The following is a 113,033-nucleotide window of genomic DNA, read 5'->3' on the forward strand; positions in this document are numbered from 1 at the left end:
GCGAGGCCGGAGCGCGGTTGCGGGCGTTGCTGGACGCCTACGCCAAGCCCAAAGGTGAGGAGGACGACCGGCCGTTGCGGGTACGCAACGCGGATGCGTTCATCGCGTTGGTGGAGCAGCAGATCAGCACCGAGTTGCTGGTGCTGGTCAACGCCGAGTCCCTGCCCGATGATCACCCCGCCAAGGCCTCTCCGGCCCAACCGGAGGACGCAGATCACGGCACAACGGCAGACGCTGGCGACAGCGCTACGCCCAGTGCCCAAACGCGCCCGGGACCCCGCCGGGAGACCGCCGACTCGGGGCGAGAACGGGAACCGGACGCAGGGAACACGCCAGAGTCGGGGACAGCGCCCGAGCCGGGATCAAGGGCCACACCTGAGCCTGAGCCGGAGCCGAAGGAAGAGCGCGAGCCGAGGCCGGGACCAGACAACGTGACAGGGCCGGGACTGGGGCCGGACAACGAGCCGAGGTGGAAGCCTGGGCCGAAGTCGCAGCATGCGGCAGCTGGGTGGGCGGGCCTGGGTGAGCAGGTGGACCGCCTGGTGCCTGGGTTGTTGCTCGCGACAGGGCAGTTGCTGCCGGTGCGGGAGATTCACCGGTTGGCGCGGACCTCGTCGCTGGTGCGGCTGGTGATGGACGCCGACGGCCAGGTCCTGGACATGGGCCGGGCGGTGCGGCTGGCCACCAAGGCCCAGCGCAAAGCGGTCTTCGCCCGCTATGCCACCTGCTGGATCGACGGCTGCCCGCTCCCGGCCACGATGTGCCAGATCGACCACGCCGACAACTGGTCCGACGGCGGCCACACCGACCTACGTCTACTCGGACCCGCCTGCCAGTTCCACAACCGCGACCGCTACCGCCGCCCCCACCACTACCAACGCCGGAAAGCCGGCAAAGACCGCTGGACCTTCACCTACACCGGCCGGACCACCGGACCACGCATCAACCACCCCACGCGAACATGATCGACATTCTGAAGGAGGCTGAGATGACACAGCCGGGGATGACGGCTGCCCAAGGTTCAGCACCGGGGGCCTGCACCGGGGGCCTGCACCGGGGGCCTGCACCGGGGGCCTGCGCCGGGGGCCCCTGCCCCACCGTCAGACTCTGACCGGCCTACACGGCTCTCCATGTGTACATATGGTTCCACTCGTAGATAATCCAGAACGGGACCAGTCGATATGCTGGGGGGCATGACCGCCATGACACCCGCACGCACCGAGCCGGACCTGTCGTTCCTCCTCGACCACACCGGCCATGTGCTGCGAACCCGGATGGCGGAGGCGCTCGCCGAGATCGGGCTGACGGCCCGGATGCACTGCGTGCTGGTTCACGCCCTCGAACAGGAGCGGACGCAGATCCAGCTCGCCGAGATCGGCGACATGGACAAGACGACGATGGTCGTCACCGTCGACGCCCTGGAAAAGGCGGGGCTCGCCGAGCGCCGCCCGTCGAGCAAGGACCGCAGAGCCCGGATCATCGCGGTCACCGAGAAGGGCGCGGAGGTCGCGAGGCGAAGCCAGGAGATCGCCGACGGCGTGCATCGGGCTGCCCTGGCCTCGCTGCCCGACGACGAGCGCGAGGTGCTGCTCCGGGCCATGAATCGCCTGGTGACCGGGCATCTGGCCACTCCCGCCGAGGCCCCCCAAGGGATCCGGCGGGCACGGCAGCGCGCCAAGTAGCACCACGCGCCGCCGCCCGCGGGTTCAGAGGCTTCAGAGGCTTCAGAGGCTTCAGAGGCTTCAGAGGCTTCAGTGGCTTCAGAGGAGACCGGCGTCGCGCACCTTGATGGCGACATGGACCCGGTTGTCGGTCCCCAGCTTGAGGAAGATCCGGGTGACGTTCGCCTTCACGGTCGCGACGCTCATGTAGAGCCGTTCGGCGATCTCGGCGTTCGAGCTTCCCCGCGCCACCTCGATCGCGACCTCGCGCTCGCGTTCGGTGAGCGCGGCCAGCTGCCTCTGCGCCTCCGGGCGTCGCGGTCCGGGTCCGCCGGTCGCCGCGGCGATCACCTGTCGTGCCACGCTCGGCGACAACACCGGCTCGCCCCTGGCCACCGTACGGACCGCGTCGATCATCTTCGGCGGGGGCGTGTCCTTCAGCAGGAAGCCGTCGGCGCCGAGTTGCAGGGCCCGCAGCACCATGTCGTCGGCGTCGAAGGTGGTGAGCACGAGGATCCGGGGCGGGTGCGGCCTGGCCAGCAGCAGTTCGGTGGTGGTCAACCCGTCCTGGTTGGGCATCCGGATATCGAGCAACACGACATCGGGCCTGAGGTCGCGGATCACGTCCATGGCCTGCCGGCCGTCCTCGGCCTCGCCGACGAGGTCCAGGTCGGGCTCCCCGCCGAGGATGAGGCGCAGCCCGGTTCGCACCATCGGGTCGTCATCCACGATCACCAAGCGCGTCACAGTGTGCAGCCTCCCATGGCAACTGGGCATCGAGGATGAACTGTCCATCTTGGACGGTATGACGGAGGACGCCGCCGGCCATCTGGGTCCGCTCGGCCAGGCCGACCAGGCCCAGTCGCCCGCCGGGGCCCGCTGGCGTCCCGGACGGCGCGGGATTGCTCACCCGGATGCGCAGGCCGTCGCCGGGCCGCCCGTCGAGCTCGGCCCGCACCCGGCTGCCCGGCGCGTGCTTGCGCGCGTTGGTCAGGGCCTCCTGCACGATCCGGTACGCGTGCCTGCCGGTCTGCGCCGGAAGCAGGTCCCGGTCGTCCACGGTGTCGTCCACCTCGAGCTGCTGGCCGGCGGCGCGCACCTCGTCGAACAGGGCGTCCAGGTGGGCCAGGCTCGGCTGCGGGGGCTCGGGGGCGCCGTCGCGCCGGAGCCCGCCGAGCACGGTGCGCAACTCGTTGAGCGACTGGTGCGCGTTCTGCTGGATCGCCAGGGCGACCTCCCGCGTCTCCTCCGGGCTGAGGTCCGTCCGGTAGGCCAGGCCGCCGGCGAGCATCGACAGCAGGGAGATCCGGTGGGCCAGGACGTCGTGCATCTCCTGGGCGATCTTGACGCGTTCCGAGAGCTTGGCCTGCTCGATCCGCCGTGACTGTTCGCGCTCCGCGGCCAGTGCCGCCTCCCGCTGCGAGGCCGCCAGGTCGCGGCGGGAGCGCAGGTACAGGCTGAACACGGTCAGCCCGCCGAGGACGGCGGTTCCGGTCGCCAGCGAGACGACGGTCGCCTGGTCGACGCCGCCCCAGCTGGAGCGTGCCGCCAGAGCCAGCCAGGACACGACCGCGACGGAGATGAACTGACGCCATCGGCGACGCGTGCCCAGCGACACGTATGCGACCTGGGCGGGCCCGACCGCGGTGGTGGAGTAGAGGGTCAGCAGAGCGGTGGCCAGCGCGACCGGCCACGGCCGGTCGCGGCGCCGGCGCATCAGGATCAGCCCGATCACGCCGAGCCCCACGTCGACCAGGGCCGGCACCAGCCGGTCGCGGTCCCGGAAGACCACCACGAAGAGGATGACGCCGTAGAACACCATCGGCAGCACGGCGCACAGATAGCGCAGCGCGATCCCCTGCTGGTCCAGGGGCGGCGGGTCATCCACAGGGTCGTGCACAAGCCCACAGCCTATGGACGGCCGGACCGGCGCTCCCAGCGACCTGGGTCTACGTCCGGATGGCCGGAGGTCGACAACGGGAGCGACGTTTCCGGCCCATCGGCCCGGGAGCCTCGACCCGGGTCCGATGACCGGGAGCCGCCCGTCCGGTGGACTGAACGCCATGATCGAGTTCAACCACGTCAGCAAGGTGTACAGAAAGGTGAGGGCACTCGACGACGTGTCCTTCACGGTCGAGCCGGGCACCGTCACCGGTTTCGTCGGACCGAACGGCGCCGGGAAGTCCACGGCCCTGCGCGTCCTGGTCGGACTCGCCCGCCCGACCGCGGGTTCGGCCACCGTCCTGGGCAGGCCGTACACCGAACTGGGCTGCCCGGGTCTCCTGGTCGGGACGCTGCTCGACGCCGGCGCCCGGCATCCCGGCCGTACCGGACGGGAGGTCCTGACGCTGGGCGCGATGACGCTCGGCCTGCCGAGGTCACGGGTCGACGAGGTCCTCGACCTCGTCGGGCTCACCGGCGAGGAGAGCCGGCGGACCGTCGGCGGCTACTCGCTCGGGATGAGGCAGCGGCTCGGTGTGGGTCACGCACTCCTTGGCCGGCCCAGGGTTCTCATCCTGGACGAGCCGGCGAACGGCCTGGACCCCCAGGGCATCCAGTGGATGCGCGGGCTGCTCCGCGACCTCGCCGACCTGGGTTGCTCGGTGCTGCTCAGCACTCATCTGCTGCACGAGGTCGAGCAGGTCGCCGACCACATCGTGATGATCGGCCGTGGCCGCGTCCTCGCCCGGGGCACCGTCCGCGACCTCAGCCGGGGCGGGAGCCTCGAACAGGCCTTCCTCGAACTGACCGCGAACGCCGACCGGAGTGCGCGATGACCCACATGACCGGAAGCACCACGATGGACGACACGGCCGTGGATCTCCACCGGCTCGGGAGACCGATCCCCTTCCGCCGGCTGCTTCATGTCGAGGCCCGCAAGCTCGCCGACACCCGCTGCGGCTCGATCGTGGCATCGATCCTGCTCGTCCTGGTGCTCGCGTCCATCGTCGGTCGCGGCGTCGTGTACGGCCCGGACCTGCACACCCTGGTCGACACCGCCGGAATCGGTTACGGGACCCTGCTGCCGGCGCTCGGCATCGTTTCCGTGACCGGCGAATCGACCCATCGGACCGCCCTGACCACGTTCGCCCTCGAACCGCGACGCCGGCGGGTGCTGGCCGCCACGTACCTGGTCTCGTCGGGCACGGCGGTGGCCGCCTCCCTGTTCGCGCTGCTGGTCGCGGTGCCGGTGACGGGTGTCGTGGCGAGTGTCGGGGACGTCCCGGCCACCTGGGAGATCGCGCCTGCCGCGCTGGCGGGCTGGACCGGGACGAACGTCCTCTTGGTCGTGGCGGGACTCGCCCTGGGCACGCTGCTGATGAACGCGCCGGCCGCGATCGTGATCTGGTTGTCGGCCCCGGTTCTGTGGTCGGCCGTGAGCAGGCTCGGCGCCGTCGGCGAGGCCGCAGCCGAGTGGTGCGACCTCAACAGGACCACCGCTCCTCTGGCGGCGGGCGAGATGAGCGGCGACGACGCCGCCCGGCTGGCCGTCGCGGTCATCTGCTGGATCGTCGTCCCCACGACGGCCGGCGCGGCCCGCTTGATCCGCAAGGACGTGAACTGACCCGGGGCGACCGCTCATTCTCACTCCCCCCGGCTCTAGTAAAAGTGATATCACTTTGCTAGATTCGCGATAGACATAGAGGAGGAGCCATGACAGACATGGACATCGCCGTCGACATGCCCACCCCGCGGATCGGCGAGCGGACGGCACGGGCGGCCTCAGGCTGGCCGATGCTGGTGCTCGCCCTTGTGGGCCTGCTGGGCTCGGCCGCGGCCGTCACGGTGGGGATCATCCGTGCGGCCCAGGGCAGCGGCGGCGTGGGACTGGCCCTGATCCTGGCCGGGACGCTGCTCCTCCTGGCGGCCGGCACCGTCATCTCCGGGCTCACCGCTGTCGCGCCCGGAGAGGCTCGGGTGATCCAGTTGCTCGGCCGCTACATGGGGACGGTGCGCACCCCCGGCCTGCGGTTCGTCGTCCCCTTCACCCAGAAGCGACGCGTCTCGACCCGGATCCGCAATCACGAGACCGACATCACCAAGGTCAACGACGCCGACGGCAATCCGATCGAGATGGCCGCGGTGGTGGTGTGGCAGGTCGAGGACACCGCGAAGGCGGTCTTCGAAGTCGACGACTTCGTGGAGTTCGTCGCCTTCCAGACGGAGACCGCGGTGCGCCATATCGCGGGCAGCTACCCGTACGACGGACACGACGACATGCTCTCGCTGCGGCAGAACGCCGACGAGATCACCGGCCGGCTGTCGGCCGAGATCCAGGCACGGGTGGCGTCGGCCGGGGTCAAGGTCATCGAGTCACGCATCACCCGCCTCGCGTACGCTCCCGAGATCGCGCAGGCGATGTTGCGTCGCCAGCAGGCCGGAGCGGTCGTCGCGGCCCGTCAGCGGATCGTGGACGGCGCCGTCGGCATGGTCGAGGCCGCCCTGTCCCGCCTCGACGAGCACAACGTGATCGAGCTGGACGAGGAGCGCAAGGCCACGATGGTCAGCAACCTGCTGGTCGTCCTGTGCGGTGACCGCGACGTTCAGCCCGTGGTCAACACCGGCTCCCTCTACCAGTAACCGTGGCGACCGAACGCAAGAGCATCCTGCTGCGGCTGGATCCCGTGGTGCACGACGCGCTGGCCCGGTGGGCCGGCGACGAACTGCGCAGCACCAACGCACAGATCGAGTTCCTGCTCCGCCGCGCGCTGTCGGAGGCGGGACGGCTCCCCGGCGGTGCGGGCCGCATCCCCCGGCGCGGCCGGCCCCCCAAGACCTCCGCCCAGGCGGAGGCCCAGTCCCCAGAGAGCACGACGGCGTCCGGGTCCGGAGCGCCGCCCGACGACGACTGAGAGAAGGCAGTCCCGTGGACACTCCCAGTTCCCTGGCCGCGCAGCTCTACCTCCTCCACTTCGACTCCCGTAAGGACCGGGTGGTGACGCACATGCGGTTCCCCTACCTGCTCCGCGCGGCGGCGCTCACCGACCTGCTCCTCAGCCGGCGGATCGCCGACGACAAGGGCAAGGTGCGAGTCGTGAGCGAGGACGAACTCGCGGATCCGGTCCTGGACGGCCTGCTGCGCCAGATCGCCGCGTCACGGCCCCGGTCGTGGCAGCACTGGATCAGCAAGGATCACCACGCGACGGCCCGGGCCGTCCGCGACGAACTGGAGACCGAGCGTTGGGTCAGGGTCGAACTGAACCGGCCGTTTCTGATCTTCAGTAGGAGCTTCGTCCGGGTCCGGGACACGCGTGTGGTCAAGCGGCTCGCGGCGCGGTTGTCCTCCGCCCTGACCGGCCCGCTGTCCCGCGTCGACGAACGAGACGCCGCTCTCGTCGCGCTGGCGGCCGCGGGAGAGGTCAGGACGGTGCTCCCCAGGGCGAAGCGACGGGCGTACAAGGAGCGGATCACCCAGCTGACCGACCGGGGCGGACCGGCGTCGCCGGCGCTGCGCAAGGTCATCCGGCAGCTCCACGCGACGACCGCCGCCGTCGCCGGCGGAGGCGGCTGAGCACGAGGCCGGGCCGGAGGCGGCTGAGCACGTCCAAGGAGGGACGAGGCCGGGCCGGGGCGCAGGATCCACGGGAGTTTCCGGTCCTTCGTCCCTTTGCCGACGGGTAACTAGATTGGTTCTGCACCCTCATGCAGGATGGCCGGCCTCGGGGGAGGTCATCATGAGCGTTCAAGGTCACAAGGTCGCGGTCATCACCGGCGCCTCGCAGGGCATCGGAGCCGGCCTGGTCACCGCCTACCGAAACCTGGGGTTCGCGGTCGTCGCGACCTCGCGCACGATCGCCCCTTCGGACGACGCCTCCGTCGTCACCGTCTCGGGCGACCTCACCGATCCCGCCACCGCGACCGCGTCATCGACGCCGGCACCGAGCGGTTCGGACGCGTCGACGGCGGCATGAGCGCCGGCCACTGAGCCGCGGCACCCGCGTTCCGACTCCACTTCAGGGGAGTTGGGAGTCATCATGCGTACATGGCCGATCGCGAAACCTTGACCTGGACCAGCAAGGCGCACGGTTTCGGATTCATGACAGGGTGCGGCTGTTTCCCCTTCGTCGCGATCCTCTGCATGATCTTGAGTGTGGTCACCCCGCTGGAGGGCACGTGGCTGATCGTCGTCCTGGCGCTCTTGATTGTCACCGGTGCCGTGGTGGGCATCGTGGCCGAACGGACCGAGGTGCACACGGCCGAGTTCACCCGGCGACAGGTTCGCCTGGTGAGCAGGACCGTCACCCGGACCGTGGACGTCGCCGACCTGACCTCGTTGACGGTGGAGCATTCGGGCGACGTCGACCAGGGCTACGACGAGACGACATTGGGAGTGACCTGGCCGGACGGAACCGAGAAGATCGACGGCGTGCACGACCCGGCGCTGGCCTCCTCCCTCACCGAGCTACTCGGACCCGGCGTAGCGGTCCGGGAGAAGTGGAAGGAGCTGGACCGTTCGCTCGGCACCGCCTGATCGGCGAACCGGTTCCGCAGGAGGTGACGGCCTTCTCGCGTCAGGCGTCCCTGCGCCGGTCGGCGTCGGCGATCATGTCGAGGGACATCTGCCAGAGGCGTTCGGCGGCGCCGGGATCGACGGCGTACGCCGCGAAGCCGCGACGCAGTCCGGGGGTGTGCGGGAGGGCTTCCTCGCAGTCCTCGAAATAACGACCGGTCACGCCCTCGACGAGAGGCGAGGCGGCCAGGAGGGTCGAGGTGGCCGCGCCCTGGGGGATGTCCTTGACCGACACGCCGTCACTGGATCCGGGCTCGAACGACGCGGGCGGGGCGGACATGTGCCGCGACAGCCCGGTGCCCCAGATGCGACCCGGGTTGAGCGCGTTGACCGCGATGCCGTCCCCGGCCCAGCGCCTGGCGGCTTCGACGGCGAACAGGATGTTCGCGGTCTTGGACTGGCTGTAGGCCTTCCATTCGTCGTAGGGGTTCTTCTCGAAGTTGACGTCGTCCCAGATGACGTCCCCGTTGACGTGACCCACCGAGCTCACGACGACGACGCGGGCGTGCCCGGCGGCCGCGAGGGCGTCCTGCAGTCCGAGGGTGAGGGCGAAGTGACCGAGGTGGTTGGTGGCGAACTGCATCTCCCACCCCTCGGCGGTGCGCCGCTCGGGGATCGCCATGACGCCGGCGTTGTCGACCAGGATGTCGAGCGGGCCCCGCCACGAGGCGACGAAGGCGTCGATCGAGCCGCGTACCGAAAGGTCGAGGACGGCGGTGCGCACGGGTGCGCCGCCCGTGGACGCCACGATGTCGGCGGCGGCCCTCTCGCCCGCGGCGACGTCGCGGACCGCCAGGGTGACGTCGGCGCCGGCCTTGGCGAGCGCCCGCGCGGTCTCCACACCGATTCCCGACGACGCTCCGGTCACGACGGCCTTCTTGCCGGACAGGTCGACGCCCTCGACGGTTTCCTCAGCCGTCGTGGCCGGCCCGAACGGGGTCGTGACGCGTGGTGTGCTCATGCTGACGTCCTTCTCATAGGATTAATCGGAGCCGGGTCCGGTTAGCTCAATATAATCGGACCCGACTCCGGTTGCAAAGCGGGCGGCCCCTCACAGAAGGTGATCCATGGACACGACGGACCCCAGACAGCCCCGCGCCGACGCCCGGGCCAACCGGGAACGGCTCCTCGACGTCGCGACCCGCGCGTTCGCCCGCGAAGGTCCGGGCACCTCGCTGAAGGGCATCGCGAAGGAGGCCGGCGTGGGAATCGGCACCCTGTACCGGCACTTCCCCACCCGCGAGGCCCTCATCGAGGCCGCGCACGCGAGCGAGCTCGCGCGCGTCTGCGATTCGGCGGACGAGTTGCGCGGCACGATGCCCGCGGACGAGGCGCTGCGCGCCTGGCTGGGACGGTGGGTGGACTACCTGACGGCCAAGCACGGCCTCGCGCAGGCGTTGCGCTCCACAACGGCGACCGACACGATCGCCGTCGCCTTCCCCGGCGCCAGGGCTCGCGCGCTCGCCGCCGTGAGCCTGCTGCTCGACGCCGGGGTGCGGGACGGCGTGCTCCGGCAGGGCATCGAGCCGCTCGACGTGCTGGTGGCCGCGAACGGCGCCGCCATGGCGGCCCTGGACCCTGACCAGGTCGGACGTCTCCTCGACTACCTGATGGACGCCTTCCGCGCCCGGGGATAGGCGGCAGCGTGTCCACCGAACGGTGGACAACCGGTTCCACCGGTCGTTGGTGCCGCGCAAGCCGTACCGCGACGACGCTTGAGGGCATGACGACAGCGGTGAGAGTGCGCGGCCTGACCAAGAGGTACGGCGAGGTGCAGGCGGTCGGGGGCATCGACCTCGACATCTCCGCGGGCGAGGTGTTCGCGATCCTCGGCCCGAACGGGGCGGGCAAGTCCACCACGGTGGAGATCATGGAGGGCTACCGGACCAGGGACGCCGGGGAGGTCAGCGTCCTGGGGGTCGACCCGGGCAGACCGACACGGGAGTGGCGTTCGCGGATCGGGGTGGTGCTGCAGACGGCCAACGACGTGGCCGAGGCGACAGTACGGGAGACCGTGCGGCATTTCGCGGGCTACTACCCCAGGGCCAAGGACCCGGACGAGGTGATCGAGCAGGTCGGCCTGACGGACAAGGCCGGCACTCGGATCCGTCAGCTCTCCGGCGGCCAGCGGCGCCGGGTCGACGTGGCGCTGGGGGTGATCGGCAGTCCCGAGCTGCTCTTCCTGGACGAGCCGACCACCGGATTCGACCCGGAGGCACGCAGGCAGTTCTGGGAGCTGATCGAGAACATGGCCCATCAGGGGACCACGATCGTGCTGACCACGCATTACCTGGACGAGGCGGAGGCGCTGGCCGACCGGGTGGCCGTGGTCTCCGGCGGACGCATCGTGGCCGAGGGCGACCCCGCGACCCTGGGCGGCCGGGCGACCGCCAAGGCCAGGGTCGGCTGGGCAGAGGAGGGCGAGCACCGGTCGCGGGAGACCGACACCCCGACCAGGACGGTGCTCGAACTGGCCACCCGTTTCGACGGCGAGGTTCCCGAGCTGACCGTGACCCGTCCCTCGCTGGAGGACGTCTACCTCCGGCTCATCGAGAACCCGTCCTGACCACCCCCTCAGCCCTCCGTCCCCCCGAGGTGATTCACCCCATGACGCAGACCGTCACCCGAGCTCCCGCGCCGCCCATCGACCGGCAACCCTCCGCGATACGGCTGGGGCTTTCGCGAGCGGCGTTCGAAACCAAGACGTTCTTCCGCGAGCGCGACGCGGTCATCTTCACCTTCTCGTTTCCGATCGTCCTGCTGCTGATCTTCGGTTCGATCTTCGCCGACGAACTGGAGGGGACGGGCCTCAACGTCTCCCAGCTCTACGTCGCCGGGCTGATCGGTTCGGCGGCGATGACGGGCTTCCAGAATCTCGGCATCGGCATCGCGATGGACCGCGACGACGGCACGCTCAAGCGACTGCTGGGCACACCGCTGCCGCGCAGTTCCTACTTCGTCGGCAGGGCGCTCAACACGCTGTTCATCTCCTTCTGCCAGGTGGTGATCCTGCTCGTCATCGGCGTCGCACTGTTCGGCCTGGAGTTGCCGTCCGAACCGTCGATGTGGGTGACCTTCGTCTGGGTTTTCGTGCTCGGCGTGTTCGGCTCGGCACTGCTCGGCGTCGCCGTCAGCAGTCTGCCGCGGTCAGGCAAGAGCGCCAGCGCGGTGATCACCATGCCGTTCGTGGTGCTGCAGTTCATCTCGGGGGTGTACATCCCCGTGACCCAACTCCCGCCCTGGCTGGTGAACATCGCCTCGGTGTTCCCCCTCAAGTGGATGTGCCAGGGTTTCCGCTCGGTCTTCCTGGGCGACGCCGGCGCCACGCTGGAGCTGGCCAAGTCCTACGAGCTCGACAGGGTCGCCCTGGTGCTGGGCGCCTGGGTCGTCGGAGGGCTGGTGTTGTGCCTGACGACGTTCCGCTGGAAGAGCCGCCGCGACGGGTGAGCTGAGCCTTCGCCGCACGGACGGAACGGGCCATGAAGCAGAACGAGGAGTGGGCGGGCGGGTGACAGAGTGATCCTCGTGAGATTTCGCGACATTCCCCCACCCGCCCAGCATGCGTTCATGCGCCTGAACGGTTGGGAGTTGCTCTATCTCGTCGCCTTCCTGACCGCCCTCTTCTTCGTGCTCTCCGACGGCGCACTCGGGACGGCCGAGCGCACGACGGGAACCGTGCTGCTCGTCGCATGCCTCGCGGCGTACGTGCGCCTCGGCCGGCGGGCCGTCGGCGTGGGGTATCGGTCGTGGGAGGGCAGGACCTACGTCGTCCTGCTGATCGTGCTGTTCACCCCGGTGGCCATCATGGCGCCGTACACCAGGTTCGTCCTTTTCGCCCTTTGCTCGCAGTGCTTCATGATGATCCCGAAGAACCAGGCGAAAATCGCCGTGATCATCTTCAACGTGGCCCCCGGCCTGAAGTTCCTCTTCGTCCCGCCGTCGCGGGAGGAGCTGACCTCCTTCCTTGGGGTGACGCTCATCGTCGTCGTCTTCGCGCTGATCTTCGGCCCCTGGATCGTCGACGTCATCGGCCAGAGCCGGGAGCGGGCCTCACTCATCAGGGAACTGGAGGCCAGACGCGCCGAGGTGGACCGGCTGTCGGCGGAGCGCGGGGCGCTGGCCGAACGCGAACGGCTCGCCGGGGAGATCCACGACACCCTGGCCCAAGGGTTCACCAGCATCATCATGTTGTTGCAGCAGCCCGACGCCCGGCGGATCGAGCTGGCCGTACAGACCGCGCGCGAGAACCTGGCCGAGGCCCGCGCGCTGATCACGGAGGCGAGCCCGGCGCCGCTGTCGAGTGCCACCCTCGCGGAGGCGCTCGCGCGCATCACCTCGCAGTTCGGCGAGGAGCTTTCGGTGTCCGCCGACTTCGAGGTCCGGGGCGAGTCCAGGGCGACCTCCACCAAGGTCGACGTCGTCCTGCTCCGCGCGGCGCAGGAGGCGCTGGCCAACGTGCGCAAGCACGCCCGGGCGGCCGCCGTCACGGTGACGCTGGAGTACACGCCGGAGACGGCCGTGCTGACCCTCCGCGACGACGGCGTCGGCCTCGATCCGTCCACGGCCGAGGGATCCGAGGGATACGGCCTGCGCGGCATGCGTGCCCGGGTCGAGCAGGTGGGCGGCACCCTCACACTGACGAGTCCACCGGACGGGGGAACGGTCCTGGAGGCCGCCGTCCCCACGAGCCGGCCCGACCAGGGAGCGTGACGGTGCTACGTCTGATGATCGTCGATGACCATCCGGTGGTCCGCGAGGGGCTGCGGGGAATGCTGGAGGCCGACCCCGGGATCACCGTCGTGGGCGAGGCGTCGTCGGGGGACGAGGCGGTGGTGCGTGCCGCGGAGCTGCGGCCCGACGTGGTCCTGATGGACCTGCGCATGCCGAACGGCGACGGGGTGAGCGCGACCGCCGGCATCCTCGCCGTCCGGCCGGAGAGCAGGGTGATCGTGCTGACCACCTACGAGACCGACCAGGACATCGTGCGGGCGGTCGAGGCCGGAGCCGCCGGATACCTGCTGAAGGACACCTCCCGAAGCGACCTGCTGGCCGCGATCTTCTCGGCGGCGCGCGGCGAGACCGTGCTGTCGCCGGCCGTGGCGACCCGGCTGGTCACCCGGATGAGGGCGCCGGCCGCCGAGTCGCTGTCGCCGCGCGAGGCCGAGGTGCTCTCCCTCGTGGCCGAGGGGCTGACCAACGCGGAGATCGGGAAGACGCTGTTCATCAGCGAAGCCACGGTCAAGACCCACCTGCTGCGGGCTTTCGGCAAGCTCGGCGTGTCCGACCGCACCGCCGCCGTCACCGCGGCCCTGGACCGGGGGTTCCTCAGCCGGCAGAACCGGTCTTCGTGACCCGCGGGGAACGTGCACGGCACCGGCCGCCGGGGCCGGTGCCGTCCGTCGGACGGGTCGGTGATCAGGAGGCGAAGGCGGTGAGCCCGATGCTCTGGAGCATGGTGGAGTCTCCCTTGGTCGTGGAGTTCACGGTGACGACGATCCGGCGCTTCAGGTCGCGGGTGGCGAACATGCCGGTGCTGTAGCCGTAGCGGCTGCCGGTCTTGCCGTAGACGGTCACCCCGCCGGGGAGGGTCATGACCGACATCCCCATGGTGTACGCGGCGGGCTGGTCGTTGGAGGGGTCGTCGTCCCCGTCGAAGAGCGGCACCCCGTCCGGGACGGTGAACATCTTCTCCAGCTGGGCGGGCTTGAGAAGCCGACCGCGGAAGAGGGCGACCATGAAGCGGTCCAGGTCGTCCGTGGTGGAGATGATCTCACCAGCGGCCCAGGTCATGGTCTGGCTCATCTCGGTGACGTCCACCAGCCGCGTCTTCCCGTCGTCATCGGTGACGGCCAGGTAGCCCTTGGCGTGCGGCCCGTGGATCCGGACGTCGTCGACCGGGAGGGTGGTGTGCCGGAGGCCCAGCGGGCGGATGATCCGCGTGCGCACGGCGTCGGCATACGGCCTGCCGGTGAGCTTCTCGATCAGCATGCCCAGGACGATGTAGTTGGTGTTCAGGTAGTGCTGCCGGGTGCCGGGCTCGAACTCCATCGGATTGGCGGCGACGCCGTCCATCCACTGCTGCGGCGTCCACTTGTCGTAGCGGTGGTCGAGGATCCACCGGTCGTCCTCCGGAAGAGTCGGGCTGGGCAGACCGCTGGTGTGGTCGAGCAGCTCGCCGACCGTGACCGGAGGGTAGTTCGCGGGCAGCAGGCCGGGAAGGTAGTGCTGGACGGTGCCGTCGAGGTCGACCTTGCCCTCGGCGACGAACTGGAGGACGACGGTGGCGGTGAACACCTTGGTGATGCTGCCGATCCGGATCCTGGCGTCGTCGGGCACCGGGCGGCCGGTCCGGAGGTCGCCCACCCCCGATTTGCCCGTCCAGGAGCCCGCCGTCCCCCGCACCTGGACGAGCGCGCCGGTCGCCTGGGAGTTCGGCAGGCCCGCGATGGACTGGCAGAGCGCCCGCGCGTTCAGCGGGCGAAGCGACGACGCGCTCTCCGGGCGCGTGGCGGCGGAGCAGGTCGGAGCGGAAGTCGTCGGGGTCTTCGTCGCGGCCGCCGCCACAGGGGAGGCGGTGCCCGCGAGCGCCGAACCGGCGAGGGCGGCGGTCAGTGCGAAAGCGGCGACCGGCTTGAACATTTTCGTGCTCCTTCATGGGACTCTTCGTCGGTGATCCCATGGTTTCGGGGCGGCCCCACCCGTGAGATCGCCTGCGCGAGCGGTCTTTCCGCCTCCCTCGCACGAGGGATCCGATCGCCGGTGAGGACTGCGTGCGCTCGGCGTCACGTGCCCGGCTGCGCGAGGTGGTCGACGGCCGATGTCCTTTGACACAGCTTGATCGTGCGGGATATGACCTGCGGAATGACCCACGAATCGACGCCGCGCCAGGCGATCGCATGATCGAGATTCCTTCCGGGGAGATCGTCATGCGGGACGAGGGCGCGAAGTCGAGCTGGAAGGTCGAGGTCGAGGCCTTCCGGCTGGCGCCGTACCCCGTGACCCACGAGCTGTACGGCTCCGTTCTCGGTGAGGCGTCCGCGACCTCGGCGGGGCCGCGGACGCCGGTGACCGAGGTCTCCTGGAAGGAGGCCGTCCGGTTCTGCAACCTGCTCTCACAGGCGACGGGGCTCGAACCCTGCTACTCGATGGGCGTCGACCCCGACGCGCGGGACGTGGTCTGCGACGGGGATGCCGACGGCTATCGCCTCCCCTCCGAGGCGGAGTGGGAGTACGCGTGCAGGGCCGGGACCTCCGGCGTCCGCTACGGAGAGCTGGACGAGATCGCCTGGTACCGCGAGAACTCCGGCGGCGAGGTGCACGACGTCGCGACCAGGACGCCGAACGCGTGGGGCCTCTACGACATGATCGGCAATGTGTGGGAGTGGTGCTGGGATCTCTACGATCCCGGCGTCTACGGCCCGTACCGCGTATTCCGTGGCGGAGGCGCGCATGACCGGCCCCGCGGATGCAGGGCGTCGTGCCGCCGCAAGAGTCACCCGGCCTTCCGCATCGACGACCTCGGGTTCCGGCTCGCCCGATCACGGTGAGCCGGTCCGCCGGGCCGCACGGAGGGGAGACCGCATCTCGATCTCGCCGGCCGTCAGCGACGGCTCGTTGGTTGTGAGGTCCAGGTCGGTCATGTCCCGCATGTTAGGTTCCGTTCCGGACGTTCTCCTTCCGGAATGTGAGGGATGCCGTGAACTCCGACGCGAGCCCGACGGCACGGGCCCTCCTGACCCTCGAACTGGTCCAGGGCAGCCCGGGCATCACCGCGGACCGGCTGGCCGACAAGCTCGGCGTCTCGGAGCGGGCCGCCCGGCGGTACGTCGGCATCCTCCGTGAGGCCGGCATCCCGATCGAGTCCGTCCGCGGGCCCTACGGCGGCTATCGCCTGGGGCGCGGCCTTCGGCTTCCGCCCCTGATGTTCAGCGCCATCGAGGCCCTCGGCCTGGTCATGGCCGTGCTCGACGGCCACCACGACCCGCGCGATCCCACCGATCCCGTCGGCAGCGCGCTCGGCAAGCTCGTGCGGGCGCTCCCCGAGCCGGTTGCCGCCCAGGCCGAGGCCGTCCGCCGGGCCACGGCGCCCGCCCCCGACCGCGCCGCCGCCCGGCCCGACCCCGAGACCACGACCACGCTCGTGCAGGCCTGTTCGAACCGGCGGCGGGTGCGGCTCGGCTATCGCTCAGAGGCCGGGTCGGAGTGGACCGGCGAGGTCGACCCGTGGGCGGTCGTGGTCCGCCACGGCCGGTGGTACCTGCTGTGCTGGTCCCACACCGCCGACGCCCGCCGGGCCTACCGGATCGACCGGGTCCGCGAGGTGGAGGTGCTCGGCGACACCTTCAACCCGCCCGCCGACCTCGACCCGATCGCCACATTGGAGGAGCATCTCGCCGTCGGATGGGAGTACGAGGTCGAGGTCGTCATCGACGCGCCCGCCGACACCCTCAAGCGCCGCCTCCCCTGCGCGCTCGGACGGCTCGAGCCGCTCGATGCCGAGACCACCCGCCTGGTCGGCAGCACCGGCAACCCGTGGTGGTATGCCGAGCAGCTCGCGGCGATCCCGGCGTCCTTCCGGATCGTGGGAGGCCCCGAGCTCCAGCACACGGCGCGCGCCGTCGGGCAGCGGCTGCTGGCGGCGAGTGAGAGCCCGGCTGTCAGCGCCGTCGGCGTGGGACGCCCGCGAAATAGGCTGGACGAGGAGGTGAGGCATCGTGACGGCTGAGCGACCTCGGGGCGCAGCGCTCTCCCCCTCGCAACAGGCGGCCGTACGAGATCTCCTTGACGCCGACCGCGAGCGGACCATGGCGCGAATCGCGTCGCTGACGCGCGATTGGGACGCCATCGTCGAGTCGTCCGAACTGGTGGCCACCGACGACGAGCACGACCCCGAGGGGTCGAGCACCGCCTTCGAGCGCGCCCATGTCCAGTCACTGCTCGACCAGGGACGCAGCCATCTCGCCGACCTGGACGCGGCTCTGCGACGGCTCGGCGACGGAACGTACGGAGTCTGCGAGAGATGCGGACGGCCCATCGCCGCCGAACGCCTGGAGGTCCGCCCGGCGGCGACGACCTGCGTCGAGTGCGCCGCCGCCCGGCGCTGACGCGGAGACGAGGACGCGGTGATACCGCTCGGTTCGTATGGAGATTCCGAGTGCTCAGGCCGCGGAGAATTCGGCGGGTGCCCCGAGCCACCGGGTCAGCGCCTTGTCGAGCGTCTCCGGGGTGTCCGGGTCGCCCGACGCCCAGACGGTGATCCCGTCGGGACGGACCAGGAGGCCCGTGAGGTCGGGACGGTCGGGGCAGGTCGTCGCGACGACACGGAGTCGGTCGCCGTAGCGTTCGGCGTGCGAGCCGATTTCCGCGTCGCCGCCCGTCAGGTCGAGGAGCAGTGCCTGGCCGCCGTGGAGGAGGTCGGCCAGCCTGGTGCCGTCGGCGAGTTCGAGGTCGGGTGCCGTGCGGCCGACCAGCGGGTGGTCGCCCTCGAGGTCGTAGTGCTGCCAGACACCGGAGAGCTTCTTGGCGAAGTACGTGGTTCCGGCCACGGTCCTCGCCAGGTCGGTCACGATGTCGCGCATGGCCCGGGCGCGTGGTTCGGGACGCATCAGCGCGACCTGGGCCCGGGTCCAGTCCAGGACCCACGCGCCGACGGGTTGCCGCTCGGCGGTGTAGGAGTCGAGCAGTCCCTCGGGCGCCCAGCCGCGGATCGCTGCGGCGAGCTTCCAGCCGAGGTTCATCGCGTCCCCGATGCCGAGGTTGAGCCCCTGGCCGCCGAAGGGTGAGTGGACGTGCGCCGCGTCGCCCGCCAGCAGCACCCGCCCCAGCCGGTAGGTGGTGGCCTGGCGGGCGTTGTCGGTGAACCGTGTGGCCGTGTGCACGGCGGTGATCGTGACATCGACCCCGGAGACCCGGCGCAGGGCCGCCTGGAGCTCGTCCGCGGTGATCGGCGCGTCCCTGTCGGCGGGCGGCCCGCCGAACTGCACGGTGAGGATCCGGCCCGGCATCGGGCCGTGCACGTAGACGCCGGTGTCGGTGCGGTGCCAGCCCATCCCCAGGTCCTCGGCGCCTTCGATCTCCACCAGCGCCTGGTGGCCGGTGATCTCGGGGCTCGTGCCGGGGAAGTCGAACCCGGCCAGCCTGCGGACCGTGCTCCGGCCGCCGTCGCATCCCGCGAGCCAGGCGGCGCGGATCGTGCCCCTGTCGGTGTGGACGGTGACCCCCTCGTCGTCCTGGTCGAACCCGGTGAGCTCGACCCCGCGCCGTACCTCGACGCCGAGGGCCGACGCGCGGTCGCCGAGCAGGCGCTCCAGCTCGGCCTGGGGCACCAGCGAGACGTTCGCCGCGGGGCCGTGGCCGGCGAGGTCGGGATCGGACGTGTCGAGCAGGTCGTCATGCAGCATGATCCCGGCGAAGTGGCCGAGGACCTTCGGCCCCGGCTTCCCGGGAGGCCCGCCCGCACCCGGCCGCATGAACCGCGCGAAGATCTCCCGCTGCGTCTCCGCCAGCGCGGGCAGCAGCCCGCGCCGGTAGAGCGCCTCGGCTGTCGGCAGGTTGATCGATCCCGCCTTGATCGTCGTATCCACCTCGGTCAGCCGCTCGACGACGACCGCCGACACCCCGGCCAGCCGGAGCTCGCAGGCGAGCATCAGTCCGACGGGACCTGCACCTGCCACCACAACATCGAAGTCCATGGATTTCACTATAGTCACTAAAATTTCTTAGTCGCTACACTGAGATGGTGAACAACGATCCTGCCCCGCTCACACTGCGCGAGCGCAAGAAGCGCCAGACACGGCAGCGGATCTCCGACGTGGCGTCGATGCTCTTCTTCGAGCGCGGCTTCGACAACGTCACGGTCGCCGAGGTCGCGGAGGCCGCGGAGGTCTCCGCGATGACGGTCTTCAACCACTTCCCGCGCAAGGAGGACCTGTTCCTCGACCGGCTCCCCGAGGCGACGGAGCTGATCACGCTGGCCGTCCGTGGACGCGGGGAGGGCGAGTCCCCTCTCGTCCCGCTGCGCCGCATGCTGCTGGAGCTGATGGACCAGCGGCATCCGCTCTCGGGCCTGCATGACGACTTTCCGCACTTCTGGCGGGTCGTGCTGGCGGCGCCAACGCTGCGGGCGCGGGCAAGGGAGGCCGTCGAGGAGATGGAGGACACCATGACCGCCCTCCTCGCGGAGGCGGCCGGCGTCGAGCCCGGCGACTCACGGGCCAGGCTGGCGGCGGCGCTGACCGTCGCGGCCTGCCGCACGATCTACATCACCACGGCCACGCGGCTGCTGGCGGGCGAGCGCGCCGACGACATCGCCGACGAGCAGCGGGCGCTGGTCGTGCACGCCTTCGAGAGCCTGGAAAGGGCGCTTACCGACGGCCTGTGACGACACCACCGTCTGACGAGTCCTCAGCCGGCGACGGCCCCGAAGCGCTCGTCCACACCACGCTCAGGTCGGGAAACACAGCCCTGACCTGTGCTTTCGCATGAGCGGAGCCTAGCGGGGTCCGTGCTCCCGGCCTCCCGCCCGCATGTCGGCCCGATCGCGACGATCTGGGCGGGGGACGGCGCAGCAGTCGCCGGTCTTCACGCGGGGTCCTCGGCGAAGGCCGACATCTCAGCGGCCGACCAGTTCAGCCTGCCGCCACGCAGATCGTCGACCACCGACCGAAGCCACTGCAGTTCAGCCGCCACGACAACGCGCAGATACTCGGCTTCGAGCATGGTGATGCGGGGGAGGCCCTGCCCGGCCTCGGCGCTCAGGTCGGCGTCCAGTGCGGCCAAAGTCTCCTCGAGCGTTCTCACGCGCCGCTCAAGGGCGTCGCCTATCTCCGGCGGGGTGAGCATCAGCAGGTGGGAGAGCGCCGCGGGGAACTCGGGGAACTCCTCCTTGGGCGTGGCCAGCATGTCCACCAGCCACTCGCGGGCCACGGCGCGTCCCGTGTCGGTGATCCCGTACACCGTCCGCTCCGGATATGCCTGGTCGCGCTCGGTCTCCCGCACCTTGATCAGGCCGGTCGCGGTGAGGCGGTCGATCGTCCGGTAGAGGCTCGTGCGCTGGCCCACGTTGACCACCTTGTCCTTGCCCCACTGCTTGATCAGCCGCTGGATGCCGTACGGATGCAGCGGCTTGTACTGCAACAGGGCCAGGACGGTCAGAGCGAGCGGTGAGCGGTTACGAGGCGTGGTCATATCTCGATACTAGCCACAGTGCTACTAGTTGACAAACAAGTAGTGTCACTGACACTATCTCATCCATCGGCTAACAGCGGCTCCCGGAGGACTGCGATGACCCCCCACGAACAGGCTCAGACGGCGGAACCGACCACGAATTTCGTCACCTCTGCCGACGGCACCCGCATCGCCTATCACTCCGTCGGGCACGGCCCGGGCATCGTGCTGCTCCACGGCTCCATGGAGACGGCGAGAAGCCACATGGCCATGGCCGAGGCGTTGGCCGACGCGTTCACCGTCCATCTGCCCGACCGTCGCGGCCGCGGCCAGAGCGGGCCGTACGGTGACGACTACAGCGTTCGGAAGGAAGTGGAAGACCTCGACGCGGTGCTGAACGAGACAGGTGCCCACTACGTCTTCGGCGTCAGCGCGAGCGGCGTCGCCGTGCTCCAGGCGGCACGTGTCCTGCCGGCCATTCACAAGGTCGCCGTCTACGAGCCAGCGCTGCTGCTGGAGGACGTCCCCCAGTTGACCGGGTGGATCGACCGCTTCGACCGGGAGATGGCCGCGGGCAAGGTGGAGGCCGCGCTGGTGACGAGCATGCTCGGGCTTCGGCTCGGGCCGCCGATCATGAACTTCATGCCGCGGGGACTTCTGACCTGGCTGACCAGACTGCTGATGAAGAGCGAGAACAAGAACGCCCAGCCGGGCGATGCGACCATGCGGACGCTCGCCCCGACTTTGCACTACGAAGGTGTGCTGCTCGCCGAGATGGCCGATGACGCGGACAGGTTCGCCGACGTGAAGGCCGAGGTGCTCCTGCTCGGCGGAAGCAAGGGACTGCCCTTCCTCAAGCCTGCGCTGTCCCGGCTGGAGAAGATCCTTCCCAACGTCGAACGGGTCGAGTTCCCCGGGCTCGATCACGGTGCGTCGGCCGATGTCAGCAAGCAGAACCAGGCAGGCAAGCCGGAACTCGTGGCGGCCGAACTGAGGCGCTTCTTCACCGCGGCGGCCGCGAGCTGAGGCCCTGGAGAGACCGCCGGACCGCGTGATGCGCGAACGCCCCCGTTTCCTCATCGGAAACGGGGGCGTTCCGCGTGGTGGAGCGCGATATGCGCCTGGACGTACGACGGGGTGGGGCTAGACCTACTTCAGCGCCGCTCTCGTAGGTATCGGGCTCCGCCCGGTGCACAGTGGAACCGCCAAGCCATATCGCCTAGATCAGCACATTGCAGGTACCACGGTCCGGGTCGTGAAGTGAGAAGGAAGAGTCATGCGACAACTGGTCTCGTGGGCGGGGAGCGCCTGCGTGGGGTTCGCGCGAGCGTGCGTCGTGGTGGTCGTCGCCATGCTGGTCCCGGCCGTGTGGGCCGCCGCCGTGGCTGTGTGGATCTGGTGGTGGGACGGAGACCCGTGGTCAGGGATAGCGCCGTTGGTGTGGGCGGCCATCGGCACGCTCGCCCTGTCCCGCCCGCTGTGCCGAATGGTCCGCTCCCTCGTCGAGCGGTGGACGGGCACCGTCATTCCCGCCGGATATCGGGAGGCCGGGCCGGTGATTCAGCTGTCCACCGGGTACTGGTGGAACGGCTTCAGTTACGAGCGCACCAGCCGCGACGCCCTCCTGGATCAGAAATGGCGGACCCGGTGGAGAGATCCCGCCGTCTGGCGTGATCTGCGGTTCACGGCGATCGCACCGGTCACCATGGGCGTGGTCGCGGCCATCCCGCTGGGCGGAGTCGTGGCCGCGGCCCTCGGGTTCTCGCAGCCGGACCTGTCCGCGCGCCTTGTCGGGGTGCTCGGCCTGGTCGTGGCCATCGCCGGTGCCCCGTACGCCTGGAGGTCCGTCGAGCCGGTGGCCGTCCGGTTCCTCCGCGCGTCGACTGCGATGGCGCTGGCGGATCGGGTGAACGAGCTGACGGCCCAGCGAGCGGACACGACGGTCGCGCAGGCCGCCGAGATCCGCCGCATCGAGCGGAACCTGCACGACGGGGCGCAGGCACGGCTGGTCGCACTCGGGCTCTCCCTGGCGACGGTGGAGAAGCTGATGGAAACCCACCCCGACCAGGCCAGGGCGCTGCTGCGGGATGCGCGAGCGGGCGCCGCCACGTCACTGACCGAGCTCCGCGATCTGGTCCGTGGAATCAACCCGCCGGTGCTGACCGAGCGAGGGCTGATCGACGCCGTCCGCGCTCTCGCCCTGAACAGCCCGCTCGAAGCGGCTGTCAGCACCGACGTTCAGCTGCGCCTGGACCCTCCGATCGAGTCCGCCGTGTACTTCGGAGTCGCCGAGCTGATGACCAACGCGGTCAAGCACGCCCACGCGACCCGGGCGCGGATCTCCATCACCCGGGACGACACCGACATCGTCGTCGACGTCGAAGACGACGGCCGGGGCGGGGCCGGTGTGCGAGACGGCGGTGGACTCGCGGGGCTACGCCGTCGCCTCGCGGTCTTCGACGGCACCCTGGAGATCACCAGCCCGGCGGGCGGTCCGACGCGTGTGAGGATGGTGGTCCCATGCGCATCGTTGTAGCCGAAGACCTCTACCTCCTGCGTGACGGGATGGTCCGCCTCATCGAGGCGTACGGACACGAGGTGGTGGCCACGGCGACCACCGGACCCGAGACGCTGGAGGCGCTGCTGACGTGGCGGCCGGATGTCTCCATCGTCGACGTCCGCATGCCGCCGACCCAGTCGGACGAGGGCCTGCGGGCGGTTCTCGCCGCCCGCGGCGAAGTGCCCGGACTGCCGGTCCTGATCCTTTCTCAGCACGTCGAACAGCTGTATGCCCGTGAGCTCCTGGCCGACGGCGCCGGCGGCATCGGCTATTTCCTCAAGGAGAGCGTGTTCGACGCCGATCAGTTCATCGATGCTCTGGAACGCGTCGCCGCCGGCGGAACCGCCATGGACCCGGCCGTCATCGCCAAACTGCTGTCCAGCGGCTCCTCGAACCGGCGTCTCGGACGGCTCACCGAACGCGAACACTCCGTGCTCGGCCTCATGGCCGAAGGAATGTCCAACCAGGCCATCGGCCGGCGGCTCTTCCTCAGTGAAAGCGCCATCAGCAAATACACCACCTCGATGTTCGGCAAGCTCGGCATCGCCGATGACGACGACAACAACCGACGCGTCCTCGCCGTCCTCACCTACCTGAACAGGCCCTGACGTGCTCTCGGCCGCGAGTGCGGCCGACTGTGGCGATGCCTCCCCTCCGCTTGATCGACCGCTGCCTGCCGTACGGGTGCGGCGCGGACCTCCAACTCGCTATCTCAGGCCGTACTAGTTTCTAAGTTGCTAGTTGCAGAGACACTAGTGCGTGTGGCACTATTCAGTCATGACACTTCTTGAGAACACCACCGCCGAGACGATCCGCGTTCACGCCGACCACACCGTGACCAAGCACCTCGGACACTGGACGACCGCGCGCACCTTCCAGATCCGCGCCCGTCGCGGCTCGGCCGTCATCGACCTGCGCTCGCCGAAGATCGCCGAGGGTGACATCGAGCTGGACGTGGACATCGACCACGGCATGGTCAAGCTGCTGCTGCCCGCCGACGCCACCGTCGACCAGTGGGGCATCCAGTGGACCGGCGCCGGCAAGGTCAAGGACGGCGAGGGAGTCACGGCCCAGGGCGGCCGGCGGGTGCGGATCACCGGACGGGTGAGCGGCGGAGAAATCCGGATCCACCGCGGCGGCATGGCGACTCTGTCCGCCATGTTCTCCCGGGCGTACCTGGAGGACCTCAAGCGGGCCCACCGCGACGGTGCCATGCCGACCGTGGACGACCCCGCCCGCGACGCCTGATCCGTTCGGCGGCGGAACCGGGGTCCGTAGCGTCGTCCTGCGAGGACGGGGCTGAACAGGACGCTGGAAGGTTCACGCCGCGGCTCCAAGCTGCTCCTGCGGCCGCCGAACGGGCGGCCCAGCAGGAGAAGTGGACGAGCACACCATGAGCATGAACACACATCCGGTCGGCGGCCAGGGTCTGGTGACCTCAGTCGAGGGCCTCGGCACGATGGGCATGACCGCGATGTACGGCACGCCGGACGTCGCGGAGGCGGTCGCCACCGTGCACCGGGCGATCGAGCTCGGCGTGTCGATGTTCGACACCGCGGACATGTACGGCCCGTTCAGCGGCGAGGAACTGCTCGGGCGGGCGGTGTCGGCCCATCGCGACCAGGTCATCGTGGCCACCAAGGGTGGTGGCCTGACCCTCGACGAGACGGGCGGGATCGTCGGCGGCCCCAACGGCCGGCCCGACTATCTGCGCCGTTCCGTCGAAGGATCACTCCGCCGTCTGGGCACGGACCACATCGATCTCTACTACCTGCACAGGGTCGACCCGACCGTGCCGGTCGAGGAGTCCTTCGGCGCCCTCGGAGAGTTGGTCGCCGAAGGAAAGGTGCGCTATCTGGGGATCAGCGAGGCGTCGGCGGAGAGCATCCGGGCCGCTCACGCCGCCGCGCCGCTCTCCGCGGTGCAGACGGAGTACTCGTTGTTCACCCGCACGGTGGAATCCAACGGTGTCCTCGACGTCGTCCGAGAGTTGGGCATCGGGTTCGTGGCCTACTCGCCCCTGGGACGCGGGATCCTCACCGGTGGTCTGCGATCGGTGGAGGAGTTGCCGGAACACGACTTCCGCCGTACGGCCCCCCGCTTCGCCGGGGAGAACCTGCGGAACAACCTCCGGTTGGTCGACAGGATTCGGACGATCGCCGACAATCGTGATGTCACGCCTGGTCGATTGGCGCTGGCATGGGTGCTGGCGCAGGGTGTGACCGCGATCCCCGGCACCAAGCGCCGGGTCTACCTCGAAGACAATGTCGCCGCGGCAGACCTCGTGCTGGACGCCGAGACACTTGCGGCGCTCGACGAAGCGGTTCCCGCCGATGCCGTGGCGGGCGAGCGCTACACGCCGGTCGCGATGAGCACAATCCAGGAGTGAGTGCACGGTGAAGCACGGCGACGTGGGCGGGTTCCTCAGGGCGCGTCGTGAGGCGCTGCGGCCGGCGGACGTCGGGCTCGTGCCCGGCGGCCGCAGGCGGACGCCCGGCCTGCGCCGCTCGGAGGTCGCGCTACTGGCCGACGTGTCCGTCGACTACTACGAACGGCTTGAGCAGTCCCGCAACGCCAAGCCCTCCGAGGCGCTGGTGGCGAGCCTGGCGCGGGCGTTGCGACTGTCGGTGGACGAGCGCGACTACCTCTATGAGCTGGCGGGCTACCCACCGCCCCGGACGGGCGCGACCGGCGGCTACGTCGATCCGGCGATGATGTTCGTGCTCGACGCGCTGACCACGGTGCCCGCGCACATCGTCGACGACCTGACCACGGTGCTCGCCCAGAACCGGCTCAGCCGTGCGCTCGTGGGTCCATGGGCGCACGGTGACGATCGCCTGGGAAACGTGACCTGGCGCTGGTTCACCGACCCGGCGTCGCGCGCCCTCAATGTGCCTGCGGAACACGAAGCGATCGGACGGGGCTACGTGGCGGACCTGCGCGCCGCCAGCGCTCACCGCGGTCAGGACGCCGTCAGCAGTCGGCTCATCGCCGACCTCGCCGACGCCAGCGAGGAGTTCTCCCGCTACTGGGACGACATGGAGGTCGTCCCTCTCCGGTCCACGCGCAAGAAGTTGATCCACCCGCATGCCGGACAGTTGGACGTGCAGTGCGATTTCGTGCTCAGTGCCACCGGCGGGCACCGCTTGGTGATCTTCCGGCCGCAACCCGGCTCGGCCACCGCGGAGAATTTCGAGTTTCTGGACGTCCTGGGCCACCAGTCCTTCGAAGCCTGATCACAGTCGCCGTTGACCGCCCCGCGATCGTGACGGGTGTCCGCCCGAAGCCGACGACCGGCCACAATTTGCTCATTAGACACGTAAATCACATATTGCCCCAAGCGCCGGCAGATCATAATGACGGACCGGTTCACGTGTAGATCTCCGTCCAGAGCCGGCCTCTACCGCCTGCCGTGTGCGTCACCGCGGGCATCGGGAGGAACCCGTCACCTGCACGACGGTCCGGCGACGACGAGGGACAACCGCAGCGAACACCGTTGCTGCGGCGATCATGAAGGACATCGCATGACTGGTCTGACGGCCGAGACCCCTCCCGGCTCTGGTTCGGCGAAGACACTGGATGGGTGGTTGAGAAGGTGGGGGCCGGGCCGTCGGGCGCGTGTCGTGATGATCGGCGTGGTGCTGGCCGTGAGCGCTCCTGCAGTGACGACGCTGGGGTTGGCGGGGTCGGCGGCGGCCTCCACAGGGGACTCGTCTGTGTATGCGTGGGGGCAGGGCGTCTCCGGGCAGTTGGGCAACGAGGCGACGGTCAATCGTTCCTCCCCCGTTCTGTCCGCACTGAGTCAGGTTGCCCAGGTCAGCGGTGGTGATGTCCACACTGTGGCGGTACGCGCGGATGGCACTGCGTGGGCGTGGGGCGACAACGCCTACGGGGACCTGGGCGACGGAACCACGCAGGACAGCTCGGTGCCGGTGCAGGTTGCCGGCCTTACAGGCATCGTGCAGGTCGCTGCGGGCGAGTATTACAACCTGGCGTTGCGCTCGGACGGCACGGTGTGGGCCTGGGGGTGGAACCCCGAAGGGCAGCTCGGTGACGGCACCACCGTCACACGCCATACCCCCGTGAAAGTGGCCGGGTTGTCCGGGGTGACCAAGATCGCCGTCGGCGGCTACCACAGCATGGCGTTGCGCTCGAACGGCACCGTGATGGCCTGGGGCAACAACGGCTACGGGGAGATCGGCGACGGCACCACCACCAGGCGCACCACCCCTGTGGTCATCCATGGTCTGACCAAGGTGACCCAGATCGCCGCCGGCTGGAGCCACAGTCTCGCGTTACGGTCGGATGGCAGCGTGATGGCCTGGGGCGATAACCACTACGGGGAGGTCGGCGACGGCACCACCACCCAGCGCGCCGCCCCTGTAAAGGTGGCCGGATTGTCCGGGGTGACGCAGATCGCCGCCGGTGGAGGACACAGCCTCGCATTGCGCTCGGACGGCACTGTGCGGGCCTGGGGGGCCAACGAACACGGGCAGCTCGGCGACGGCACCACCACCCATCGCCACACTCCGGTCAACGTGTCAGGGCTGACCAACGTCGCCCAGGTCAGCGCAAGCGCCAATGACAGTTTTGCGCTCCGCTCGAACGGCACCGTAATGGCGTGGGGCAACAACGCATGCGGCAAGCTCGGTGACGGAACCACAACTCAACGACTCAGGCCGGTCGCCGTACATGCGCTCAGCTCGGCGACGCAGATCTCGGCCGGGTTCTGGCACACGCTGGCGAAGGTGGGGCCGCCGAAGGTGACGGCCAAGGCGGCGATCACCGGCTCCCGCATCGCCGGAGACAAGCTGACCTGCAAGGCCACCTTCCTCGCCGCCTCCTCGGTGAAGTACAGCTGGTCGCGGGACACGACCACGATCTCGGGCGCGACCGCCGCCACCTACACGCCGGTGGCGGGCGATGCCGGTCACAAGGTGACCTGCACCGTTTTCGGCAACAACACCTACGGCACCACCAGCACCTCGGCGGCCATCAGCGTCTACGCGCGCTTCACCACGGGCACCCCGCCGGTCGCGCAAACCGGTAAGTACTTCATTTACCGATTCACGGCGACCGGGTACTCCGCGGCGAAGGTCACTCTGGTCTCCGGGACGCTCCCTCCGGGCATGCAACTGGCCACCGGCGGCACGCTGTCCGGAACGCCCACCCGAGCCGGCGCCTACACGTTCATCCTGCAAGCGGCCGGTGGCACCGCCCCCACCGCCAGAGGTGCCAAGAGTGTCGTCGTCCGCGCCCCGGCGAAGTTCACCTCGGCCACCACACCGGTGGCGCACGCGGGCAAGTACTACATCTTCCGATTCCCGACGACCGGGTCGCCCGCACCGAAGGTCACCCGCGCCTCCGGAAGCCTCCCGCCGGGCCTGAAGCTGGCCACCGGCGGCACGCTGTCCGGGACGCCCACCCGCAAGGGCACCTACAAGTTCACCCTGAAGGCGACCAACGGCGTCGGCACCCCCGCCACCGCCACCAAGACCGTCACCGTCCGTTGATCAGCGTGATCCCAGGGAATCGGCGCACCACCGATTCCCTGGGACACTTCCCGATCAAGGTCAAGACGACTCTCAGGCCAGGCCCGGCAAGCTCGCAGGGGAAGGTTTGAGCAAGATCCTGGCGAATCTGGCACGGAAGATCGGTAAAGCCTCCTCGTCCTGGCCAGACGCGTCATGCCGCATGGCCTCGTACGGACTTGGGTGACTGTGTCGCCGTACGGCGGACCGGTCGTGGATCGATGAGCGCACCAGTCGGCTCCCCACCGGATTCGCCGCCGACGTCCGGGAGCGGCTTTCAGGACACAGGACGCGTGGTGTCCGATTTCTGCCAGCGACTATCGGAGGGACCCGGCAGAGTTTTCGCGACGCGACGGGACGCGAAGGGATGCGACCTGGCGAAGGACGAAGGACACGAGGGCATGCACAAGATCTCCGAGCTGAAAGTGCTGTACTTCGGGACCCCGGTGGTCCTGATCGGCTCCCGGAACGAGGACGGCTCGGCGAACCTCTCGCCGATGTCCTCGGCCTGGTGGTTGGACGACTCCTGCATGCTGGGTCTCGGCAACAACGGCCAGACTGCGGCGAATCTGCTGCGCGAACGTGACTGCGTGTTGAATCTCGCCTCCTCTTCGATGGTCGACGCCGTGGACCGGCTCGCGCTTCTGACCGCGAGAGCGGCGATACCGGACTACCGGGTGCAGCAGGGTTACCGGTACGAGCGAGACAAGTTCGGGGTGGCAGGGCTGACCGAGCAGTCGGCGGAGTTGGTACGGGCGCCGCGCGTCAAGGAGTGCCCCATCCAGTTGGAGTGTGTGGTGGATGAGGCACATCCGTTCGGCGGTCCGGAGACGGAGGCGACCGCCTTCCAGGTCAGGGTGGTGCGCGTCCATGTCGAGGAGGAATTGATCATCCCCGGGACGCACTACGTGGACCCGCTGCGATGGGATCCGCTCATCATGAAGTTCTGCGAGTTCTTCGGCGGCGGGCAGAACGTGCACCCGTCCAGGCTCGCCGAGGGCTGGAAGATGCCGCATCAGCTCCAGCGGGCGACCGGCTGATCAAGGAACCGTTGCCGACGGGACGGCGAGCAGGTCGTGGGCGGCCTGCGCGAAGGCGCGAACGCGTGCGGTGGCGCCGTCGGCCCGCCAGAACAGACCCCATCGCAGCGGCGAGGCGTCACTGATGGGCACGTAGGCGACGTCAGGGCGCGCGTAATAGCGCCTGGCCTGGGCGCCGACCGTGAAGGCACCGCGGCCGGCGCCGATGAGGGTGAGCATCTCGTTGAAAGTCGCAGCCGAAGGACCGGGATCGATCGGCCGTCCGCCGGGAGTGGTGCGCGGGGTCCAGTCCTCTCGCAGGGAGGCGGGCAGGGTGTCCGGCAACTGGAGCAGCTTCACCTTGGCCAGATCCTCCAGCGACACCGACGTGCGGCGGGCGAAGGGATGCTGAGAAGGCACGGCGAGCATGCGTGCTTCGGAGACCAGGACCGGCCCGGAGACGATGCCGGGTTCGTCGACGGGGAAGGTGCCCAGCACGAGGTCGACTTCTCCGTCGCGCAGCCAGGGCATGGAGTCGGCCAGCTGCGCTTCGCGGAGCCGTACGTCGCAGTCGGGCCGGCGCCGGCGGAACAACTCGGCGGCCCCGGCGAGCAGTTGCCCGCCGGCCGCGCCGACGAACGCGACGCTCAGTGTGCCGGTCAGGCCGCGGCCGATGTCGATCGCCCGCTCGAATGCGGTGGTGATCTGGTTCCAGGCGGGGCGGATCTCCTCGTACAGCCGCCGCCCTACTGCGGTCAGCTCCACCCGGCGGCTGGTGCGGGTGAACAGGGGGACTCCGGTCCGGCGTTCCAGCTTGGCGATGGTCTGGCTGATCCGGGCGGTGGACACGTGCAGGCGGTCGGCGGTGCGGCCGAAGTGCAACTCCTCGGCGAGGGTGAGAAACGCCTCCAGCTCGTGTCGCTCCAGCATGACGTTCCTCCGGATCGTTAATTCCAGCTTCACGATCCTTGCACAGCGGCGCATTGATCGACTCCTTGCCCCGGCCGAGAGTGGGAACCGCTCAAAGACCCCTCTGACCTGTATGGGAGCAAACCATGTACGTCATCGGTGAACACGCCCTCTCCGCCCCGGCCGCCGACGCCGATGCGGTCATCCGGGAGTTGCGGGACCGCGCTGAGATCCTGGACGCGCTGTACCGGTTCGGCCTGGGCCAGGACCTGAAGGACAAGGCGTTGTTCGCCTCGGCTTTCGCCGCCGACGCCGAGTTGGATTTTCGTCCCGCAGCCGCCAAGTGGGGCGGCCGGCCGCCGGTGATGTTCGGACGGGACACCATCGTCACCACCATCTTGACCATGTTCACCGGCCAGGTGGACACCACTCACCAGGTCACCAATCCCCGCATCACCGTGGACGGCGACACCGCGCAGCTCACTGCGCTGGTGGAGGCCCAGCATCTGCTCACCGCCGGCCACGCCGCCTTCGCCCTGCTGAAGAACCCCTACGAGGTCGAACTGATCCGCGACGGCGAGCGCTGGGTCATCCGCCGCCTACGTATCGACAACGCCTGGTACACCGGCGACCCCACCGCCATCTTCGGAAGTTGACGATCATTGGGCGCACGTCGCAGCCGCGTGTTTCCACCTCGTTCCTCCTTGAGCCCACGACCCGGCTTGGAAAGAAAAGATGATCAATAAGCTGAACGACCTGCGCACCCTCGTCCGCGGACGAGTCCTGACGCCGGAAGACGACGACTTCGATCAGGCCCGGCGTCCCTGGAATCTGGCCGTCGAGCAACCTGTGCCCGCCGTGGTCGAAGTAGCCGACGCCGCCGACATCGCGGCTGTGGTCCGCTTCGCCCGTGCTCACGGCCTGTCCGTCTCGGCCCAGCCCAACGGCCATGGCGCCACCGGGGACCTGGGCGGCGCGATCCTCCTGCGCACCCGACGACTGGACACCCTGGAGATCGACCCGGCTGCCCAGCGGGCCCGCGTCGGCGCGGGTGTGTCGTCGGGGCGCGTGCAGGCCGCCGCCGCGACGTACGGTCTGACCGGCCTGCCCGGCAGTTCGCCGGTCGTCAGCGTGGCCGGTGTCGCTCTTGGCGGCGGGCTGAGCTGGTTCGGCCGCAGCCACGGCTGGGTGGCCGACAGCGTCACCGCGTTCGACATCGTCGACGCCGAAGGCGGGCTGCGGCACATCACCGCCGACACCGACCCTGACCTGTTCTGGGCACTTCGGGGTGGTGGCGGCTCCTTCGCCATCGTCACCGCCCTTGAGCTCTCCCTCCATCACGCACCGCACCTGTACGGCGGCCGGATGTTGTGGCCGGCCGAGCACGCCGCGGAAGTGACCGACGCCTACCGGCAGATCACCGCCACCGCCCCCGACGCGCTCACCGTCTGGCTGGATCTGCTGCACTTCCCTGGTTCCGACCCCGTGATCGCGGTGGACACCACCTACCTCGGCGACCACGCCGAAGCCCGCGACCTGCTGAGCCCGCTGGAGCGAATCCCCCGCCCTCTCGCCGACAGCAGACGGATCATGACCGTCTCCGAGCTGGGAACCATCACCGCCGAACCCACCGACCCCAGCGCGGGCTCCTCACGCGCCGAACTGCTCACCGACCTGGACGGCACCACGACCAAGACACTGCTGGCCGACCCCATCGCCCCGCTGATGAGCGTGCAGATACGCCACCTCGGCGGCGCCTTCACCCGCCCCTCCGACAGCCCTCACGGCCCGCTGACCGAGCCCTACGCGCTCTACCTGTTCGGCGTGCCGACCGACCCGGCGACGGCCGAGGCCGTCACCGCCAAACAACGCGCACTCGCCGAGGCCCTCCCGGTGAGCGGCCGCAAGCCCTTCACCTTCCTCAGCCCGGGAGAGACCGTGGCCGACGCCTTCGCTCCCGCCGCGCTGAACCGCCTGCGCTACATCAAACGCCGCCACGACCCGGACGACGTCTTCCGCGGCAACTTCCCCATCCCCGGCTGAACGCCCCCATTCCCAGGGCCGCGACTTCATAGGGCGGCCACCGCCTTAGAAGCGCCCGCGGCTCCAATTCCTCCAGCGGCACGCAGTTCTTCCTGGTGGCGTTCTCCGCCCACCACTCGAGCCGCGATTCGGCCGACAACACCGGCGTACGCGGCGCGGCTTCGTGAGCAGGTTTTCGTGAGGAGGTCGTCCGTCCAGAGCAGACGACGAGGGGAAAGGGGAGGATCCGCTCCCTTCCACTCTCAACGTATAGCGGACCAGGGGGCTTGCGGCAAGACCTGGGTCGTGTTGCAGAATCGTCGGCCCAGGCCAGGACCTGCGGAAATGGGGGAACGCGGAGCGTTGCTGTCATGGCCACCGGGTTCGCCACGCCGGTCCAGACGCCTTGGTGAGCGTAGTGATTGCAAGGGCCCTCAATTCGGAGCTGATGACGTGAACCCCGTGACCACCAGCGCGTTCGACCTTCCCGACCGCCTCTCGCGCAAGGCCGACCCGACGCTGATCGCCCGCGATGAGCAGCACTTCGCGGCAATCGCGGAGAGCCTCGAGCAGTCGATCGCCGAGCTGTCCGCCCGCCTCGACTCTGAACGCAAGGCGCCCGGCGGTCGAGGCCGTCAGGCGCTGGACCGGGACTTGGAGATCCACCGGCTGACCGCCCGCCTGCGCGCTCTGCGTCGTTTCGGATTGGACCTGTGCCTCGGACGCATGGTCGGCGCAGACGACCCCGAGCCCGTGTACGTCGGGCGCCTCGGCCTTACGGACAGCGCGGGTCGTCGGCTGCTGCTCGACTGGCGTTCCCCCGCGGCTGAGCCGTTCTTCGGAGCGACCCACGCCAACCCGATGGGTCTGGCGAGCCGCCGCAGGTATCGATGGACGCGCGGCCGGATCAACGACTACTGGGACGAGGTGTTCACCTCGGACGGCTTCGAAGGGCACGCCGCGCTCGACGACCAGTCCGCCTTCATCGCCAGCCTGGGCGGCAGCCGGTCGACACGGATGCGAGACGTCCTCGGCACCATCCAGGCCGACCAGGACGCCATCATCCGCGCGGGATCCCGCGGCGCTCTCGTCGTCGACGGCGGTCCGGGCACGGGGAAGACCGTCGTCGCTCTGCACCGCTCCGCCTACCTCCTCTACTCCGACCCCCGCCTCGGGCACCACCGGGGAGGCGTGCTGTTCGTCGGTCCGCACCAGCCCTACCTGGCCTACGTCGCCGACGTCCTCCCCAGCCTCGGAGAGGAGGGCGTACAGACCTGCACCCTGCGGGATCTGGTCGCCGAGGGAGCCGCGGCGACGATCGAGGACGACCCGGACGTGGCCCGCCTGAAGTCGTCCGCGGATCTGGTGAAGGCGATCGAGCCGGCCGTCAGGTTCTACGAGAGCCCGCCCACCAAGGGGATGACGGTCACGACCGACTGGTCCGACATCTGGTTGAGCGCCGACGACTGGGCCGAAGCGTTCGAGGCACCGGAACCCGGCACTCCGCACAACGAGGCGCGCGACCAGATCTGGGAGGAGCTGCTCACGATCCTGGTGGACAAGCACGACGGCGACGTCTCGGCCGACCTGCTCCGCCGGTCGCTGCAGCGGGACAGGGAGCTGCTCACGACCTTCAACCGCGCGTGGCCGCTGATCGAAGCGGCCGACCTCGTCGGAGACTTGTGGTCGGTACCCGCCTACCTGCGGATGTGCGCTCCCTGGCTCAGCCCCGACGACGTCCGGAAGCTGCAGCGCGAGAACGCCCAGGCCTGGACGGTGTCCGACCTGCCGCTCCTAGATGCGGCACGGCAGCGGCTCGGCGACCCGGAGGCGTCACGACGCAGGCGCCGGCGGGAGGCCGCTCTCGCCGCCCAACGCGAGCACATGGCTCAGGTCGTCGACAACCTGATCGAGGCCGATGACGACGGCGAAGGCCTCGTGACGCAACTGCGCCGAGAGGACCTCCAGCGAAATCTGGTCGACGAGTCCGAGCTGCCCACCCTCGACCCGGACCTGCTCGCCGGCCCGTTCGCGCACATCGTCGTGGACGAGGCTCAGGAACTCACCGACGCGGAGTGGCAGATGCTGCTGCTGCGCTGCCCGTCCCGAAGCTTCACCATCGTCGGGGACCGTGCCCAGGCCAGGCACGGATTCACCGAGTCGTGGCAGGAGCGGCTCGAGCGGATCGGGCTCGACCGGATCAACCTGGCCTCCCTGAGCATCAACTACCGGACGCCGGAAGAGGTCATGGCGGAGGCCGAGCCGGTCATCCGGGCCGTGCTCCCGGACGCCAACGTGCCGACCTCCATCCGCGGCAGCGGCGTCCCCGTCGTGCACGGGTCCGCTGCGGATCTGGGCTCCATCCTCGACACCTGGCTCGCCGAGCATGCCGACGGAGTCGCCTGCGTCATCGGTGATCCCACGTTCCGGTCGACGTCCCGTGTTCGGTCGCTGACCCCGGAGCTGTCGAAGGGGCTCGAGTTCGACCTGGTCGTCCTCATGGACCCAGAGGCGTTCGGCGATGGCATCGAAGGAGCGGTCGACCGCTATGTCGCGATGACCCGCGCGACCCAGCGACTCGTCATCCTCACGAGCTCCTGACGACGGTCGGACGAACGCCAAGGAAAAGCGAAAAAGGGATTGATCGGGTGTGCGCCGTGTGCTTGGGTGTGGATCACGCCCTCAATCACGGAGGAGGTGAGAGCCATGTCGATCCAGCCGTTCATGCGCTCCCTCCCCGCTCGGGCGTTCACGCGGGTCTGATCCGGGGAGCGCACATCTCCCGAAGGAAGACTTCCTATGACCGATCTGGTCGTACGCCCGCTCAACGCCGGCGAAGAACACCTGTTCCTGTCCCTGTCCGCCCCGGCCACGGTCGGCATGGCCTGGGCCGGGCGCGACTATCTGGAGACCGTGAAGGCCGCGCAGTACCGTCCCGAGTGGACCTGGGTCGCGCTGCGCGGCGGTGAGGTCGTCGGCAGAGCCGCCTGGTGGGGCGGCCCCGCCGACCAGCGGCCCCTGTCCCTCGACTGGTTCGACTTCGGTACGGACGTCGAGGTGGGGGCGGCGCTCCTGCGAGCCGCTCCGTTCACCGTCGATTACTGCCTCGTCCTGCCGCCGGGATGGCGGGAGGATCCCGAGGTTCGCGCCGCGGCAGACCTCCGCGTCGCGGCGGCCACACGGGCCGGCATGGAGCCGCTGGTCGAGCGGCTCAACTACCTCTGGACCCCGGCCGCGGGCCTGCCGCAGCGGCAGGGGCGGCTGGAGTTCCGGCCGGAACCTGACGACGAGGTGATCCTCGACGTGATCCGCCGTACGCATGACGGCACGTTCGACGCCCACGCCCGGGCCGAAATGGCGCGCGGAGGCGTGGACGCCTCGGCCAGAGACGAGCTGGAGTTCCTGCGCTGGATGCCTTCCCCACGCACGTGGTGGCGCCTGGCCTTCACCGGTGACGGGCGCCTGGCCGGTCTCGCGGTCCCCGGACGGAACCAAGCCCGCCCGATCATCGGTTACATCGGCGTCGTCCCCGAGCAGCGCGGCCACGGCTACGGGTACGACCTGCTGGCCGAGGCGACGCGCATCCTGGCGGACGCCGGAGCCCCCGAGGTCGGCGCGGACACCGACATCGGCAACACCCCGATGGCCGCCGCCTTCGCCCGCGCCGGATACCCCGTCGTCCAGAAGCGTGTGTTCCTCCGTCATCCCTCCTAGCCGGCTTTCCCCGTGCTGTACGGCCTCGCCGGGCCGTACAGCACGCCTCCGGGGGCGTCAAAGAGGGCTGGGCGAAGTGATCAACAGACCATGACGGGAGTGGCTAGGGTGGTCCGTCGTGGCCGAATCGGACTTTCTGCTCACCACGCAAGCGTCTTACGACGCGATGGCCTCGGAGTACGAGGAACGCTTCCACGATGAGCTGGCAGCCAAGCCGCTGGAGAGGGCGATGCTCGCCGCCTTCGCGGAACTCGTGCCGGCTACCGCCGGCGGACCGGTCGCTGATGTCGGTTGTGGTGCCGGCCATGTGACGGCACATATGCACAGCCTGGGGTTGTCCGCGTTCGGGATCGATCTATCGCCGCAGATGGTCGCGTTGGCTCGGCGGGTGCACCCTGAGCTGCGGTTCGAAGAGGGTTCGATGACCGCGCTGGATCTGCCGGACGAGACCCTCGGCGGCATCGTGGCCATGTATTCGATCATCCACATCCCTCCAGCGCGACTGCCGGACGTGTTCGCCGAGTTTCACCGGGTGCTGGTTCCGGGTGGCCATGTGCTGCTCGTGTTCCAGGTGGGCGACGACCATGTGCGTCGGACTGAGGCGTTCGGTCAGCGAGTCTCGCTCGACTGCTACTGGCGGCCGCTCGAGCGCATCGCCGAGTTGCTGGGCCAGGCCGGGTTCATCGAGGTTGCTCGGCTGCTGCGCGAGCCCGACGAGACCGAGAAGCTGCAGCGGGGTTGTCTCCTGGCCCGAAAGCCGGCAGGCGTCATCGGGTCATGATGCGGAGCGTTCGACGCCATATGCGCCATGGGTGTGGGATCACGACTCGCCTCTGAGCCGGGCATAGGCCGCGGGGGGCATGCCGACCGCGGCGGTGAAGTCGCGGGTCAGGTGGGCCTGATCGGTGTAGCCAAGCTCGGCGGCCAGCGTGGCGAGGTCGAGGTCCTGGTAAACCCGCTCCGCGGCCTCGTGCAGCCGGAAGCGGCGGATCACCCACTTGGGGCCGATGCCTACATAGTCCCGGAACAGCCGCTGCAGCGACCGCATCGACCGCCCCGATCTGGCGGCCAGCTCGTCGACCCTGGTCACGGACACGTCGCTCTCCACCGTCGCCACCAATGCCGCGACCTCTTCCGACAGCGGATCCTGATTCGGCCCCAGACTCACCAGGAACTTCTCGATGAGCGCGATGGCGGCCCGGGCGTCGGGCTCAGCCAGGACTTGCTCGACAAGCGTCACACCGGCTGTGCCGTACATCTCGCCGATCTCCACGAACCGGCCGGTCAGCTGGGACACCGGACCGCCGAGCAACGGCCGGAAGCCACCGGGGCGAAAGCGTGTGCCGAGCACGCGGCCGCTGTCCCGCATCGTATAGGAGAACCCTCCCCTGATCACTTCCGCGATCCGGTGGAAGTCCCGGGTGATCGTCATGTTCACGGTGGGGTGCGAGACGATGCGCTGCTCGTACGGCTCGGCGAGATCGGTCCACGTGACGACCCAGAAGTGCTCCACATACGCCGCGAGCTCGGGCGACGGCGCCTGCCGGAAGAAATCGAAGGCCTTGAGCCCCGCGTACGGGTTGACCCAGCCACGCTGTCGCGTTTCTACAAGTCGCGCCTCGGGCAGAGGGGGCACGCTGGTGGCCATGGAAGACATGATGCCGCTGATGACGCGCGCCACCGACCGGACCGCAAGATTGGTGCGGGCCGTGCGGCAGGAGCAGCTCGGGTTCTCGACGCCATGCGCGAAGTTCGACGTCAAGGACCTGATCAACCACCTCGAGTGGGTGGCGGAGATGTTCGAGTCGTTTGGTCGCAAGGGACCGCGCGTCGAGCAGGGACCTTACGCGGGCGACTTCCCCGAGCGAGCGGAGGACACGCTGGCCGCGTGGTCGCGGCCCGAGTCATGGGAGGGGACCAGCCCCGCCATGGGCCTGCCGATGACCGCGCTGGCCCACATGTACCTCGTCGACATGGTCGTGCACGGCTGGGACCTGGCAAGGGCCACCGGTCAGGAGTACGAGCCGGACCCCGAGGCCGTCTCGCGGGCGCTGCACTTCACTGACCAGATGGTGGAGATGGGCAGGCAACGCGGTGTCTTCGGGCCGCCGGTGGCAGTGCCGGACGACGCCCCACAGTTCGACCGCCTGCTCGGCGTCATCGGTCGGGATCCGGCCTGGACAGTGTGATCTGCTTTGTCAGACGTCGTCCAAGTGGGGCGGGTCAAGGTGCTGGGCCTGAGCGACCGGATCGGCTGATCGGCTACAGCTCCGCCGACCCACGAGATATCCAGTTGGAAGCGCTAGTCCGTGCACACGAGAATTCAACGGATGAACTGCCCTTTCTGTCTCGTCGCTGCCGGTGACGTTGAGGGTGAGCTCGTCGCCTACCGCACCGCCAACGTCTTCGTTCTGCCCGTCCCCTGGCAGCGAGCGAAGAACCTCGGTCACTGTCTCGTACTTCCGACTGCGCACGTGACGAGTCTTCATGCCGCCCCCCGCGATCTTTTGGTCGAGTTGTTCGATGTGGTCGCCCAGGTGACCGCCGCTGTTCGGGAGGCGTTTGGAGCACCCGGGAGCATGGTCCTGCAGAACGACAACATCCCAGGCCAGACGCTTTTCCACCTACACGTCCATGCGATCCCTCGTTCTCCCGGCGACGGATTCATCCTCGCGGACCCCGCCAAGATCGAGATTCCCTTCGAAGTTCGAGTGCAGCAGGCTGCACAACTCCGCAAGGCCCTCACCAAGCGATAGCCGGGATACCGGTGAAGACGACGTCACGCCGGCGGTCGCGGGGGCTGATGCGTCGGCGGGTGCCGACATGCGGCATCCGGCCTTCTCATGGAGCCTAGGGGTGTTCACCATCTCGGCGTAGCCGGCGACCAGTACGAATCCGGTGCCTCAGGGTCGACGTTCCCTAGCCGTGGTCAACTTCGTCTCGGCCCAGGATGACCCAACCGCCGTTACATCGATGCACTGACCAGTTACCGGCCACAAGGACACAAGTCGGCGCGTCTCCTCCCATTGCGCAATGCCGCACAGACATACAACCGCCCTGTCATCGTCGATCGACTTGGGAGATCCGCATGCTTGCGCGTTGGCAGAGAAATACAGCGCAGAATCGTCGTCCGGAGCTGACCGGCAGACGCCATGAGCGCGGGCGGCGATTCCGAATCCGGCCCTTGGTGACCGCGGCCGCCATCGCGATCGGGCTGGCGCCGCTGGCGGCAGTGGCCGGGCCTGCTCTGGCCCAGCAGACGCCCGTGCCGGGAGAATTCGCCTACGTCAACAACAACGGCAACAGCACCGTGTCGCGGCTCAACACCACGACCAACACCATCGTCGCCACCATCCCCCTCCCTCCCGGGGCCAATACGATCGGGTCGGAGGTCACGCCGAACGGCAACTTCTACTACGTGGCCAACGCCGGCATCGACAACCTCACGAAGATCGACACCTTCACCAACAGAATCGTCGCCGTCATCCACCTCCCTGCCGGGGCCCAGCCCAACGGAGTGGGGATCACGCCGGACAGCCGCTTCATCTACTCCACCAATAAGGGCAACAACACCGTCTCGAAGATCAGCGTCGCCGACAACACCATCGTCGCCACCATCACCCTCCCCCTGGGGGCCGCTTCCGAGTCAGTGGCGGTCACGCCGAACGGCGCCTTCGCCTACGTCTCCAACAGCGGCCTCAACACCGTCTCGAAGATCAGCGTCGCCGACAACACCGTCGTCGCCACCATCACCCTCCCCGACAAGAGCGCTCCTCGGGGGGTGAAGATCACGCCGAACGGCGCCTTCGTCTACGTCGCCGACAACGGCAACAAGACCGTCTCGAAGATCGACACCACGTTGGACAAGGTAGTAGCCAACATCCCCGTCGGGATGGGTCCGACCTGGCTGTCGATCACGCCGGACAGCGCCTTCACCTACGTCACCAACAACGGCAGCAACACCGTCTCGAAGATCAGCGTCGCCAACGACACCGTCGTCGCCACCATCCCCGTCGGAACCGGTCCCAGGGGGATGTGGATCAACATCAACGGCACCCAGGTCTACGTGGCCGATCACGACAGCGACACGGTGTCGGTGATCAATGTCGCCAACAACACCGTCGACGACACCATCCACTTCCCCGCCGGGGCCGGTCCCGAAGGAGTGGCATTCGGGCGCCACGTGCAAGTGCCCGTGAAGGTGACCAAGACTAGGACTAAGAGCTCATCAACCTCGGGCGGCATCGTTCGGAGTAAGAACGAGAACTTCACCGGCGTCGTCGCCACAGGGGGCAACGGGGACAAGGTCCGCAAGAAGCTGGGCGGCATCGACTCCTTCGTGGAGCAGGTGAAGCAACGCCATCTCAATAACCCTGCCTTCATCAAGCATCTGCAGGCCGCCGGGCTACACGGCTGACGGCGTCCAGGTCGACCGTCATCAGGCGCCCCCTGACCTCTCTGAGGGGAGGGGGCGCCCCTTTTCCGCAACTGATGTGTGTGGACGCCTGGTGGCCGATCCGGATCGAACTCGACTCTTCCGGTCTCGGCTGGGAGCAGCGGGGATGGTCAGGCGAACGTGCGACCGAGTTACTCGGGCCCCGCGACAGTGCTGCGGCGCTCGATGAAGACGACGTCACGCCAGCGGTCGTGATGGCGGCCGATGCGCTGTCGGGTGCCGACGGTGCGGAATCCGGCCTTCTCGTGGAGACGGAGACTCGCGGTGTTCTCGGGGAAGATCCCGGATTGGATGGTCCAGATACCTGCGGTCTCGGTGGACTGGATGAGCGCATTCAGGAGTGCGGCTCCGATTCCGCGGCCGACGTGATCGGGGTGGACGTAAACGGAGTGCTCGACCACTCCGGCGTAGACACATCGGTCGGAGACGGCACTGGCGGCGACCCAGCCAAATATTCGTCCAGTGGACGGGTCGACGGCGACGTGCCGGTGACGGGGCAGCTTGGCGCGGTCGAACGCCTCCCAGGTGGGAGCGACGGTTTCAAAGCTCGCGTCGCCTGTGTCGAGGCCGGCCTGGTAGATGGCGAGGACCTGGGCGGCGTCGTCGGTCCTCATCGGGCGGATGAGGGTCCCGGGCGGTGCGGTCGGCTTGGTCGCCTGGATGATCGCTGAGTGCAGGCCTTCGGCTGCGGTCTGGGTGCGCGTGATCGTGCAGGTGGTGAATCCGACTGCGGCCAACTGTGTGCGGTATTCGGTTTCTGTGAGGGTGCCGACGGTGCAGCCGACGTATTGTTCGGCGTCGGCGCGCTGTGCGGGGTCGATCCCGTCGTCGGCGATGACATCGCTGATGCCGAGCCTGCCGCCAGGCTTGAGGACGCGGAAGGCCTCGGCCAGGACGCGTGGCTTGTCGGCGGACAGGTTGATCACACAGTTGGAGATGATCACGTCGATCGAGGCGTCGGGAAGCGGGATGTCCTCGATGTGGCCATGCAGGAACTCGACGTTGACGGCTCCGGCTTCTGCGGCGTTGGCTCTGGCGAGGGTGAGCATGTCGGGAGTGGCGTCGAGGCCGTACGCCTTGCCGGTGGGGCCGACCCTGCGGGCCGATAGGAGGACGTCGATCCCTCCGCCTGAGCCGAGATCGAGGACGGTTTCCCCTGGTTGGAGGTCGGCGACGGCGACGGGGTTGCCGCATCCCAGGCTGGCCCGAACCGCGCCGGCCGGGAGGTTCGTGGTGTCGTCGTAGGCGGCGGCTCCGAAGCCGCCGTCGTTGAACTGTTGTGGTCCGCAGTCGGTGATCTGGAGTTGGGCTTGGGCGGCGCGGGCGAGCCGGCCGTAGCGTTCGACGATGCTTGCTCGGACCTTGTCGGCGTCTTCAGGCATGTGTCCTCCGGTCAACAGGCGCGGCCTGGCGGGGGAACGGGATGGCCCATGACCACGTCGGCGGCTGTGGGGAAGGCCCCGATGCACGCTTTGTTGATCTCATACAGGCTGGACGTGCCGCGACGCTCGACCAGGACGAATCCCACCTCGGCCAGCACCTTCAAATGCGCGGACACGGTCGACTGCCCGACGTCGACCGCCTCGACGATCTCTTTGACCGACAGGGGCGTCTGGCGGCGGGCGAGCAGCGTGACGATCTGGATGCGCGTGGCGTCGGCCAACGCCTTGAACCACGAGGCGTACTTCGTTGCGGCGGCCCGGTCGAGTGGCCCGGTTCCCTCATTCATCGTTCATCGACGATAAACGATGAAACTGGGTTCAGGGAAGCCTCTTACCAGGAGAGGTCCGCCAGACTGATCGGTGCCAGGCCGGCGAACCGCAAGGTCCGGCGGTGCGGTCAGTGCGCGGGCACGAGTTCAGCGAGGAGTTCGCGCACCCGCTTGTCGATCTCATCGCGGATCGGGCGGACTTGGTCGACCGGCTTGCCGGCGGGGTCGTCGAGGCTCCAGTCCAGGTAGCGCTTGCCGGGGAAGATCGGGCAGGCGTCGCCGCAACCCATGGTGATGACGACGTCGGCGGCCTCGACCGCCTCGGTGGTCAGCGGCTTGGGGAACTCCTTGGTCAGATCGAGGCCGAGTTCCTCCATGACCTGGACGACGGCGGGATTGATCGTGTCGGCGGGCGCAGATCCTGCGGATCGGACACGGACCTTGCCGTGGGCGTGGTGGTCGAGCAGGGCGGCGGCCATCTGGGAACGTCCCGCGTTGTGCACGCAGACGAACAGCACCTCGGGGATATCGGACACAAGTGCTCCTTGGACTTGGGCGGTGGCGCGTAGCCGGTCGTCGGCGAACCGAACGGTGTCACGGAGGTCAGACGGCCCGGGCATCGGAAACCTCGGGCGCGACAGGCCGAGGATGGGCGGCCGGTTCAGGGCCGGCCGTGGCGGCCCGCGCGGGATAAAGGGCCGTGGCGATCGCCGTACCGAGGGCTGCGCCGATGAGTTGGGCGGCGAGGAATCCCGGGATGGAGGCGGGGGCGATCCCGGCGAAGGTGTCGGTGAAGCCGCGGGCGATCGTCACCGCGGGGTTGGCGAAGCTGGTCGAGCTGGTGAACCAGTAGGCGGCCCCGATGTAGGCGCCGATGATCGGAGGAGCCAGATGTGCGCGCCCCTGGCGCGGCAGGGTGATCACCACAGCGATCAGACCCGCTGTCGCGACGATCTCTCCCAGCCATAACGTGGGTGATGATCGGTCATGGGTGGAGGCGCTCACGGCGGGCAGATCGAACATCGCGTTGGCGAGCATCGCGCCGGCGATCCCGCCGATCATCTGTGCGGGGAGATAGACGGCCACACACCGCGCGGTGATCCCCGCCCGATTCCTGCGGCCGAGTAGCCAGTCGACCAGGGACACCATCGGGTTCAGGTGCGCCCCGGAGACCGGACCCACCAACACGATGATGACCGGCAACGCGGCTGCCGTCGCTGCGCTGTTGGCAAGGAGCTGCACGCCGACGTCGGGCGACAACCGGACGGCCATGATCCCGGACCCAATCACGACTGTGACCAGCAGGCCTGTACCGAGGAACTCGGCGAAAGCCCGCCGGGCCAGACCGGGAGCGCCGCTAGTGCTCATGCCGAGGTGCCGGCCAGGGCGGACGCTGGGCCGAGAAGGGCCGACATCCGGGCCAGGACGCCCGGGTTGATCCAGTAGTAGACCCAGGTGCCGCGGCGTTCGGAGTCGATGAGGCCAGCCTGCTTGAGCACCTTGAGGTGGTGGCTGATCGTCGGTGCCGTCAGGTCGAACGCGACGGTCAGGTCACAGACGCACGCCTCGCCGCCCTCATGGCAGGCGATCAACGACAGCAGGCGCAACCGCACGGGGTCGGCGATCGCCTTGAACAGCGGAGCCAGCTCCGTCGCCTCGGCCTCGTTCAACGGCTCGCACACGAGCGGCGCGCAGCACTCGGCGGCGGTGACATCCACGATCGGCAACTCTTGCTTCGACACATCTCTAATTTGACAGCAATCTATGCACAGGTGCAAGCTGAGGCCGGAACGCTACTTAGACAGTCATCTAAACAGGAGGTGCCGTGATGGCCCATCGACTGTCTGCCCTGATCCGCAGACCCACCGGCCGGACGCGCCCGATGCGTGATCCGGTGACCTTCAACGAGGCCACCGGCGAGGTCTGCGATGCCACCTGCCGTAGCGACGCCCGGCTTGATCGGGCTCGCACTTCTGCCCTCGCGGCCCGCCTCGGCCGCCTTTGACCTGGCCCCCGTCAGCCCCTCTCACCGTGAGGAGAAACGCCATGTCCCGTGTTCAGCTCGCTCTCCGGGTCGCCGACCTGGAAGGCTCCGTCGCGTTCTACTCCAAGCTGTTCGGCGTCGAACCGGCCAAGCGCCGGCCCGGTTACGCCAACTTCGCCATCACCGAGCCCCCACTGAAGCTCGTACTCCTCGAAGGCGAGGGCGACGAGCCAACCCGGATGGATCACCTCGGCGTCGAGGTCGAAGACACCGACCAGGTCACCGCCGCGACCGAACGGCTCAAGCAGGCCGGGCTGGCGACCTTCGAAGAGAACGACACCACCTGCTGTTACGCCGTACAGGACAAGGTGTGGGTAACCGGCCCCGGCAGCGAACCGTGGGAGGTCTACGTGGTCAAGGCCGACGCCGACAGCCTGTCCAAGGAAACCGGCTCCGTCTGCTGCGCCCCGTCCGACACCACCGACCAGGCGCCCGCGGCCGCGTCGTCCTGCTGCTGAGGGCGTACCGTCCGGCGATCACCAGTTATCCGAGGGTGATCGCCGGACATCGCGGCTGCTAGTTCTCGATTCCCTCGACGAACCACCTATCGGCGTTGTACCGGCTCCACCACCGCGAAGCGTAGGCAGCGGCGGAGTGACTCCCCCTCCTCCACGGATCCATGGGAATCACGCTTTGATCTCCGCCTGCCTGAGCCCACTGGCCATCAGGAACACGACAGCGGGTAGAACGATGGTCGGCACCACGATGGAGATCGTCTGGATGGCCGCCTCAGCGGCACTCAAGTGGTCGAGGTGGGAGCTGTGAAACAGCGTGTGCGGTACGGCGAACACGAACAGCGCGGCCGTGCTGGTACGGACCAACGCCGGAGTCAACCTGATCGCGGCCACCACGAAGACCACGGTCATCCCGAGGTTCATGAAGCCGTAGTCCCGTACCAAGTGTTCGTTGTACGGCGGCAGCATCGCCACCCAGCCCGTGTCCACGAAGGGCAGGGGGCCGTCCTGGTAGAAGGACACTGGCGCGAATCCGGCCCACACACCGAGGGTGGCGGTCAACACGGCGAGCACAACGACGAGTGCCCTTGTCCACGTCCTCATCGCTGCCCGCAATCCGAAGGGGTCCGGTTGTCCGAGCGGGCCGCGGGGTAGCCGGCGAGGGTGATCCGACCGTCGGCGTGGCCGGGTGCCTGGTGGTAACCGGCCCGGAAGACACCGAAAGCCACTACCGGATCAAATTGGCCGCAGACCGGATCGTGGAGCAGTCGGGTGTTCCGTACACGATCCAGCGCGCCGAGCCACCCAGTGCCGCCGGTCGCGAGAAAAGTATTGGTCATGCCCTCCCAGACGGGGGAGCCATCCAGAATGTGACAGTGGCTCACGCCTCACCCGCGTCCGGACCTGGTCAAAGCAGCACGGTGGCGACTCGACGCCGTAGATGATTGACACCTTCCGGAACGTCAGCTCCTCCGGCGGAGTAACTGACAACCCCACGCCCGCACATCAACCCTCACAGGAGGCGCCGGCGCATCACCGCGAGAGCCCGCTGATGCCCCTGGCCAGGGGGGCGCGCCAGCCGTACCGCATGGCGAGAATACGGAACGTGAATGCGAGCACGGCCGAAGACAAGGTGGCGACGAACCCCCGGACGCCCAGCGTGTACAGCACGGCCATAGCCGTCGAGCCGAGCATCGCCGGCACGGCATAAAGCTGGCGGTCGTAAAGCAGGGTCGGCATCTCGCCGGACAGGACGTCGCGGATGACGCCGCCTCCGACCGCTGTGCAGACCCCGAGGAGTACGGCGTGCAACGGCGCGAGGCCGTAGTACAACGCCTTGGTGGTCCCGACCGCGCAGAACAGGCCGAGGCCCGCCGCGTCGAAGACCAGCACCCCAGGCATCGCCCGCTCGACCTGCGGATGCCAGAAGAAGGCGATCACGGTGGCCACGACCGGCACGAGGAGATATCCCGCATCCCGGAACGCGGCGGGCTGCACGCCGATGAACAGGTCACGCATTACGCCGCCGCCGACGGCGGTGAAGAACGCGAGCACCGCCATGCCGACCACGTCGAACCGTTTGCGCACGCCCTGCAGCGCTCCAGAGAGGGCGAAAACGAAGATTCCGGCGAGGTCGAGCACGGACGTCACAGCCCTGAAGTCTCCCATGTAGCGGTCATGCCGCCGCATGCTGGGCCCCGACGCGGGAGGCTGCCGTCTCGTTCGACCCACAGCCAGGCCGCTGGTCGTACGACATCCCCGAGCAAGGTCTGCCCGCTTTCTCCGGGCCCGTCCTCCCCGTAACTGAGCGAAGAAGAGACAACACCGGCGACGCTAGAGCAGCTTGGCGATCAACTGGATTCGTGGCCGTGTCTGTGACTGACAGCCCCGTCGCCAACGGTTGATTGCTGACAGGAAGCACTGCGTGGAACAGTATGCGGCGTGTCGACTCCGCTGCCTGTTATGCGCAGAATCGCCCGTGGTTTCGCATTGATCCTGCTTGGGTGGACCGGCCCCGGAGCGCTGCTCTTAATTTCCGGGTCCCGCATCCCGAACAGCTACTGGTACGGATTCATGGTTCTCGACGGGCTCATGGCAGTGATCATTCTGGTGGAGATGTATGTCCGCTTCCGGCAGCAGCGGTGACGAACCCACCTGAACCGGTGTGGCTCGATGGGGCCCAACATTTCGTCGCTGATCACAGTGTCGTGTGCCCTGGTTGGGCCCTCCCGGTCTGACAATGCTGGATCTCGGTGTTTCGTGGCACGATCTGTGCCGACTACCTCAGATGGCCCGTATGGGCAGGGCTCGCGAAGAATTTTCGACCTCTCGTGTAATCCGGTGACGCGTTCTCCGACTTCTTGGCGTATCTGCCCCGAGAAGAGAGGAGGTGGCGTGGACGAGCAAGAGGTCCGATTCACCCGTCTCTACGAGACCTATTACCGCAACGTCTTCGGCTACCTCGTGCTGCAGGTCGCGCCCCATGCCGCCGAAGACGCCACCAACGAGGTGTTCACCACTGCGTGGCGGAAGATCGACGAGGTTCCCGAGCGAGCGCTTCCCTGGCTGCTGGGCGTGGCCAGGAATCTCGTCCGCCAGTCGTACGGCGCAGCCGGCCAGGCGCGCCGCCTGGCCAACCGGCTGGCTGACCTGACAACTGACGCCGACCGGCACAGCTGGGATGCCGCCGACCACGTCGTGGCCCGCGATCATGCGCTGGCCGCCCTCCGCACTTTGTCCTCCAAAGAGGCGGAGGCTGTCACCCTGACCGCCTGGCACGGGCTCGAGCCCGCCGATGCGGCCCGCGTCGCCGGCTGCTCTCGCGCCGCCTTCCTCGTCCGGCTGCATCGCGGACGCCGTCGGCTGGCCATGGCACTAGACGCTTCCCACGAACTCGGCATGGAGACGCTCGAACGCGCTCCTCGCCCTCGAGCCATCCCGGAGAAGCCGTGAAGAACGACGAACTCAACAGCGTGATCGATGCCCTGAAGCCTGTGATGGTCGATGAACTCGCCGATGCTGCCTACGAACGACGTCCCGACATAGGGCTGGTCCGTGCGCGTGCCGGCACATCTTCCCCACATTCGAGCCAGGTGCGGGAGTATCGGCCGGCCCGGCGGCTGGCCTTCGCCGCCGGAGCGACTGCGGTGGTGACAGCGGCGGTGGTGATGGCCGTGGGAGTGCTGTTTGGAGGCAACCCGGGCACCCGCGACGACAGCGCCGCCCGGAATGGCACTGTTCGAGGCAGCGAGGCGATCGATAGCCGCGCGTTCCTGCTGGCCAGCGCGGAGACAGCCGCCAGGCAACCCGCCACCCACGGGACCTGCTGGTACACCCGGACACGAGTGTGGGTGGACTTCATGCCCTTCAAGCCCGGCCCAGGCGTCCCGACGCCCGCGGACAAGCGCTTCCGTTGGACGTTTCAGGCCCGGACTGCGAGCAGTATCGAGGAATGGCAATGCACTCTGCCGGGAGGGACCGGCATGCGGTTCCGTGCGCATGGCCCGCTGGACATCGAGCTCACCTTCCCCACCAAGAAGGACAAGGCCGCCTGGCGAGCGGCGGGCTCGCGGCCACTCGGCGTCAACGGCGGCACGACGGCTTCCAAGCCGATCACGACCACGTATGACAGGGACTCGCATCTGGTGAACCCCCAAATCGGCAGCCACGAGATCGAGTGGAAGACGATACCGAAGTTGCCTGCGACCAGGAACGGTCTCGAGGCGTACCTGCGGAAGCTGTGGCAGGAGGACGTCAAGAACCGTGTCGGCGGATGCGCCGCCTCCACTGATTTCGGCGAGTACGTCTACTTCAGCGCTTGGGGCCTGTTCATGGCTCCGACCACCCCCGGCACCCGGGCGGCGCTCTACCAAATCCTCGCGGACAGCCCGTCCGTCAAAGTCACCGGACAGATCACAGACCGACAGGGCAGGACCGGCATGGCCATCAGCGCCTACTGCGCCACGGACGGCACTACGTCGCGGCTGGTGGTCGACCCGGCTACAGCCCAAATCCTCGACAAGGAGGTACTGCCCGGCGGCCCCCCCGGCACCCCGGCGGAGCACAGCACCGGCGACTACGTCTCCCTCGAACGCCAAGGCTGGGTGAACAGGATCGGCGCCGTGCCCAAGGACTAGCAGAGAACGCGCTCGCCGCACATTCGGGTGCGAGCCTCGCCGCCCTCAAGGCATGCATGGGCCACGACAGCGACCGGGCCGCGATGATCTACCAGCCCGCCACGCGCGACGCCGACCGGAAGCTCGCCGATGCGTTGAGCGCCCAGGTGGAGGCCGAGAAGAAGGGCAAGATCCCAGCGCCAGTCACGAGGTAGAGGGCTCCTCACCCTGCTCAGTAGGCAGTTGACGGCCGGTGAAGGATGGCAATGTGCGGCGGCGTTGCTGTATCCCGGCTGCTGTATGCAGCCCATGGCGGCTATGGGAACGTGTTCGGAGCCATCATTCCCAGGGACAGCATGAAGATCTTGTTTTCCACCTCAACCGGCGAGATCGACTTGTCTGCCGATCGTGCCACCCTCAGGTACCTCGCCGACCTGTTGACCCGTGGCTCGGGCTCGATGGCCGCCGAGATCACTCCCGACACCATGGCCGGCCAAACCGTGCTCACATACGTACGTGTCCACACGGTGGATGGTCAATCAGTCCTTGTTGCCGCCGCCCCTGAGAGCCGATCCCTGTCCATTGCCGGCGCCCGCGGCACTCTCAAGCTCTTCGCTGACAACATCCTGGCCATAGCAGAAAGCAATGATGGCGGCCATCTCCACATCGAGTTCTACCCCGACCATGCTTACCTCACAGAGGGCTCAGCACCCTTGGTCGTCAACAGCCCTCACGGTGGAATGCCCGAGCACGGTTCAACCGCTGAAGACGACCAGAGGAGCCCATCCATGATCACGCTGGACGACATCCGCGGCTACGCGATGGCCCTGCCGGACGTCGAGGAAAAGACGCACTTCCGGCTACCCGGCTTCCGCGTCGCGGACAAGCTCCTCGCTCACCTGGAGAAGGGCGACGCGCACGCGATCGTGTGCGTCGGCCAGGCCCAGGCCAAGACGGCGGCCACGGATGAGCCGGATGTCTACGAGGAGGTGTGGCGGAACGGCCGGATCTTCGTCGGCCTCCGCGTCGACCTGGCCAAGGTCACCGAGAAGCGCATGCAGGAGCTGATCGAGCACGCCTGGCGCAACCGGGCGCCGAAACGCCTGGTCGCCGAATACGACAACCACTGAGGGGAGACTACTGACCTAGCGGGCTGGATTATCACCTGGAGTCGTAGTCGTTGCTGTATTTCGCTGCTGTATGAGATCAAAAAGGCCACTTCCCAATCATGGGAGGTGGCCTTTGACATGCGGTGGAGCCTAGGAGATTCGAACTCCTGACATCCTGCTTGCAAATCGGTCTGCCCTTCAGGGGAAACGGGCGCGACCTGGGCGCGAGGCAGCCCGCGAGTGACCGGGAGTGCCCGCTGGTTACCGCCCTTAATGGCACGGCGGTGCGGAAGATACCTCGCCTATTGAGCAGCCTGAGCTGCGCCAATGGCCTATGGCCGGGGCGGCTCAGCGGCCCTTCTTCTTCACCGATGCCTTGACGATCCGGGCACGGACCTGCGGACGGGTGACGCTCCAGGCGACGCCGAGCAGCAGCAACCCCTGCACGGCCTGCTCCACACGGGCCCACATCGGGTACGGGCCGGGCAGCAGGACCAGGGCGGCGATGCCGATCGGACCGACCACCGACACCCACAGCATGCGCAACCACGCCGAGCGGGCGCCGTCACGCATCCTGGCCGCCCAGCGCAGCGACATCAGCGCCAGCAACAGCACCCCGGCCGCCCGGATCCACACCACCGGGTCGAGACCGTCGCGGAACAGGAACGCCAGACCGAGAAAGGCCACACTGAGACCGACGTTGGCCCGGAGCAGCGTGAAGGTCCACCGCGTCGGGGCATCAATGACAAGCGGGACAGGGCTGACGAAGACGTCGGCCCCGGCGGGACCAGCGGTGACGGAGGCGGGAACGGCAGCGGGAGCGGTCTGCTGAGCGGTCATCGTCCTGAACCTTTCGCGGTGTGTTGCGGTGATGTGGACGACGCTACGGATCAGGCATCGGCTGCCGGTATCCCGTTAGCCACCGTCCCGGGTGGGGCTGGACCCACTTGATCGCGGGGCCCAGGTGGGTACGGTCGCCTCCGCGCGGGACGGCACACTTGGGGCTGTGGTGAACATCTGGGCCCCGGCCCGCGCGCACGGCGTGGCACTGATCCGCGGTCTGCTGCTCGCGGGTCTGAAGCCGGTGGCGGCCCTGGTAGCCCTGCTCCCGGTTCTCGTCGTCGCCGACGGCTACGCCGGCGTGGTGTCCCTGACGCTGCTGATGATGTTCGTCCTCGGCCGCCGGCTCGCCGGGCTGAGCCGTAGGCTGGCCGGTCGTTGGGGCGGCATCGAGATCCCGGGCCCTTACCTGCTCCGCCCGGCCCTCCAGCAGGTCGAGCACGGGTGGTACTGGACCGGCTACGACTACCACCACTCGCGCTGGGTGGCCAAGGCCTCGCTCTACACGAACTGGTTCTTCCGCGACCCCGCGACCTGGCGCGACCTGCTCTGGCTGCTGGTCGATCCGGTGGTCGGCGGCGTGTTCGCGCTGGCGCCCGCCGCGCTGGTCACGTACGGGCTGGCGAGCGCGGTGCTGCCGTGGCTCCCATCGGAGGGCGTCACCCTGCCGGAGCTGGCGAGATACGGCGTCATCCACGGCGGCTCCACCACCACGGCTCTGCTCGCCACGCTGGTCGGGGCGGCCACCGTGCTCTTAGGGGTCGCCGTGGCGCCCTCGGCCGTGCGCGCGCACGCGCGCTGGACCCACGCTCTGCTGGCCCCCACCAGACAGGCGTGGCTCGCCCGCCGCGTCGAGCGCCTCACCGAGACCCGTACCGACGCGATCAACGCGCAGGCCGCCGAGCTGCGCCGGATCGAGCGCGACCTGCACGACGGCGCCCAGGCCAGGCTGGTGGCGATCGGCATGACGCTCGGCGCGGCCGAACAGTTGCTGCGCACCGACCCCGCAGCCGTCGCCCCGCTCCTCGTGGAGGCCCGCGAGAGTTCGGCCGCCGCGCTGCGTGAGCTGCGTGACCTGGTGCACGGCATCTACCCGCCGGTGCTGGCCGAACGCGGCCTCGGCGACGCGCTGCGCCTGATGGCCCTGGAGAACCCGCTGGACGTAACCGTGCAGGCGGATCTGTCCGGCAGACCGGAGCCGCCGCTCGAGTCCGCCGCCTACTTCGCGGTGTCCGAGGCGCTCACCAACGCGGTCCGGCACGCCTCCGCTCGTCACGCGCAGGTGGAGATACGGCACGACGGCAAGTTGCTGCGCATCGTCGTGCGCGACGACGGCCAGGGCGGCGCCGACCCCTCGCGCGGCTCGGGCCTGCGGGGGCTGCAGCGCAGGCTCAGCGTCTTCGACGGTAACGTGATCGTGGACAGCCCCCGTGGCGGTCCCACCGAACTGACGATGGAGATCCCGTGCGCGTTGTCCTCGCCGAGGACCTCTACCTCCTGAGAGACGGGCTGTCCCGGCTCCTGCAGGCCCACGGCCTCGAGGTCGTCGCGGCCGTGGAGAGCGGCCCCGAGCTCACCGACGCCCTGGCCGAGCACCGCCCCGACGTGGCCGTGGTTGACGTGCGGCTGCCGCCCACCTTCACCGATGAGGGACTGCGAGTCGCGCTGGAAGCCCGCCGGGAGATGCCCGGCCTGCCGGTGCTGGTGCTCTCGCAGTACGTCCAGCAGCTCTACGCCCGCGAACTGCTCGCCGACGGCACGGGCGGGGTCGGCTACCTGCTCAAAGACCGTGTCTTCAACGCCGAGCAGTTCGTCGACGCGGTGCGGCGTGTCGCCGCCGGGGGCACCGCCATGGACCCCGAGGTGATCTCGCAACTGCTGGCCGGCACGGGGCGCGAGAGCACACTGAGCCGCCTGAACCCGCGCGAGCTCGACGTGCTGGCCCTGATGGCCGAGGGCTATTCCAATGCCACCATCGCCCAACAACTCTTCCTCAGCGAAGGCTCGGTGAGCAAGTACACCACCACGATCTTCGCCAAGCTCGACCTCGCTTCCTCAAACGACACCAACCGACGGGTGCTGGCCGTCCTCGCCTACCTCAACGGCATCGGACCCGGCGATGTGCGCATCACCTCCGACTGAGGTGGCTACCGGTCCGGAGCGGGATCGAGGCAATGGTGATGCACATCTCGGCCGCTGCCCCATCCCGAACGATGCGGCACCCACGGCCAGCGAAACAGCCGGACCGTTTGTGCCTTGGCTCTACGGCTCCACCGCACCTGAAAGCGGCAGGAAGTCCGAATGAAGATCAAAGCCCAGGTCAGTGGATACAACCCTGACCTGGGCTTTCGAATGTGTGGAGTGCTCCTCGAATTAACCCGAGGCCCGGCGCGTCATCAGACGAACCAGGCCTGCGGGGACGGGCGGCCTCACTTGGTGAAGGTGAAGTACTTCCAGGAGCTGTACGTGGTCGCGTTCACGGTGTCCCCGGAGGAGGCGTTGATGTAGCCCGACCGAATGCGCATCAAGTAGCCGACCTGATGCGTGCCGGTCAGTTGCACCACCGACTTGCCCTTGGAGCTGAGCGTGAAGTACTGGGATCCCGACGACCGCCAGGCGCCCTTGTAGTACACCTGCAGCTGCAGCCTCTGCGAGCGGCCGGGATAGGCCGTCATCGTGGTCGTGAAGAGCGGGTTGGTCTTCTTCCGGAAGTAGTACCTGACCTGCCCGCGGACCGTGGCCTTACTGTAGTAGCGGCTGAGGCTCAGCGACACCTTGACCTTCGTACCCACCGAGCTCTTCGCCGCCTTCGAGGCGGTCCGAGAGTCACCGGAGTAACTCGCGGACACGACGGTGTCGCGCGCAAGCGTCAGGGTGACCGACAGATTGCCCTTGCTGTCGACCCTGCCGGTCTTGACGAGGTACTTGGCCTTGTTGTCGCCCGCGGTGTCCGCGTAGAGCGACAGCGTCCGGTTCTTGTACGTCTTGCCGAGGTGGGCGGTGAACTTCACCTTGCTGCCGTACGCGTAGACGCCGCCGTTCCTGTTCACCGTCAGGCTGGTGGCGTCCCGGGAGACGTCGACGGTGTCGGAGGCGGAGATGGCCGAGTGGGTGGCGTCGCCCGCGTACCTGACGGTGTACTTCACCTTTCCGCCGGCCAGCGGGATGTCGGTGAAGCTGTAGACGCCGCCCGCCCGCACGGTGACGGAAGGCAGCGCCTTGCCGTTCGGCGACTCAAGGTCGGTGCGGGTGACCTGAAGCGGGACACCGTTCGGCAGCGGCACGGTCGACGACAGCTTGCCCGTCACGGTGAGCGACTTTGCGCGAGAGGCCTTCGCAGGGGCGTTCACCGTCAGGATCGGGACGTTCGTGGTCGGCTGGGTGAGCGCCTGAAGGCTGTAGCCGCCGCTCGTCCCCACGAGGGCGAAGAGGCGTGAGGAGTCCGGGGCCCACGTCAGGGCGGACGTGGCGAGGGTGTAGGTGCGGACCGGCTGGGGGGCGTTGGGCCGGTAGACCGCCACCTCCCCGCCTCTTATCTGGGCGACGAGCCCGTTCGCGGCGATGTCGGCGCGCTGGCCGGAGGGGTAGGATCCGGCGGCGGTGAACTTCCCGGCTGCAAAGGCGTTCCGCTGTGTGCCATTGACCAGCACCTGCGAGACGCCGGGCACCAGGTCGATATCGGAGATTCCGTCGTTCAGTGTGTAGTCGCCCTGGTGCCAGGCGACCAGTTGCGGGGTTGCGCCGGAGACGTCGACGACGGCCATCGAATCCGTGGTCAGACCGGTCTCGCCGATGGCCAGTAGCCCCGGAGCGGATGGGTCGGTGTCAAGGAGCGCCGGGCCCCAGACGCCCTGGAACTGGCTGAGCGTCACCGGGTCGGTCCCGCTCGCCGGGTCCACCGCGCCCAGGTTGCCGTCCCACTGGTCGCCGTACGTGAACCAGACCTTGCCGCCGGCGACGGCGACGTAGCGCGGGCCCCTGTTTGTGGCGACGGCGTAGCGGCGCTTGACGTTGAGCGTGGCAGCATCGAGGGCCACGATCTCGTGGCTGCCCTCCGCGGCCGCGTACAGGGTGGCGCCGTCGTCGGACAGCGCCAAACCGGAGACCCCGCTGACGCCGCTCACCGTGTCGACGAGGGCGCCGCTGTAGTCGGCGGCGAGGACCTTCCCGCCCGAGCGGTCGCCGACGAACACCCGCTTCAGGGCGCCGTCCGCGACGATGCCGCCGGGCGAGGCGACGAGGGAGGAGGCCGAGGCGGACCCGGCCCCCGCGACGCTCAGGACCGTCGAGCCGAGGAGGACCGCGAGCACTGTCGCGGTCGGAATGCTGCGCGTGTGCACAGTGTCTGTTACCCCCACGAGGAAACCCGGTGGCTGACCGGGAGCTGAGAGCACCGCGCGATGCCCGGACGTGACCTCCGACAAGCGGTGAGGCGCCGGGGCGCGGTTGGTATTGGGGAGCGTATGGCATGGAAGTAACAAATGATGATCAAAGGGGCAGGAGTAGTCGCGGCACCTGATGCGTATTTACGGTTCTAGATGGCGAAGTGGGATCCCCCACGATTGGTGCTGAGGAAATGCGCCTGCGGCGTACCGATATGGGTGTCCCTACGCTCTCCGAGTTCGATAAGTCACGGATTAACCGGCAGCCGGTCCGGCCGGGGGAAATCCGCTCGACAGGCAAGCCACAGTGCACTGTGATAGCCCAGCCGCCCGCCACACGGCGCGGGCCGATCGCAGGAGTTGCTCTTGGCAACCGTGAGAACCGCGGACACCCGCCCCACGATCAATGCCGCACTGGTCAGGAGGCTGGTCGATACGCAGTTCCCACAGTGGGCCGCGTTGCCTCTGGAGCTGCTCGATCCGGCGGGCTCGGACCATGTGATCTATCGGCTGGGCGAGCAACTGTCCGTCCGGCTGCCCCGCCACGCCGGCGCCATCGGACAGGCCGAGAAGGAACTTGAGTGGCTGCCCCGGCTTGCCCCGCGACTGCCCCTGGCCATCCCGGTACCGGTGTGAGTGGGTGAGCCCGACTTCGGCTATCCGTGGCGGTGGGCGGTGTCCCGCTGGCTGGAGGGCGAGGTGGCGACTGTCGAGGCACTGGCCGACTCGTCCGCGGCCGCCGTTCAACTGGCGGAATTCCTAGCCGCCCTTCAGCAGTTCAGGTCCGAGGACGTTCGGGGCATGGAGGCCCGCGAGGGCCTCGCCGACCAGCCGTTGGCGGGCCGGGATCGCGCGACGCGGGCCGCCATCGCACAGGCCGACGGCGTGTTCGACACCACCGCCATGACCGAACTGTGGAACGCGGCCGTGAGCGCCCCCGGATGGGATCGCCCTCCGGTCTGGTTCCACGGCGACTTCCACACGGGCAATCTGCTGACCGTCGACGGCCGTCTCAGCGCGGTCATCGACTTCGGCGGGCTTGGCATCGGCGATCCGGCCTGTGATCTGACCATCGCTTTCACCCTGATGTCGGCCGACAGCCGGGCCACCTTTCGCGCCACGCTCGATGTAGACGACGCCACCTGGACCCGGGGTCGCGGCTGGGCCCTTGCCACCGGCCTGAACGCCTACACCGCCTATGCCGCCGTCAACCCGAGGGTCGCCGCGCAGACCACCCGTCAGATCACCGAGGCCCTCATCGGCTAGATGAGACTTCGGTGGAAAGCGGAGCCGCAGCAGACAAAGATCGTAGGAGCGGTGTCCGAAGTGACACTGGACGCAGCCGGCCTTTCCCACACCCTTCACGTTCTCGAGGGAATCGCCGCAGAAGGAAAGAGATTGGGTCGAACAGCAAGACAAACGCACGGGCAACCTCTTGACCGTCTTGAAGGAGCCCGAATAACGCCGTTGATTTGCAGGAGGCCATAGTCGCTGGGCGCCTGCCAGAGCCCCAGGACGATCCCGCGATGGCAACCTCAAGCCGCTCCTCCTCCCACAGAAACCACCTCCGTGCTACGTCGTAGCACTTGATAGCACTCGGTTGTACTTTTGAGGAGTGAGTGCTCCCGAACCCGACCCCTCGCACCAGATCTCACAGCGTGATCTACGCAACCGGTCAGCCGAGATCATGGACGGTTTAGAGCGGGGAGAGCGATATGCCGTAACGCGCAACGGCCACCACATCGGCGACCTGGTCCCCCTCCGTCGTCGGCGCCGTGCCGTCTCTCGGGCAGAGTTCGCCGCTGTTTCCCGAGGGATGCCTCTGCTGGACGACCGGAAGTACCGCGAAGACATGGATCATCACGTCAACGACGATCTCTACGACCCCTACGACCGCGCCTACGGCAGAGGCGCGTTCGCGCAGGACGAGGAATGACCTACCCTCAAGGACTGCTCGACACCAACATCCTCATCCTGCGGGCGGGAATCGACCCGACGAGCTGCCCGGCGAGATGATGATCAGCGCCATCACCACCGCCGAACTGTCTGGCGGCGTGTTGGTAGCGTCCGGCCCACAGGAGCTAGCCCAGCGAATGAAGATCCTTCAGACCGTTGAGGCCGAGTTCGATCCCCTGCCCATTGACGACACCGCCGCACGCGAGTATGGCCAGCTCTGGACCGCTGTCATCGCCTTGGGTCGCAAACCTCGTCCCCGAACAGCAGACTTGATGATCGCTTGCGTGGCCATCGCCAACCGGCTGCCTCTTTATACCTGCAACCCCAAGGACTTCAAGGGTCTCGACCACCTGCTCGCAGTGGTCCCCGTCACCCGCCCACGATGAGGCATCACGCACCAGACTCTGCCCCTGACCGACGACGGCGACTCGACATGCTGATCAAGCACGCACGGCGACAGGGCCGAAAAAAGATCAAAGCCCAGGTCGGTGGACACAATCCTGACCTGGGCTTTCGTACGGGTGGAGCCTAGGAGATTCGAACTCCTGACATCCTGCGTGCAAATCGGTCTGCTCTTCGGGGGAAACGGCCGCGACCTGGGCGACAACCAGTCCACGAGTGACCGTGAGTGCCCCCTGTCGACCGCCCTTAATGGCACGCTAATGGCACGGCGATCACGCTCACGACCTGCGGCGAGATGTCTCGAGCGGTCCGTCCCCTGGCCTGCCCCCGCCTCCTCGTAGCTGTTGCCACCCGGCTTGGAGCTCCCCGCGAAAGCCTGCGCGAACACCTCGCGGCGACGAATTCACCGTCACTGCGCTACAAAACCGACGATTGGTCGTAACTCGCCTACACGTCATGTAAACCGCATATCGGTCCTAGGCGTGATAGATCATGGGTGGACGGCCGGTCCAGTGACGACGAGGACGAACCGCAGCGAACACCCATGGCTGCGTCGATCATGAGGGGCATATCGCATGGCTGATCTAATGGCCGGAGCTTCGCCCGGCTCTGTTCCCGCGGAGATGGTGGGCGGGCGATGGAGAAGGCACAGGGCCCGTGGTCGAGGGCGTGCCTTAGCGGCAGGTCTTGTGCTGGCCGTGAGCGCTCCCGCAGTGTCGGTCCTCGGGCCGGTAGGCCCGGCGGCGGCCTCCAGCGGCACCTCGACCGCGTACGGGTGGGGTTATAACTTCTGGGGGCAGGTGGGCGCAGGGTCTTCGGAGGAGGACACGTCCTCCCCGGTGGCTGTGTCCGGGCTGAGCCAGGTGGCGCAGGTCAGCGCCGGTGACTACCACAGCCTCGCGGTGCGCACGGATGGCACCGTGTGGGCCTGGGGCGACAACACCAACGGGCAGTTGGGCAACGGAACGACGTCGTATAGTTCGGTGCCCGTGCCTGCGCAGGTGCCTGGATTGACCGGCGTCGTGCAGGTCGCTGCGGGCAACCAGCACAGCCTTGCGTTGCGCTCGGATGGCACCGTGTGGGCCTGGGGATCCAACGGCTTCGGGCAGCTCGGTGACGGCAGCAAAACCTGGAGTCGTAGTACCCCGGTGAAGGTGGCCGGGTTGACCGGCGTGACCCAGATCTCCGCCGGTTACTACCACAGTCTCGCGGTGCGCTCAGATGGCACGGTGTGGGCCTGGGGCGATAACCATTCGGGGCAGCTCGGTGACGGCACCGAAACCGAGCGCGCCACCCCGGTGAAGGTGGCCGGGTTGACCGGGGTGACCCAGGTTGCCGGCGGCGTCGGCCACAGCCTTGCGGTGCGCACGAACGGCACTGTGGTTGCGTGGGGCTCCGACAGCGTCGGGCAACTCGGCGATGGCAGCGCCGGCGTCAACCTGGAGCGGCACACCCCGGTGGCGGTCAAGGGCCTGACCAAGGTGATCAAGGTCGACGCCGGCGATGCCCACAGTCTCGCGGTGCGCTCGGACGGCACGGTGGCGGCCTGGGGCTATAACTACTACAGGCAGCTCGGTGACGGCACCACCACGAATCGCGCCACCCCGGTCACTGTGCCAGGGCTGACCAACGTCGCCCAGGTCAGTGCGGGCAGTTACGACAGTGCCGCGCTCCGCTCGAACGGCACCGTGGCGGCATGGGGATTCAACTACCTCGGCCACGCGCAGCTCGCAGACGGCACCCCCGTCACCCAGCCGGATGACAGGCAGTGGAGATCCCCGGTCTACGTGCCCGGGCTGAGCTCGGTCACCCAGATCTCGACCGGGAGCTCCCACACACTGGTGAAGGTCGGGCCGCCGGTGGTGACCGCCAAGGCGTCGATCAGCGGCACCGGCGCCGTCGGTGCCAAGCTGACCTGCAAGGCGTCCTTCCTCGCCGCCACCTCGGTCAAATACAGCTGGATGCGGGACACGACCACGATTTCTGGCGCGACCACCGCCACCTACACACCGGTGACTGGCGACGCCGCCCACAAGGTGACTTGCAAGGCCACCGGCACAAACAGCCGGGGCAGCACCGACACCTCGGCGAGCATCAACGGCTACGTCCCGGCGAAGTTCAGCACAGGGACTCCGCCGGTCGCGCAGACCGGGAAGTACTTCATCTACAAGTTCGCGGCCACCGGGACCCCCACCCCCAAGGTCACCCGCGCCTCCGGCACACTCCCGCCCGGCCTGAAACTCGCCACCGGCGGCACCCTGTCCGGAACCCCCACCAAGGGCGGCACCTACACCTTCACCCTCCAGGCGACCGGCGGCATCGGCACCCCCACCAAGGCCACCAAGACCGTCATCGTCAAAGCCCCGGCGAAATTCACCACCGCCACCACACCGGCCGCGCGTGTCGGGAGGTACTACATCTACAAATTCCCGACCACCGGATACCCCGCACCGAAGGTCACCCGCGCCTCCGGCACACTCCCGCCCGGTCTGAAGCTGGCCCCCGGCGGCACCCTGTCCGGAAAACCCACCCGCAAGGGCACCTACAAGATCACCCTCAAGGCCACCAACGGCGTCGGCACCCCAGCCACAGCCACCAAGACCGTCGTCGTTCGCTGATCACATGATCCCGGGGAATCGGCACACCACCGACTCCCCGGGACCCCGAACAGAAGAGCACAACGGACAGGCGCGCAGCGGGCACAAAAGCACGGCAAGAACGAATAACGATCAAAGCCCAGGTCAGTGGATGCGTCCCTGACCTGGGCTTTCGTATGGGTGGAGCCTAGGAGATTCGAACTCCTGACATCCTGCTTGCCAATCGGTCCGCTCTTCAGGCAAAACGGCCTCACCTAGGCGAGGAGCCGTGCGCGAGTGACCGTGACCGCCCCCTGTTGACCGCCCTTAATGGCACGCTAATGGCACGGCGATCACGCTCACGACCTGCGGCGGCCGGCCATGCGCGGCCCGTCCCCTGGTTCGCCCGCGTCCTCCTCGTAGCTGCCGATCCCCAGGGACACTCGACAGCGAGGAGGACGAAGATGTCCCGCGCCCGTCTCCATACAGCACCCAAGGAGCCGGCTCTCAGAGACGAAGCACCGAATCAGCGATCGCCCCTGACCCGTACAGCGATCAGCACACACGTGACCAGTCCTCACTACATGCCCTAGCCTCCCTCGCGGCCTCCTTCGCAGCCTCGCTGGAGAGCTGATCCAGCTCAGCACGCGCTGTTGCGACCATTGAGGCGTCAAAGCAGGCAGGGTTGTCGGCGATTACATGCAACACCACGCGAGTCTGAAACTGCTTCTCCGGCCCCGGATCCATTTGGTCGGACTCCTTAATGCTGTCGAGCGCCCCTTGGCGGAGGCTCCCGCAGTCGGATGTTGGCGATGACTTCCTGCCAACAGCAAGGCCTCCGAGAAACGCAAGCAGCACGACCGCAACGATGGAGGCATAGGCGACAACCTTGATGCCGGACACCGGGCGGGCTTGAGGGGCCAGAACCTCTTGGGGAACTTGGGGCTCTTTCGGCGGCATTGACACGTGAGTTTGACGCGCATCTCGTCTGGTGGGTGCACAACTCGTTTGCGCGCGGCCCGAGCTGCCGGCGGCCGGGACCCTCCCCCAAGCCGTATGCCCGGCCGGCGAGCGGGCGTAGGGCCGCGAGGGGGCGCGAAGCGCCGCCCTTGACAGCCTCGCCCGTGAACAGCTCAAGAACGGATCGGGCACGGAAGCCGAAGAAGGCCGAATAAAGATCAAAGCCCAGGTCGGGAAACAACCCTGACCTGGGCTTTCGTATGGGTGGAGCCTAGGAGATTCGAACTCCTGACATCCTGCTTGCAAAGCAGGCGCTCTGCCAGCTGAGCTAAGGCCCCGAAACAGTGCACTGACCTGGAACAACGCCGACCGTGGCACGACTTGTTCCGGATGCACACCGTAGCAACAGCCCGGCCCTCGCGCCACTCGACCACGTCGGCCGCCGCGGAAGGCGATCCCCCGCGCCTGTCAGGCGTCAGGCGGAGGTGACGATCTCGTTCGCACCGACCTCGCTGGCGAGGACCAGCGAGGGGAAATCGGCGATCGAGTCGATGATGTGGGTCGCGCCGGCCTCGACCAGGCGGGCCCGGCTGTGGCCGCCGGTCATCACTCCGGCGACGATCGAGGCGCCCGCCCGGCGCCCGCAGAGCATGTCGCTCTCGGAGTCTCCGGCCACGGCCACCTCCCTGACGTCCTCGATCCCGGCTCGCAGGCCCGCCGTCAGCACCAGGTCGGGATAGGGCCGCCCTCTCCCGGCGTCCTGCGGGCACAGCGCCAGATCGAGCTTGTCCGCCCACACGAGCGCGCTCAGCACCCGGCTGAGCGTGGACCGGCTGAAGCCGGTGATGAGGGCGATCTTCACGCCCGCGTCGCGCAGTTTCTCCAGGGCCTCGACGGTTCCGGGCAGGGGAACGAGCCCGCTCCGGTCGATGGCCCCTTCATACGCGCGCTCGAACGTCAGGTTCGCGGCCCGGGCCTGGGCCTCGTTGTCCGGGAAGATCCCGTGGAAGACATCGATCTTCGGGCAGCCCCGGGACCGGTGCACATGCACCATGGCACGCGCATATGCGCTGGTCCCGGGAACGATGCCCTGTGTGGCGATCGCCTCGGCGAACGTACGCTCCACCATGGCGATGTCACCGATCGTGGTCCCCGCAAGATCAAGGCAGGCCAGTTTCACGGGTGCCATTCCCGGACCCTTCCCACGATCAAGACCCATCTCGGGTGATCAGTTCTCGCTACCTGTCGCCTCGGTCCACAGGTCAAGCTCGGCGCGGTTAGTCTGCACCTTGCGCCAGACCAGCAGCCCCCCGAGAGCGACCAGCGCGAGAACGAGCAGCTTCTTCACGGTGTGACCCCACTTCTCAACGGTCTCACCTGCCGGGTGAGACAACGCCCGGTTCTACGGTTCTCTGCAGCCTAGCAAGGGTTCGGCGCGTGACCCTGATTGCTTGAGAATCGGTTGCACCAGATCAATAATTAACGACCCACCTGCCGGGCATGCCGTACGGCATGCGCGACCGGTAGGTGAATCATGACTGCCCAGGTCACGCCTTCGTTAACCCTCGTGGCACCCTACCGCGGAGCGGTCGTGAGGGCCCTGTTTCGGACAACGCACCACCGCTCCGCCGTGAGCATAAGGCCGTCCGGGTCGGCGGAAAAGGCTCCGGCGTCTTCAGGGAAGCTTCGTGCAAAGCCGCAGGATCGTGCCGCCGGGCCCCGTCCTGACGTCCCTTTTGGCCAGGCGGTTCATCAGCCACAGTCCACGCCCGCCGAAGTCGAACCGGGTCGACGGATAGTCGAGATCAAGAGCCTTGGCGGGGATGCCCGGCCCCGCGTCGGACACCTCGCAGATCAGCAGACCCGACTCCGTCCACAGGGCGATCCCTCGCGGCGGCAGGCCGTGCCGCACCGCGTTGGTCAGGGCCTCGTGGACGGCGAGCACGAAGTCCTCCAGCGCGGCACCCCTCAGCCCGGCGTCGCGCGCCGACTCCGTGACGAGATGCCGCACCCTGGTGATCGAACCCAGTTCGAAGTCCAAGGTAAGCAGGCTGCTCACCAACGTCATCATCGCCTTCCGCTTTCACACAGTGGCAACCACTCCCCTTACCACCGATGCACACCTGACACATCTCACCTGCCGATCAGGCGCTTCCCCGGGCGTGACAGAGCCGTGGCCGAAGAGGCCACGGGGAACGGCGGGACGACAACGGGCTCAGAGGTCCACTGAGATCTCGTGCAGGACGCGACGGGAGTCCGTCGCCGGCTTGGCCGTGATGCACAGGCGTTCCATGACCGCGAGATAGTGGTCGACGTCATCGCGTTTGTCCAGGTAGACCGCACTGGTGAGCTGTTCGAGATAGACGACGTCGGGGATGTCCGGCTCGGCGAAGCGCAGGATGCTGAAGGGTCCCCCCGCGGCCGCGTGACCGCCGGCGCTGAACGGCACCACCTGCAGGGTGACGTCGGGCCTCGCCACCAGTTCCAGGAGACGGTCGATCTGCCCTCGCATGACGGCCGGGCTGCCGGGAGAGCGCCGCAGCACCGACTCGTCGACGACCGCCCAGACATGCGGCGGGTTCGGGTCGTCGAGCACCCGTTGGCGAGCCATCCGGAACTCGACGCGGCGCTCGATCTCCTCTGGACGGGCGTCGGGATGTCCGAGCCGGATCACCGATCGCGCGTAGTCCGCGGTCTGGAACAGGCCGGGAACGAACTGGACCTCGTAGTTCCGGATGCCGGTGGCCGCCTGCTCGAGGCCGACGTACGCCTCGAACCATGAGGGGACGATGTCGCCGTAGTTGTGCCACCAGCCGGGAACACTGGCCTCCGACACCAGGGCCAGCATGGCGGCGCGCTCGCCCTCGTCGGCCACGCCGTACAGGGTGAGCAGATCCGCGACGTCCCGCCCTCGGACGCTCACCCGGCCGAGCTCCATCCTGCTGATCTTGGAATGCGAGGCGCGGATGGCATGCCCGGCTTCTTCGAGCGTGATGTGCCTGCTCTCACGCAGGCGGCGCAACTGGGTGCCCAGGAGGATCCGCAGGACCGTGGACGTTCGAGGTGGTGCAGTGGGGGTGCGCGGGTGTGGCTGTGCGCCCTCCGTCGGGGCCGTAGTCATTCCAGGTCCTTTTGGGCCGTTCCAATGATTTACGCCTCGTTAACGATACCGGCGCGACCCTTTTTGGCAAGCCGTAATGCTAGGCCTCGATGAAATCGTCGAAATCGCCATTTTCAACGGCGCGCGCGAAGGCAACAAAGTCGTCGCGCGTGTAAACGAGGACGGGTCCTGCCGCGTCTCGCGAATTCCTGACGGCCAGCCGTCCGTCGGGGAGTTCGGCGATCTCCACGCAGTTGCCGTCGGGGTTGCTGTGAGTGCTCTTGCGCCAGACGAGGCCGGGCAGGCTCGACGCGTCCATTCCGTTGCGGATCTCCGTCATCGGGACCTCACCTCCGGTTCACCGGTCAGCATGCGGCCCGACGCCCCCACGACGGGCTGCACGTGCATCCGCACTTGCATAAGGACATCAAAAGGGAGCATTATGACTAACCGCTTCATCTCATCACATACCTGACAGGGACCGCACGGGCTCTTGATGACTGGCTTTCTGACGTACGGCGCTTCCCGGGCGGAAGCCGATGGCGATGGCTGGGAACAGTGGCCCGACACCGCCGCCGACCAGGCGTTCCCGATCAGACGGGCATGGCCGTGGGAAGCCGTGGAGCGGAACGGCGGGCAGCGTGCGCTCGAGGTCGCTGCGCACGAATGCCAACGCGACATCACCGCGGCCCGTGCGGCGCGACGCTTCACGACGGGCATGCTGCGGACCTGGGCCATGCCGGACATCGTCGACGACGCCTCACTGGCGGTCAGCGAACTCGTGGCGAACGCCGTCGGCCACGGTCTGCGCCGGCCGACCTCCGAGCCCCATCCCGTCCGGCTGTACCTCTTCCGGTCGCGTCATTCGGTGGTGTGCATGGTCACCGATCCGAGCAACGACCCTCCGATCCTGCGCGCCCCCGACTACGTCGCGGAGAGCGGCCGGGGCCTCCAGCTCATCGCCTCCGTGAGCCACCGGTGGGGGTGGACGCCCCTGCGCCCTCTGGGCAAGGCGGTCTGGGCCCGTTTCACCGACAAGGCGATTCGCCGGTCGTCCTGCCGCTGACCAAAAAGGGCGGGGGAAACATTTCCACGGCCCCCCGAAAACAGAATTCGAATTCCCGCCCCGAAGTACGTCTCCCCATTCGGCGTGAATCTCTTCCGCGCGCGAAGCTCCCGCTGGAAAGCCGTTGACGCGACGGCTCGACCGCCGCGGGTGAATGCCACAGAGACGCGAAGCCGCTCCCCGGCGAGGTTCGTCGCCACGCCGGCTGAACCCTCTTCGACTCGACCGCGTACCTGCCTGTGAATCCCGTTTATCAGGCGAACCACGGCGCAGGGACGAGGACATGCCATGAAGAGGTCGCTCAAGGTCTGGGCCGCGGCAGCCGGAATCGCCGCGGTGTCGTTGACCGGGTGCTCCGGCTCCTCCGGATCCGCCGCCTCGGGATCCGCCGCCTACGGGCAGAACGCCGCCGCCGTGCCCGCCGCGGACAAGGCAGGTCACAACGACGCCGACGTCCGCTTCTCCCAGCAGATGATCCCGCACCACTGGCAGGCCATCCAGATCGCCGCGCTCGCGTCCGAACGCGGGTCCGATGCCTATGTGAAGAGCCTCGCCAAGGAGATCACCGAGCATGAGGCCGCCGACATCCGGGTGATGTCCGGGTGGTTGCGATCCTGGCAGGTCGAGGTGCCGACCGGAGACATCGACATGGGGCACGACATGCCGGGGATGATCTCCAAGACGCAGATCCTGGCGCTGGAGGGCCGGTCCGGCGCCGACTTCGACCGCTTGTGGCTCTCGGTCCTGGCCAAACATCTCGACGCCGGCGTCGCCATGGCCGAGGAGGTCGCCGGCTCGGGTGAGCACCAGGGGACCAAGGACCTCGCCGAAAAGACCGTCAAGACGCAGCGCGCCCAGATCGAGCAGATCGTCGACCACCTTCCCTAGGCAGTGGTCAGCCGAGGGTGCGATCGAGGTTGAAGGCCGCGCTGATCAGCGCGAGATGCGTGAAGGCCTGGGGGAAGTTGCCGAGTTGCTCCCCCGTGTGCCCGATCTGCTCCGCGTACAGCCCCAGGTGGTTGGCGTAGGTCAGCATCTTCTCGAAGGCCAGCCTGGCCTCGTCGAGTTGCCCCGCTCGGGTCAGAGCCTCGACGTACCAGAACGAGCAGATGGAGAAGGTCCCCTCGTCGCCCCGCAGGCCGTCCGGGCTGGCCAGGGGGTCATAGCGGTAGACCAGCGAGTCCGAGACGAGTTGCCTGCCCAGCGCGTCCAGTGTGGACAACCACTTGGGGTCGGTCGGGGAGACGAACATGGTCAGCGGCATCATGAGGACGGCCGCGTCGAGCACGTCCTCGTCGTAGTGCTGGACGAACGCCCGCATGGTGGGACACCAGCCGCGTCGCATGATCTGCCGGTAGACGGCGTCGCGGGCCTCGCGCCAGCGCTCGAGCTCGGCGGGCAACCCCCGCCGCAGGGCCATCCGGATGGCGCGCTCGATCGCGACCCAGCACATCAGCCGGGAGTAGACGAAGTTCTTTCGGCCGCCGCGGGTCTCCCAGATGCCCTCGTCCGGCTGGTCCCAGTTCTCGCAGACCCAGTCGACGATCAGGCACACCTGGTCCCACCGGTCGCTGGAGATGGGACGGCCCCACTTGTCGTAGAGATAGATGGAGTCGATGAGGGCTCCGTAAATGTCGAGTTGGAGCTGGTCGACGGCTCCGTTCCCGGTTCTGACCGGCCCCGAGCCTTCGTATCCCTCAAGGTGCCCCAGCTCGCGTTCCGGCAGGTCACGACGTCCGTCGATGCCGTACATGATCTGCAGGGGTCCCACAGTGCCCGCGTCGCACAACGTGACGTTGGTGGCGAGGAAGTCGATGAAGGCCTCCGCCTCGCTGACGAAGCCCAGCCTGAGCAGCGAGTACACGCAGAACGCGGCATCGCGGATCCACACGTAGCGGTAGTCCCAGTTGCGCTCGCCGCCGATCCGCTCCGGCAGGCTGGTGGTGGGGGCGGCGACGATCCCTCCGGTCGGGGCGTAGGTGAGCAGCTTCAGCGTGAGCGCGGAACGGTGGACCATCTCCCGCCACCGTCCGCGATAGCGGGACGAGGACAACCAGTTCCGCCAGAACTGCACGGTCGCCGCGAACTGGTGCTCGGCCTCGGCGAGCGGGCAGCCTTTTATCTCGACGTCTTCGCAGACGCGGTCGAGCGCGAAGACGGCGGACTCGCCCTCGAGAAGCTTGAACTCCGACCACACGTCCGTCCCGTCGATCTCGATGGGGACGCTGGTGGTCAGGGCGAGGCTGAGCGAGGGCGCCTCGAAGACCGCCCGATGGCCCTCGACGGACAACGTGTGCGACTCGGTGCCGTAGGCGAACCGGGGGGCCACCCGCGCCCGGAAGGGCAGCGAGCCCCGCACGCACAGGACGCGCCGGATCAGGCGGTGCCGGTCGACCTCACGCGACGCGTCCTCGACGGGCATGAAGTCCTGGATCTCTCCCACCCCGTCGGGGGCGTAGAAGCGGGTGATCAGGACGTTCGTGTCGGGGAAGTAGAACTGCTTCGTACGCGACGGCACACAGGCGGCCAGTTCGAACGAGCCTCCGCGGTCGGCGTCGAGGATCGATCCGAACACGCTCGGAGCGTCGAAGCGCGGGCAGCAGTACCAGTCGATCGTGCCGTTGGTGCCGACCAGCGCCACGGTGCGGAGATCGCCGATCAGCCCGTGATCGGCGATGGGCAGGTAGCGGGAGCCCGCAGGTGATCCGGATTGCGTCATTTAGGCCACCTTGTCCACCGAATTCCTTTCACGCTATTCCGCGTGCACGCTCCGTCAGGTCTGCCCCGGCCCAAGGGGAGACCAGCATTCCGCCAACCCGGCGCTCAGGCCCCGTCCGGCAGCACGGCGAGTGCGCGCCCGGCGGCCTCACGGAGGGCGGCGACACTGCGGTGGAGGCCGGCTCGCTCGTCCGGTGACATGGCGGGCTCGTACATCTGCTGGACTCCGCCCGCCCCGAGCACGCTGACCAGCGAGAGCGTGGTCTCGTACGGCGGGTAGTAGGCCGCCACCGGCAACACGGCCCGCTCGTCGCGCAACACGGCCTCGACCAGGAGCGCGGACACGACGCCGATGCCGTACTGGCTGGCCCCGGTCCCCTCGATGATCCTGATGTTGGCGTAGCGGATGTCGTCCTCGATCTCCTGCCGCACCCGGTCGACGGGCTCCCCGCATCGGGTCAGCAGGTCGAGGACGGGGATGCCGCCCACCGACGCGGACGACCACAACAGCACCTCGGACGTCCCGTGCTCGCCCACGACCATGGCCTGCACGTCCCTCGGCCTGACCCGCAGCCGTTCCGCGAGGTGGACCCGGAAGCGGAGGCTGTCGATCAGTGTCCCGGTGGAGAACACCCGGTCGTGCCCGGCCAGCCGCCGGGTCAGGACGGCCAGCGGATCGGGCGGGTCGGTGACCACCATCAGCACCGCCTCGGGCGCTACGGCCACGACCCGGGGCACGATGTCCGCGTAGACCTTCGCGTTGGCGCCGATGAGCCGCAACCGGCCCTCGGGGTCTGAGCGGTCGGTGGCGCCGCCTGCCCTCTCGTTGAGGCCGGCGGTGATGATCACTATCGCCGCCCCGGTCAGGTCGTCGTAGCCGCCCGCCCGGACGGCCACGGTGGGGGCCAAGGGAGTGGCGTACCGCATGTCGGCGGCGACACCTGCGGCCCGCCGGGCGTCGAGATCCACCAGGACGATCTCACAGCACATCCCGTCCCGCTCGATCAGGGACAACACGGTGGCCGCCCCCACCGCACCGACTCCCACGACGCCGACCTTGCTCACCATCCACCCCCTCATGTCTCGATCGGAACATCCCCGTCCAGGGGACGATCGGGCCATGCCCGCGGCAGATTTTGGCCGCCTCTGACGTGCGGAAACCAGAAAATGGCACACTCGGATGAGAAAGGCGACAATACGGGAGGCAGGGGGCGCTGCCATGGCCAGACGCACGGTCGCCGACCAGTTCGTGGAGATCCTGCTCGCCGCCGGCGTCCGGCGCATGTACGGGGTCGTGGGGGACAGCCTCAACCCCGTCGTGGACGCGGTCCGCCGCCACGAGGACATCCAGTGGGTCCACGTCCGTCACGAGGAGGCCGGCGCGTTCGCCGCGGGCGCGGAGGCCCAGCTCACCGGCCGGCCCACGGCGTGCGCGGGAAGCTGCGGTCCCGGCAACGTCCACCTGATCAACGGGCTCTACGACGCCCACCGCAGCATGGCCCCGGTGATCGCGCTGGCCGCCCAGGTGCCGAGCACGGAGATCGGCACCTCCTACTTCCAGGAGACCGATCCCGGCCTCTACTTCCGTGAGTGCAGCTACTACTGCGAGACGGTCTCACGCCCCGAGCAGCTGCCGCGGGTGGCCCAGATCGCGATCCAGGAGGCGATCGGCCGGGACGGCGTCGCTGTCGTCGTCCTGCCCGGCGACGTGGCCGACCAGCAGGCGACCGCCACCTATCTGGAGCATTCGTACCGTCTCGAGCAGCAGCCGACCGCGCGGCCGTCGGACACCGTGCTGGAGGAGATGGCCGAGATGGTCGACCGGGCCAAGCGGATCACCCTGTTCTGCGGCCGCGGCGTCGCCGGCGCGCACGACGACGTGGTGGCCCTGGCCGCGCGGCTCAAGGCCCCCATCGGATTCGCGCTCCGGGGAAAGGACTGGATCGCGTACGACAATCCGTACGAGGTGGGCATGTCGGGGCTGCTGGGCTACGGCGCCTGCTACGACGCGATGCACGAGTGCGACCTGCTGATCCTGCTGGGCACCGACTTCCCCTACGTGCAGTTCATGCCGTCGGAGCCGAAGGTCGTGCAGGTCGACGTGCGCCGCGAGCGTCTCGGCCGCCGGTCCAAGCTGGATCTCGGCGTGTGGGGGGACGCGGGGGAGACGGTCCGGGCGCTGCTTCCGCGGGTCGCGGAGAAGTCCGACTCCTCCTTCCTCGACCGGATGCTTCGCCGGCACGGGGAACTCGTCGGGCGGCTGCGGACGTACGCCGACGAGGTGAGCGACCACCGTCCGATCCATCCGGAGCACGTGGCGTCGACGCTCGACCGGTTCGCCACCGACGACGCCGTCTTCACCGTCGACACCGGAATGTCCACCGTCTGGGCGGCCCGCCTGATCAACGCCACCGGACGGCGGCGCCTGCTCGGCTCCTTCGTCCACGGCTCGATGGCCAACGCGCTGCCCCAGGCGATCGGCGCGCAGGTCGCGTATCCGGATCGGCAGGTCGTCGCCCTGTGCGGAGACGGCGGCTTCGCCATGCTCATGGGCGACTTCCTCACCCTGCTGCAGTACGACCTGCCGGTGAAGGTGGTCATCTTCAACAACGGCTCACTCGGCATGGTCGCCCTGGAGATGCTCGTCGCCGGCTATCCGCCGTACCAGACGGGTCTCAAGAACCCGGACTTCGCGGCCATGGCCCGCGCGGCGGGGATGAAGGGCATCCGCATCGAGGACCCCGCCGACGTACGGCCCGGCCTGCGCGAGGCCCTGGAGACGGACGGGCCGGTCCTCGTCGACGTGCTCACCGACCCCAACGCCCTGTCGATGCCGCCCAGGATCAAGGGGGAGCAGGTCAGAGGGTTCGCGCTCGCGATGACGAGGCTGGTGCTGGCCGGGGAGGCCGACGAGGTCGTGAACATGGCGCGCAGCAACCTGCGCAACCTTCCCCGGCCCTGACCACGAGTCCGTCTCAGCCGAGCCGCCTCAGGTGAGCCTGTGGCTTCAGCTGAGGCGGGGGGCGATCTCGTCCAGCTCGGCGAGCGCCTGCTCGTCCGGGACCCACGAGCCGGCGGCGGCGTTCGCCTTGATCTGCTCGGGCTTGGTCGCGCCCGCGATCACCGAGGCCACCGCGGGCTGGGCGAGCAGGCCGCCGATCGCGACGTCGAGCAGGCTGACGCCCTGCCGCTCGGCGAACGCCTCCAGCGCCTCGACCACGTCGAACCTGGCCTCGGTGAGGTACTCGGGGCGGTTGGCCAGCCGGGCGCCCTCGGGCCTGTCCTGGTCGCGGCGGTACTTGCCGGTGAGCATGCCGTTGGCCAGGGGGAAGTACGGGAGCAGGCCGATGCCGTGGTGGACCAGCGCGGGACTGAGCTCCCGCTCCACCTCGCGGTTCAGGAGGCTGTACTCGTTCTGCGCGCTGATGAAGCGCTCATGCCCTTCGGTCCGGGCGATCCACTCGGCCTCGGTGACCTGCCAGCCGGCCAGGTTCGAGGAGCCCACGTACCGCACCTTGCCCTCGCGGACCAGGTCGGACAACGCCGAGAGCGTCTCCTCAAGCGGGGTCGACGGGTCCGGCTTGTGGAACTGGTAGAGGTCGATCCAGTCGGTCTGCAAACGGCGGAGCGACCGCTCGACGGCCTTCCTGATGTACCGCCGCGAGCCCCTGGCCCCCCAGTCGGGACCGTTGGCGCCGCCGGTGTCCCAGCCGAACTTCGTGGCCAGCACCACCTCGTCACGACGCCCCTTCAGCACCTCGCCGAGGAACGTCTCCGACTCGCCGTAGCTGTCGGCAGTGTCGATGAGGGTGACTCCGACCTCGAAGGCGGCGTCGACGACCGCCCTCGTCGCGTCGAGGTCGATCCTGCGGCCGAAATTGTTGGCGCCGAGCCCCACGGCCGAGACGACGAGCCCCGAGTCCCCGAGCCGCCGGTAGGTCATGTCCGCCATGTCACTCTCTTTTCTTAGGTACCGCAGACCACATTAGTCAGCGTCGTTCACGCCGGACCAATTCCACTACAGCGGCGATGTCGGCCTCGGCCCACCCCAGCTCCGCGGCCTCCTCGTAGAGCCGCTCGACGAGATGGGCGAGCGGCAGCATGACCCCGTGCTGTTCCGAGACCTCCCGGGCGAGTCGTACGTCCTTGGCTCCGAGCCGCGTGGTGAACCATCCCTCATGGGCGCCGCCGACGATGTCGTCGAGCCGGTTGCGCAGGATGGGCGGGACGGTCGCCCAGGTGAAGAGCTGGTCACGCACCGCCGCCATGTCGAAGCCCGCGGCCTCCGCCGTGGTGACGACCTCGGACACCAGGACGACGTTCGCCATGAGCAGGTAGTTGTTGAGCAGCTTCAAGGTCACCGCACATCCGGGATCCTCACCGCAGTAGGCCGAGGAGGCGAAGACGTCCCGCCAGATCGGCTCCAGCCGATCGGCGGTGGCACGGTCGCCGCCGAGCAGGACCCGCGCGTTTCCCAGCACGAGGTCAAGCGGCCCGCCGAGAATGGGGGCGGCCACGAACCGGCGCAGCGGCACGAGCTCACGCAGCGCCCGGGAGGTGCCGGGGGAGACCGTGCTCGTGTCGGCCACGAACATCTCGTCCCCGTCCGGCATGGTGTCGACGAGCCGGGCCGTGACGTCGCGGACTGCCGTGTCGTCGGAGAGGGACAACAGGACCGCGTCCGCCCCGTGCGCGGCCTCAGCCGGGGAGAACGCCTCAGTGGCCCCGTCCTGCACCACCTGCCCGGCCTGGCCCGGCGTCCGGTTCCACACGGTGACGCGGAAGTGCTGGGAGAGCAGGCGCTGTGCGAGCGCCCGGCCCATCCGGCCCATGCCCAGCACTGCTATCCGCATATGTGACCCCCTTTCCCAATTGTCGCTTTCCCTGTATCCAGGCGGACAGAGGGGTTGGACGTGCAGGAGGATGAGGCCCATGCGACCTCTGCGGCACAGCGTTAGAGCGATCCTCTTCGACGGCGACGAGATCGTCCTCTTCAAGCGCATCCGCCCGGGGCGAGAGCCGTACTGGATCACTCCCGGCGGCGGAGTCGAGCCGTCGGACGCCACCTTGGAGGCGACCCTCCGCCGCGAGCTCGACGAGGAGCTCGGTGCGACGGCCGGGCCGGCGCTGCGCGTGTTCACGATCGTCGAGCAGGACAGGCTGACGACGGCGTACGCCTGCCGGCTGGTGCACATGGACCTGAGCCGGCGCAGCGGACCCGAGTTCCTCGATCCCGAGAAGGGCCTCCACGAGATCGTCCGGGTCAGGCCGGAGAAGCTGCGGGAGCTGAACCTGATTCCGACGGAGCTGGCGGACTTCGTCGCCGACGGCGCCGCCACGCTGCCTGCGCTCCTGGCCGCCGCCGAGGCTCCGGGCCGATACCGGCCGGTCGTGGACGTCCACCTCCTGCTCTTCGACGAGCGGGAACGGGTACTGCTCGGCCGCCGGCAGGGCACGGGATACGCCGACGGCGAGTGGCAGGTGATGCCGTCGGGACACCTCGAGGAGGGCGAGTCGATCATCGACGCGACCGCGAGGGAGGCGGCGGAGGAGCTCGGGATCGAGGTGTCCGGCCTGACCGTCGCCCATGTGGCGCATCACCGCAATCCCGGCGGGACCGCCCGGGTGGGGATGTTCCTGGTGGCCCGCACGGTCAACGGCACCCCCACGAACGCCGAGCCGCACAAGTGCGCGGAGCTCGCGTGGTTCCCGGTCGACGACCTTCCGGAACGGACGGTCCCCTACGCGCGGGCGGGGATCGAGGCCGTCCGCGACACGATCGGCTTCGCCCTGCACGGCTGGGAGCCCGCGACCATCCCTCTGCTCGAGGCCGAGGCCGTACGAGCCGGATTCGAAGAGCTGACCGTTTCGCTCATCGTGCACCACGACGGGAACGTGGTCGTGGTGTCCGACGAGGAGACCGACCGGCTTCCCACCGTGGTCGCGCGGCAGGGACTCCAGGCGGCCGTTCACAGGCTGACGGGTTCCGATCAGCCGCGGTTCGTCGGCGCGGACGACTACGTCTCGGTCGACGGCAGACCGGGACGGCGGTTCGTCTTCGCCGCTCCGCTCCCCGCCGGCTCATCCGCGCTCGACTTCGCCACGGTTTCACGTGAATCCACAGCATCTCCAGTCACAGAGCCACCATCCACAGGGGCGGGTGCGGCACGTCCGGCGCGGCCACGCTGGCTGCCCGCGCGGGCCGTCGGCGCGAGCCGCCTGCCGCATGCCGAGCGCGTGCTGGTCGCACGATGGCTCCGCGAGGAGTGACGAGGGGAGTGACGCGGTGGAACTGATCGCCGGGTTCTCCATCTGGACCTCCATCCCGGCTCCGCCCGGCGTCCCTCCGGTCGCCGCCTGACCGGATCAGGGCGCGAGGACGCCCACGACCGCTTCCCTCAAAGACGTCGCGGGACGGCCGAGCACCCGAGAGAGGTCCTCCGTCTGGGTCTCCAGAGCACCGGCACGGACCTGCCCGTGGAGCCAGGCGAGCGGACCCGCGACGCCGTCCGCGTCCTCCCGGTAGGCGACGGCGGTGCCGGACACCTCGGTCAGGGTCTCGGCGAGTTGGGGATAGGTCCACAACGGTCCGGTGAGGTCGTAGGCGCGACCGAGATGACCGTCCTGCGTGAGCACGTTCGCGGCGGCCTCCGCCAGGTCGGCGCGGAACGCGGTGTTGAGCCCGCGGCCCCCGGTGCCACTCGTCAGCTCACCCGCCGCCACAGCGGCCCGCAGCCCTTGGTTGACGAACGCCTCCCCGTAGAACGGGTTCCGCAGGAGCGTGTACGGCAGGCCGCTGTCCACGATCGCCCTCTCGGTGGCGTGGTGCGCCTCGGCGACACCCGAATCGCTCGTGTCCGCGCCGAGGACGCTGGTGTAGGCGATCGCGCCGACGCCGACGTCCCCGGCCGCCTTGACGGCGGCGAGGTGCTGGGGGACGCGGCGAGCCGGGTCCAGTTCCGGTGAGGAGATCAGCAACAGCCGGTCGGCTCCCTCGAAGGCGGCCCGCAGGCTCGCCAGGTCGTCGTAGTCGCCTCGTCGTACCTGGATGCCGCGGTCTGCCAGGTCCGAGGCGCGGCCGGGATCACGGACGGCAGCGACGATCCGGCCGGGGGAGACGCGAGCGAGCAGGTGGCCGGCGACCAGTCGGCCGAGCGCGCCCGACGCAGCGGAAACAACGATCAAGGAGTCATTCACGCGGCTCACCGTCGTCCCGACGGCGGGCCGGCGTCAACCGGATTTACACCGCGGGCCGCACCCGGGCATTCTCGTGCACGGATCCCGGCGCTCCCGCCAGAGGCATCCGAATATTTCCTCCGAACGGTTGGTCCGCACGCGGGCGACGTGGACAAAGAACAGGTAATCATCTGCGCCGCAGATCATTCGGCGGGGGACCGGCACCCGGTCGCAGGGTATGCAGGGTCACGTTACCCATCTCCGCGCCGACGAAGGCGACCACCAACGAATGACGTGAGAGGCAGGTGTTCGACAATGCGTCGTCATCGTGCGGGAAGTTCGTTTCCCGGCGTGGTCGTCACCGCACGGCTGCTGGCACTGACCACGGCCGCCCTCACGCTTTCCGGATTCGTCGCCACGCCACAGGCGAGCGCGAACGGAGGAAAGGCCCGCCAGGGGCGATGGGTGTCCTTCTTCCCGGACGAACACGGCCCGGTCTGGAACCACAACCACGGACGGCACAACCAGAACGCACCGGCCATCAACAGCCCGACCACCGTCACCGGCGTGCAGCAGGTCTCGAGCGTCAGCGAGAACACCAACACCCAGTCCGGCTTCTGTAAGGCGGGGACGAAGTTCTGCAAGATCTCCCAGAAGCTCTTCTTCCGCCGCCGGTGAGAGCGCACATCGGGCTGGGACCCGCATTCACCGGAGTGAATTGAATTTCCTGTCCTTCTGCCGGCAATAATGCGGTAATAACGCGCGCATTCATCGCGGGAAACACGATCGATCGCAGGCCGCCACGTATGCTGGCGACGGCTCCGGACGGCAGGAATGCCTGCCAGGACTCGTCGATTCAGCGGGGGGACGATGATTTGCCAGCGGTACGGCAGGGCGCTCGGAAAAAAGACCGCCGCCGCGTACGTCGTCGCGGGCGTATCCGCCTCGACTGTATTCATCGGCGCGCTGGCGCCATTCCCCGCGAATGCGGGCGTCAGAGATCCTCGGCCGGCGAAGAAGGCCGTGGATCCCGGCCCCGACGTCCTTTCCGCCAAGAGTGAAGACGGGCTCTACGGCCGTCAGAACACGTCGACGACCACGGCCTCGGGCGCGACGAGCGTGCAGAACGCGCTGTGCCGCAAGGCCAAGGTCTGCAACATCACGCAGAAGGTGATCGTGGTCGCCCCCACGCCGACCGCGATCCCGGAGCCCGTGGCGGCCGCCGAGCCCGTGGTGGCCACCGAGCCCGTGGTGGCCACCGAGCCCGTGGTGGCCACCGAGTCCGTGGTGACGCCCGAGCCGGTCGCGCTCGAGCCGGAGGCCGCTCCCGTCCTCGCCCCCGAGCCGGTGCAGCCGTCCGTCCTCAGCCTGGGATTGCTCCTGTTCCTCCGCGGCGGGACCTGGTGACCTGACCCCGACTTCTCCGGAAGAGGGACGGTCCCGGCAGCTCGTCCGATCAGGACGTGCCACCGGGACCTCCGGGATGACACGGCGGCGGGCGGCCCGTCGCCGTGCGACGGTCAGACGCCCACAGCGGTGGGAACGCCGGCGGTCCGCCTGCCGAGGGCACGGTCGGTGAGACCGCCGAACAACAGGCCCAGCGTCCCCCACACCGTCAGCTGGATGGCCAGCGAGGCCAGCCGGAAGCGCCACAACACGGTCGCCGAGAAATCACCCGGAACCTCGTTCACCTCCGGCATCACCACATAGGTGATCCCGATGATGACGGCGAAGACTCCCACGGCCGCCAGGGTGGCGTTCCACCCGCCGAGCCGCGGCGCGAGCCGGCGGCCCGCATACAGCGCGACGGCGGTCGTGAGCAGGCTCAGCAGGATCATCGTGACGTACAGCGTGGTGCGGGAGCCGATGGTGTCCTCGCTCCCTACCGCGGGCGGGTTGGGCGGGTACTTCAGGAACGGGACGACATAGATCACGGCGAAGCCGACCAGCGCCACCAGCGCCGCGGTCGTCCGAGGCCGGAAATCTCCGATCCGGCCGTGCGCGAACGCGAACACGATGGAGAACAACCCGCCGAAGGCCACGCCGTACACGACGAGAGCGGTGATCAGGCCGAGGGTCTCCTGAACGGTCCGGCTGAACACCTCGTGATCATGCGCCTCGCCGGCCGCGGCCGCCTTGGCCTCCTCGAACGAGATGGCCAGAGCGACCTGGGGCTCACCGAGGAACCACGCGACGACGTACGCGAGCGCGGCCGCGGCAAGCCCGACGAGCATGCCGCGGATCAGCAGAGATCGCATCATGGGAGCGAGTCCCGGCCGTCAGTGGCAGGGGAAGCCGAGAAGGTGACGTCCGTCGTGGACGAATTCGTGGACGGTGCTGCCGCTGATGATCGACGTGGCCCCCTGCTCGGCGCCGACGAAGTACAGCAGAGCCAGTCCGAGAACCGCGGCGAACACGGCCCAGGGAACGATCTCGCGAACCGGGATGCGGATCGGAGCGGTCTTGCCTGAAGGAACGGCGACGTTGGCCACGGTTTCTCCTCTCGGGGTCACGCGCCCCGACGACGGAGGACAACGGGTCAGTCTTCTGACTCCCGAGCGCCGCTCTTCCCTGGCCGTTTCCGCCTGTCACAACGGTGGCCACATCGGGGGAGAGGGACTCTCGGTCACAGCGGCGGGACCGTCCTGGAATCGCACCAGGTTCCTGCACACCGTTGCCTCAATGTTGATTTGTCCCCCAGAGACTCCCTCCTTCCTGCTTGTGACGTCAAGGCCACTTTGAACAATGTCTTCCGAATCACGGTCATCCATCCCTGAAGCCACCTGCCCCACGCAGTGGCAGGAAGGTAGGCTGATCGTCATGCATCGTGTGTCGTGTCCGAGTCGGTGGCGCTCCGCTTAGGAGCGGCCATCTCTCACGCACGACACAGGGCCGTTCGGATGGACGGCCCTTCGTGTTTTCTCCCTGGATGAGCGGTCGCCGTCGGAACCGGCCCTGACCCCGTCTCGCCCTTCAGGAGAACCACATGATCACCGACCTAGACGTCGACCGTCCGGCCCTCATCGACGGGATCTCCACCGTCCAACGCCGCAGTGCCGCTCTGGAGGAACTGATCCGTCAGGACCCTGGGCGGTTCCGCGTGCTCACCGGCGACCGCCCGACGGGCCGGCTGCACCTGGGGCACTACTTCGGCACCCTCCACAACCGTGTGCGCCTGCAGAACCTGGGAGTGGAGATGCTGGTGATCATCGCGGACTACCAGGTCCTGACCGATCGTGACGTCGCCGACCGCCTCCCCGAACACGTCGAGGACCTGGTGCTGGACTACCTGGCCGTCGGCGTGGACCCGGAACGGGCCACGATCTTCACCCACAGCGCGATTCCGGCGCTCAACCAGCTGCTCCTGCCGTTCCTCAGCCTGATCACAGTCGCCGAACTCGGCCGCAATCCCACCGTCAAGGAGGAGATCGCCCAGTCGCAGCAGTCCTCAGTCAGCGGACTGATGTTCACCTACCCGGCGCACCAGGCCGCCGACATCCTGTTCTGCAAGGCCAACCTGGTGCCGGTCGGGCAGGACCAACTGCCTCATCTTGAGGTCACGCGCACCATCGCCCGCCGATTCAACAGCCGCTACGGAAACGGCGTCCAGGTCTTCCCCGAGCCCGACGCCCTGCTGTCGTCGGCTCCGCTGCTGCTGGGGACCGACGGCACCAAGATGAGCAAGAGCCGCGGCAACGCCATCGCCCTCGCCGCGAGCGCCGACGACACCGCCAGGTCGATACGCACCGCGAAGACCGACTCCCACCGCCACATCACCTACGAGCCCGACACGCGGCCAGAGGTCTCCAGCCTGGTCCTCCTGGCCGCACTGTGCCTGGACCGCGATCCCCACCAGGTCGCCGAGGACATCGGCGGCGGGGGAGCGGCGGCGTTGAAGGCGACCGTCACCGAGGCGGTCAACGCCTACCTGGCTCCCATCCGGGAGCGCCGCGCCCTGTACGCCCAGGACCGCGGTCACATCCGGAAGGTGCTGCGTGACGGCAACGAACGGGCCGCGGCCATCGCGGAGACGACCCTCACCGAAGTGCGGACCACGATGAACGCCCTCTACTGAACAGACTCATCCGCCCCGGGAACACGGGGATACTGGATCGGTGACCCGCCCTCTCCTGCTCCTCGACGTGGACGGCGTCCTCAATCCCTTCGCCGCGGCTCGGTGCCCCCCGGGATTCGACGAGTACGCGATGTTCGACGACGAGGAGCCAGTGCGCCTCTGCCCAGAGCACGGACGGTGGATCTCCGAGCTTGGGCGGCTGTGCGACGTGGCATGGGCCACGGGCTGGAACGACAACGCGAACCGTCTCCTGGCGCCCGTTCTCGGGATTCCCCCCTTGCCGGTGTTGGCCATGCCGGCGCCGTTCCAGCCCCGGGACAAGGTGCCGGTCATCGCCGCCGCGGCGGCGGGACGTCCCGCCGTGTGGATCGACGACGCCCATACGCCTGAAGCCCTCGACTGGGCCGGAGGGCGTCGCGAGCCCACGCTGCTGGTCGCGATCGATCCCGCGATCGGGCTGGGCCGTACAGCCGTCGACGAGGTTCTGAGGTGGGTTACCGAGCTTGACCGCCCGCCGCGTCCAGCGCCCCCGGCCTGATCGATCCTGGTCACATTCGGTACACGCAGCCAATAGATCTTGTCCGTCAGGCGGACGATGCCTCCCTTTTTCGTTTCTCACGGAATCCCGTCCGACTTCCATGAGAAACGAAAAGGGACACACCTTGGTCGGCCGTCCGTGGCACGCCTGGTGGACGGCTACCGCACCTCGTAAAGCATCGTGTCCGCGTCCTCGAACCGCTCGACGACGGTGAATCCCTCGTCGGCGTACAGCGCGGCCGCGTGATTCGCCCGCTCGACGCTGAGTGAGATCCGCTCAATCCCCAGCTCGCCCGCGACGCGGACGAGTTCGCGTAGCAGGGCCCGCCCCACTCCACGTCCGCGCCATTCCTCGCACACACCGATCGTCAACTCGGGGACGTCATCCGCCACATGGCCGTAGCCCGGATCAGCGGCGGGCAGCCGTCGTAGCCATGCCGCTCCGCATGGCCTCCCGTCCATGCCGACCGCGATGACTCCGAGGTCATCCGGTCGCGGCCAGTCCGCGACATAGTGCGCGAAGGTGGGATTGGACAGAACCTGCTCGCGTGAGAGGTTGCTCGTCGGGGACCAGTTCACCGCCTCCACCAACATGTCAGTGAGAAAGTCCAGGTCAGCGGCTTCAGCGGCACGAACGGCGAAAGGGGTCGGCACATGGGCACCGTACCGGCGTTCCCCCTCACATGCTCTACTGCGTGAGGTTCGTCGGGCTGTGCGGCGTCCACTCTCCACAGGGTGTGGACAAGGATGGAAAGGGGGCGAGCCTATGTGGCAGGACATTCTCATCGGTGTCCTGGTCGCCGTCGCAGTGAGCTGGGCACTCCTGATCACGGCGTTGGCCGTCATGCGCCCGAAAGGGCCGCTGCTCGGCGAAGCGCTTCGGATTCTGCCTGACCTCCTGCGCCTGCTCCGTCGGCTGGCGGCCGACCCCGGCCTGCCCCGCGGCGTCCGCGTTCGCCTCGCCCTGCTGCTCGCCTACCTGGCGTTCCCGATCGACCTGATTCCCGATTTCATCCCCGTGCTCGGTTACGCCGACGACGCGATCATCGTGACCGCCGTGCTGCGCGGGGTGGTCCGGCGTGCCGGCCTGGATGCCGTCCGACGGCACTGGCCCGGTAGCGACGACGGTTTCGCCGCACTCTGTCGCCTGACCGGACTCAGGAAGGGGGATGAGCGCGCGATAAGGGAGGAGAGCCCATAACGGCCTGAATAGATCGGCCGGCCCGTTGTCGCTCCGGCCCAGTTCCTACGTTTGAGCCCAACGACTACCTTGGGGATGTCGATTCTCTCTTTTTCTTTTTCTCCACGATTCTCATCACCACTGGGCTGGTCCAGTTCCTGGGAGTGCTCGCGGCACTGAAGGTTCGGGATCATCGACGCCGGAAGCGTGGCGAATCGTGAGTTCGTAGGTCCAGAGGTCCCGCTCGGACGCGACAACGTATGACATGCCGGGCCAGACAGGTCTGTAGACGCCGAAGGTCGAATCAGCCAGACTTGTCCTCCCCCAAAAGATGGAGGATCAAGTGGCGGGGCTCGGGTTACCTGAGATCTTGTTTGTCCTAGTGGCGTGGGTCGTTCCGGCGGTGGCGTTCTTCTTCCTCATCTATTGGGCAGTCCGGCTCGCGATCAGGCATGAGGGAAATCGGGCGCTGAACGCACGCGAGACGCGGATCACCGACGCGCGAGACGTCTGAGGCAGGGCGCGCGTCCAAGCGCTTCGCTGTCCTGATTTCTCGCCTGCTGGTCCCTTCCCAGCCGGCTACGGCCCGCCTTGTGCGCGGGCTGATCTCTCGGAGCGTCGAGGCATGAGAAAGGCCGCTCTCCGATGATCGGAGAACGGCCTGTGAACTGTGGTGGGGCTACCAGGACTTGAACCTGGGACCTCTTCCTTATCAGGGAAGCGCTCTAACCGTCTGAGCTATAGCCCCGCGTTGCGCAAGGAACGTTACCGCATCCCGTATCGGGAGGCGAATCACGCCTGAACGAGGAAAAGCTTACCGTGTCCACACGGCTGCCGCGCCTTCCGGCGTCGCCTTCAGGCGCGCCCAGCGCGATTCGTACGGCTACCGCCCACGAACGGGGGCGGTAGCCGTACGGGTGGCTACTCGGCCTCGCTGAAGGTGACCTCGATGCCGCCGACGAACTCGGCACACACGTTGTAGATCACCGCACCGAGGGTGGACAGAGCAGTGATGAGCACGACGTTGATCGCGCCCAGCAGGCCCGCGTAGCCCAGGATGCGACCAGGGGCGAACCAGCTGCTGATGTCCAGGGTGCTGGCGGTCTTGGTGTCACCGGTCGTGAGCTGCGTGACGGCGTCCGTGATCGAGCTGAACACGCCGATCCCGGACAACACGCCGTACAGGATCGCGACCGCCACGAACAGGATGACGAAGCAGACGATCGAGATGACGAAGCTGAACTTCATGGCCGACCACGGCTCGATCCGCCGCAGCACCAGGTGAGCCTTGCGGGGGCCCTTGGCGTCGCCCTTCTTCCCCTTGCCCTTGGGCAAGCCGCTCGGGGCGTCCTTCGGCCGCTCGCCGATGCTGAACGCGGACCCGCGAGCAGGGGCGTCCTGTGCCGATGCGGCCGCCGCGGGTGCGATCGGCGACGCGGCGGACCGAGGGGGCGTCGAGGAGGAGGAACCGGCTGCCGGGGCGGCGCCGGGCCGGGAGCCGTCCCCAGGCGAGGGGGTCGGCCTCGGGAAGGCCGACGTGGGGGAGTCGGTCACCGGCGGCACCGATGCCCCGGGCCCGCGAGCCCCGCCCCTCGGAGCGGATCCGGCGTCCGGCTTGCCGCCGAACGGCTTGTCACCACCGAGCGGCTTGTCGCCGCCGGGCTTGGACTTGCCGATCCCGGAGCCGGATCCCGGACCCGACGCGGCCGCCTCGTTCTTCACGGGCTTAGCTCCGGTGGACCCGCCTGCCGTACCGCTGCGCTCGGCAGGAGAGGCAGCGGACGGTGTCGCGGCGGAGGGCTTGGCGAAGGGAGCGGTCTGGTCGGAACCGGACTGACGATCGGCCGGCTTCTCGCCGTCCTTGGACGACTGCTTCTTCCACGGTTGGTCGGCCGCGGAGGTGCGGATGCGCACAGTCGCGTTGTCGGAGTCGGACTCGGGCTTCCCAGCCGGAGTCGCATCTTCTTTCTCGGACGCCACCTCGACGACGTTAGCGTCTTTGTCCACCCGCTCGGTAACGCCGTCCCTCATCGAGGACGACGCCGGGCGGGCTCCCGGCGATTTTTTTCTGGCTGCCCCGGTCGCCCGCGCTCCGCCGCTATCACTCATGCATCGTCTCCTGCCCCGTTTTCCTCGATCTCCACTGACGCGAGCTCTGTCGGCTCGGTCTGGGCCGATTCGACGGACTCCGACTCGGAATCGTCCGTGTTGGCGTCCAACGCCTCGGCATTGCGGGCGAGGGCGACGACGCTGTCCCCATCAGCGAGGTTCATCAGGCGCACCCCCATGGTCTGGCGGCCCGATTGCTTGATCTCACCCGCGCTGGTCCGGATCACTCCACCGGCCGAAGTGATGGCGAAGACCTCGTCTTCGGGCCTCACCATGACGGCTCCGACCAGCTTGCCACGGGCGCTGACGATCTTCGCCGTCAACACCCCCTTGCCACCCCGCCCCTGCACGGGGTACTGGTCCGCGGGAGTGCGCTTCGCATAGCCGCCCTCCGTCGCGATGAGCACGTCATCACCGTGACTCGCGACGTTCATCGCGAGGAGTTCGTCCCCGTCGAGGAACCGCATGCCGATGACCCCGCTGGTTGCGCGGCCCATCGGTCGGAGAGCCTCGTCGCTGGCGGTGAAACGAATCGACTGCGCGTTCTTGGAAACGAGCAGCAGGTCGTCCTCCTCCGAAACGAGTCGTGCGGCGATCACCTCGTCATCTTCGCGCAAATTGATTGCGATAAGACCACCAGATCGGGGCGAATCATATTCGGAAAGCCGGGTCTTCTTGACGAGACCACTCCGAGTGGCCAGCACCAGATACGGCGCGACCTCGTAATCCCGCAGATCGAGAATCTCCGCGACGTGCTCGTCCGGCTGCATGGCGAGCAGGTTGGCCAGGTGCTGCCCCCGAGCGTCGCGGCCCGAATCCGGCAGTTCGTACGCCTTGACCCGGTAGACCCGGCCCTTGTTCGTGAAGGCCAGCAGCCAGTGGTGGGTCGTGGTGACGAAGAAGTGCTCGACGATGTCGTCCTGGCGGAGCTGGGCGCCCCGGACTCCCTTGCCGCCGCGCTTCTGCGCCCGGTAGAGGTCGGTGTTGGTGCGCTTGGCGTAACCGCCGCGGGTGATCGTGACGACCATGTCCTCTTCGGCGATCAGGTCCTCGATGGACATGTCGCCCTCGTAGGCGATGATCTCCGTCTTACGGTCGTCGCCGAACCGGCTGATGATCTCGCTGAGCTCGTCGGCGACGATCTGCCGCTGCCTGGGCTCGGAGGCCAGGATGTCGAGGTAGTCGGCGATCTGTGTCATCAGGCCGTCGTACTCGTCCTGGATCTGCTGCCGCTCCAGTGCGGCCAGCTTGCGCAGCTGCATGTCCAGGATGGCCTGCGCCTGGATCTGGTCGATCTCCAGCAGTTCCATCAGGCCGCCCTGCGCCTCGGCCGCCGAGGGCGACCGCCGGATGAGGGCGATGACCTCGTCCATCCGGTCGAGGGCCCTGAGCAGTCCACGCAGGATGTGGGCCCGCTCCTCCGCCTTGCGGAGCAGGAAGCGGGTCCGCCGGACGACGACCTCGATCTGGTGCTCGATGTAGTGCCGGACGAACTGGTCGAGACGCAGCGTCCGCGGCACGCCGTCCACCAGGGCGATCATGTTGGCGCCGAAGGTGGTCTGCAGCTGGGTGTGCTTGTAGAGGTTGTTGAGCACGACCTTGGCGACGGCGTCGCGCTTCAGCACGATCACCAGGCGCTGGCCGGTCCGGGAGGAGGTCTCGTCGCGGACGTCGGCGATGCCGGTGACCTTGCCGTCCTTGACCAGCTCGGCGATGGTGAGCGCGAGGTTGTCCGGGTTCACCTGGTACGGCAGGGCCGTGACGACCAGGCACTGCCGGCCCTTGGCGTCCTCCTCGACCTCGACGATCGCCCGCATCGTGATCGAGCCGCGCCCGGTGCGGTAGGCGTCGTCGATGCCGCGGCGGCCGACGATCAGGGCGCCGGTCGGGAAGTCCGGCCCCTTGATCCGCGCGATGAGCCCTTCGAGGAGCTCCTCGTCGGTCGCCGTGTGGTTCTCCAGCGCCCACTTGACGCCCTCGCCGACCTCGCGGAGGTTGTGCGGCGGGATGTTGGTCGCCATTCCGACCGCGATGCCCGCGGCACCGTTGACCAGGAGGTTCGGGAACCGCGACGGCAGGACGATCGGCTCCTGCGACCGCCCGTCGTAGTTGGGCTGGAAGTCGACCGTGTCCTTGTCGATGTCGCGGAGCATCTCCATGGCGATCGGCGCGAGGCGGCACTCGGTGTACCGCATCGCCGCGGGCGGGTCGTTGCCCGGCGAGCCGAAGTTGCCCTGACCGTCGACCAGGGGATAGCGCAACGACCACGGCTGCGCGAGCCGTACGACCGTGTCGTAGATCGAGGCGTCACCATGCGGGTGGTAGGACCCCATGACGTCACCGACGACACGTGAGCACTTGAAGTACCCGCGGTCGGGCCGGTAACCGCCGTCGAACATCGCGTACAGCACGCGCCGGTGCACGGGCTTGAGACCGTCCCGCACGTCCGGCAGCGCACGGGACACGATGACCGACATCGCGTAGTCCATGTAGCTGCGCTGCATCTCGGACTGGATGTCGACCGGTTCGACGCGATCGGCGGGCGGTCCGGGAGGCGTGTTCACTTCCGTCACGGAAAGATCCTTCTGCTAGACGTCGAGGAAACGGACGTCACGGGCGTTGCGGATGATGAAGTTTCTGCGGGCCTCGACGTCCTCGCCCATCAGTACGCTGAACAGCTCGTCCGCCTGGGCGGCGTCGTCGAGGGTGACCTGCAGGAGCACGCGGGAGTGCGGGTTCATCGTGGTGTCCCACAGCTGGGCGGGGTTCATCTCGCCCAGACCCTTGAAGCGCTGCACGCCGTCGTGGAGGCGCGGGTCGCGCCGGCCACGGCCGACGCCGTCCTCGATGATCGCGTCGCGCTCCCGGTCGGAGTACGCGTAGGACGCGTCCTCGCCCTTGCGGTCCCACTTGATCTTGTAGAGCGGCGGCTGGGACAGGTAGACGTGGCCGGCCTCGATCAGCGGCCGCATGAAGCGGAACAGCAGCGTCAGCAGCAGCGTCGTGATGTGCTGCCCGTCGACGTCGGCGTCCGCCATGAGGATCAGCTTGTGGTAGCGCAGCTTCTCGATGTCGAACTCGTCGTGCACACCGGTGCCGAGAGCCGTGATCAGCGCCTGGACCTCGTTGTTCTTGAGGACCTTGTCGATGCGGGCCTTCTCGACGTTCAGGATCTTGCCGCGGATGGGCAGGATGGCCTGGAACTTGGGATCCCGGCCGCCCTTGGCCGAGCCGCCGGCCGAGTCACCCTCGACGATGTAGAGCTCACACTTCTCAGGATCCGACCACTGGCAGTCGGCCAGCTTGCCCGGAAGGCCGCTGCCGCTTTCGAGCAGGGACTTGCGACGGGTGAGGTCACGGGCCTGGCGGGCCGCGATGCGGGCGCGGGAGGCCTGGAGCGTCTTGCTGATGATGTCCTTGGCCTCGCCGGGGTTACGCTCGAACCAGTCGCGAAGGTGGTCGTTACACGCCTTCTGGACGAACGACTTCGCCTCGGTGTTGCCCAGCTTGGTCTTGGTCTGGCCCTCGAACTGGGGATCCGCCAGCTTCACCGAGATGATCGCGGCGAGGCCCTCGCGGATGTCGTCACCGGTGAGGTTGTCGTCCTTACCCTCCTTGAGGAACTTCTGCTCGCGCGCGTAGCGGTTGACGATGGTCGTCAGCGCCGCGCGGAAGCCCTCCTCGTGCGTGCCGCCCTCGGCCGTGTTGATCGTGTTCGCGAACGTGTAGATCGACTCGCTGTAGGAGGCGTTCCACTGCATCGCGATCTCGACCGAGATGCCCTCGCCGTGCTCCTCGAAGTCGACGACGGAGCTGTGGATCGGCTCCTTCTTCGAGTTGAGGTGGGTGACGAAGTCGGCGAGGCCGCCCTCGTAGTGGTACTTGACCTCGACCGGCTCGCCGTTGACGTGGTCGGGCCGTTCGTCGCGAATGATCATCGCGAGGCCCTTGTTGAGGAACGCCATCTCCTGGAACCGGCGCGTCAGCGTCTCGAAGTTCCAGACGGTCGTCTCGAAGATGGTGTCGTCGGCCCAGAACGTGGTGGTGGTACCGGTCTCGTCGGTCGGCTCGCCCCTGGTCAGCGGACCGGTCGGCTTGGAGTGGTCGTAGGACTGCCGCCAGTGGTAGCCGTCCCGCTTGATCTCCACCTCCAGCTTGGTGGACAGCGCGTTGACGACCGCCGCGCCGACGCCGTGGAGGCCGCCGGAGACGGCGTACGACTTGCCGTCGAACTTGCCGCCGGCGTGCAACGTCGTCATGACCAGCTCGACCGCCGGTCGCTTTTCCACAGGATGTTCACCGACGGGGATGCCGCGGCCGTTGTCCACGACCCGGACGCCGTTGTCGGCGAGCAGCGTGACCTCGATCGTGTCGCAGTATCCGGCCAGCGCCTCGTCGACAGAGTTGTCCACGATTTCGTAGACCAGATGGTGGAGACCCCGCTCGCCCGTGGAACCGATGTACATTCCCGGGCGCTTGCGGACCGCCTCGAGTCCTTCTAGAACGGTGATTGAGCTTGCGTCGTAGGACAAGTGCGAAATCCTCCTGCCAATGGACACGCGGCGGGAGGTCGTCTCGCTCGGCCGCCCCTGCCGTGCCCGTCACCGTCGTGAATGCCCCGATGCGCCCACCCTGGGGGAAAACGACCCTCTGGGTCGGGGGGTGACGCAAACCGGACGTGTCCTTAAGTCCACATTCATTCTACCGGTCCTGGAGACCGGAGGGGGCATTGACGGGGGCTGTGATGCCCTGTCGCGTGTTGATCATGGTTTTGAACTGTCCCCACCCGAGACGGGGGTCGAAGCCTCACACGCGATTTTGGGCCGGTTCGGGCTTTCTCCGGCGTCCTACGGCTCAGCTCCCGGGATCACCCGTAACTGTCCCCTGGGCCCTGGCTGCCGTGGACCCGCAGACCTCCCGTCGGCCGCGGCCCCACGTTCGGCCCGTGCACCTTCACCCGCGTGACCGTGCCGTCGCCCAGCTCCTCGTTCAGCCTTCTGACCAGCGTAGACGCCAGAAGGCGGACTTGCGTGGCCCAGGCTGTCGAGTCCGCGGCCACGACGACCTCCCCGTCGGCGAAGGTCTCTGGGGTGGTGTGCCCGGCCAGTTCGGGCCCGACGATCTCCCGCCAGCGGCCGAAGACGCCGCCGATGGCGGCCGGCTGCTCCCAGCCCCGGTCGGCCAGCAGGTCGCGGATGGCGCGGCCGAAGAGCAGGGGATCGCCCGCGTCCCGCTGAGGCACGCCCTTCCTGCGGCGGGGCTCCGACCGGGGGAGCTGCCCGCGTTTCATGGCGTCGGCCTTGGCCTGGGCCAGTTTCTCGCGGGCCATCGCGGCCCCCTTGGCCGCGGCCCCTTCCGGAGACTGGTCCCCACCTGTGGACTCAGCGGACACGCGAGACGCTCCCTTCGGTCACGTCGAATCGGGACCCTGCGAGCTGGGCAGGGACGTCGGCCGGCACCGCGGCCGTGATCAGGACCTGCTCGGCGGGGGCGACGATGTCGGTCAGCCGCCTGCGCCGCTGGTCGTCGAGTTCGGCGAAGACGTCGTCCAGGATCAGCACCGGGTCGCCGCCGTCCGAGCGCAACAGGTCATAGGCCGCCAGCCGCAGGGCCAGGGCGAACGACCACGATTCGCCGTGGCTCGCGTAGCCGCGCGCGGGCAGCTCGCCGAGGGTCAGCAGCAGATCGTCGCGATGCGGCCCGACCAGGGTGACGCCCCGGTCCAGCTCCGCCTGCCGTACCTCGGCCAGACCGACCCGGAGTCGCTCGGCCAGATCCTCACGGTTTATCCCCAGAGTGGGGACATCTGTGGACAACGTGTCGTCGGCCCGGTCCTCGTCGGCCGAACCCCGATACTCGAGGCCCGCCGGCGCGGAGTTCGGCGCGAGAGTGGCGTACGCCTTCGCCACCAGGGGGCGCAGCGCCTCGACCAGGTCGAGCCGCCCGGCCAGGAGTTCGGCGCCGTGCCGTACGAGATGGGAGTCCCACACCTCGAGCGTGCTCATGACGTCGCCGGCCCCGGCGGCCGCGAAGGCGGAGTCGTCGTCCTGCCTGCGTGAGCCGCGCCGCCGGCCTGTCCGGGTGGCCGCCGCCGTCCGCAGCAGGGCGTTGCGCTGCTTCAGCACCCGGTCGTAGTCGGCGCGGACCCCGGCGAACCGCGGGGCCCGGGCGACCAGCAGGTCGTCGAGGAACTTGCGGCGCTCCGACGGGTCTCCCTTGGAGAGGGCGAGATCCTCTGGCGCGAAGAGCACCGTCCGGAGCAGGCCGAGGGCCTCGCGCGGCCGCGGAACGGGGGAGCGGTTGACCCTCGCGCGATTGGCCCGGCCGGGGTTGATCTCCAGCTCGATCAGCGCCCGGCGGTCGTCCTTGACGACCACCGACCGGATGATCGCCCGCCCCGCGCCCTGCCGTACGAGCGGGGCGTCCGTCGCGACGCGGTGGCTGGAGTGCGTCGCGAGATAGCCGACGGCTTCGATCAGGTTGGTCTTCCCCTGCCCGTTGGGCCCGACGAAGGCCGTCGCCCCCGGTTCGAGATCGAGCTCGACCGCGGGGTACGACCGGAAGTCGGTGAGGGAGAGGCTGGCCACATACACGCCGCAAGGCTACTAACGCCCAGGCGCCCGCGTCGTACGGCGGACGCGTTCGGTCCGGTCTGTCGGCCGGACCCCGATGTCAGTGCTGGGCTTCGCGCGGCGGGGCGACGTCGGCGCCGGGGGCGTCCGCGCCCTTGCCCTCCTGGCCTTCCGCCGAGGCGACCGCGTGCCCGCCGAACTGGTTGCGCAGCGCGGCGATCATCTTCATCGCGGGGGAATCCGCCTGACGCGAGGTGAAGCGCGCAAAGAGGGCGGCCGTGATCGCCGGAAGCGGCACCGCGTGGTCCACAGCCGCCTGCACCGTCCAGCGGCCCTCGCCGGAGTCCTCCGCGTACCCCTTGAGCTCGGACAGGTCGGGGTCCTGCTCCAGGGCCCGCACCATCAGGTCGAGCAGCCAGGAGCGGATGACCGTGCCGTGGCGCCAGCTCGCGAACGCGCCGGGGACGTCGGTGACGACGTCACTGGCCTCCAGCAGCTCCCAGCCCTCGGCGAAGGCCTGCATCATGCCGTACTCGATGCCGTTGTGGACCATCTTCGCGAAGTGGCCGGCGCCGACCGGACCGGCGTGGACGAACCCGTCCGGGCCCTCAGGCTGGAGCGTGCCGAAGACCGGGTCGAGCCGCCGCACGTCCTCGGCCGCGCCGCCCACCATGAGGGCGTAGCCGTTCTGCAGCCCCCAGACGCCGCCGCTGACCCCGACGTCGACGAAGCCGATGCCCTTCTCGGCGAGGTCGGCGGCGTGCTGCTGGTCGTCCTTGTAGTGCGAGTTGCCGCCGTCGATCACGAGGTCACCGGGGGAGAGCAGATCACGCAGGTGGTCGATCGTGGCGCGGGTGGGCTCGCCGGCGGGCACCATCACCCACACGGCACGGGGTGCCTCAAGCCTGTCCACGAGGTCGGCGAGACTGCCGACGTCGCTGACAGCGGGATCGCGGTCGTAGCCGACCACGTCGTGACCGCCGCGGCGAAGCCGCTCGGCCATGTTCCCGCCCATCTTGCCAAGACCGATCATGCCGATCTGCATGTGAGCCACCCCTTAGCCCTCGCGGATCCAACGCGAGGCACGTCTACCCGTAAAGAGGCCCTCGATTCGGCCCCGGTAGATGGTACGCCCCGGGTCAGCTGGACAGACGGATGGGCATGATGAGGTAACGATAGTCCTGGATTTCCCCGTCATCCACAGGCTTTCCCCCGGTGAGGATGGCGGGCTTGGTGGACGTCGTGAACTGCAGGCGCGCCACGTCGGAGTCGATCGCGCCGAGCCCCTCCAGCAGGAACTGGTGGTTGAAGGCGATGTTGATCTCGTCGCCCTCGAACTCGACCGGCAGCGCCTCCACCGCCTGGGCCTCGTCGCCGCTGCCCGCCTCCAGGATGACCTCCTCGCCGCGGAAGGCCAGCCGTACGGGGGTGTTCCGCTCGGCCACCAGCGCGACGCGCTTGACGGCCTCCACGAACGCGGCTGTGGACAAGTCCGCGCGTGCGGAGAACTGGGTCGGCAGCAGCGAGCGGTACTTGGGGAACTCGGGATCGAGCAGCCGCGTCGTGGTCCGCCGGCCGGAGCTGGAGAAGCCGATCATCCCCTCGCCGGTGCCGCCCGCGGAGCTGAGCGCGATCTCGACCTGCGCGCCGGTGGCGCCCAGCGCCTTGGCCGTGTCGGCCAGGGTCCGTCCGGGCACCATGGCGATCGCCTGGAAGTCGGGCTGCTCGGGCTGCCACTTCAGTTCGCGTACGGCCAGGCGGTAGCGGTCGGTGGCGGCGAGGGTGACCGTGTCGCCCTCGATCTCCATCCGGACGCCGGTGAGCATCGGCAGGGTGTCGTCCTTGCCCGCGGCGACGGCGACCTGGCCGACGGCCGAGGCGAAGACGTCGCTGCCGATCCGCCCGGCGGCCGGGGGCATCGCCGGAAGGGACGGATAGTCCTCCACCGGCATGGTCAGCAGGGTGAAGCGTGCGCTTCCACAGGTGACGACCGCCTTGGGACCGTCGACGACGAAGTCGACCGGCTGAGCGGGCAGCGCCCTGGTGATCTCGGCGAGGAGCTTGCCCGACACCAGCACCACACCGGGTTCGCCGACTTGGGGGTCGAGGGTCACCTCCGCCGACACCTCGTAGTCGAAGCCGGAGAGCTTGAGTTGCTGCTCCTCCGTGACCTCGAGCCTCATGCCCGCCAGCACCGGCACCGAGGGCCGGGCCGGAAGGCTGCGCGCGGTCCACGCCACGGCCTCGGCGAGCACGTCGCGATCGATCCGGAACATCACGGGGATCAGCCTCCTGGGTTTCGCTGCATCGTCAAGTGTGCACTCTCTGAGCCCCTGGCTCCTCCAGAACCCCTTCTATGGTTCTTGAGTTCTTAGGAGAGAGATATATAGGTCTTCTCATTAGGGGCCGTGGATATGTGGATGTCGAGCATGTTCGCAGGTCAGGACCAAGGTTTAATCCACTGCGGGTGTGGGTGAGAGGTGCATGTGAAGCCTGTTGCTGTGGGGGACGACGGCTTCCCCACAGCGGTTCCCCAGTCTCGAGGCCGTTCGTCCACGAGTTACCCACGAGGTTTCCACCGGTTGTCCACGGGGTACGAGGCGCCGCCGCGAGGTGCGGAAACGGCCGCGCACAGGGCTTCCCCAAGTCGTCCACGAGTAGTCCCCAGGCCATCCCCAGGATTTCCCCACATCCGTCCCCACCTCTTAATGGCCTATTTCGGGTAACCAACGGGCCGGTGACGGCCGGAAGGCGTCACGGGCGTGTGCAGGGTTTGATCCACAGCGATATCCACAGGCTGTGCATCACGCGTTGCGTGCGCGCTGCTTAACCCGGGTCGTGAGCTCGTTGACCTGGTTGTACATCGAGCGGCGCTCCGCCATGAGCGAGCGGATCTTACGCTCCGCGTGCATCACCGTCGTGTGGTCGCGGCCGCCGAACTGCTGTCCGATCTTCGGGAGGGACAGGTCGGTGAGCTCGCGGGCCAGGTACATGGCGATCTGCCGGGCGGTGACTAAGGCACGCGACCGCGAGCTGCCGCACAGGTCGTCGAGCGACACCCCGAAGTACTCGGCCGTCGTCGACATGATGAGGGAGATCGTGATCTCGGGGCTGGCGTCCTCGCTGATGAGGTCCTTGAGGACGATCTCGGCCAGCTGGATGTCCACAGACTGCCGGTTGAGGCTCGCGAACGCGGTGACCCTGATGAGGGCCCCCTCCAGCTCGCGGATGTTGGTGGCGATGCGGCTGGCGATGTACTCGAGCACATCAGGAGGCGCGGCCAGCCCTTCCTGGATGGCCTTCTTCCTGAGGATCGCGATGCGGGTCTCCAGCTCAGGCGGCTGGACGTCGGTGATCAGGCCCCACTCGAACCGGTTGCGAAGGCGGTCCTCCAGCGTGACAAGCTGCTTGGGCGCCCGGTCGCTGGAGATCACGATCTGCTTGCTCGCGTTGTGGAGGGTGTTGAAGGTGTGGAAGAACTCCTCCTGCGTCTGTTCCTTGCCCTCCAGGAACTGGATGTCGTCCACCAGCAGGATGTCCACAGCTCGATAGCGGGAGCGGAACCCGTCGGCCTTGTGGTCGCGGATCGAGTTGATGAAGTCGTTGGTGAACTCCTCGGAGCTCACGTATCTCACCCGGGCGCCGTCATAGAGGCTCTGGGCGTAGTGGCCGATCGCGTGCAGCAGGTGCGTCTTGCCCAGTCCGGAGTCCCCGTAGATGAACAGGGGGTTGTACGCCTTGGCCGGCGTCTCCGCGACGGCGACCGCCGCGGCGTGGGCGAACCGGTTGCTCGCGCCGATGACGAAGGTCTCGAAGGTGTACTTCGCGTTGAGCCTGGCCGGCTCGCTGCTGGTCCTCGAGCCCCGGCTGTCCCACCGGTTCTGCACGGGCTCGGGCTTGGGCGCCGGAGGCGGCTCGGGGGAGTAGACGGGGGTCGGCTGTGGATACTGCTGCGACCCGTAGGGCTCCTCCACGGGCGCGGGGCCGTCCTGGCCGAAGGAGGGGAAACCCTGCTGCTGTGGACGGTGTTGTGGATAGTCGGTGGACGGGCCGAGAGGCTCGGGCCGATGTTGCCTGCCGTAGCCGGGCTGCGGCTGTCCACCGTGGGGATAACCCTGATCTTGCTGCTGGGGATAGCCGTCGTGCTGGGCGCCGGTGGTGGACGCCGCGCCGGCGTCGACCATGACCGCGATCCGCACTGGGCGGCCGAACTCCTGGGAGAGCGCGTGGGCGATCAGCGGCCGCAGCCGGACCTCGAGGACTTCCTTCGCGAAGTCGTTCGGAGCGGCCAGCAGGATCGTGTCGTTGATGAGGCCTGACGGCTGGGTCATCTGGAGGAATGCACGCTGTTGTCCCGAAACGCCCTCATCGAGAAGGGTTCCGAGCGCCCGAGACCACACAGCGTTGAGGTCGACGCCTTCCATGGCTCCGCCCCTCCCTCCTTTGCGCGGCCCCCGCTCGCATGCCGCGATCCGTTTCCACTCCAGCCCGGCCCGGGATGGCCCGGCGGTGATTCAGCCCCCGTTAGCTGATCCACATGAGATCCACATGTTGTGCACAGTCTGTGCGATGTTTCCCGGGCGCATTCACGGTGCCAGAGGGAAAGGCCGGAGGGTTGACAGTAGCGGCGGAGCAACATGCGTTCAAGACGTTGTCCACAAGCGTAGTGGGCTGTGGACGCCCGCCGTACGCGCTTGTTCCTTCCGGTGTGGCGAGCCTCCCGGCCCTTGTCGGGGCGGGTCACCCTCGCCTGTGGTGGCCTGCGCACTCACATGATCTGTTTTGTGGGGACGCGTCCGGAGATGGTGAACGACGGTTCGAGAGGGATAGAGTGGCCGGTCGGGTTTGACCTGGCGTGGGGTCGGCCCGTAACGTATGGCGGTCGGCTAATCACGCGACGGCTATTTCGCATGCCCACGCACTGACGAGCCGTACCCTTGGAATGTCCCGCGCCCGCAAACCTTGCGTGCGTATCTGAGCTTGGGAGCCCACTCGTGAGCAAGCGTACGTATCAGCCGAACAACCGTCGCCGCGCGAAGACCCACGGCTTCCGGCTGCGCATGCGCACCCGTGCCGGCCGCGCGATCCTGGCCAGCCGGCGCCGTAAGGGCCGCGCCGAGCTGACCGTCTGACGACGAGACGCCCGCCGTCGCCCGCCGTCCGTTCCGTCGGCGGGCGACAGCCGTAGTTGAAGGAACATGCGGTGCTGCCGTCCGCGTCGCGGATGCGACGAGGTGACCAATTCGCCGACGCGATACGCCGCGGGCGACGCGCCGGCCGTCCGATGCTGGTCGCGCATTTCTCGGTGCGTGAAACCGACGAACCACCGGTGGTGGGTTTCGTCGTGAGCAAGGCGGTCGGGGGCGCGGTGATCAGGAACCAGGTCAAGCGCAGGCTCAGACACCTCATGCGGGACCGTGTAGCGCGGCTCCCGAGAGGTAGCCTGCTTGTGGTACGCGCCAATCCACCGGCCGCGTCCGCGCGAAGCGAGAATCTGGCCGCCGAACTCGACGTCGCGCTGGATCGTTTACTCCGGCGGCGGGGGTCCGAGTCCCGGACCCTGACGGATGGACGGTCATGACAGTGGAGCAGCCGATTCCGGAATCCGGAATCGCGGTGACAGGCACGCAGCCGGAAGGCACGCCGAGCCCGGTCGCTCGAGTTCTGCTTGTCCCGATCCGGTTTTATCGGGCCTTCATCAGCCCGATGCTCGGCCCGCGCTGCCGGTTCGAGCCGTCCTGCAGCGCCTACGGCCTCGAGGCGATCACCGTTCACGGGGCGCTTCGCGGGGTATGGCTGACCGTTAGGCGTATCGGGCGTTGCCACCCGTTCCATCCTGGAGGTTTCGACCCGGTGCCCCCACCCCGAGTCCGGTCTCACGACGAAACGCAAGGGAGCTAGCTCGGTGGAGCTGCCATTCCTGAACTGGCTGTACACGATCGTGGCCTGGGTGATCACCCAGATCCACGCGGGGTACAGCCTGGTCATCCCCTCAGATAACGGGTTCAACTGGGCACTCACCATCATCACGCTCACCGTGCTGATGCGCCTGCTCATCTTCCCCCTCTTCATGAAGCAGATGCGTTCGTCGAGGAAGATGCAGGAGCTCGCCCCCAAGGTCCAAGAGCTGCGCAAGAAGTACAAGAACGACAAGCAGCGCATGAACCAGGAGGTCATGGCCCTCTACCAGGGTGCCGGGGCCAATCCTCTCGGCGGCTGCCTTCCGGTCGTCGCGCAGTTCCCGATCTTCATCTCGATGTTCACCGTGCTGCGGGCCATCGCGGAGGACCGTCCGTCCTTTGGCATGACGCGCGAACTGGTGGACAGCGCTCGCGCGGCCCACATCCTGGGCGCCCCGCTGCCGGCGACCTTCTTCACCGGCGCCAGCGAGATCACGAAGTTCGGCGCGGACCCGGTGATCACCAAGATCGTGCTCGCCGTCTTCGTCGCGATCAGCTCGGGCACGACGTTCCTCACGGTCCGGCAGAGCGTGACGCGCTCGATGGCGCAGATGCCGGACAACCCGATGGCTCAGCAGCAGAAGATCCTGATGTACATCTCGCCGCTGTTCGCCGTCTTCAGCCTTAACTTCCCCCTCGGCTTGATCCTTTACTGGGTGACGACCAACCTGTGGACACTCAGCCAGCAACACTGGTTCTACAGTCGCCATCCCATGCCGGTCGTCGATGAGAAGGGCAACATGGTGACGCCCGCACCGACCAACGGCATCTTCACCAAGCTGGTGGGCAAGCCGAAGGCCGCGTCTGAGCCGCCGCCGGCGCCGGCAGAGCCTAAGATCGTCCGTCAGCAGCCCACGCGCCAGCCTCGCAGCAAGCGCACCGGCAGCAAGAAGCCGTAGCAGAAAGAGAGTCCCGGACGTGACCGAAGCTGAGGACAGCCCGAAGCCTGCTCCCGACGTCGAGGCGTTGGAGCAGGAGGGGGAGATCGCGGCCGACTACCTCGAGGGCCTTCTCGACATCGCCGACATCGATGGCGACATCGACATGGACGTCGAGGGCGATCGTGCGGTGGTGTCGATCGTCGACATCAAGGGCGTCGACCTGACGGGTCCCTCCGGCGAGGTGCTCGAGGCGCTGCAGGAGCTCACCCGTCTCGCGGTGCACCGGCAGACCGGCGAGCGGTCCCGGCTCATGCTCGACGTCGGTCGTTACCGCGAGCGCCGCAGGGTGGAGCTCACCAAGATCGGCTCTGCCGCGGCCGTCGACGTCAAGCGCAGCGGCGAGCCCAAGGCGCTTAACCCGATGACGCCGTTCGAGCGGAAGATCGTGCACGACGCGGTCGCCGCGGCTGGACTCAGGAGCGAGTCGGAGGGCGAGGAGCCGCGTCGATTCGTGGTCGTCCTCCCCGTCTGATCTCTTTGTACGGAAAGCCGCCGGACTCCTCGGAGCCGGCGGTTTTTCTTTTCCACAGGTTCTGCTGTGGAAGCCGGTAGAGGCGGGGGCAACGCGCCCTCTGGGTCCCTCGCGGCAGGGCATGATTTGTCAGACACGACCTTCAGGTTCGTGCGGGGATGGGCCACTACCCTTGGCCCGAGAGTGTTCGCGAATGAGTGAGTGATGACGGAGAGCAACGAGCTGCCCGAAGCGCCGGCCGTGGCGCGGGAGGTTTTCATCGGTGACGCGCTGGGCCGGGCACGGCTGTTCGCGGAGCTGCTCGCGGGACCGGGGGTCGTTCGCGGCCTGCTCGGGCCTCGTGAGATTCCTCGCATATGGGAGCGCCACCTGCTCAACTGCGCCGTCGTCGCCGAAGCGATCCCTCAGGACGCTCGCGTCGTAGACATCGGCTCAGGGGCGGGGCTGCCGGGCCTGGTCCTGTCGATCGTGCGCCCGGACATCCAGGTGACGTTGCTTGATCCGCTTTTGCGGCGAACCGTCTTCCTGTCCGAGGCGGTCGAGGCGCTGAAGCTCGATAACGCGGAGGTGGTGCGCGGCCGGGCGGAGGAACTCGCGGGCAACCGGACCTTCGACGTGGCGACGGCCCGTGCGGTCGCGCCCCTCGACCGGTTGCTCGAGTGGTCGCTGCCGCTTCTCCGTGAGGACGGGCAGTTGCTGGCGATGAAGGGGGAGCGGGCCGTCGAGGAACTCGAGGCGGCCAGACCGCGATTGAAGGCTTCCGGGGCGCGTTCGGCTGAGCTTGTTACGGTAGGGCGCGGTAGGGTCGAGCCGCCCGCCACTCTCGTTCGCGTTGTCGCGGGAGCATCCCCCGAGTCGAGTGGACGTGGTGCACGGCGGCGACGGAAGAGGTGAGCGTCTTGCTGGATGCGGCAGCGGGCCTGGGTTGGCCGACGACTCCGGTCGCCCTACCCTGGGAGATCGCGACAGCAAGCCGGCCGTCGGGGCTTGGCTGGCCTCGATTTTCCGTTTCGCAGGTCGAAAGGACGGCGACCGTGTCCCAGACCCCCCTTCAACCTGGCGATTCACCGTTGGTACGAGAGGCATTGAGCTCCGTGGTTTCACGTGAAACAGCCGCACCCCCACTGGTGGCTGAATCTTCTGTCGGCTATTCGACCCGTAGTGGCGGGGACTGGCCACGGCCTCCCCGTTGCCGGGTGATGACCGTGTCCAACCAGAAGGGTGGGGTGGGCAAGACCACCACGTCGGTCAACCTCGCGGCGGCGTTGTCCATGCACGGGCAGCGCGTCCTCGTCGTCGATCTCGACCCACAGGGGAACGCCTCTACCGCTCTCGCGACGGACCACCGCGCGGGAACGCCTTCGGTGTACCAGGTGCTGGTGGACGACCTAGCGCTCGCGTCGATCGTGAAGCCGGTGCCGGACATGCCCGGGCTCTTCTGCGCGCCCGCCACGCTGGACCTGGCAGGCGCGGAGATCGAACTCGTTCCGATGGTGGGCAGGGAGACGCGCCTGAAGCGTGCGCTGGCCGCCTTCGAGTCCATGGAGTTCGACTACATCTTCATCGACTGCCCGCCGTCCCTCGGTCTGCTCACCGTGAATGCCATGGCGGCGGCGCAGGAGGTGCTGATCCCGATCCAGTGTGAGTACTACGCGCTGGAAGGTCTCAGCCAGCTCCTGCAGAACGTCGAACTCGTCCGCGTTCATCTGAACCAGACGCTGGCGTTGTCCACGATCCTCCTCACGATGTACGACGGCCGTACGCGGCTCGCCTCACAGGTCGCCGACGAGGTGCGGTCCCACTTCGGTGACACGGTCCTCGATTCGGTGATCCCGCGCAGTGTCCGTCTGTCCGAGGCGCCGAGCTATGGGCAGTCGGTCATGACCTACGACCCGGGCTCGAGTGGTGCGATGGCGTACATGGAGGCCGCTCGGGAGATCGCCTATCGGGCGGCCACGGTCGCCGACGGCTCTTAGGGTCGTGCCTGCGAAAATCAAGCCGTGATGCGAGCGGCCCGGATACCGCCCCGCTTCGTTGTCGTCGGCCGGAGGTCTCCTTTTCTGGGAGGCCCCCGGCTTTTTCCTTTCTGCGTATCGACTCCGCGGCGGGGCCGGCAGGCATGGGGGGAGTGTGCGGATCTCCGCCTCAGGCGGCACGGACTGAATGCGTTTTCCGGAGGATGCGTCCCCAGGGAAGGTGGCTCCACAGTGCGCTGCTGATGTCGCCGAAGCGCCGCCCCCTTCTTTGATCGCCGGCGTCCACGTCTTACGCCTCGATCGCTTGCCGCCAAGCCAGAGTCTGTGCGCCGATGCTCATGCAGGGGGCCGCGCGGCGGTAACCTCTCGTGGTGTATGCGTGAGTGCCCAGTGGTCTCGGCCGCTGGGCACAGCCTTCTGTGCGGTGCGTAAGGAGCAGCGGTGACTCAGCAGCGTCGGGGACTGGGCAAGGGGCTCGGAGCTCTGATCCCCACGGGGCCGATCGTCGATCCAGCGGTCGCGGTGAGTGCTCCCGCTGAGGATTCGATGGAGTCGGGGTTGAAGCCCGTCGAGGGCGCCTACTTCCAGGAGATTCCGGTCGCGTCGATCTCTCCCAACCCTCGTCAGCCGCGTGAGGTCTTCGATGACGAGCGTCTCGAAGAGCTGTCCGCCTCCATCAAGGAGGTCGGCCTCCTCCAGCCCGTCGTCGTGCGTGCGATGGGCGGCGGCGAGTTCGAGCTCATCATGGGGGAGCGGCGCTGGCGGGCCTCAAAGCTCGCCGGCTTCGAGACCATTCCCGCCATCGTCCGCAGCACGCAGGACGACGAGATGTTGCGCGAGGCTCTCATCGAGAACCTCCAGCGCGAGCAGCTCAACTCGCTGGAGGAGGCGGCGGCCTACCAGCAACTGCTGGACGACTTCGGCGCCACCCACGAGGTGCTGGCCCGGAAGGTCGGCCGCTCGCGTTCGCACATCACCAACACCCTGCGCCTGTTGAACCTGCCGCCGAACGTTCAGGTGCGCCTGGCGGCAGGTGTGATCAGCGCGGGGCACGCACGCGCGTTGTTGTCGCTGAACGACGTGGCCGCCCAGGAGCGCCTTGCCGGGCGGATCGTGGCAGAGGGGCTCTCCGTCCGGACGGTCGAGGAGATCGTGGCGTTGGGGGATGCCACTTCGGGACCGGCCCCGCGGCAGCCGAAGAAGAAGCAGCCGACCGCACCGGCGCTCCGTCATCTGGCCGACAGGCTCTCGGATCATTTCGACACCAAGGTGCGGGTCGACCTCGGCCAGCGAAAGGGAAAGATCGTGGTGGAGTTCTCCACGATCGACGACCTGGAGCGGATCATCGGCACGATGGCCCCCGACGCCAGCAACGCGATGCGAGGGCTTGCCCCCGAATGAATCGCCGCTCTGTTTCACGTGAAACAGAGCGGCTTGTCGGCCCTCCTGGTCGGCTGCTGATGTTTCACGTGAAACGACGGGCAGGCGATCCGGGCAACCTTCTGTCGCCTGCCGTTGCCTAGGGTCCGCGTCGCCCAGGGGTTCGGTCACCACAAGGCGGAAGAGCGTGTTTCACGTGAAACGCTGAGAGTCAGCCCCGGCGAACGGCGACTTCGAGGAGACCCTTGCAGAGGGCGCCGAGATCCCGCCCCGCCGCCTCGGCCGCCATCGGCAGCAACGATGTCTCGGTCATGCCGGGCGCGACGTTGACTTCGAGGAAGTACGGTCGACCGGAGGCGTCGACGATGAGGTCGGTGCGGGAGATGTCACGAAGGCCGAGGGCGGTGTGCGCGGCCACGGCCATCGCCGTACATGCCTGGGTCGCCTCCTCGGACAGTCGCGCAGGGGCGAAGAACTCCGTGTGGCCGGCCGTATAGCGGGCCGCGTAGTCGTAAACCCCTCCGTCGGGCACGATTTCCACCGGAGGCAGCGCGGTCGGTCCGTCACCGAGGTCGACGACGGACACCGCGACCTCCACACCCGTGATGTACTTCTCGATCAGAGCGGTGTCACCGTACGCGAAGCAGCCGACCATGGCGGCGGGCAACTCGTCGGCGCTGCGCACGATGGAGGCGCCGAGAGCCGACCCGCCGCGGGACGGCTTGACGAACAGCGGGAGCCCGAGGTTGTCCACGATCCTCGCGAGGACGGCCGTGGCGCCCAGGTCGTGGAACGTCTCCTTGGGCAGTGAGATCGAGTCGGGGGTGTTCAGTCCCCAGGACCGCACGACCGCCTTGGCCGTCGGCTTGTCGAAGGCCACCCGGCACGCGTCGGGGGTCGCTCCGACGTAGGGAACACCGAGCAGTTCGAGGACGGACCGGATGGCGCCGTCCTCGCCCGCACCCCCGTGGAGGGTCACGAACGCCGCGTTCGGCGGATCGGCCAGCACGGCGGGCACGAGCGAGGCGTCGGTGTCGCGCGTCTCGACGTCGACCCCCGCCGAGCGCAACACGTCGGCGACGCGGCGCCCGGAGCGGATCGACACCTCACGCTCGTAGGAGAGACCGCCCGCGAGAACGAGCACATGGCCGAGATCGCTCATGCCGGCCTCCCGGGGCGCGGCCGGGCGTTCACGGACCGCAGTTCGAGCAGCGGAAGGGGCATGGAGCATTCAGGCATCGTTGGCTTGCTCACGGAGAGGGCCTTTCTCTCGCGTAGGGGTCCTCTAGGGCCGGCCCGATCAGGCTAGCCCTACCGGACCTCAGGCGAGATCGGGGCCGGGCGTGTCGATCCCCGCGTGCCACCGGGCGGTCCCCGTGCCGAACGTGTCGCGCAGCTGCAGTTCCTGCTCGATGACGCCGGCGAGCCGTCGCACTCCTTCGCGGATGCGGTCGGGCTCGGGGTAGCAGTAGGACAGACGCATGTGCTGGGCGCCGCCGCCGTCGGAGTAGAAGCCGGTTCCCGGGACGAACGCGACGCGCTCGGCGACCGCGCGCGGCAACAAGGCCTTGGAGTCGAGTCCTTCGGGCAGGGTCATCCAGACGAAGAAGCCGCCGGCCGGCCGCGTCCAGGAGCAGCCGGCGGGCATGAAGACCTCGAGCGAGTTGAGGAGCGCGTCCCGCCGCTCACGGTAGAGCTCCCGGAAGGTCTTGATCTGCTCGCGCCAGGGCTGGCTCGCGAGATACTGCCCGACGGCGAGCTGGGTGAAAGTCGAGTGGGACAACACCGCTGACTCCATCGCCAGGACGAGCTTGTCGCGGACCGCGTGCGGGGCCAGGGCCCAGCCGACGCGGAAGCCCGGCGCCAGAGTCTTGGAGAAAGAGCCGAGATAGACGACGCCTTCGGGATCGTCGGCGCGCAACGCGCGCAGCGGCTCCCCGTCGAAGCCGAGCAGCCCGTACGGGTTGTCCTCGACCACCAGGACGCCCGCGCGCTGGCAGATCTCGAGAACCTGGCGGCGGCGGACCTCGTTGAGCGTGACGCCGGCCGGGTTCTGGAAGGTCGGGATCGTGTAGAGGAACTTGATGCGGCTTCCCGCGGTCTGCAAGGCGTAGATGGTCTGCGCGAGCGACTCGGGGATGAGCCCCTGGTCGTCCATTGCGACGTGCACGACCTTGGCCTGGTACGCACTGAACGTCCCGAGCGCGCCCACGTAGGAGGGGCCTTCGGCCAGAACGACGTCACCCGGATCGATGAAGATCCGGGTGATCAGGTCGAGGGCCTGCTGAGAGCCCACGGTGACGACGACGTCGTCCGCGCCGGCCTCGATGCCCTCCATCCGCATGACCTCGCAGATCTGCTCGCGCAGGTCGGGGTCTCCCTGGCCCGAGCCGTACTGCAGGGCGACGGGGCCGCGTTTGGCGACGAGATCGGCGACGAGTTCGCCGACGACGTCGAGGGGGAGGGCGGTGACATACGGCATGCCGCCGGCGAGCGAGACCACCTCGGGCCTCGACGCGACGGCGAACAGAGCTCGGACTTCGGAGGCGACCATCCCGGCTGCGCGAGCGGCGTACCGGTCGATGTAGGCGTCAATTCGCGACCCTTGGGCCGCGCTCATTCGACCGTGATCGAGTTCATGGGTCACGGTCCACCTCCGATCACGTAGCCGAGAAATCCAGAGTACGGTAGCGCGCCACGCCGATCACAGCAGGGCCTTGACCATGAAGAGCTCTCGACCTTGCCGGTACATGCCGCCTGTAGACGCCTTTCGCCGGTTTGGACACGGCGCCGGAAACCCGTGAAAACAGGGGCCGGGGAACGTTGTGGCGTCCGGCCTCGACCCCGTGTCCCTGGGTTACGATGCCAGCTGGAGACGCCGTATTCGCGCGCATTTCCTGGCAACACTCCTGGCGGGGATTGGGGCAACACGTGTCGCGTCGGCTGGCCAACGTCACCCTCGACAATCTTGACGACCTGCCACGTCGTTGCCGGCAGTGCGTGTTCTGGGAGCTCGACCCCGTCGGCGGGGAGCGTGCCGTACAGGCCGGTGACCCGGGTCTGGAGAAGGAGGCGTGGATCTCCGGAACGCTCCTGGACTGGGGGAGCTGCGGGAAGATCGTCTATGTCGACGGGGTGGCCGCGGGATTCGTGCTCTACGCGCCGCCGCTCTACGTGCCCCGCTCGATCGCCTTTCCGACGTCGCCGGTGAGCTCCGACGCCGTGCTGCTCATGACGGCGCACATCATCCCCGAGTTCTCCGGGGGAGGGCTCGGCCGAATGCTCGTCCAGGGCGTGGCCAAGGATCTGACGCGTCGGGGAGTGCGGGCGATCGAGGCGTTCGGTGACCTGAAATGGGAGCAGCCCAGCTGCGTAATGCCGGCCGAATACCTGCTTTCGGTTGGATTTAAAACGGTTCGCCCGCATTTGCGCTTCCCTCGGCTCAGGCTCGAGCTCAAGACGGCCGTCTCCTGGCGTGAGGACGTCGAGGTGGCCCTGGAACGCCTTCTCGGATCAATGAGCCCGGAACGGGCGCTTCGGCCCGTCTGAGGCGATCTCAGGGCGCCGGTCTCGCCCAAGTCGCTCCGCGAGGCCGTTCTGCGAGATCGATGCGCGAGGCCGATCGGCCGGGGGAGCCGCCAGGGCGGCGCTACCGCTGTACAAACGGATCGCCGGTCGGACCTCCGGCCGGGCGTGCCCGTCGCGGAAACTCAGATGCCTCGACTCCACGCGCGCAATGAACCCACGCGCCCTGAACCCCGCGCTAGATCCGCGAGAGCCGCGCGGCCCTGAGCCCCGCGCGCCGAGATCCGCGCGCCGAGATCCGCGAAAGCCGCGCGCCGTGGACCTCAGGTGCTGCGAATTCCACGGCCGCGAATCCGCGAAAGGCGGGCGCTGTGAAATCCCCCGCGCCACGACGTCACGGCGCAGTGAAACTCGAAAGCCCCCCGCGCCGGCGGCACGGGGGGCTTTCTGTGGGTGTGTTCCGCCGGAAGGCGGTGGTACGGCTCACGCCGCAGGGGGCACGACCGTCAGATGATGCCCTCGAGCTCGCGGAGCAGCATCGCCTTCGGCTTGGCGCCGATGATCTGCTTCACGACCTCTCCACCCTTGTAGACGTTCAGCGTGGGGATCTGGAGCACGCCGTAGTCGCGCGGAGTCGCCGGGTTCTCGTCGATGTTGAGTTTGACGACAGTCAGCTTCTCGGCGTTCTCGCTCGCGATCTCCTCGAGGATCGGGGCGACCTGGCGGCACGGACCGCACCACTCGGCCCAGAAGTCCACGATGACCGGCTTGTCACTCTTGAGGACCTCGGCATCGAAGGTGCCGTCGGTCACGCTCTTGATGGCGCCCAAGGTATCTCTCCCCTTGATCTGTGTGGTCGTTGTAACCGCGGAGCCTGCCCGCGCATTCCCGGCGTCAGCTGTGGTCGGCGAGCCAGCGCTCGGCGTCGAGGGACGCGGCGCATCCCGTGCCCGCCGCCGTGACGGCCTGCCGATAGGTGTGGTCGACGACGTCGCCCGCCGCGAACACCCCGTCGAGGTTGGTCTTCGTCGTCGGGGCGTCGACCAGGATGTATCCCTCGTCGTCCAGGTCGATCTGCCCTCGGACGAGATCGGTCCGCGGGTCATGCCCGATGGCGATGAACAGGCCGGACGCGGGAAGCTCGGTCTCCTCGCCCGTCTTCCGGTTCCGGACGCGGACGCCGGAGACGCGCGTTTCGCCGAGGATGTCCACGACCTCGCTGTCCCAGACGAAGCGGATCTTCTCGTTGGCGAACGCCCGATCCTGCATGATCTTGCTGGCGCGCAGTTCGTCGCGCCGGTGGACGATGGTCACCGACTTGGCGAACCGGGTGAGGAACGTCGCCTCCTCCATCGCGGTGTCGCCCCCGCCGACGACCACGATGTCCTGGTCGCGGAAGAAGAACCCGTCACAGGTCGCACACCAGGAGACGCCGCGGCCGGACAGGCGCTTCTCGTTCGGCAGCCCCAGCTCGCGGTAGCCCGACCCGGTCGCGAGGATGACCGACTTCGCGTAGAACGTGTCGGTGTGCGTCTTGACGACCTTGGGATCGGCCGCCAGGTCCACCTCGACCACGTCGTCGGCCACCAGTTCGGCGCCGAAACGCTCCGCCTGCTTGCGCAGGTTGTCCATCAGGTCGGGACCCATGATCCCGTCGGGGAAGCCGGGGAAGTTCTCCACATCGGTGGTGTTCATGAGGGCGCCGCCGGCGGTGACCGACCCCTCGAACACGAGCGGCTTGAGATCGGCTCGAGCCGAGTAGACGGCCGCCGTGTAGCCGGCAGGGCCCGACCCTATGATGATCACGTTACGGACGTCGCTCAACGGATTCGCCTTCCCGGTGCTGTTCATGCAGTGGCGTCAACAGATCCTAGGTCTTCCGGATTCCCGCCACCGTCACCACGGACCCGACTCCCCGTCAACGGCGCCGATGTGAGTGATTCTGCCCTGTGAGACGTGGTGCGCACACGGCTGCGCCCCAGCCGTCCGTCAGCAGACCCTGGCGACCTTCGGCCCTCTGCCCAGCCCCGGCCGGCTTCGCAGATGAGAGAGCATCGGGACGAGCTTGGCCCGCCCCCGGGAGCAGCGACTCTTGACCGTACCGGCCGGCACGTCGAGCACGGTGGCCGCGTCCTCCACCGAGTACCCCATCATGTCGACCAGCACCAGAGCCGCCCGCTGGTCGCTGGGGAGGCGTTTGAGCGCCGCCTCGATCTCCATCGCGATTTCGTGCTCGCCCGTCTGGTCGGCCAGTGAGACCTCCCGGTCGGCGGCCTCGATGAGCTCGGCGTCGGCCACGGGCCGTACGGGCTTGCGGCGCATCCGGTCGAGACAGGCGTTGACCACGATGCGGCGAAGCCACGTGGTGACCGCGGCCTCGCCGCGGAAGCTCCCCGCCTTGCGGTAGGCGGAGACGAAGGCGTCCTGTACGGCGTCGGCCGCCTCGTCGGGGTCGCCGAGCGTCCGCAGGGCGACCACCCAGAGGCGTTCACGATGTCGTTGGACGATCTCGCGGAACGCGTCGGGGTCGCCGTTCAGGTGACTACTCAGAAGATCGGCATCCGTCGGCGCCGGGCGCGTTGTGTGCTCAGCGGGCGGGGGATCGTCTGAGTAGGTCACATACCCTGCTATGCAGATGCGGAGGAATGCACCAGTATGTCATAAATTGTCCCGCGATACTTGCCTTCGTAGAAAGGCAGTTTCGTGAACCAGACCAGGACATACTGGCCGGTCACCGCCTTACTCGGCGTAAGGGTGACGTCTCCGGAGGCGTTGCCGTTCTTGGCCACGGACTTGAGTGCGGACAGATCGGCGGCGTCGCCGACCCTGAGCTCCACGCTGGCTCCGTCGGCGTCCGGCAGCGAGAGGTCGACGTTCGCGATCGGCACCGGCTTGCCCATGTCGAGGATCAGACCGACGCCCGATTTGAGCCGCCCAAGTTCGGCGCTGTTGTAGGTGTCGGTGTGCCAGTCGGTCGACGACTTGCCGTCGATCGCGGCGTTCGCGTATTCGGGGTTCTCCTGTTTGTCGTCACCCAGAGGATCGAAGCCCGTGGCGCTGACCGGCTTGACGGTGACAGGCTTCGCCGACGGCGAGGCGGACGTGGGGCTGCTGCTGCTGTTGCGCGTCACCGGCGGGGTGTTGCCCAGATTCTTGCCCACGGTCCACGCCCCGAGGCCGACGGCGGCCATGACGAGAACCACGATGATCGCCAGAAGGACCTTGCTCGCCGCCCCGGTCTGCGGACGCTGGCCGTGTTGCGGGCCCTGTGCGGGTGGCTGCGCCGAGGGCGTGGGCCACGGGTCCATCGTCTCGGGCGCCTCGGAACGCACGTTCAGCGAGGGCGGCGCGGAGGAGATCGACGCGGGAGTCGGCCGCGGCACCTCGGACAGCGCGTCCGCGATCTCCGCGGGGGTGGTGAGCGGCGGCTGACCCCGGCGGGGCTCGTGGAGGAGCACCCGGCAGGTGATGGCGTCGAGATAACTCGGCACGCCCGCGGTCACCTGGCGCGGCGTGCACAGTCTCCCGTAGTCGAGGGGGGCCGGCGGAAGCCCGCAGTCCATGTCTCCCGGCCAGTGACCGGTCAGGGCGGCGTACAGGAGGCGTCCCAGCCCCTCGGTGTCCTCCCGGACCGGATCGTCGCTCGTCAGGCCGAGGATCGCGGCGTCGACCGCGACGCCCAGCAGCTTGACGGTGCCGCCGCTCGTCCAGACGAGGCGGCTCGGCGTCAGGTGGAGATGCGTGAGACCGGCGGCGTGGGCGTGGGCGAGTGCCTCGGCGGCCTCGGCGACCAGCGCAGCGCCGCGCTCGGGCTCGATCGGCCGGCTGGTCAGCAGGTCGAGGAGAGACTCACCGCTGACCCACTCGCTGACCACGTAGGCCGTGCCGTCCTGGTCGGCCGCGTCGAACACCTGGGTGAGGCGGGGATCGGTGAGACGGCTGGCCGCGCGCGCCGCCAGCACCACCTCCTCCACCCGGGGGAATTCGGGACTGAAGGTGTGGACGGCGACCGGACGGGCGAGGATCTCGTCGATGGCCTTCCAGAGCGTCGCACCGCCGAATTCGGTGACCCTGTCCTCGAGCCGGAAACGATTCGCCAGCCGGGTCCCTGGTTCGACTGCGGACATACTCATAGGGCCGCCTCAATCCGCGGCTCATCGGCCTGCATCAGCCGATGCCGGGTGGTTTCGCCCACGCCTTCCCGCTTCCGCTCGCCGGTCGAACTCTAGGCGCACCATGCTAGTGCCGTGCCGGTCCTGCCCGCCTTCCCGATCGAAGAGGTCTGAATCGGACTTTTGGTCAAGCCTCTACCGTTCGGTCACTCTTGAGGACTCTTACCGTCCTACCCGGCTAGTAACGAGTCCAATGATGGAGCTCACTTCGGTGACCCGCATCCGATGGGCGGCCAGCAGGTAGAGCAGCAGGCCGAAGCCGCCGCCGGCCGCGAGGATGACCGCGGAGCTGAGTGCCGTGATCGCGGTGATCTCCCTGGTCAACCATAGGACGGCGAGGGCCACGACGGCCGCGGGAATCGCCGCGACATACATCCGGGACAGCCCCGAGGCGACCGCCCGGCCGCCGAGACCGCGGATCCTCCGGCTCGCCATCAGCCAGGCGATTCCACTGCCGATCACGTACGTCAACGTGAACGCGAAGGCCAGACCGATCACGATGTACCGGGCAGGAAGCGTGAAATACGCAATCAGGCTCAAAGTTGCATTTATTGCGACATTTACCGCAGCGATAAGCGCCGGGGTCTTCGTGTCACCGAAGCTGTAGAAGACCCGGAGCAGAAGCTGGAAGATCGAGAACGGCACGAGCGCCAGCCCGAAGACCTGCAGCACGTTGCCGATGTAGAGCGCGTTCTCCGGGGTCATGTTGCCCCAAGAGAAAATCAGCGTGGTGACGGCGGGACCCAGGACCATCAACAGCAGCCCGGCCGGGACGATCACCGACGAGACCAGGCGCACCCCGGAGCCGAACTCCGTCCGGGCCGCGTCGAACTCCCCGTCCGCGACGTACCGGCTCATCCTGGGGAGCATCGCGGTGATCACCGACACCGCGATGATCCCGTACGGCAGCTGGAACAGCTGGAACGCGTAGGAGTAGGCGCTGTTGCCCGCGCCGGGGGCCTGGGCGCCCGCACCGGTGGCGAGCTTGGTGGTGACCCAGAAGCCGAACTGGGTGATGCCGACGTACGCGAAGGTCCACGCGGCCGTGCGCGCGGTCTCGCCGAGACCCGTGTCGCGCAGGCCGAGACGGGGCCGGAACCGGAAACCGGCCCGGTGCAGCGCCACGATCAGCACGAGCGACTGGACCACGATGCCCGCCGTCGTGCCGACGCCGAGCAGCGTGAGGTCCTGGCCGGAGACCTTGTCGATGTCGGACGTTCCGACGGCCAGGTAGCCGATCCCCACTCCGATCACCACGAGGTTGTTGAGCACCGGCGCCCACATGGGGGCCGCGAACCTGTCCCGGGTGTTCAGGATCGCGCCGGCCATGGCCCCGATCCCGAAGAAGGCGATCTGCGGGAGGATGTACCTGGCGAGCGTGCTCGCCACCTCGATCTTGTGAGCCGACCAGTTCGAGGCCGTGTAGAGCTCCATGATCGGCTGGGCGAGGAGCACGCCCAGGGCGGCGATCAGGGTGAGAGCCACGATCGCGAGCGTCATCAGCCGCTGCTCGAAGGCCCGCCCGCCGTCCTCGTCCCGCTTCTTCGCACGGACGATCATCGGGACGATCACACTGCTCAGGACGCCGCCGATCAGCAGGTCGAACAGGATGAACGGGATCTGGTACGCGGCGTTGTACGCGTCACCGAGCGCGAAGGTGCCGAGGGCCGCCGCGAGCACCGCCGTACGCAGGAAGCCGGTCAGCCTGGAGACCATCGTGCCCGCCGCCATGATCGCGCTGGCTCGGAGCATCCTGCTCATAGTGTTCCTTCAACTCGGGGGCTCGTTCGGCCGTGTACGTGCGCCGGGCGGTCCTGACGCCCTCTTCCTGGGAGTCTGGCAGAGCTACGTCGACGGCGACTCTCGCTGGTCGGCCGGGACGACCTGGGCCTCCCCGGGCGTGGACACGGGCTTCGGCTCGGCGGGCTGCTCCGGACTGAACGGGAAGGACTTCCGCGAGCGGCGACGGAGGATCCGCATCACCACGGCGGCCAGCATGATCGTGAGCGCGGCTCCGACGATGACCAGTGCGATGCCGGTGTAGCCGGTGGCGCGGACGGTGACGTGGACGGCGTCGCCGTAGCGCTTGCTCTCGCGCGTCAGGAGCTGGATGGCGATGGTCGCCTCGCCGCCGCCCTCCGGGACGATCACCGGCACGTTCTCGAGCCGCGTGCGCGCCTCGAGGATGCTGACGGGCTCGGACAGGTAGACGCCGCCGGGGGCGTCGATCTGCAGTCGCTTCGGGTTGTCCGAGGTGACCTGGATCCTGATGGTGACGGCCTGGTCGAGAGTGTTGGAGACGCTCACCGGAACCTGGCCGTTCGCCCCGGCCACCGCGCGGGGCGTGTCGGTCACCTGCACGTCGTTCATGCGGTCGTCGATCGCATCCCCCACCCGGGCCGCGAAGGCGGCGGACCGTTTGGAGTCCCCGCGCCAGGACGACGAGGCCAACCGGAGGATGGCGTCGTGGAAGAGCTGGGTGGGCGTCGCGGTCACCGTGGACGCCGCGTCGGTCTTCTGGCTGAGCTTGCGCACGGTGGCCAGATAGGACTTCCCAAGCTCGGCCTGGCGGTCGCGGTCGGTGTACACGAGGTCGGACCTGTGCACCTGGGCCTTGGTCGGCTTGATCGAGCCGAGCGTGGTCATCTGCAACCACGGAGCCCTCGAGACGGTCTTGAGAAGCGACGTCACGAACTTGGGGTCCGGGCTCCACAGTTCCGCAGGGGGCGCCGCGACGATCGTCCTCGCCGTCTGGGCGCCCTTGGCCGCCTGACCGCCTCCCTGCGTACCCGTGGTGGTTACAGGGGACTGCGTGGCCGGCGGCTCGAACGCGATCATCGCGGTCTCGGCGATGAACCGCTGCCGGGCGAGCAGCGCGCTCCCCGGAGCCGAGACGTCGCTGCCGAGGACCTGGCTCAGCGTCGGATCGGAGACGATCGCCGTGAGGGGCCCGGACACGGTGTCCAGGCGTGACGCGGCGTCCGGGGTTGTCGTGATGGGCGGGTCGGGTGGGAGGGTGTCGCCGGAGAGCAGCACGGACTTCACCCCGGCCGTGGCGAGCTCGTCGACCGCGTCGCGGTCCATCGCGCCGCCCGACGGCCACGCGACCGAGGTCGGCACCTCACGGCCGAGTTGTGCCGTGGCCGCCGCCGCGCCTCGCTGAATCGCGGCCACGGCCGGCGCGTCCAGCCCGTTGTGGACCAGCGCGGTGATGTCCGGGTCCCCGTACGGCGTCGCCACCACGGGCCTGTCGGCGAGAGCCGTCCGAACGGCTTCGAACCACTGGGCCGCGGCCGCGTCAGGAGCCTTGTGGTCGTCCTTGTCGCCCTTCTCCACGGTGTACGGCCCGGCGGACGACTTGCGGGCGTCGTCGAGCACCGCGGGGTCGAGGAACCACGTCACGGCCTTGCTCGTGCTCTGGGCCAGTTGGAGCAGCTTCGCCAGGCGGCCCGACGTGATCGACGCGTGGAGGTCGTCGTCCATGAACGTCGAGTCGTCGGCGCGGTGGGGCCGGTCGACGAGGGGCAGCGCGACGGCCAGCTTGATCTTGGGGGTCTGCTGGCCCTGGGGCACGTAGGTCAGGAAAGTGCGATAGATGGCGATCTGCTGGCCCGTGTTGCCGTCGAGCACCTCGATGGCGAACGGGTAGACCCCCGTCGCCGTCATGCCGAGTTCGTGCGGCGTCACGGTGAAGTCGAACGGCAGTTTGCCCGACTGGTCGAGCTGCGTGTACTGGACCTTGGTGTTGTACGACGTGGTGACGAGCTGGCCGGCGGTGAAGCGCGCCATGTCGGCACGGGCACGGAACGGCTGTCCGGGCGAGTAGTGAATGCGGATGCGCACAGGGGCCATTGGGGAGCCCGTGACCGTGCCCGAGACCTGGATGGGGGTGGTCGGCTCGCGCGGCACGTCAGGAGTCATCCCCGCCACCAGGAGCGGGTTCGCGGGAGCAGCAGTCTTGCCCAGACCTCGGGGAGCCGCGTCAGCCGTACCGGCCATGCTCGGGGGGACGAGCAGGGCAGTGGTCAGCAGGGCGAGTAGGGCGGCCTTACGGATCATGTGCGGGCCTGCATTGGGGTTCGGCGCACGCCCAGAATGCTATGGCCTAAGCCGTACTCATTGGGCTGGCCAGGCTCGCCAGGCCGCGTCGTCTTGCCGTCGTGAGATCGACTGGCTTGCCGGACATCAGGTCGAAAAGGTGGAAAGCACGTAGTCGCAGGGCTGTGGACCGCTCTCCGGTGGCCGTGACGACAGGCTCATCCGGATCCAGGTTGTCGATGAGGCGTTGGTCGACGAGGACGGTCAGATGCTCGGGAAGCAGGAGCGGGCAGACCAGGCCGTCCGCGTAGTCGGTCGCGGAATTCACGACGAAGGCGGAGGCGGGAACCACGCGCCTGGCGCGGAAGAGGGCTCCGACGGCCTTGGCCTTGGGCGGGGTGTCGACGGCGCCGACCACGGCGACCGGGTCCCTGCCGTCCTCGGACGAGACCTCGAAGACCCGGACGCTCACGCAGGTCCCGGCCCCGACGCCGAGGACCTCGGGAAGCTCCTGCGAGGACGTCAACGCACGAGGAAGCCGTACGATCTCATGGTGGATCTGATGGGCGAGGAGCCAGCGGTGAATCGCGAGAGCGTCTTTCATCTCTGAGCTCCTTGCTTCGTCCAGCGCCCCCGAACTGACCGTAGCCTGGTGATTGCTAGGTGTGTATCTCCCCTAGGTGACACCAGGATGCGACGGGGGAGAATCGTTCCGTGACCGAAGGACTTACCCAGCCTTGTCCGTTTCAAATCTGAGCGACCGTCAGCAGCGAGCCGTGGACGACCTGTTCAGGCGCATCGCACCGGTCGCCGACGAGCTCGGCGAGCTGTTCGAGGCCCGTGGGCACGAGTTGGCCCTCGTCGGCGGCTCCGTCCGCGACGTCCTGCTCGGCCGGGTCGGCCACGACATCGATCTGACCACGGACGCCAGGCCCGAA

Annotated in this window: 114 protein-coding genes, 2 tRNA genes and 1 riboswitch (1 of these 117 running past the window's edge); of the genes, 66 read left to right on the top strand and 50 right to left on the bottom strand. The window is 68.2% G+C overall.

Annotated elements, in window-relative coordinates:
- Both Pph01_RS23730 and Pph01_RS23735 read left to right on the top strand, forming a co-directional pair.
- A partial coding sequence (locus Pph01_RS23730; RefSeq protein WP_204075366.1) for an HNH endonuclease signature motif containing protein occupies window positions 1-965 on the top strand: 965 nt, incomplete at its 5' end.
- Window positions 966-1,193: 228 nt separating this feature from the next.
- Window positions 1,194-1,682 carry a MarR family winged helix-turn-helix transcriptional regulator gene (locus tag Pph01_RS23735; RefSeq protein ID WP_204075367.1) on the top strand — a complete coding sequence of 163 codons (489 nt, stop codon included), beginning with the start codon at window positions 1,194-1,196 and terminating at the stop codon, window positions 1,680-1,682.
- Window positions 1,683-1,760: 78 nt separating this feature from the next.
- Here Pph01_RS23735 and Pph01_RS23740 read toward each other — a convergent pair whose 3' ends face one another.
- Entirely contained in the window at window positions 1,761-2,408 is a 648-nt protein-coding gene (locus Pph01_RS23740) for a response regulator (protein WP_239116959.1), read from the bottom strand.
- Window positions 2,383-3,561: a sensor histidine kinase gene (locus tag Pph01_RS23745; protein ID WP_204075368.1), complete on the bottom strand. Its 1,179-nt coding sequence runs from the start codon at window positions 3,559-3,561 to the stop codon at window positions 2,383-2,385. Before Pph01_RS23745 ends, Pph01_RS23740 begins: the two co-directional genes overlap by 26 nt.
- A gap of 163 nt (window positions 3,562-3,724) precedes the next feature.
- On the opposite strand from Pph01_RS23745, the gene Pph01_RS23750 reads away from it, so the two are divergent.
- The 7 genes from Pph01_RS23750 (at window position 3,725) to Pph01_RS23780 (ending at window position 8,133) form a co-directional block, all read left to right on the top strand.
- Window positions 3,725-4,438, top strand: coding sequence for an ABC transporter ATP-binding protein (locus tag Pph01_RS23750; protein WP_204075369.1), 714 nt, complete (start codon window positions 3,725-3,727; stop codon window positions 4,436-4,438).
- On the top strand, window positions 4,435-5,226 hold the full coding sequence (locus Pph01_RS23755; protein WP_204075370.1) for a hypothetical protein: 792 nt from the start codon (window positions 4,435-4,437) through the stop codon (window positions 5,224-5,226). Before Pph01_RS23750 ends, Pph01_RS23755 begins: the two co-directional genes overlap by 4 nt.
- Before the next feature lie 89 nt (window positions 5,227-5,315).
- Complete coding sequence (locus Pph01_RS23760) at window positions 5,316-6,242, top strand: SPFH domain-containing protein (protein ID WP_204075371.1); 927 nt, start codon at window positions 5,316-5,318, stop codon at window positions 6,240-6,242.
- Window positions 6,243-6,244: 2 nt separating this feature from the next.
- The gene (locus Pph01_RS23765) at window positions 6,245-6,514 is read left to right on the top strand and encodes a type II toxin-antitoxin system antitoxin (protein ID WP_239116960.1); all 270 of its coding nucleotides are present in this window, start codon (window positions 6,245-6,247) and stop codon (window positions 6,512-6,514) included.
- A 14-nt stretch (window positions 6,515-6,528) separates the two neighbouring features.
- On the top strand, window positions 6,529-7,173 hold the full coding sequence (locus Pph01_RS23770; RefSeq protein WP_204075372.1) for a GOLPH3/VPS74 family protein: 645 nt from the start codon (window positions 6,529-6,531) through the stop codon (window positions 7,171-7,173).
- A gap of 163 nt (window positions 7,174-7,336) precedes the next feature.
- Window positions 7,337-7,573: an SDR family oxidoreductase gene (locus tag Pph01_RS23775; protein WP_204075373.1), complete on the top strand. Its 237-nt coding sequence runs from the start codon at window positions 7,337-7,339 to the stop codon at window positions 7,571-7,573.
- A gap of 71 nt (window positions 7,574-7,644) precedes the next feature.
- Window positions 7,645-8,133 carry a hypothetical protein gene (locus Pph01_RS23780; RefSeq protein ID WP_204075374.1) on the top strand — a complete coding sequence of 163 codons (489 nt, stop codon included), beginning with the start codon at window positions 7,645-7,647 and terminating at the stop codon, window positions 8,131-8,133.
- Between the two features lie 40 nt (window positions 8,134-8,173).
- Here the strand turns inward: Pph01_RS23780 and Pph01_RS23785 are convergent, their stop codons facing one another.
- On the bottom strand, window positions 8,174-9,133 hold the full coding sequence (locus tag Pph01_RS23785) for an SDR family NAD(P)-dependent oxidoreductase (RefSeq protein WP_204075375.1): 960 nt from the start codon (window positions 9,131-9,133) through the stop codon (window positions 8,174-8,176).
- 106 nt (window positions 9,134-9,239) lie between these two features.
- Here Pph01_RS23785 and Pph01_RS23790 point away from each other — a divergent pair, with 106 nt between their 5' ends.
- From Pph01_RS23790 to Pph01_RS23810, 5 genes are all read left to right on the top strand, one after another.
- On the top strand, window positions 9,240-9,809 hold the full coding sequence (locus Pph01_RS23790; RefSeq protein ID WP_204075376.1) for a TetR/AcrR family transcriptional regulator: 570 nt from the start codon (window positions 9,240-9,242) through the stop codon (window positions 9,807-9,809).
- A gap of 86 nt (window positions 9,810-9,895) precedes the next feature.
- Window positions 9,896-10,738: an ABC transporter ATP-binding protein gene (locus Pph01_RS23795; protein ID WP_204075377.1), complete on the top strand. Its 843-nt coding sequence runs from the start codon at window positions 9,896-9,898 to the stop codon at window positions 10,736-10,738.
- 41 nt (window positions 10,739-10,779) lie between these two features.
- Window positions 10,780-11,619: an ABC transporter permease gene (locus Pph01_RS23800; RefSeq protein WP_204075378.1), complete on the top strand. Its 840-nt coding sequence runs from the start codon at window positions 10,780-10,782 to the stop codon at window positions 11,617-11,619.
- A gap of 120 nt (window positions 11,620-11,739) precedes the next feature.
- Window positions 11,740-12,882: a sensor histidine kinase gene (locus Pph01_RS23805; protein ID WP_204075379.1), complete on the top strand. Its 1,143-nt coding sequence runs from the start codon at window positions 11,740-11,742 to the stop codon at window positions 12,880-12,882.
- A 2-nt stretch (window positions 12,883-12,884) separates the two neighbouring features.
- Window positions 12,885-13,523, top strand: a complete 639-nt coding sequence (locus Pph01_RS23810) for a response regulator (protein ID WP_204075380.1) — start codon at window positions 12,885-12,887, stop codon at window positions 13,521-13,523.
- Window positions 13,524-13,587: 64 nt separating this feature from the next.
- Here Pph01_RS23810 and Pph01_RS23815 read toward each other — a convergent pair whose 3' ends face one another.
- Window positions 13,588-14,811: a serine hydrolase domain-containing protein gene (locus tag Pph01_RS23815; RefSeq protein ID WP_204075381.1), complete on the bottom strand. Its 1,224-nt coding sequence runs from the start codon at window positions 14,809-14,811 to the stop codon at window positions 13,588-13,590.
- Window positions 14,812-15,068: 257 nt separating this feature from the next.
- On the opposite strand from Pph01_RS23815, the gene Pph01_RS23820 reads away from it, so the two are divergent.
- The 3 genes from Pph01_RS23820 (at window position 15,069) to Pph01_RS23830 (ending at window position 17,276) form a co-directional block, all read left to right on the top strand.
- Window positions 15,069-15,719 carry a formylglycine-generating enzyme family protein gene (locus Pph01_RS23820; RefSeq protein ID WP_204075382.1) on the top strand — a complete coding sequence of 217 codons (651 nt, stop codon included), beginning with the start codon at window positions 15,069-15,071 and terminating at the stop codon, window positions 15,717-15,719.
- Window positions 15,720-15,868: 149 nt separating this feature from the next.
- Window positions 15,869-16,897 (top strand): helix-turn-helix transcriptional regulator, encoded by a 1,029-nt coding sequence (locus Pph01_RS23825; protein ID WP_204075383.1) that lies wholly within the window; start codon window positions 15,869-15,871, stop codon window positions 16,895-16,897.
- The gene (locus Pph01_RS23830; RefSeq protein ID WP_239116961.1) at window positions 16,887-17,276 is read left to right on the top strand and encodes a TraR/DksA family transcriptional regulator; all 390 of its coding nucleotides are present in this window, start codon (window positions 16,887-16,889) and stop codon (window positions 17,274-17,276) included. The genes Pph01_RS23825 and Pph01_RS23830 overlap by 11 nt, the downstream gene beginning before the upstream one ends.
- 54 nt (window positions 17,277-17,330) lie before the next feature.
- Here the strand turns inward: Pph01_RS23830 and Pph01_RS23835 are convergent, their stop codons facing one another.
- The gene (locus Pph01_RS23835) at window positions 17,331-18,863 is read right to left on the bottom strand and encodes an FAD-dependent monooxygenase (RefSeq protein ID WP_204075384.1); all 1,533 of its coding nucleotides are present in this window, start codon (window positions 18,861-18,863) and stop codon (window positions 17,331-17,333) included.
- 47 nt (window positions 18,864-18,910) lie between these two features.
- Here Pph01_RS23835 and Pph01_RS23840 point away from each other — a divergent pair, with 47 nt between their 5' ends.
- Window positions 18,911-19,552, top strand: a complete 642-nt coding sequence (locus Pph01_RS23840; RefSeq protein WP_204075385.1) for a TetR/AcrR family transcriptional regulator — start codon at window positions 18,911-18,913, stop codon at window positions 19,550-19,552.
- A gap of 200 nt (window positions 19,553-19,752) precedes the next feature.
- Here the strand turns inward: Pph01_RS23840 and Pph01_RS23845 are convergent, their stop codons facing one another.
- A complete protein-coding gene (locus Pph01_RS23845; RefSeq protein WP_204075386.1) occupies window positions 19,753-20,358 on the bottom strand; it encodes a PadR family transcriptional regulator in 606 nt (201 codons plus the stop codon).
- Between the two features lie 96 nt (window positions 20,359-20,454).
- Here Pph01_RS23845 and Pph01_RS23850 point away from each other — a divergent pair, with 96 nt between their 5' ends.
- The 8 genes from Pph01_RS23850 (at window position 20,455) to Pph01_RS23885 (ending at window position 29,468) form a co-directional block, all read left to right on the top strand.
- On the top strand, window positions 20,455-21,363 hold the full coding sequence (locus tag Pph01_RS23850; RefSeq protein WP_204075387.1) for an alpha/beta fold hydrolase: 909 nt from the start codon (window positions 20,455-20,457) through the stop codon (window positions 21,361-21,363).
- 250 nt (window positions 21,364-21,613) lie between these two features.
- Window positions 21,614-22,873: a sensor histidine kinase gene (locus Pph01_RS23855; protein ID WP_204075388.1), complete on the top strand. Its 1,260-nt coding sequence runs from the start codon at window positions 21,614-21,616 to the stop codon at window positions 22,871-22,873.
- Complete coding sequence (locus Pph01_RS23860; RefSeq protein ID WP_204075389.1) at window positions 22,858-23,505, top strand: response regulator transcription factor; 648 nt, start codon at window positions 22,858-22,860, stop codon at window positions 23,503-23,505. The genes Pph01_RS23855 and Pph01_RS23860 overlap by 16 nt, the downstream gene beginning before the upstream one ends.
- A 169-nt stretch (window positions 23,506-23,674) precedes the next feature.
- Complete coding sequence (locus Pph01_RS23865) at window positions 23,675-24,145, top strand: hypothetical protein (RefSeq protein WP_204075390.1); 471 nt, start codon at window positions 23,675-23,677, stop codon at window positions 24,143-24,145.
- Window positions 24,146-24,290: 145 nt separating this feature from the next.
- On the top strand, window positions 24,291-25,286 hold the full coding sequence (locus tag Pph01_RS23870) for an aldo/keto reductase (RefSeq protein ID WP_308441913.1): 996 nt from the start codon (window positions 24,291-24,293) through the stop codon (window positions 25,284-25,286).
- Window positions 25,287-25,293: 7 nt separating this feature from the next.
- Entirely contained in the window at window positions 25,294-26,133 is an 840-nt protein-coding gene (locus Pph01_RS23875; protein ID WP_204075391.1) for a helix-turn-helix transcriptional regulator, read from the top strand.
- 390 nt (window positions 26,134-26,523) lie between these two features.
- A complete protein-coding gene (locus tag Pph01_RS23880; RefSeq protein WP_204075392.1) occupies window positions 26,524-28,410 on the top strand; it encodes an RCC1 domain-containing protein in 1,887 nt (628 codons plus the stop codon).
- Window positions 28,411-28,829: 419 nt separating this feature from the next.
- Window positions 28,830-29,468, top strand: a complete 639-nt coding sequence (locus Pph01_RS23885; RefSeq protein ID WP_204075393.1) for a flavin reductase family protein — start codon at window positions 28,830-28,832, stop codon at window positions 29,466-29,468.
- On the opposite strand, the gene Pph01_RS23890 is transcribed toward Pph01_RS23885, so the two are convergent.
- The gene (locus tag Pph01_RS23890) at window positions 29,469-30,377 is read right to left on the bottom strand and encodes a LysR family transcriptional regulator (RefSeq protein ID WP_204075394.1); all 909 of its coding nucleotides are present in this window, start codon (window positions 30,375-30,377) and stop codon (window positions 29,469-29,471) included.
- Between the two features lie 125 nt (window positions 30,378-30,502).
- Here Pph01_RS23890 and Pph01_RS23895 point away from each other — a divergent pair, with 125 nt between their 5' ends.
- From Pph01_RS23895 to Pph01_RS23915, 5 genes are all read left to right on the top strand, one after another.
- Entirely contained in the window at window positions 30,503-31,012 is a 510-nt protein-coding gene (locus Pph01_RS23895) for a nuclear transport factor 2 family protein (RefSeq protein WP_204075395.1), read from the top strand.
- Between the two features lie 79 nt (window positions 31,013-31,091).
- Complete coding sequence (locus tag Pph01_RS23900) at window positions 31,092-32,399, top strand: FAD-binding oxidoreductase (protein WP_308441914.1); 1,308 nt, start codon at window positions 31,092-31,094, stop codon at window positions 32,397-32,399.
- A gap of 432 nt (window positions 32,400-32,831) precedes the next feature.
- Window positions 32,832-34,979 carry an RNA polymerase recycling motor ATPase HelR gene (helR, locus tag Pph01_RS23905; protein ID WP_204075396.1) on the top strand — a complete coding sequence of 716 codons (2,148 nt, stop codon included), beginning with the start codon at window positions 32,832-32,834 and terminating at the stop codon, window positions 34,977-34,979.
- A 198-nt stretch (window positions 34,980-35,177) separates the two neighbouring features.
- Window positions 35,178-36,092: a GNAT family N-acetyltransferase gene (locus Pph01_RS23910; RefSeq protein ID WP_204075397.1), complete on the top strand. Its 915-nt coding sequence runs from the start codon at window positions 35,178-35,180 to the stop codon at window positions 36,090-36,092.
- Between the two features lie 118 nt (window positions 36,093-36,210).
- A complete protein-coding gene (locus Pph01_RS23915; protein ID WP_204075398.1) occupies window positions 36,211-36,873 on the top strand; it encodes a class I SAM-dependent DNA methyltransferase in 663 nt (220 codons plus the stop codon).
- A 39-nt stretch (window positions 36,874-36,912) separates the two neighbouring features.
- On the opposite strand, the gene Pph01_RS23920 is transcribed toward Pph01_RS23915, so the two are convergent.
- A complete protein-coding gene (locus tag Pph01_RS23920; RefSeq protein WP_204075399.1) occupies window positions 36,913-37,740 on the bottom strand; it encodes a helix-turn-helix domain-containing protein in 828 nt (275 codons plus the stop codon).
- On the opposite strand from Pph01_RS23920, the gene Pph01_RS23925 reads away from it, so the two are divergent.
- The 3 genes from Pph01_RS23925 to Pph01_RS23935 all read left to right on the top strand — a co-directional run bounded on the left by Pph01_RS23925 (window position 37,739) and on the right by Pph01_RS23935 (window position 40,509).
- The gene (locus tag Pph01_RS23925) at window positions 37,739-38,281 is read left to right on the top strand and encodes a TIGR03086 family metal-binding protein (RefSeq protein ID WP_204075400.1); all 543 of its coding nucleotides are present in this window, start codon (window positions 37,739-37,741) and stop codon (window positions 38,279-38,281) included. The two genes, Pph01_RS23920 and Pph01_RS23925, sit on opposite strands and share 2 nt — an antisense overlap.
- Window positions 38,282-38,422: 141 nt before the next feature.
- Complete coding sequence (locus Pph01_RS23930) at window positions 38,423-38,848, top strand: HIT family protein (protein ID WP_204075401.1); 426 nt, start codon at window positions 38,423-38,425, stop codon at window positions 38,846-38,848.
- A 431-nt stretch (window positions 38,849-39,279) separates the two neighbouring features.
- Window positions 39,280-40,509 (top strand): beta-propeller fold lactonase family protein, encoded by a 1,230-nt coding sequence (locus tag Pph01_RS23935; RefSeq protein ID WP_204075402.1) that lies wholly within the window; start codon window positions 39,280-39,282, stop codon window positions 40,507-40,509.
- Between the two features lie 170 nt (window positions 40,510-40,679).
- On the opposite strand, the gene arsM is transcribed toward Pph01_RS23935, so the two are convergent.
- The 5 genes from arsM to Pph01_RS23960 all read right to left on the bottom strand — a co-directional run bounded on the left by arsM (window position 40,680) and on the right by Pph01_RS23960 (window position 44,001).
- A complete protein-coding gene (arsM, locus tag Pph01_RS23940; RefSeq protein ID WP_204075403.1) occupies window positions 40,680-41,930 on the bottom strand; it encodes an arsenite methyltransferase in 1,251 nt (416 codons plus the stop codon).
- Between the two features lie 11 nt (window positions 41,931-41,941).
- Window positions 41,942-42,277, bottom strand: coding sequence for an ArsR/SmtB family transcription factor (locus Pph01_RS23945; RefSeq protein ID WP_204075404.1), 336 nt, complete (start codon window positions 42,275-42,277; stop codon window positions 41,942-41,944).
- A gap of 110 nt (window positions 42,278-42,387) precedes the next feature.
- Window positions 42,388-42,795: an arsenate reductase ArsC gene (locus Pph01_RS23950; RefSeq protein ID WP_275412863.1), complete on the bottom strand. Its 408-nt coding sequence runs from the start codon at window positions 42,793-42,795 to the stop codon at window positions 42,388-42,390.
- Between the two features lie 67 nt (window positions 42,796-42,862).
- Window positions 42,863-43,627 carry an aquaporin gene (locus tag Pph01_RS23955; RefSeq protein WP_204075406.1) on the bottom strand — a complete coding sequence of 255 codons (765 nt, stop codon included), beginning with the start codon at window positions 43,625-43,627 and terminating at the stop codon, window positions 42,863-42,865.
- A complete protein-coding gene (locus Pph01_RS23960; RefSeq protein WP_204075407.1) occupies window positions 43,624-44,001 on the bottom strand; it encodes an ArsR/SmtB family transcription factor in 378 nt (125 codons plus the stop codon). The genes Pph01_RS23955 and Pph01_RS23960 overlap by 4 nt, the downstream gene beginning before the upstream one ends.
- Window positions 44,002-44,305: 304 nt before the next feature.
- Between Pph01_RS23960 and Pph01_RS23965 the strand changes: the two genes are divergently transcribed.
- Window positions 44,306-44,761 (top strand): ArsI/CadI family heavy metal resistance metalloenzyme, encoded by a 456-nt coding sequence (locus tag Pph01_RS23965; RefSeq protein WP_204075408.1) that lies wholly within the window; start codon window positions 44,306-44,308, stop codon window positions 44,759-44,761.
- Window positions 44,762-44,929: 168 nt separating this feature from the next.
- On the opposite strand, the gene Pph01_RS23970 is transcribed toward Pph01_RS23965, so the two are convergent.
- Both Pph01_RS23970 and Pph01_RS23975 read right to left on the bottom strand, forming a co-directional pair.
- Window positions 44,930-45,361, bottom strand: coding sequence for a hypothetical protein (locus Pph01_RS23970; RefSeq protein ID WP_204075409.1), 432 nt, complete (start codon window positions 45,359-45,361; stop codon window positions 44,930-44,932).
- 429 nt (window positions 45,362-45,790) lie between these two features.
- Complete coding sequence (locus Pph01_RS23975) at window positions 45,791-46,426, bottom strand: trimeric intracellular cation channel family protein (RefSeq protein WP_204075410.1); 636 nt, start codon at window positions 46,424-46,426, stop codon at window positions 45,791-45,793.
- A gap of 294 nt (window positions 46,427-46,720) precedes the next feature.
- On the opposite strand from Pph01_RS23975, the gene Pph01_RS23980 reads away from it, so the two are divergent.
- The 5 genes from Pph01_RS23980 (at window position 46,721) to Pph01_RS24000 (ending at window position 50,003) form a co-directional block, all read left to right on the top strand.
- Window positions 46,721-46,903 carry a hypothetical protein gene (locus Pph01_RS23980; protein ID WP_204075411.1) on the top strand — a complete coding sequence of 61 codons (183 nt, stop codon included), beginning with the start codon at window positions 46,721-46,723 and terminating at the stop codon, window positions 46,901-46,903.
- Between the two features lie 249 nt (window positions 46,904-47,152).
- A complete protein-coding gene (locus tag Pph01_RS23985) occupies window positions 47,153-47,710 on the top strand; it encodes an RNA polymerase sigma factor (protein WP_204075412.1) in 558 nt (185 codons plus the stop codon).
- Window positions 47,707-48,894: a CU044_5270 family protein gene (locus Pph01_RS23990; protein WP_204075413.1), complete on the top strand. Its 1,188-nt coding sequence runs from the start codon at window positions 47,707-47,709 to the stop codon at window positions 48,892-48,894. The genes Pph01_RS23985 and Pph01_RS23990 overlap by 4 nt, the downstream gene beginning before the upstream one ends.
- A gap of 56 nt (window positions 48,895-48,950) precedes the next feature.
- Window positions 48,951-49,088, top strand: a complete 138-nt coding sequence (locus Pph01_RS23995; RefSeq protein WP_204075414.1) for a hypothetical protein — start codon at window positions 48,951-48,953, stop codon at window positions 49,086-49,088.
- Between the two features lie 51 nt (window positions 49,089-49,139).
- A complete protein-coding gene (locus tag Pph01_RS24000) occupies window positions 49,140-50,003 on the top strand; it encodes an Imm32 family immunity protein (protein ID WP_204075415.1) in 864 nt (287 codons plus the stop codon).
- A gap of 327 nt (window positions 50,004-50,330) precedes the next feature.
- Here Pph01_RS24000 and Pph01_RS24005 read toward each other — a convergent pair whose 3' ends face one another.
- Entirely contained in the window at window positions 50,331-50,822 is a 492-nt protein-coding gene (locus Pph01_RS24005) for a hypothetical protein (protein ID WP_204075416.1), read from the bottom strand.
- Window positions 50,823-50,988: 166 nt separating this feature from the next.
- Between Pph01_RS24005 and Pph01_RS24010 the strand changes: the two genes are divergently transcribed.
- Window positions 50,989-52,323 (top strand): sensor histidine kinase, encoded by a 1,335-nt coding sequence (locus tag Pph01_RS24010; protein WP_204075417.1) that lies wholly within the window; start codon window positions 50,989-50,991, stop codon window positions 52,321-52,323.
- Window positions 52,287-52,964 (top strand): response regulator transcription factor, encoded by a 678-nt coding sequence (locus tag Pph01_RS24015; protein ID WP_204075418.1) that lies wholly within the window; start codon window positions 52,287-52,289, stop codon window positions 52,962-52,964. Before Pph01_RS24010 ends, Pph01_RS24015 begins: the two co-directional genes overlap by 37 nt.
- A 287-nt stretch (window positions 52,965-53,251) precedes the next feature.
- Here Pph01_RS24015 and Pph01_RS24020 read toward each other — a convergent pair whose 3' ends face one another.
- The gene (locus tag Pph01_RS24020; protein ID WP_204075419.1) at window positions 53,252-55,162 is read right to left on the bottom strand and encodes a YncE family protein; all 1,911 of its coding nucleotides are present in this window, start codon (window positions 55,160-55,162) and stop codon (window positions 53,252-53,254) included.
- Between the two features lie 408 nt (window positions 55,163-55,570).
- Here Pph01_RS24020 and Pph01_RS42900 point away from each other — a divergent pair, with 408 nt between their 5' ends.
- The 5 genes from Pph01_RS42900 to Pph01_RS24040 all read left to right on the top strand — a co-directional run bounded on the left by Pph01_RS42900 (window position 55,571) and on the right by Pph01_RS24040 (window position 60,180).
- Complete coding sequence (locus tag Pph01_RS42900) at window positions 55,571-55,840, top strand: protein kinase family protein (RefSeq protein ID WP_239116962.1); 270 nt, start codon at window positions 55,571-55,573, stop codon at window positions 55,838-55,840.
- A complete protein-coding gene (locus Pph01_RS24025; protein WP_239116963.1) occupies window positions 55,841-56,470 on the top strand; it encodes an aminoglycoside phosphotransferase family protein in 630 nt (209 codons plus the stop codon). It begins immediately after the preceding gene.
- Between the two features lie 349 nt (window positions 56,471-56,819).
- Complete coding sequence (locus Pph01_RS24030; protein ID WP_204075420.1) at window positions 56,820-57,140, top strand: type II toxin-antitoxin system Phd/YefM family antitoxin; 321 nt, start codon at window positions 56,820-56,822, stop codon at window positions 57,138-57,140.
- A 76-nt stretch (window positions 57,141-57,216) separates the two neighbouring features.
- The gene (locus tag Pph01_RS24035; RefSeq protein WP_239116964.1) at window positions 57,217-57,546 is read left to right on the top strand and encodes a type II toxin-antitoxin system VapC family toxin; all 330 of its coding nucleotides are present in this window, start codon (window positions 57,217-57,219) and stop codon (window positions 57,544-57,546) included.
- 639 nt (window positions 57,547-58,185) lie between these two features.
- Complete coding sequence (locus tag Pph01_RS24040; protein WP_275412864.1) at window positions 58,186-60,180, top strand: RCC1 domain-containing protein; 1,995 nt, start codon at window positions 58,186-58,188, stop codon at window positions 60,178-60,180.
- A 513-nt stretch (window positions 60,181-60,693) separates the two neighbouring features.
- Here the strand turns inward: Pph01_RS24040 and Pph01_RS24045 are convergent.
- The 7 genes from Pph01_RS24045 to Pph01_RS24070 all read right to left on the bottom strand — a co-directional run bounded on the left by Pph01_RS24045 (window position 60,694) and on the right by Pph01_RS24070 (window position 64,538).
- The gene (locus Pph01_RS24045) at window positions 60,694-61,041 is read right to left on the bottom strand and encodes a hypothetical protein (RefSeq protein WP_204075422.1); all 348 of its coding nucleotides are present in this window, start codon (window positions 61,039-61,041) and stop codon (window positions 60,694-60,696) included.
- Window positions 61,042-61,363: 322 nt separating this feature from the next.
- Window positions 61,364-61,436, bottom strand: a tRNA-Ala gene (locus Pph01_RS24050).
- A gap of 137 nt (window positions 61,437-61,573) precedes the next feature.
- Window positions 61,574-62,287 carry an HAD family hydrolase gene (locus tag Pph01_RS24055; protein WP_239116965.1) on the bottom strand — a complete coding sequence of 238 codons (714 nt, stop codon included), beginning with the start codon at window positions 62,285-62,287 and terminating at the stop codon, window positions 61,574-61,576.
- 39 nt (window positions 62,288-62,326) lie between these two features.
- Window positions 62,327-62,446, bottom strand: a complete 120-nt coding sequence (locus tag Pph01_RS42905; protein WP_239094587.1) for a DLW-39 family protein — start codon at window positions 62,444-62,446, stop codon at window positions 62,327-62,329.
- Between the two features lie 327 nt (window positions 62,447-62,773).
- Entirely contained in the window at window positions 62,774-63,157 is a 384-nt protein-coding gene (locus Pph01_RS24060; protein WP_204075424.1) for an ATP-binding protein, read from the bottom strand.
- Window positions 63,158-63,313: 156 nt separating this feature from the next.
- Window positions 63,314-64,219 carry a Sco1979 family transcriptional regulator gene (locus Pph01_RS24065; RefSeq protein WP_204075425.1) on the bottom strand — a complete coding sequence of 302 codons (906 nt, stop codon included), beginning with the start codon at window positions 64,217-64,219 and terminating at the stop codon, window positions 63,314-63,316.
- Between the two features lie 79 nt (window positions 64,220-64,298).
- Window positions 64,299-64,538 carry a DUF397 domain-containing protein gene (locus Pph01_RS24070; protein WP_204075426.1) on the bottom strand — a complete coding sequence of 80 codons (240 nt, stop codon included), beginning with the start codon at window positions 64,536-64,538 and terminating at the stop codon, window positions 64,299-64,301.
- Between the two features lie 156 nt (window positions 64,539-64,694).
- Here Pph01_RS24070 and Pph01_RS24075 point away from each other — a divergent pair, with 156 nt between their 5' ends.
- On the top strand, window positions 64,695-65,264 hold the full coding sequence (locus Pph01_RS24075; protein ID WP_204075427.1) for an ATP-binding protein: 570 nt from the start codon (window positions 64,695-64,697) through the stop codon (window positions 65,262-65,264).
- Window positions 65,265-65,552: 288 nt separating this feature from the next.
- Window positions 65,553-66,152 carry a DUF305 domain-containing protein gene (locus Pph01_RS24080; protein WP_204075428.1) on the top strand — a complete coding sequence of 200 codons (600 nt, stop codon included), beginning with the start codon at window positions 65,553-65,555 and terminating at the stop codon, window positions 66,150-66,152.
- A 7-nt stretch (window positions 66,153-66,159) separates the two neighbouring features.
- Here the strand turns inward: Pph01_RS24080 and Pph01_RS24085 are convergent, their stop codons facing one another.
- Both Pph01_RS24085 and Pph01_RS24090 read right to left on the bottom strand, forming a co-directional pair.
- Window positions 66,160-67,983: a glycoside hydrolase family 15 protein gene (locus Pph01_RS24085; protein ID WP_204075429.1), complete on the bottom strand. Its 1,824-nt coding sequence runs from the start codon at window positions 67,981-67,983 to the stop codon at window positions 66,160-66,162.
- A gap of 104 nt (window positions 67,984-68,087) precedes the next feature.
- Window positions 68,088-69,062 carry a lactate/malate family dehydrogenase gene (locus Pph01_RS24090; RefSeq protein WP_204075430.1) on the bottom strand — a complete coding sequence of 325 codons (975 nt, stop codon included), beginning with the start codon at window positions 69,060-69,062 and terminating at the stop codon, window positions 68,088-68,090.
- A gap of 139 nt (window positions 69,063-69,201) precedes the next feature.
- Between Pph01_RS24090 and Pph01_RS24095 the strand changes: the two genes are divergently transcribed.
- Complete coding sequence (locus tag Pph01_RS24095) at window positions 69,202-70,944, top strand: pyruvate dehydrogenase (RefSeq protein WP_204075431.1); 1,743 nt, start codon at window positions 69,202-69,204, stop codon at window positions 70,942-70,944.
- Between the two features lie 45 nt (window positions 70,945-70,989).
- Here the strand turns inward: Pph01_RS24095 and Pph01_RS24100 are convergent, their stop codons facing one another.
- Entirely contained in the window at window positions 70,990-71,934 is a 945-nt protein-coding gene (locus tag Pph01_RS24100; RefSeq protein ID WP_204075432.1) for an aldo/keto reductase, read from the bottom strand.
- 37 nt (window positions 71,935-71,971) lie between these two features.
- A complete protein-coding gene (locus Pph01_RS24105) occupies window positions 71,972-72,835 on the bottom strand; it encodes an NAD(P)-dependent oxidoreductase (RefSeq protein ID WP_204075433.1) in 864 nt (287 codons plus the stop codon).
- Between the two features lie 79 nt (window positions 72,836-72,914).
- On the opposite strand from Pph01_RS24105, the gene Pph01_RS24110 reads away from it, so the two are divergent.
- Window positions 72,915-74,252, top strand: coding sequence for an NUDIX domain-containing protein (locus Pph01_RS24110; protein ID WP_204075434.1), 1,338 nt, complete (start codon window positions 72,915-72,917; stop codon window positions 74,250-74,252).
- 96 nt (window positions 74,253-74,348) lie between these two features.
- On the opposite strand, the gene Pph01_RS24115 is transcribed toward Pph01_RS24110, so the two are convergent.
- Window positions 74,349-75,179 (bottom strand): NAD(P)H-binding protein, encoded by an 831-nt coding sequence (locus tag Pph01_RS24115; protein WP_239116966.1) that lies wholly within the window; start codon window positions 75,177-75,179, stop codon window positions 74,349-74,351.
- Between the two features lie 294 nt (window positions 75,180-75,473).
- On the opposite strand from Pph01_RS24115, the gene Pph01_RS24120 reads away from it, so the two are divergent.
- Window positions 75,474-75,836: a hypothetical protein gene (locus tag Pph01_RS24120; protein WP_204075435.1), complete on the top strand. Its 363-nt coding sequence runs from the start codon at window positions 75,474-75,476 to the stop codon at window positions 75,834-75,836.
- 192 nt (window positions 75,837-76,028) lie between these two features.
- Window positions 76,029-76,565 (top strand): hypothetical protein, encoded by a 537-nt coding sequence (locus tag Pph01_RS24125; protein WP_204075436.1) that lies wholly within the window; start codon window positions 76,029-76,031, stop codon window positions 76,563-76,565.
- 113 nt (window positions 76,566-76,678) lie between these two features.
- Here the strand turns inward: Pph01_RS24125 and Pph01_RS24130 are convergent, their stop codons facing one another.
- Together Pph01_RS24130 and Pph01_RS24135 are read right to left on the bottom strand one after the other, a co-directional pair.
- The gene (locus Pph01_RS24130; RefSeq protein ID WP_204075437.1) at window positions 76,679-77,419 is read right to left on the bottom strand and encodes a CbtA family protein; all 741 of its coding nucleotides are present in this window, start codon (window positions 77,417-77,419) and stop codon (window positions 76,679-76,681) included.
- 18 nt (window positions 77,420-77,437) lie between these two features.
- Window positions 77,438-77,650, bottom strand: coding sequence for a CbtB domain-containing protein (locus Pph01_RS24135; protein ID WP_239116967.1), 213 nt, complete (start codon window positions 77,648-77,650; stop codon window positions 77,438-77,440).
- A gap of 28 nt (window positions 77,651-77,678) precedes the next feature.
- Window positions 77,679-77,848: riboswitch (cobalamin riboswitch) on the bottom strand.
- Window positions 77,849-78,144: 296 nt separating this feature from the next.
- Here Pph01_RS24135 and trpS point away from each other — a divergent pair.
- Together trpS and Pph01_RS24145 are read left to right on the top strand one after the other, a co-directional pair.
- Window positions 78,145-79,233, top strand: a complete 1,089-nt coding sequence (gene trpS, locus Pph01_RS24140; RefSeq protein WP_204075438.1) for a tryptophan--tRNA ligase — start codon at window positions 78,145-78,147, stop codon at window positions 79,231-79,233.
- A 40-nt stretch (window positions 79,234-79,273) separates the two neighbouring features.
- Window positions 79,274-79,771 carry a hypothetical protein gene (locus Pph01_RS24145; protein ID WP_204075439.1) on the top strand — a complete coding sequence of 166 codons (498 nt, stop codon included), beginning with the start codon at window positions 79,274-79,276 and terminating at the stop codon, window positions 79,769-79,771.
- A gap of 158 nt (window positions 79,772-79,929) precedes the next feature.
- On the opposite strand, the gene Pph01_RS24150 is transcribed toward Pph01_RS24145, so the two are convergent.
- Entirely contained in the window at window positions 79,930-80,424 is a 495-nt protein-coding gene (locus tag Pph01_RS24150) for a GNAT family N-acetyltransferase (protein WP_204075440.1), read from the bottom strand.
- Window positions 80,425-80,536: 112 nt separating this feature from the next.
- On the opposite strand from Pph01_RS24150, the gene Pph01_RS24155 reads away from it, so the two are divergent.
- Entirely contained in the window at window positions 80,537-80,971 is a 435-nt protein-coding gene (locus Pph01_RS24155) for a YkvA family protein (RefSeq protein ID WP_204075441.1), read from the top strand.
- Between the two features lie 650 nt (window positions 80,972-81,621).
- Here Pph01_RS24155 and Pph01_RS24160 read toward each other — a convergent pair.
- The 9 genes from Pph01_RS24160 to dnaA all read right to left on the bottom strand — a co-directional run bounded on the left by Pph01_RS24160 (window position 81,622) and on the right by dnaA (window position 94,055).
- Window positions 81,622-81,698: transfer RNA gene (locus tag Pph01_RS24160), tRNA-Ile, on the bottom strand.
- A 173-nt stretch (window positions 81,699-81,871) separates the two neighbouring features.
- On the bottom strand, window positions 81,872-82,930 hold the full coding sequence (locus Pph01_RS24165; protein ID WP_239116968.1) for a DUF3566 domain-containing protein: 1,059 nt from the start codon (window positions 82,928-82,930) through the stop codon (window positions 81,872-81,874).
- A 125-nt stretch (window positions 82,931-83,055) separates the two neighbouring features.
- On the bottom strand, window positions 83,056-85,632 hold the full coding sequence (gene gyrA / locus Pph01_RS24170; RefSeq protein WP_204075442.1) for a DNA gyrase subunit A: 2,577 nt from the start codon (window positions 85,630-85,632) through the stop codon (window positions 83,056-83,058).
- Between the two features lie 15 nt (window positions 85,633-85,647).
- Window positions 85,648-87,591 carry a DNA topoisomerase (ATP-hydrolyzing) subunit B gene (gene gyrB, locus Pph01_RS24175; RefSeq protein ID WP_204075443.1) on the bottom strand — a complete coding sequence of 648 codons (1,944 nt, stop codon included), beginning with the start codon at window positions 87,589-87,591 and terminating at the stop codon, window positions 85,648-85,650.
- Between the two features lie 335 nt (window positions 87,592-87,926).
- Entirely contained in the window at window positions 87,927-88,451 is a 525-nt protein-coding gene (locus Pph01_RS24180; RefSeq protein ID WP_239116969.1) for a DciA family protein, read from the bottom strand.
- Window positions 88,441-89,652, bottom strand: a complete 1,212-nt coding sequence (recF, locus tag Pph01_RS24185; protein ID WP_204075444.1) for a DNA replication/repair protein RecF — start codon at window positions 89,650-89,652, stop codon at window positions 88,441-88,443. Before recF ends, Pph01_RS24180 begins: the two co-directional genes overlap by 11 nt.
- A 79-nt stretch (window positions 89,653-89,731) precedes the next feature.
- Window positions 89,732-90,676, bottom strand: coding sequence for a phosphogluconate dehydrogenase (NAD(+)-dependent, decarboxylating) (gnd, locus tag Pph01_RS24190; protein ID WP_204075445.1), 945 nt, complete (start codon window positions 90,674-90,676; stop codon window positions 89,732-89,734).
- Between the two features lie 94 nt (window positions 90,677-90,770).
- Entirely contained in the window at window positions 90,771-91,910 is a 1,140-nt protein-coding gene (dnaN, locus tag Pph01_RS24195) for a DNA polymerase III subunit beta (RefSeq protein WP_204075446.1), read from the bottom strand.
- 525 nt (window positions 91,911-92,435) lie between these two features.
- Window positions 92,436-94,055: a chromosomal replication initiator protein DnaA gene (dnaA, locus tag Pph01_RS24200; RefSeq protein ID WP_204075447.1), complete on the bottom strand. Its 1,620-nt coding sequence runs from the start codon at window positions 94,053-94,055 to the stop codon at window positions 92,436-92,438.
- 570 nt (window positions 94,056-94,625) lie between these two features.
- Between dnaA and rpmH the strand changes: the two genes are divergently transcribed.
- From rpmH to Pph01_RS24240, 8 genes are all read left to right on the top strand, one after another.
- Complete coding sequence (gene rpmH, locus Pph01_RS24205) at window positions 94,626-94,763, top strand: 50S ribosomal protein L34 (protein WP_203884487.1); 138 nt, start codon at window positions 94,626-94,628, stop codon at window positions 94,761-94,763.
- A gap of 71 nt (window positions 94,764-94,834) precedes the next feature.
- Complete coding sequence (rnpA, locus tag Pph01_RS24210; RefSeq protein ID WP_204075448.1) at window positions 94,835-95,212, top strand: ribonuclease P protein component; 378 nt, start codon at window positions 94,835-94,837, stop codon at window positions 95,210-95,212.
- A complete protein-coding gene (yidD, locus tag Pph01_RS24215; protein WP_204075449.1) occupies window positions 95,209-95,532 on the top strand; it encodes a membrane protein insertion efficiency factor YidD in 324 nt (107 codons plus the stop codon). The genes rnpA and yidD overlap by 4 nt, the downstream gene beginning before the upstream one ends.
- 4 nt (window positions 95,533-95,536) lie before the next feature.
- Window positions 95,537-96,490: a membrane protein insertase YidC gene (gene yidC, locus Pph01_RS24220; protein ID WP_204075450.1), complete on the top strand. Its 954-nt coding sequence runs from the start codon at window positions 95,537-95,539 to the stop codon at window positions 96,488-96,490.
- Window positions 96,491-96,509: 19 nt separating this feature from the next.
- Complete coding sequence (locus Pph01_RS24225; protein ID WP_204075451.1) at window positions 96,510-97,004, top strand: Jag family protein; 495 nt, start codon at window positions 96,510-96,512, stop codon at window positions 97,002-97,004.
- Window positions 97,005-97,208: 204 nt separating this feature from the next.
- Entirely contained in the window at window positions 97,209-97,898 is a 690-nt protein-coding gene (gene rsmG, locus Pph01_RS24230; protein ID WP_204075452.1) for a 16S rRNA (guanine(527)-N(7))-methyltransferase RsmG, read from the top strand.
- A gap of 305 nt (window positions 97,899-98,203) precedes the next feature.
- The gene (locus tag Pph01_RS24235) at window positions 98,204-98,980 is read left to right on the top strand and encodes a ParA family protein (RefSeq protein WP_204075453.1); all 777 of its coding nucleotides are present in this window, start codon (window positions 98,204-98,206) and stop codon (window positions 98,978-98,980) included.
- Window positions 98,981-99,421: 441 nt separating this feature from the next.
- A complete protein-coding gene (locus Pph01_RS24240) occupies window positions 99,422-100,381 on the top strand; it encodes a ParB/RepB/Spo0J family partition protein (protein ID WP_204075454.1) in 960 nt (319 codons plus the stop codon).
- Window positions 100,382-100,571: 190 nt separating this feature from the next.
- On the opposite strand, the gene Pph01_RS24245 is transcribed toward Pph01_RS24240, so the two are convergent.
- The gene (locus Pph01_RS24245; RefSeq protein ID WP_204075455.1) at window positions 100,572-101,522 is read right to left on the bottom strand and encodes a D-alanine--D-alanine ligase family protein; all 951 of its coding nucleotides are present in this window, start codon (window positions 101,520-101,522) and stop codon (window positions 100,572-100,574) included.
- A gap of 159 nt (window positions 101,523-101,681) precedes the next feature.
- On the bottom strand, window positions 101,682-102,980 hold the full coding sequence (locus Pph01_RS24250; protein WP_204075456.1) for an aminotransferase-like domain-containing protein: 1,299 nt from the start codon (window positions 102,978-102,980) through the stop codon (window positions 101,682-101,684).
- A 311-nt stretch (window positions 102,981-103,291) separates the two neighbouring features.
- Here Pph01_RS24250 and Pph01_RS24255 point away from each other — a divergent pair, with 311 nt between their 5' ends.
- Complete coding sequence (locus Pph01_RS24255; protein ID WP_204075457.1) at window positions 103,292-103,909, top strand: GNAT family N-acetyltransferase; 618 nt, start codon at window positions 103,292-103,294, stop codon at window positions 103,907-103,909.
- A 482-nt stretch (window positions 103,910-104,391) separates the two neighbouring features.
- Here the strand turns inward: Pph01_RS24255 and trxA are convergent, their stop codons facing one another.
- From trxA to Pph01_RS24290, 7 genes are all read right to left on the bottom strand, one after another.
- Window positions 104,392-104,715, bottom strand: a complete 324-nt coding sequence (gene trxA, locus Pph01_RS24260) for a thioredoxin (RefSeq protein ID WP_275409560.1) — start codon at window positions 104,713-104,715, stop codon at window positions 104,392-104,394.
- A 64-nt stretch (window positions 104,716-104,779) separates the two neighbouring features.
- On the bottom strand, window positions 104,780-105,709 hold the full coding sequence (gene trxB / locus Pph01_RS24265) for a thioredoxin-disulfide reductase (protein ID WP_204075458.1): 930 nt from the start codon (window positions 105,707-105,709) through the stop codon (window positions 104,780-104,782).
- A 165-nt stretch (window positions 105,710-105,874) separates the two neighbouring features.
- Window positions 105,875-106,504, bottom strand: a complete 630-nt coding sequence (gene sigM, locus Pph01_RS24270; protein WP_204075459.1) for an RNA polymerase sigma factor SigM — start codon at window positions 106,502-106,504, stop codon at window positions 105,875-105,877.
- Window positions 106,505-106,512: 8 nt separating this feature from the next.
- The gene (locus Pph01_RS24275) at window positions 106,513-108,018 is read right to left on the bottom strand and encodes a protein kinase family protein (RefSeq protein WP_204075460.1); all 1,506 of its coding nucleotides are present in this window, start codon (window positions 108,016-108,018) and stop codon (window positions 106,513-106,515) included.
- Between the two features lie 201 nt (window positions 108,019-108,219).
- Entirely contained in the window at window positions 108,220-109,818 is a 1,599-nt protein-coding gene (gene murJ, locus Pph01_RS24280) for a murein biosynthesis integral membrane protein MurJ (protein ID WP_204075461.1), read from the bottom strand.
- 84 nt (window positions 109,819-109,902) lie between these two features.
- The gene (locus Pph01_RS24285) at window positions 109,903-112,116 is read right to left on the bottom strand and encodes a DUF6049 family protein (protein WP_204075462.1); all 2,214 of its coding nucleotides are present in this window, start codon (window positions 112,114-112,116) and stop codon (window positions 109,903-109,905) included.
- Window positions 112,117-112,162: 46 nt separating this feature from the next.
- Entirely contained in the window at window positions 112,163-112,699 is a 537-nt protein-coding gene (locus tag Pph01_RS24290) for an aminoacyl-tRNA deacylase (RefSeq protein ID WP_204075463.1), read from the bottom strand.
- Between the two features lie 133 nt (window positions 112,700-112,832).
- Here Pph01_RS24290 and Pph01_RS24295 point away from each other — a divergent pair, with 133 nt between their 5' ends.
- On the top strand, window positions 112,833-113,033 hold the 5' end (the start) of the coding sequence (locus tag Pph01_RS24295; RefSeq protein WP_204075464.1) for a CCA tRNA nucleotidyltransferase. 1,236 nt of this gene lie beyond the right edge of the window; 201 of the gene's 1,437 nt are visible here — the first part of the coding sequence; it begins with the start codon at window positions 112,833-112,835; its stop codon lies off the right edge, out of view.

Origin of the sequence: Planotetraspora phitsanulokensis (assembly GCF_016863295.1) — a bacterium.
Lineage (GTDB): Bacteria > Actinomycetota > Actinomycetes > Streptosporangiales > Streptosporangiaceae > Planotetraspora > Planotetraspora phitsanulokensis.

What these genes read in the sequence shown, in the direction of transcription:
- Pph01_RS23735 (WP_204075367.1), top strand. Translation starts at nt 1,194, where the DNA reads ATGACCGCCATGACACCCGCACGCACCGAGCCGGACCTGTCGTTCCTC.
- Pph01_RS23750 (WP_204075369.1), top strand. Translation starts at nt 3,725, where the DNA reads ATGATCGAGTTCAACCACGTCAGCAAGGTGTACAGAAAGGTGAGGGCA.
- Pph01_RS23755 (WP_204075370.1), top strand. Translation starts at nt 4,435, where the DNA reads ATGACCCACATGACCGGAAGCACCACGATGGACGACACGGCCGTGGAT.
- Pph01_RS23760 (WP_204075371.1), top strand. Translation starts at nt 5,316, where the DNA reads ATGACAGACATGGACATCGCCGTCGACATGCCCACCCCGCGGATCGGC.
- Pph01_RS23775 (WP_204075373.1), top strand. Translation starts at nt 7,337, where the DNA reads ATGAGCGTTCAAGGTCACAAGGTCGCGGTCATCACCGGCGCCTCGCAG.
- Pph01_RS23780 (WP_204075374.1), top strand. Translation starts at nt 7,645, where the DNA reads ATGGCCGATCGCGAAACCTTGACCTGGACCAGCAAGGCGCACGGTTTC.
- Pph01_RS23785 (WP_204075375.1), bottom strand. Translation starts at nt 9,133, where the DNA reads ATGAGCACACCACGCGTCACGACCCCGTTCGGGCCGGCCACGACGGCT.
- Pph01_RS23790 (WP_204075376.1), top strand. Translation starts at nt 9,240, where the DNA reads ATGGACACGACGGACCCCAGACAGCCCCGCGCCGACGCCCGGGCCAAC.
- Pph01_RS23795 (WP_204075377.1), top strand. Translation starts at nt 9,896, where the DNA reads ATGACGACAGCGGTGAGAGTGCGCGGCCTGACCAAGAGGTACGGCGAG.
- Pph01_RS23800 (WP_204075378.1), top strand. Translation starts at nt 10,780, where the DNA reads ATGACGCAGACCGTCACCCGAGCTCCCGCGCCGCCCATCGACCGGCAA.
- Pph01_RS23805 (WP_204075379.1), top strand. Translation starts at nt 11,740, where the DNA reads ATGCGCCTGAACGGTTGGGAGTTGCTCTATCTCGTCGCCTTCCTGACC.
- Pph01_RS23815 (WP_204075381.1), bottom strand. Translation starts at nt 14,811, where the DNA reads ATGTTCAAGCCGGTCGCCGCTTTCGCACTGACCGCCGCCCTCGCCGGT.
- Pph01_RS23820 (WP_204075382.1), top strand. Translation starts at nt 15,069, where the DNA reads ATGATCGAGATTCCTTCCGGGGAGATCGTCATGCGGGACGAGGGCGCG.
- Pph01_RS23835 (WP_204075384.1), bottom strand. Translation starts at nt 18,863, where the DNA reads ATGGACTTCGATGTTGTGGTGGCAGGTGCAGGTCCCGTCGGACTGATG.
- Pph01_RS23845 (WP_204075386.1), bottom strand. Translation starts at nt 20,358, where the DNA reads ATGACCACGCCTCGTAACCGCTCACCGCTCGCTCTGACCGTCCTGGCC.
- Pph01_RS23850 (WP_204075387.1), top strand. Translation starts at nt 20,455, where the DNA reads ATGACCCCCCACGAACAGGCTCAGACGGCGGAACCGACCACGAATTTC.
- Pph01_RS23855 (WP_204075388.1), top strand. Translation starts at nt 21,614, where the DNA reads ATGCGACAACTGGTCTCGTGGGCGGGGAGCGCCTGCGTGGGGTTCGCG.
- Pph01_RS23860 (WP_204075389.1), top strand. Translation starts at nt 22,858, where the DNA reads ATGCGCATCGTTGTAGCCGAAGACCTCTACCTCCTGCGTGACGGGATG.
- Pph01_RS23865 (WP_204075390.1), top strand. Translation starts at nt 23,675, where the DNA reads ATGACACTTCTTGAGAACACCACCGCCGAGACGATCCGCGTTCACGCC.
- Pph01_RS23870 (WP_308441913.1), top strand. Translation starts at nt 24,291, where the DNA reads ATGAGCATGAACACACATCCGGTCGGCGGCCAGGGTCTGGTGACCTCA.
- Pph01_RS23880 (WP_204075392.1), top strand. Translation starts at nt 26,524, where the DNA reads ATGATCGGCGTGGTGCTGGCCGTGAGCGCTCCTGCAGTGACGACGCTG.
- Pph01_RS23885 (WP_204075393.1), top strand. Translation starts at nt 28,830, where the DNA reads ATGCACAAGATCTCCGAGCTGAAAGTGCTGTACTTCGGGACCCCGGTG.
- Pph01_RS23890 (WP_204075394.1), bottom strand. Translation starts at nt 30,377, where the DNA reads ATGCTGGAGCGACACGAGCTGGAGGCGTTTCTCACCCTCGCCGAGGAG.
- Pph01_RS23895 (WP_204075395.1), top strand. Translation starts at nt 30,503, where the DNA reads ATGTACGTCATCGGTGAACACGCCCTCTCCGCCCCGGCCGCCGACGCC.
- Pph01_RS23900 (WP_308441914.1), top strand. Translation starts at nt 31,092, where the DNA reads ATGATCAATAAGCTGAACGACCTGCGCACCCTCGTCCGCGGACGAGTC.
- Pph01_RS23910 (WP_204075397.1), top strand. Translation starts at nt 35,178, where the DNA reads ATGACCGATCTGGTCGTACGCCCGCTCAACGCCGGCGAAGAACACCTG.
- Pph01_RS23925 (WP_204075400.1), top strand. Translation starts at nt 37,739, where the DNA reads ATGGAAGACATGATGCCGCTGATGACGCGCGCCACCGACCGGACCGCA.
- Pph01_RS23920 (WP_204075399.1), bottom strand. Translation starts at nt 37,740, where the DNA reads ATGGCCACCAGCGTGCCCCCTCTGCCCGAGGCGCGACTTGTAGAAACG.
- Pph01_RS23930 (WP_204075401.1), top strand. Translation starts at nt 38,423, where the DNA reads ATGAACTGCCCTTTCTGTCTCGTCGCTGCCGGTGACGTTGAGGGTGAG.
- arsM (WP_204075403.1), bottom strand. Translation starts at nt 41,930, where the DNA reads ATGCCTGAAGACGCCGACAAGGTCCGAGCAAGCATCGTCGAACGCTAC.
- Pph01_RS23945 (WP_204075404.1), bottom strand. Translation starts at nt 42,277, where the DNA reads ATGAATGAGGGAACCGGGCCACTCGACCGGGCCGCCGCAACGAAGTAC.
- Pph01_RS23955 (WP_204075406.1), bottom strand. Translation starts at nt 43,627, where the DNA reads ATGAGCACTAGCGGCGCTCCCGGTCTGGCCCGGCGGGCTTTCGCCGAG.
- Pph01_RS23965 (WP_204075408.1), top strand. Translation starts at nt 44,306, where the DNA reads ATGTCCCGTGTTCAGCTCGCTCTCCGGGTCGCCGACCTGGAAGGCTCC.
- Pph01_RS23970 (WP_204075409.1), bottom strand. Translation starts at nt 45,361, where the DNA reads ATGAGGACGTGGACAAGGGCACTCGTCGTTGTGCTCGCCGTGTTGACC.
- Pph01_RS23975 (WP_204075410.1), bottom strand. Translation starts at nt 46,426, where the DNA reads ATGGGAGACTTCAGGGCTGTGACGTCCGTGCTCGACCTCGCCGGAATC.
- Pph01_RS23980 (WP_204075411.1), top strand. Translation starts at nt 46,721, where the DNA reads ATGCGCAGAATCGCCCGTGGTTTCGCATTGATCCTGCTTGGGTGGACC.
- Pph01_RS23995 (WP_204075414.1), top strand. Translation starts at nt 48,951, where the DNA reads ATGGGCCACGACAGCGACCGGGCCGCGATGATCTACCAGCCCGCCACG.
- Pph01_RS24000 (WP_204075415.1), top strand. Translation starts at nt 49,140, where the DNA reads ATGTGCGGCGGCGTTGCTGTATCCCGGCTGCTGTATGCAGCCCATGGC.
- Pph01_RS24005 (WP_204075416.1), bottom strand. Translation starts at nt 50,822, where the DNA reads ATGACCGCTCAGCAGACCGCTCCCGCTGCCGTTCCCGCCTCCGTCACC.
- Pph01_RS24035 (WP_239116964.1), top strand. Translation starts at nt 57,217, where the DNA reads ATGATGATCAGCGCCATCACCACCGCCGAACTGTCTGGCGGCGTGTTG.
- Pph01_RS24040 (WP_275412864.1), top strand. Translation starts at nt 58,186, where the DNA reads ATGGTGGGCGGGCGATGGAGAAGGCACAGGGCCCGTGGTCGAGGGCGT.
- Pph01_RS24055 (WP_239116965.1), bottom strand. Translation starts at nt 62,287, where the DNA reads ATGGCACCCGTGAAACTGGCCTGCCTTGATCTTGCGGGGACCACGATC.
- Pph01_RS24065 (WP_204075425.1), bottom strand. Translation starts at nt 64,219, where the DNA reads ATGACTACGGCCCCGACGGAGGGCGCACAGCCACACCCGCGCACCCCC.
- Pph01_RS24070 (WP_204075426.1), bottom strand. Translation starts at nt 64,538, where the DNA reads ATGACGGAGATCCGCAACGGAATGGACGCGTCGAGCCTGCCCGGCCTC.
- Pph01_RS24075 (WP_204075427.1), top strand. Translation starts at nt 64,695, where the DNA reads ATGACTGGCTTTCTGACGTACGGCGCTTCCCGGGCGGAAGCCGATGGC.
- Pph01_RS24080 (WP_204075428.1), top strand. Translation starts at nt 65,553, where the DNA reads ATGAAGAGGTCGCTCAAGGTCTGGGCCGCGGCAGCCGGAATCGCCGCG.
- Pph01_RS24085 (WP_204075429.1), bottom strand. Translation starts at nt 67,983, where the DNA reads ATGACGCAATCCGGATCACCTGCGGGCTCCCGCTACCTGCCCATCGCC.
- Pph01_RS24090 (WP_204075430.1), bottom strand. Translation starts at nt 69,062, where the DNA reads ATGAGGGGGTGGATGGTGAGCAAGGTCGGCGTCGTGGGAGTCGGTGCG.
- Pph01_RS24095 (WP_204075431.1), top strand. Translation starts at nt 69,202, where the DNA reads ATGGCCAGACGCACGGTCGCCGACCAGTTCGTGGAGATCCTGCTCGCC.
- Pph01_RS24100 (WP_204075432.1), bottom strand. Translation starts at nt 71,934, where the DNA reads ATGGCGGACATGACCTACCGGCGGCTCGGGGACTCGGGGCTCGTCGTC.
- Pph01_RS24105 (WP_204075433.1), bottom strand. Translation starts at nt 72,835, where the DNA reads ATGCGGATAGCAGTGCTGGGCATGGGCCGGATGGGCCGGGCGCTCGCA.
- Pph01_RS24110 (WP_204075434.1), top strand. Translation starts at nt 72,915, where the DNA reads ATGCGACCTCTGCGGCACAGCGTTAGAGCGATCCTCTTCGACGGCGAC.
- Pph01_RS24120 (WP_204075435.1), top strand. Translation starts at nt 75,474, where the DNA reads ATGCGTCGTCATCGTGCGGGAAGTTCGTTTCCCGGCGTGGTCGTCACC.
- Pph01_RS24125 (WP_204075436.1), top strand. Translation starts at nt 76,029, where the DNA reads ATGATTTGCCAGCGGTACGGCAGGGCGCTCGGAAAAAAGACCGCCGCC.
- Pph01_RS24130 (WP_204075437.1), bottom strand. Translation starts at nt 77,419, where the DNA reads ATGATGCGATCTCTGCTGATCCGCGGCATGCTCGTCGGGCTTGCCGCG.
- trpS (WP_204075438.1), top strand. Translation starts at nt 78,145, where the DNA reads ATGATCACCGACCTAGACGTCGACCGTCCGGCCCTCATCGACGGGATC.
- Pph01_RS24155 (WP_204075441.1), top strand. Translation starts at nt 80,537, where the DNA reads ATGTGGCAGGACATTCTCATCGGTGTCCTGGTCGCCGTCGCAGTGAGC.
- gnd (WP_204075445.1), bottom strand. Translation starts at nt 90,676, where the DNA reads ATGCAGATCGGCATGATCGGTCTTGGCAAGATGGGCGGGAACATGGCC.
- dnaA (WP_204075447.1), bottom strand. Translation starts at nt 94,055, where the DNA reads ATGGAAGGCGTCGACCTCAACGCTGTGTGGTCTCGGGCGCTCGGAACC.
- yidD (WP_204075449.1), top strand. Translation starts at nt 95,209, where the DNA reads ATGACAGTGGAGCAGCCGATTCCGGAATCCGGAATCGCGGTGACAGGC.
- rsmG (WP_204075452.1), top strand. Translation starts at nt 97,209, where the DNA reads ATGACGGAGAGCAACGAGCTGCCCGAAGCGCCGGCCGTGGCGCGGGAG.
- Pph01_RS24235 (WP_204075453.1), top strand. Translation starts at nt 98,204, where the DNA reads ATGACCGTGTCCAACCAGAAGGGTGGGGTGGGCAAGACCACCACGTCG.
- Pph01_RS24245 (WP_204075455.1), bottom strand. Translation starts at nt 101,522, where the DNA reads ATGAGCGATCTCGGCCATGTGCTCGTTCTCGCGGGCGGTCTCTCCTAC.
- Pph01_RS24250 (WP_204075456.1), bottom strand. Translation starts at nt 102,980, where the DNA reads ATGAGCGCGGCCCAAGGGTCGCGAATTGACGCCTACATCGACCGGTAC.
- Pph01_RS24275 (WP_204075460.1), bottom strand. Translation starts at nt 108,018, where the DNA reads ATGAGTATGTCCGCAGTCGAACCAGGGACCCGGCTGGCGAATCGTTTC.
- murJ (WP_204075461.1), bottom strand. Translation starts at nt 109,818, where the DNA reads ATGAGCAGGATGCTCCGAGCCAGCGCGATCATGGCGGCGGGCACGATG.
- Pph01_RS24285 (WP_204075462.1), bottom strand. Translation starts at nt 112,116, where the DNA reads ATGATCCGTAAGGCCGCCCTACTCGCCCTGCTGACCACTGCCCTGCTC.
- Pph01_RS24290 (WP_204075463.1), bottom strand. Translation starts at nt 112,699, where the DNA reads ATGAAAGACGCTCTCGCGATTCACCGCTGGCTCCTCGCCCATCAGATC.